Annotated in this window: 98 protein-coding genes, 5 tRNA genes, 1 pseudogene and 1 riboswitch (1 of these 105 only partly in view); of the genes and pseudogenes, 53 read left to right on the top strand and 51 right to left on the bottom strand. The window is 66.6% G+C overall.

What is annotated here, in order from left to right:
• Positions 1–700 carry the 5' portion of an Lhr family helicase gene (locus tag AC5RUO_RS14030; RefSeq protein ID WP_494103944.1) on the bottom strand. It extends 4,505 nt beyond the left edge of the window, so the window shows 700 of its 5,205 coding nt (coding positions 1–700); the start codon lies at positions 698–700; the stop codon falls past the left edge of the window.
• A 110-nt stretch (positions 701–810) separates the two neighbouring features.
• Complete coding sequence (locus AC5RUO_RS14025) at positions 811–2,355, bottom strand: FAD-dependent oxidoreductase (protein WP_494010792.1); 1,545 nt, start codon at positions 2,353–2,355, stop codon at positions 811–813.
• A 188-nt stretch (positions 2,356–2,543) separates the two neighbouring features.
• Here AC5RUO_RS14025 and AC5RUO_RS14020 point away from each other — a divergent pair, with 188 nt between their 5' ends.
• Complete coding sequence (locus AC5RUO_RS14020) at positions 2,544–3,005, top strand: DUF4383 domain-containing protein (RefSeq protein ID WP_494010986.1); 462 nt, start codon at positions 2,544–2,546, stop codon at positions 3,003–3,005.
• Between the two features lie 114 nt (positions 3,006–3,119).
• On the opposite strand, the gene AC5RUO_RS14015 is transcribed toward AC5RUO_RS14020, so the two are convergent.
• Positions 3,120–3,515 carry a DUF4232 domain-containing protein gene (locus AC5RUO_RS14015; RefSeq protein WP_494010985.1) on the bottom strand — a complete coding sequence of 132 codons (396 nt, stop codon included), beginning with the start codon at positions 3,513–3,515 and terminating at the stop codon, positions 3,120–3,122.
• On the opposite strand from AC5RUO_RS14015, the gene AC5RUO_RS14010 reads away from it, so the two are divergent.
• Complete coding sequence (locus AC5RUO_RS14010; RefSeq protein ID WP_494010984.1) at positions 3,502–3,759, top strand: hypothetical protein; 258 nt, start codon at positions 3,502–3,504, stop codon at positions 3,757–3,759. The genes AC5RUO_RS14015 and AC5RUO_RS14010 overlap by 14 nt on opposite strands.
• 108 nt (positions 3,760–3,867) lie before the next feature.
• Here the strand turns inward: AC5RUO_RS14010 and AC5RUO_RS14005 are convergent, their stop codons facing one another.
• The 4 genes from AC5RUO_RS14005 to AC5RUO_RS13990 all read right to left on the bottom strand — a co-directional run bounded on the left by AC5RUO_RS14005 (position 3,868) and on the right by AC5RUO_RS13990 (position 6,824).
• Positions 3,868–4,629 carry a YcnI family copper-binding membrane protein gene (locus AC5RUO_RS14005; RefSeq protein WP_494103837.1) on the bottom strand — a complete coding sequence of 254 codons (762 nt, stop codon included), beginning with the start codon at positions 4,627–4,629 and terminating at the stop codon, positions 3,868–3,870.
• Between the two features lie 80 nt (positions 4,630–4,709).
• On the bottom strand, positions 4,710–5,345 hold the full coding sequence (locus AC5RUO_RS14000) for a hypothetical protein (protein ID WP_494103836.1): 636 nt from the start codon (positions 5,343–5,345) through the stop codon (positions 4,710–4,712).
• Positions 5,346–5,459: 114 nt separating this feature from the next.
• Positions 5,460–6,533, bottom strand: coding sequence for an NAD(P)H-dependent flavin oxidoreductase (locus tag AC5RUO_RS13995; protein ID WP_494103835.1), 1,074 nt, complete (start codon positions 6,531–6,533; stop codon positions 5,460–5,462).
• A 75-nt stretch (positions 6,534–6,608) separates the two neighbouring features.
• Positions 6,609–6,824, bottom strand: a complete 216-nt coding sequence (locus tag AC5RUO_RS13990; RefSeq protein WP_494103943.1) for a hypothetical protein — start codon at positions 6,822–6,824, stop codon at positions 6,609–6,611.
• Positions 6,825–7,080: 256 nt separating this feature from the next.
• On the opposite strand from AC5RUO_RS13990, the gene AC5RUO_RS13985 reads away from it, so the two are divergent.
• Entirely contained in the window at positions 7,081–7,425 is a 345-nt protein-coding gene (locus tag AC5RUO_RS13985) for a hypothetical protein (protein ID WP_009358690.1), read from the top strand.
• Positions 7,426–7,572: 147 nt separating this feature from the next.
• Positions 7,573–7,902: a GYD domain-containing protein gene (locus tag AC5RUO_RS13980; protein WP_494052052.1), complete on the top strand. Its 330-nt coding sequence runs from the start codon at positions 7,573–7,575 to the stop codon at positions 7,900–7,902.
• 120 nt (positions 7,903–8,022) lie between these two features.
• Here AC5RUO_RS13980 and AC5RUO_RS13975 read toward each other — a convergent pair whose 3' ends face one another.
• The 3 genes from AC5RUO_RS13975 to AC5RUO_RS13965 are packed head-to-tail and all read right to left on the bottom strand — an operon-like array spanning position 8,023 to position 12,372.
• Complete coding sequence (locus AC5RUO_RS13975; protein WP_494103834.1) at positions 8,023–9,774, bottom strand: thiamine pyrophosphate-dependent enzyme; 1,752 nt, start codon at positions 9,772–9,774, stop codon at positions 8,023–8,025.
• 52 nt (positions 9,775–9,826) lie between these two features.
• A complete protein-coding gene (locus AC5RUO_RS13970; RefSeq protein ID WP_494010786.1) occupies positions 9,827–10,777 on the bottom strand; it encodes a glutaminase in 951 nt (316 codons plus the stop codon).
• A complete protein-coding gene (locus tag AC5RUO_RS13965) occupies positions 10,774–12,372 on the bottom strand; it encodes a PucR family transcriptional regulator (RefSeq protein ID WP_494103833.1) in 1,599 nt (532 codons plus the stop codon). Before AC5RUO_RS13965 ends, AC5RUO_RS13970 begins: the two co-directional genes overlap by 4 nt.
• 269 nt (positions 12,373–12,641) lie before the next feature.
• On the opposite strand from AC5RUO_RS13965, the gene AC5RUO_RS13960 reads away from it, so the two are divergent.
• A complete protein-coding gene (locus tag AC5RUO_RS13960; protein ID WP_494010784.1) occupies positions 12,642–13,859 on the top strand; it encodes an NRAMP family divalent metal transporter in 1,218 nt (405 codons plus the stop codon).
• Positions 13,856–14,641, top strand: a complete 786-nt coding sequence (locus tag AC5RUO_RS13955; RefSeq protein WP_494103832.1) for a putative hydro-lyase — start codon at positions 13,856–13,858, stop codon at positions 14,639–14,641. The genes AC5RUO_RS13960 and AC5RUO_RS13955 overlap by 4 nt, the downstream gene beginning before the upstream one ends.
• Positions 14,642–14,727: 86 nt before the next feature.
• Here the strand turns inward: AC5RUO_RS13955 and AC5RUO_RS13950 are convergent, their stop codons facing one another.
• From AC5RUO_RS13950 to AC5RUO_RS13925, 6 genes are all read right to left on the bottom strand, one after another.
• Positions 14,728–15,414 carry a GntR family transcriptional regulator gene (locus AC5RUO_RS13950; RefSeq protein WP_494052048.1) on the bottom strand — a complete coding sequence of 229 codons (687 nt, stop codon included), beginning with the start codon at positions 15,412–15,414 and terminating at the stop codon, positions 14,728–14,730.
• Between the two features lie 32 nt (positions 15,415–15,446).
• Entirely contained in the window at positions 15,447–17,210 is a 1,764-nt protein-coding gene (locus tag AC5RUO_RS13945; RefSeq protein ID WP_494103831.1) for an acetyl/propionyl/methylcrotonyl-CoA carboxylase subunit alpha, read from the bottom strand.
• Between the two features lie 11 nt (positions 17,211–17,221).
• Positions 17,222–18,898: a 5-oxoprolinase subunit B/C family protein gene (locus tag AC5RUO_RS13940; protein WP_494103830.1), complete on the bottom strand. Its 1,677-nt coding sequence runs from the start codon at positions 18,896–18,898 to the stop codon at positions 17,222–17,224.
• A complete protein-coding gene (locus AC5RUO_RS13935; RefSeq protein WP_494103829.1) occupies positions 18,895–19,653 on the bottom strand; it encodes a LamB/YcsF family protein in 759 nt (252 codons plus the stop codon). The genes AC5RUO_RS13940 and AC5RUO_RS13935 overlap by 4 nt, the downstream gene beginning before the upstream one ends.
• A gap of 308 nt (positions 19,654–19,961) precedes the next feature.
• Complete coding sequence (locus AC5RUO_RS13930; RefSeq protein WP_494103828.1) at positions 19,962–20,396, bottom strand: hypothetical protein; 435 nt, start codon at positions 20,394–20,396, stop codon at positions 19,962–19,964.
• A gap of 234 nt (positions 20,397–20,630) precedes the next feature.
• A tRNA-Ser gene (locus tag AC5RUO_RS13925) sits at positions 20,631–20,720 on the bottom strand.
• 163 nt (positions 20,721–20,883) lie between these two features.
• Between AC5RUO_RS13925 and AC5RUO_RS13920 the strand changes: the two genes are divergently transcribed.
• The 4 genes from AC5RUO_RS13920 (at position 20,884) to AC5RUO_RS13905 (ending at position 25,313) form a co-directional block, all read left to right on the top strand.
• Positions 20,884–22,653: an HNH endonuclease signature motif containing protein gene (locus AC5RUO_RS13920; RefSeq protein ID WP_494103827.1), complete on the top strand. Its 1,770-nt coding sequence runs from the start codon at positions 20,884–20,886 to the stop codon at positions 22,651–22,653.
• A gap of 118 nt (positions 22,654–22,771) precedes the next feature.
• Positions 22,772–23,815, top strand: coding sequence for a zinc-dependent alcohol dehydrogenase (locus AC5RUO_RS13915; RefSeq protein WP_494010776.1), 1,044 nt, complete (start codon positions 22,772–22,774; stop codon positions 23,813–23,815).
• A gap of 3 nt (positions 23,816–23,818) precedes the next feature.
• Positions 23,819–24,214 (top strand): 6-pyruvoyl trahydropterin synthase family protein, encoded by a 396-nt coding sequence (locus AC5RUO_RS13910; protein WP_494103826.1) that lies wholly within the window; start codon positions 23,819–23,821, stop codon positions 24,212–24,214.
• A 4-nt stretch (positions 24,215–24,218) separates the two neighbouring features.
• On the top strand, positions 24,219–25,313 hold the full coding sequence (locus AC5RUO_RS13905; RefSeq protein ID WP_494103825.1) for a glycosyltransferase family 4 protein: 1,095 nt from the start codon (positions 24,219–24,221) through the stop codon (positions 25,311–25,313).
• Positions 25,314–25,322: 9 nt separating this feature from the next.
• Here AC5RUO_RS13905 and tadA read toward each other — a convergent pair whose 3' ends face one another.
• Complete coding sequence (gene tadA, locus AC5RUO_RS13900) at positions 25,323–25,826, bottom strand: tRNA adenosine(34) deaminase TadA (RefSeq protein ID WP_494052039.1); 504 nt, start codon at positions 25,824–25,826, stop codon at positions 25,323–25,325.
• 61 nt (positions 25,827–25,887) lie between these two features.
• Here tadA and AC5RUO_RS13895 point away from each other — a divergent pair, with 61 nt between their 5' ends.
• Genes AC5RUO_RS13895 through AC5RUO_RS13885 form a run of 3 tightly spaced genes read left to right on the top strand, consistent with a single transcriptional unit; the run spans position 25,888 to position 27,759 of the window.
• On the top strand, positions 25,888–26,691 hold the full coding sequence (locus AC5RUO_RS13895; RefSeq protein WP_494010772.1) for a phosphatase PAP2 family protein: 804 nt from the start codon (positions 25,888–25,890) through the stop codon (positions 26,689–26,691).
• A 12-nt stretch (positions 26,692–26,703) separates the two neighbouring features.
• On the top strand, positions 26,704–27,339 hold the full coding sequence (upp, locus tag AC5RUO_RS13890) for a uracil phosphoribosyltransferase (protein ID WP_494010771.1): 636 nt from the start codon (positions 26,704–26,706) through the stop codon (positions 27,337–27,339).
• A 45-nt stretch (positions 27,340–27,384) separates the two neighbouring features.
• Positions 27,385–27,759: a glyoxalase superfamily protein gene (locus tag AC5RUO_RS13885; RefSeq protein WP_494010770.1), complete on the top strand. Its 375-nt coding sequence runs from the start codon at positions 27,385–27,387 to the stop codon at positions 27,757–27,759.
• 62 nt (positions 27,760–27,821) lie between these two features.
• Here the strand turns inward: AC5RUO_RS13885 and AC5RUO_RS13880 are convergent, their stop codons facing one another.
• Complete coding sequence (locus AC5RUO_RS13880) at positions 27,822–28,556, bottom strand: aggregation-promoting factor C-terminal-like domain-containing protein (protein ID WP_494010769.1); 735 nt, start codon at positions 28,554–28,556, stop codon at positions 27,822–27,824.
• 5 nt (positions 28,557–28,561) lie between these two features.
• A riboswitch (cyclic di-AMP (ydaO/yuaA leader) is annotated at positions 28,562–28,721 on the bottom strand.
• A 1,031-nt stretch (positions 28,722–29,752) separates the two neighbouring features.
• On the opposite strand from AC5RUO_RS13880, the gene AC5RUO_RS13875 reads away from it, so the two are divergent.
• The 3 genes from AC5RUO_RS13875 (at position 29,753) to AC5RUO_RS13865 (ending at position 32,244) form a co-directional block, all read left to right on the top strand.
• Positions 29,753–30,616, top strand: coding sequence for a winged helix-turn-helix domain-containing protein (locus tag AC5RUO_RS13875; protein ID WP_494010768.1), 864 nt, complete (start codon positions 29,753–29,755; stop codon positions 30,614–30,616).
• Between the two features lie 63 nt (positions 30,617–30,679).
• Positions 30,680–31,207 carry a SixA phosphatase family protein gene (locus tag AC5RUO_RS13870; RefSeq protein WP_494010767.1) on the top strand — a complete coding sequence of 176 codons (528 nt, stop codon included), beginning with the start codon at positions 30,680–30,682 and terminating at the stop codon, positions 31,205–31,207.
• 38 nt (positions 31,208–31,245) lie between these two features.
• Positions 31,246–32,244 (top strand): EamA family transporter, encoded by a 999-nt coding sequence (locus AC5RUO_RS13865; protein WP_494010766.1) that lies wholly within the window; start codon positions 31,246–31,248, stop codon positions 32,242–32,244.
• On the opposite strand, the gene AC5RUO_RS13860 is transcribed toward AC5RUO_RS13865, so the two are convergent.
• The 6 genes from AC5RUO_RS13860 to AC5RUO_RS13835 form a co-directional block, all read right to left on the bottom strand.
• On the bottom strand, positions 32,142–32,768 hold the full coding sequence (locus AC5RUO_RS13860; protein WP_494010765.1) for a hypothetical protein: 627 nt from the start codon (positions 32,766–32,768) through the stop codon (positions 32,142–32,144). The genes AC5RUO_RS13865 and AC5RUO_RS13860 overlap by 103 nt on opposite strands.
• A 17-nt stretch (positions 32,769–32,785) precedes the next feature.
• Positions 32,786–33,427, bottom strand: a complete 642-nt coding sequence (locus tag AC5RUO_RS13855; RefSeq protein WP_494103824.1) for a TetR/AcrR family transcriptional regulator — start codon at positions 33,425–33,427, stop codon at positions 32,786–32,788.
• Complete coding sequence (locus tag AC5RUO_RS13850; RefSeq protein ID WP_494103823.1) at positions 33,424–35,460, bottom strand: YhgE/Pip family protein; 2,037 nt, start codon at positions 35,458–35,460, stop codon at positions 33,424–33,426. Before AC5RUO_RS13850 ends, AC5RUO_RS13855 begins: the two co-directional genes overlap by 4 nt.
• Positions 35,457–36,248, bottom strand: coding sequence for an ABC transporter ATP-binding protein (locus tag AC5RUO_RS13845; protein ID WP_494103822.1), 792 nt, complete (start codon positions 36,246–36,248; stop codon positions 35,457–35,459). The genes AC5RUO_RS13850 and AC5RUO_RS13845 overlap by 4 nt, the downstream gene beginning before the upstream one ends.
• Positions 36,249–36,317: 69 nt before the next feature.
• Entirely contained in the window at positions 36,318–37,772 is a 1,455-nt protein-coding gene (locus tag AC5RUO_RS13840) for a dihydrolipoyl dehydrogenase family protein (protein WP_494010761.1), read from the bottom strand.
• A gap of 128 nt (positions 37,773–37,900) precedes the next feature.
• Positions 37,901–37,977: transfer RNA gene (locus AC5RUO_RS13835), tRNA-Arg, on the bottom strand.
• A gap of 276 nt (positions 37,978–38,253) precedes the next feature.
• Between AC5RUO_RS13835 and AC5RUO_RS13830 the strand changes: the two genes are divergently transcribed.
• Positions 38,254–40,080 (top strand): phosphoenolpyruvate carboxykinase (GTP), encoded by a 1,827-nt coding sequence (locus AC5RUO_RS13830; protein ID WP_494103821.1) that lies wholly within the window; start codon positions 38,254–38,256, stop codon positions 40,078–40,080.
• Positions 40,081–40,230: 150 nt separating this feature from the next.
• Here the strand turns inward: AC5RUO_RS13830 and AC5RUO_RS13825 are convergent.
• From AC5RUO_RS13825 to AC5RUO_RS13810, 4 genes and pseudogenes are all read right to left on the bottom strand, one after another.
• Positions 40,231–40,446 (bottom strand): annotated as a pseudogene (locus tag AC5RUO_RS13825) (hemin transporter); the annotation flags it as partial.
• Positions 40,447–40,537: 91 nt separating this feature from the next.
• A complete protein-coding gene (locus AC5RUO_RS13820; protein ID WP_494103820.1) occupies positions 40,538–41,002 on the bottom strand; it encodes an RrF2 family transcriptional regulator in 465 nt (154 codons plus the stop codon).
• 13 nt (positions 41,003–41,015) lie between these two features.
• Positions 41,016–41,504 (bottom strand): hypothetical protein, encoded by a 489-nt coding sequence (locus AC5RUO_RS13815; RefSeq protein WP_494103819.1) that lies wholly within the window; start codon positions 41,502–41,504, stop codon positions 41,016–41,018.
• Positions 41,505–41,510: 6 nt separating this feature from the next.
• Complete coding sequence (locus AC5RUO_RS13810) at positions 41,511–42,929, bottom strand: phosphomannomutase/phosphoglucomutase (protein WP_494103818.1); 1,419 nt, start codon at positions 42,927–42,929, stop codon at positions 41,511–41,513.
• Between the two features lie 142 nt (positions 42,930–43,071).
• Here AC5RUO_RS13810 and AC5RUO_RS13805 point away from each other — a divergent pair, with 142 nt between their 5' ends.
• Complete coding sequence (locus AC5RUO_RS13805; RefSeq protein ID WP_494010756.1) at positions 43,072–45,279, top strand: RecQ family ATP-dependent DNA helicase; 2,208 nt, start codon at positions 43,072–43,074, stop codon at positions 45,277–45,279.
• Here the strand turns inward: AC5RUO_RS13805 and AC5RUO_RS13800 are convergent.
• From AC5RUO_RS13800 to AC5RUO_RS13785, 4 genes are all read right to left on the bottom strand, one after another.
• On the bottom strand, positions 45,203–46,684 hold the full coding sequence (locus tag AC5RUO_RS13800) for an MFS transporter (RefSeq protein WP_494103817.1): 1,482 nt from the start codon (positions 46,682–46,684) through the stop codon (positions 45,203–45,205). The genes AC5RUO_RS13805 and AC5RUO_RS13800 overlap by 77 nt on opposite strands.
• A 130-nt stretch (positions 46,685–46,814) precedes the next feature.
• A tRNA-Ser gene (locus tag AC5RUO_RS13795) sits at positions 46,815–46,903 on the bottom strand.
• 106 nt (positions 46,904–47,009) lie between these two features.
• Positions 47,010–47,540, bottom strand: coding sequence for a GNAT family N-acetyltransferase (locus AC5RUO_RS13790; protein WP_494103816.1), 531 nt, complete (start codon positions 47,538–47,540; stop codon positions 47,010–47,012).
• Complete coding sequence (locus AC5RUO_RS13785) at positions 47,537–49,795, bottom strand: prolyl oligopeptidase family serine peptidase (RefSeq protein ID WP_494103815.1); 2,259 nt, start codon at positions 49,793–49,795, stop codon at positions 47,537–47,539. Before AC5RUO_RS13785 ends, AC5RUO_RS13790 begins: the two co-directional genes overlap by 4 nt.
• 68 nt (positions 49,796–49,863) lie before the next feature.
• Between AC5RUO_RS13785 and AC5RUO_RS13780 the strand changes: the two genes are divergently transcribed.
• From AC5RUO_RS13780 to AC5RUO_RS13760, 5 genes are all read left to right on the top strand, one after another.
• Complete coding sequence (locus tag AC5RUO_RS13780; protein WP_494103814.1) at positions 49,864–51,804, top strand: FAD/NAD(P)-binding protein; 1,941 nt, start codon at positions 49,864–49,866, stop codon at positions 51,802–51,804.
• Positions 51,805–52,254: 450 nt separating this feature from the next.
• Complete coding sequence (locus AC5RUO_RS13775) at positions 52,255–53,334, top strand: ABC transporter substrate-binding protein (protein WP_494103813.1); 1,080 nt, start codon at positions 52,255–52,257, stop codon at positions 53,332–53,334.
• 2 nt (positions 53,335–53,336) lie between these two features.
• Positions 53,337–54,230 (top strand): ABC transporter ATP-binding protein, encoded by an 894-nt coding sequence (locus tag AC5RUO_RS13770; RefSeq protein ID WP_494010750.1) that lies wholly within the window; start codon positions 53,337–53,339, stop codon positions 54,228–54,230.
• The gene (locus AC5RUO_RS13765) at positions 54,230–55,144 is read left to right on the top strand and encodes an ABC transporter permease (protein WP_494103812.1); all 915 of its coding nucleotides are present in this window, start codon (positions 54,230–54,232) and stop codon (positions 55,142–55,144) included. Before AC5RUO_RS13770 ends, AC5RUO_RS13765 begins: the two co-directional genes overlap by 1 nt.
• A 50-nt stretch (positions 55,145–55,194) precedes the next feature.
• Positions 55,195–56,118 (top strand): TauD/TfdA dioxygenase family protein, encoded by a 924-nt coding sequence (locus tag AC5RUO_RS13760; RefSeq protein WP_494010748.1) that lies wholly within the window; start codon positions 55,195–55,197, stop codon positions 56,116–56,118.
• A gap of 143 nt (positions 56,119–56,261) precedes the next feature.
• On the opposite strand, the gene AC5RUO_RS13755 is transcribed toward AC5RUO_RS13760, so the two are convergent.
• Positions 56,262–60,812: an ExeM/NucH family extracellular endonuclease gene (locus AC5RUO_RS13755; protein WP_494103811.1), complete on the bottom strand. Its 4,551-nt coding sequence runs from the start codon at positions 60,810–60,812 to the stop codon at positions 56,262–56,264.
• Between the two features lie 458 nt (positions 60,813–61,270).
• Positions 61,271–61,358, bottom strand: a tRNA-Ser gene (locus AC5RUO_RS13750).
• A 106-nt stretch (positions 61,359–61,464) separates the two neighbouring features.
• Between AC5RUO_RS13750 and AC5RUO_RS13745 the strand changes: the two genes are divergently transcribed.
• The 9 genes from AC5RUO_RS13745 (at position 61,465) to AC5RUO_RS13705 (ending at position 71,511) form a co-directional block, all read left to right on the top strand.
• Positions 61,465–62,448, top strand: a complete 984-nt coding sequence (locus AC5RUO_RS13745; protein WP_494010746.1) for an NAD(P)H-quinone oxidoreductase — start codon at positions 61,465–61,467, stop codon at positions 62,446–62,448.
• A 117-nt stretch (positions 62,449–62,565) separates the two neighbouring features.
• Complete coding sequence (locus tag AC5RUO_RS13740) at positions 62,566–63,165, top strand: PadR family transcriptional regulator (protein ID WP_494053784.1); 600 nt, start codon at positions 62,566–62,568, stop codon at positions 63,163–63,165.
• The gene (locus AC5RUO_RS13735; protein ID WP_494103810.1) at positions 63,162–63,899 is read left to right on the top strand and encodes an ABC transporter ATP-binding protein; all 738 of its coding nucleotides are present in this window, start codon (positions 63,162–63,164) and stop codon (positions 63,897–63,899) included. The genes AC5RUO_RS13740 and AC5RUO_RS13735 overlap by 4 nt, the downstream gene beginning before the upstream one ends.
• Before the next feature lie 62 nt (positions 63,900–63,961).
• Positions 63,962–66,754: a hypothetical protein gene (locus tag AC5RUO_RS13730; protein WP_494103809.1), complete on the top strand. Its 2,793-nt coding sequence runs from the start codon at positions 63,962–63,964 to the stop codon at positions 66,752–66,754.
• 151 nt (positions 66,755–66,905) lie between these two features.
• Positions 66,906–69,206, top strand: coding sequence for a carbon starvation CstA family protein (locus AC5RUO_RS13725; protein ID WP_494103808.1), 2,301 nt, complete (start codon positions 66,906–66,908; stop codon positions 69,204–69,206).
• Positions 69,206–69,409, top strand: a complete 204-nt coding sequence (locus AC5RUO_RS13720) for a YbdD/YjiX family protein (RefSeq protein WP_494010741.1) — start codon at positions 69,206–69,208, stop codon at positions 69,407–69,409. The genes AC5RUO_RS13725 and AC5RUO_RS13720 overlap by 1 nt, the downstream gene beginning before the upstream one ends.
• A 79-nt stretch (positions 69,410–69,488) precedes the next feature.
• The gene (locus AC5RUO_RS13715) at positions 69,489–70,118 is read left to right on the top strand and encodes a bacterial proteasome activator family protein (RefSeq protein ID WP_494010740.1); all 630 of its coding nucleotides are present in this window, start codon (positions 69,489–69,491) and stop codon (positions 70,116–70,118) included.
• Between the two features lie 7 nt (positions 70,119–70,125).
• The gene (locus AC5RUO_RS13710) at positions 70,126–70,575 is read left to right on the top strand and encodes a hypothetical protein (RefSeq protein WP_424574865.1); all 450 of its coding nucleotides are present in this window, start codon (positions 70,126–70,128) and stop codon (positions 70,573–70,575) included.
• Positions 70,576–70,665: 90 nt separating this feature from the next.
• Complete coding sequence (locus tag AC5RUO_RS13705) at positions 70,666–71,511, top strand: aldo/keto reductase (protein WP_494103807.1); 846 nt, start codon at positions 70,666–70,668, stop codon at positions 71,509–71,511.
• 91 nt (positions 71,512–71,602) lie between these two features.
• Here the strand turns inward: AC5RUO_RS13705 and AC5RUO_RS13700 are convergent, their stop codons facing one another.
• The 3 genes from AC5RUO_RS13700 to AC5RUO_RS13690 form a co-directional block, all read right to left on the bottom strand.
• Positions 71,603–71,788, bottom strand: coding sequence for a hypothetical protein (locus tag AC5RUO_RS13700; protein ID WP_494010737.1), 186 nt, complete (start codon positions 71,786–71,788; stop codon positions 71,603–71,605).
• A gap of 115 nt (positions 71,789–71,903) precedes the next feature.
• Entirely contained in the window at positions 71,904–72,374 is a 471-nt protein-coding gene (locus AC5RUO_RS13695; RefSeq protein ID WP_494010736.1) for an alpha/beta hydrolase, read from the bottom strand.
• Positions 72,375–73,097: 723 nt separating this feature from the next.
• Positions 73,098–74,063: a hypothetical protein gene (locus AC5RUO_RS13690; RefSeq protein ID WP_494010735.1), complete on the bottom strand. Its 966-nt coding sequence runs from the start codon at positions 74,061–74,063 to the stop codon at positions 73,098–73,100.
• A 285-nt stretch (positions 74,064–74,348) separates the two neighbouring features.
• On the opposite strand from AC5RUO_RS13690, the gene AC5RUO_RS13685 reads away from it, so the two are divergent.
• The 3 genes from AC5RUO_RS13685 to AC5RUO_RS13675 all read left to right on the top strand — a co-directional run bounded on the left by AC5RUO_RS13685 (position 74,349) and on the right by AC5RUO_RS13675 (position 75,722).
• Positions 74,349–74,870 carry a GNAT family N-acetyltransferase gene (locus AC5RUO_RS13685; RefSeq protein ID WP_494010734.1) on the top strand — a complete coding sequence of 174 codons (522 nt, stop codon included), beginning with the start codon at positions 74,349–74,351 and terminating at the stop codon, positions 74,868–74,870.
• Between the two features lie 331 nt (positions 74,871–75,201).
• Positions 75,202–75,369 (top strand): hypothetical protein, encoded by a 168-nt coding sequence (locus AC5RUO_RS13680; protein ID WP_494010733.1) that lies wholly within the window; start codon positions 75,202–75,204, stop codon positions 75,367–75,369.
• Entirely contained in the window at positions 75,366–75,722 is a 357-nt protein-coding gene (locus AC5RUO_RS13675; RefSeq protein WP_494010732.1) for a hypothetical protein, read from the top strand. The genes AC5RUO_RS13680 and AC5RUO_RS13675 overlap by 4 nt, the downstream gene beginning before the upstream one ends.
• An 85-nt stretch (positions 75,723–75,807) precedes the next feature.
• On the opposite strand, the gene AC5RUO_RS13670 is transcribed toward AC5RUO_RS13675, so the two are convergent.
• Complete coding sequence (locus tag AC5RUO_RS13670; RefSeq protein WP_494010731.1) at positions 75,808–76,656, bottom strand: LGFP repeat-containing protein; 849 nt, start codon at positions 76,654–76,656, stop codon at positions 75,808–75,810.
• A 600-nt stretch (positions 76,657–77,256) separates the two neighbouring features.
• On the opposite strand from AC5RUO_RS13670, the gene AC5RUO_RS13665 reads away from it, so the two are divergent.
• Complete coding sequence (locus AC5RUO_RS13665) at positions 77,257–78,225, top strand: tetratricopeptide repeat protein (RefSeq protein WP_494103806.1); 969 nt, start codon at positions 77,257–77,259, stop codon at positions 78,223–78,225.
• 218 nt (positions 78,226–78,443) lie between these two features.
• On the opposite strand, the gene AC5RUO_RS13660 is transcribed toward AC5RUO_RS13665, so the two are convergent.
• The 3 genes from AC5RUO_RS13660 to AC5RUO_RS13650 form a co-directional block, all read right to left on the bottom strand.
• Entirely contained in the window at positions 78,444–78,722 is a 279-nt protein-coding gene (locus AC5RUO_RS13660) for a hypothetical protein (RefSeq protein ID WP_494010729.1), read from the bottom strand.
• A gap of 724 nt (positions 78,723–79,446) precedes the next feature.
• A complete protein-coding gene (locus AC5RUO_RS13655; protein ID WP_494103805.1) occupies positions 79,447–80,187 on the bottom strand; it encodes a hypothetical protein in 741 nt (246 codons plus the stop codon).
• Positions 80,188–80,270: 83 nt separating this feature from the next.
• On the bottom strand, positions 80,271–80,945 hold the full coding sequence (locus AC5RUO_RS13650; protein ID WP_494103804.1) for a hypothetical protein: 675 nt from the start codon (positions 80,943–80,945) through the stop codon (positions 80,271–80,273).
• A 104-nt stretch (positions 80,946–81,049) separates the two neighbouring features.
• Between AC5RUO_RS13650 and AC5RUO_RS13645 the strand changes: the two genes are divergently transcribed.
• Positions 81,050–81,562, top strand: a complete 513-nt coding sequence (locus AC5RUO_RS13645; protein ID WP_494010726.1) for an HXXEE domain-containing protein — start codon at positions 81,050–81,052, stop codon at positions 81,560–81,562.
• Here the strand turns inward: AC5RUO_RS13645 and AC5RUO_RS13640 are convergent.
• The 5 genes from AC5RUO_RS13640 to tmk all read right to left on the bottom strand — a co-directional run bounded on the left by AC5RUO_RS13640 (position 81,559) and on the right by tmk (position 85,605).
• Complete coding sequence (locus AC5RUO_RS13640) at positions 81,559–81,819, bottom strand: hypothetical protein (protein ID WP_494053703.1); 261 nt, start codon at positions 81,817–81,819, stop codon at positions 81,559–81,561. The two genes, AC5RUO_RS13645 and AC5RUO_RS13640, sit on opposite strands and share 4 nt — an antisense overlap.
• Before the next feature lie 188 nt (positions 81,820–82,007).
• Positions 82,008–82,080 (bottom strand) — tRNA-Thr (locus AC5RUO_RS13635).
• Between the two features lie 104 nt (positions 82,081–82,184).
• Positions 82,185–83,750 carry an alpha/beta hydrolase gene (locus tag AC5RUO_RS13630; RefSeq protein ID WP_494103803.1) on the bottom strand — a complete coding sequence of 522 codons (1,566 nt, stop codon included), beginning with the start codon at positions 83,748–83,750 and terminating at the stop codon, positions 82,185–82,187.
• 17 nt (positions 83,751–83,767) lie between these two features.
• Positions 83,768–84,910, bottom strand: coding sequence for a DNA polymerase III subunit delta' (locus AC5RUO_RS13625; RefSeq protein WP_494103802.1), 1,143 nt, complete (start codon positions 84,908–84,910; stop codon positions 83,768–83,770).
• On the bottom strand, positions 84,907–85,605 hold the full coding sequence (gene tmk / locus AC5RUO_RS13620) for a dTMP kinase (protein ID WP_494103801.1): 699 nt from the start codon (positions 85,603–85,605) through the stop codon (positions 84,907–84,909). Before tmk ends, AC5RUO_RS13625 begins: the two co-directional genes overlap by 4 nt.
• Before the next feature lie 121 nt (positions 85,606–85,726).
• Between tmk and AC5RUO_RS13615 the strand changes: the two genes are divergently transcribed.
• A complete protein-coding gene (locus tag AC5RUO_RS13615) occupies positions 85,727–86,917 on the top strand; it encodes a trans-sulfuration enzyme family protein (RefSeq protein WP_494103800.1) in 1,191 nt (396 codons plus the stop codon).
• A 9-nt stretch (positions 86,918–86,926) separates the two neighbouring features.
• On the top strand, positions 86,927–87,280 hold the full coding sequence (locus AC5RUO_RS13610; protein ID WP_494053698.1) for a DUF2516 family protein: 354 nt from the start codon (positions 86,927–86,929) through the stop codon (positions 87,278–87,280).
• Positions 87,281–87,343: 63 nt separating this feature from the next.
• Here the strand turns inward: AC5RUO_RS13610 and AC5RUO_RS13605 are convergent, their stop codons facing one another.
• Positions 87,344–88,189, bottom strand: coding sequence for a class I SAM-dependent methyltransferase (locus AC5RUO_RS13605; protein WP_494010721.1), 846 nt, complete (start codon positions 88,187–88,189; stop codon positions 87,344–87,346).
• A 95-nt stretch (positions 88,190–88,284) separates the two neighbouring features.
• On the opposite strand from AC5RUO_RS13605, the gene AC5RUO_RS13600 reads away from it, so the two are divergent.
• On the top strand, positions 88,285–89,031 hold the full coding sequence (locus AC5RUO_RS13600; protein WP_494010720.1) for a phosphoglyceromutase: 747 nt from the start codon (positions 88,285–88,287) through the stop codon (positions 89,029–89,031).
• A 136-nt stretch (positions 89,032–89,167) separates the two neighbouring features.
• On the opposite strand, the gene phoU is transcribed toward AC5RUO_RS13600, so the two are convergent.
• On the bottom strand, positions 89,168–89,830 hold the full coding sequence (phoU, locus tag AC5RUO_RS13595) for a phosphate signaling complex protein PhoU (protein WP_494053696.1): 663 nt from the start codon (positions 89,828–89,830) through the stop codon (positions 89,168–89,170).
• 207 nt (positions 89,831–90,037) lie between these two features.
• On the opposite strand from phoU, the gene AC5RUO_RS13590 reads away from it, so the two are divergent.
• Both AC5RUO_RS13590 and AC5RUO_RS13585 read left to right on the top strand, forming a co-directional pair.
• Positions 90,038–91,285 carry a sensor histidine kinase gene (locus AC5RUO_RS13590; protein ID WP_494053705.1) on the top strand — a complete coding sequence of 416 codons (1,248 nt, stop codon included), beginning with the start codon at positions 90,038–90,040 and terminating at the stop codon, positions 91,283–91,285.
• Positions 91,282–91,962, top strand: a complete 681-nt coding sequence (locus tag AC5RUO_RS13585) for a response regulator (RefSeq protein WP_494010718.1) — start codon at positions 91,282–91,284, stop codon at positions 91,960–91,962. The genes AC5RUO_RS13590 and AC5RUO_RS13585 overlap by 4 nt, the downstream gene beginning before the upstream one ends.
• Positions 91,963–92,068: 106 nt before the next feature.
• Here the strand turns inward: AC5RUO_RS13585 and AC5RUO_RS13580 are convergent, their stop codons facing one another.
• Entirely contained in the window at positions 92,069–92,626 is a 558-nt protein-coding gene (locus AC5RUO_RS13580) for a hypothetical protein (protein WP_494010717.1), read from the bottom strand.
• A gap of 255 nt (positions 92,627–92,881) precedes the next feature.
• Here AC5RUO_RS13580 and AC5RUO_RS13575 point away from each other — a divergent pair, with 255 nt between their 5' ends.
• The 8 genes from AC5RUO_RS13575 to AC5RUO_RS13540 all read left to right on the top strand — a co-directional run bounded on the left by AC5RUO_RS13575 (position 92,882) and on the right by AC5RUO_RS13540 (position 100,404).
• A complete protein-coding gene (locus AC5RUO_RS13575) occupies positions 92,882–93,364 on the top strand; it encodes a CarD family transcriptional regulator (protein ID WP_009357288.1) in 483 nt (160 codons plus the stop codon).
• A 122-nt stretch (positions 93,365–93,486) separates the two neighbouring features.
• Complete coding sequence (ispD, locus tag AC5RUO_RS13570) at positions 93,487–94,269, top strand: 2-C-methyl-D-erythritol 4-phosphate cytidylyltransferase (RefSeq protein ID WP_494103799.1); 783 nt, start codon at positions 93,487–93,489, stop codon at positions 94,267–94,269.
• 2 nt (positions 94,270–94,271) lie between these two features.
• A complete protein-coding gene (gene ispF / locus AC5RUO_RS13565) occupies positions 94,272–94,787 on the top strand; it encodes a 2-C-methyl-D-erythritol 2,4-cyclodiphosphate synthase (protein ID WP_494103798.1) in 516 nt (171 codons plus the stop codon).
• A 9-nt stretch (positions 94,788–94,796) separates the two neighbouring features.
• Positions 94,797–96,254, top strand: a complete 1,458-nt coding sequence (cysS, locus tag AC5RUO_RS13560) for a cysteine--tRNA ligase (RefSeq protein ID WP_494103797.1) — start codon at positions 94,797–94,799, stop codon at positions 96,252–96,254.
• A 90-nt stretch (positions 96,255–96,344) separates the two neighbouring features.
• The gene (rlmB, locus tag AC5RUO_RS13555) at positions 96,345–97,334 is read left to right on the top strand and encodes a 23S rRNA (guanosine(2251)-2'-O)-methyltransferase RlmB (RefSeq protein ID WP_494010713.1); all 990 of its coding nucleotides are present in this window, start codon (positions 96,345–96,347) and stop codon (positions 97,332–97,334) included.
• Between the two features lie 104 nt (positions 97,335–97,438).
• Positions 97,439–99,550, top strand: a complete 2,112-nt coding sequence (gene glgX / locus AC5RUO_RS13550) for a glycogen debranching protein GlgX (protein WP_494103796.1) — start codon at positions 97,439–97,441, stop codon at positions 99,548–99,550.
• Positions 99,551–99,563: 13 nt separating this feature from the next.
• Entirely contained in the window at positions 99,564–100,040 is a 477-nt protein-coding gene (locus AC5RUO_RS13545; RefSeq protein ID WP_494103795.1) for a guanyl-specific ribonuclease, read from the top strand.
• A 7-nt stretch (positions 100,041–100,047) separates the two neighbouring features.
• A complete protein-coding gene (locus tag AC5RUO_RS13540; protein WP_009357281.1) occupies positions 100,048–100,404 on the top strand; it encodes a barstar family protein in 357 nt (118 codons plus the stop codon).
• 6 nt (positions 100,405–100,410) lie between these two features.
• Here AC5RUO_RS13540 and AC5RUO_RS13535 read toward each other — a convergent pair whose 3' ends face one another.
• Both AC5RUO_RS13535 and glgP read right to left on the bottom strand, forming a co-directional pair.
• A complete protein-coding gene (locus AC5RUO_RS13535) occupies positions 100,411–102,198 on the bottom strand; it encodes a thiamine pyrophosphate-requiring protein (RefSeq protein ID WP_494103794.1) in 1,788 nt (595 codons plus the stop codon).
• 38 nt (positions 102,199–102,236) lie between these two features.
• Positions 102,237–104,855: an alpha-glucan family phosphorylase gene (gene glgP, locus AC5RUO_RS13530; protein ID WP_494103793.1), complete on the bottom strand. Its 2,619-nt coding sequence runs from the start codon at positions 104,853–104,855 to the stop codon at positions 102,237–102,239.
• Between the two features lie 191 nt (positions 104,856–105,046).
• Between glgP and AC5RUO_RS13525 the strand changes: the two genes are divergently transcribed.
• The 3 genes from AC5RUO_RS13525 to AC5RUO_RS13515 are packed head-to-tail and all read left to right on the top strand — an operon-like array spanning position 105,047 to position 112,603.
• Positions 105,047–107,089 carry an alpha-1,4-glucan--maltose-1-phosphate maltosyltransferase gene (locus AC5RUO_RS13525; protein ID WP_494103942.1) on the top strand — a complete coding sequence of 681 codons (2,043 nt, stop codon included), beginning with the start codon at positions 105,047–105,049 and terminating at the stop codon, positions 107,087–107,089.
• Positions 107,086–108,882, top strand: a complete 1,797-nt coding sequence (treS, locus tag AC5RUO_RS13520; protein WP_494103792.1) for a maltose alpha-D-glucosyltransferase — start codon at positions 107,086–107,088, stop codon at positions 108,880–108,882. The genes AC5RUO_RS13525 and treS overlap by 4 nt, the downstream gene beginning before the upstream one ends.
• A gap of 1 nt (position 108,883) precedes the next feature.
• Positions 108,884–112,603, top strand: coding sequence for a 1,4-alpha-glucan branching enzyme (locus tag AC5RUO_RS13515; RefSeq protein WP_494103791.1), 3,720 nt, complete (start codon positions 108,884–108,886; stop codon positions 112,601–112,603).
• The last annotated feature ends 323 nt before the right edge of the window (positions 112,604–112,926 follow it).

The following is a 112,926-nucleotide window of genomic DNA, read 5'->3' as shown; positions in this document are numbered from 1 at the left end:
CCAGGAACTGGGCTACCAGTTCCCGGGGCTCCACCGTGGCCGAAAGCCCGATCCGCTGGGCAGGCTTGGGCAGCAGGGCATCAAGCCGCTCGAGCGACACGGCAAGGTGTGCGCCACGTTTGGTTCCGGCCACGGCATGGACTTCGTCGATGATGATGGTGTCCACCTCGGTGAGGGTTTCACGCGCCCTGGAGGTGAGCATCAGGAACAGCGACTCGGGGGTGGTGATAAGGATGTCCGGCGGGTTGCTCAGCAACGCACGCCGGTCCGCCGCGGTGGTGTCCCCGGACCTGACGCCCACGGTGATCAGGGGAGCGGGAAGGTCCAGGCGCTTGGCGGTCTGGGTAATGCCGATCAGCGGGGAGCGCAGGTTCCGTTCGACGTCGACCCCCAGGGCTTTCAGCGGCGAAATGTAGAGAACGCGGGTCTTGCGCTTCGGAGCCCGGGGCTTCCTGCCCTTCGCCGGGCGCTTGGACGAGGCCGCTTCCTCCTCCGCAGGCGGCCCCGGGGCGGCAGCGGAGCTGAGGAGCCGGTCCAGGGCCCACAGGAAAGCGGCGAGGGTCTTGCCCGAACCGGTGGGCGCCACCACCAGGGCATGCGAACCTGAGGAGATGGCGTTCCAGGCCCCGGCCTGGGCAGGGGTGGCTTGGGAAAAAGCGCCCAGGAACCAGTCGCGGGTTGGCCTGCTGAACTGGGCCATGGGCGCGGCTTCCACCGGACGCCTGCCGCCCCGGGAGGGCTCTTCCTGGTTCATGCCTCCATCATGCCCCAGGCCACCGACAGGACTGCCGGCGCCCGCGGAACCTGGGCTCAACCCTTCTTGTCCTGCGGCAGGTCCCTGGTGGCCGGTCCTTCCAGCAATGTGCCGTCGCTGGCGAATCGGGAACCGTGCAGGGGGCAGTCCCAGGTCCTTTCGTTGTCATTCCAGTGCACAATGCCGCCCAGGTGCGTGCAGACAGCCGAGAGCTTGCACGTGGTCCCGTCAACGGTAGAAACGGCCACCGGGCGGGTCCCTTCGCGGTACACCTTCCCTTCGCCTTCGGCGGGAACAACCGGCGCGGCCGCAGGAAGGTCCTTGCCCCGTTTCAGTGCCCTTGTGCCTTCCGTCTTCAGGCCTTCCGCCGCCAGCTGCCCCCATCCGGAGGCAAGCTTGGCTGCCACGCCTGCGTTAAGGGCGACGGCGGAGAACGCCCCGGAGGGGGACGTGACCCGGTGGTGGATGGTGTCCGCCCAAGGCACATTGCCGCCCAGGATATCGGCGGAAATCGCCAGTGCTGCGGCGACTGAGTTGGTCATGCCCCACTTGTTGTATCCGGTGCCGAAGTAGACATGCCCCTTGCCGCGGGGAAGCTTGCCGAAGAACGGCATCAGGTTGGTGGCCATGTAGTCCTGTGCGGACCAGGCGTGCGTGGTCCTCGCGCCAGGATAGTGCTGCCGGGTCCAGTCGAGAAGCCCTTGAAGATGCGCCTTCTCGGACTCCGCCCGGCCCACGTGGTGCCCGTGGCCGCCCACCAGCAGGAGCCTGCGGCCGTCGTGTTCGTAATCGCGCAGCGAGTGCGTGGGCTGTTCCACCGAGATGTACATCCCGGCCGGCGGCTCCTGCCCCTCCTGCAGCTCAAGGGCTGCCGCATAGGACCGGCTGGGCTTCAGCTTGGCGAAGTACAGGCCGCGGTCCAGGACCGGGATGCCGGTGGCAAGCACTACCCGGTCCGCGCGCACGCTGCCCCGGCTGGTCCGCACCACTGACGGAAGGTCTCCGGCGACGTCCCGCAGCCGCACGCCGCCCACAACCGTGCCGCCCCGTCCGCGGATGTCCGCCACCAGCGTGTCCACTACCTCCATGGGATGGATCTGCGCCTGGTCGGGGAGGCGGACGGCGCCGTGCACGGCGAACGGCAGGCCGGCGTCGCGCACGTATTCCATGGCGAGCCCCGCCGTGGTTCCGGCGCTTACCTCCTCGCGCAGCTTTTCCGTCCCCTGCGCAGTTGCCGCATAGGTGTAGGCGTCGCGGCGCTGGTACGGTACGCCATGGTCGTCGAGGTAGCGCAGCAGCCAGGCCTGGCCTTCACGGTTGCCGTCAACGTAGGCCTGCACCTGCTTTTGGGAGTACTGGCGGGCAAGCTGGGACAGGAAGGTGCCCTGCAGCAGGGTTACCTTGGCCGTGGTGTTGCCGGTGGTGACGGCGCCTGGATGCCGCGCCTCGAGAACCAGGACCTTTTGGCCGGAGCGGGCCAGCAGCAGCGCGGTGACCAGGCCGGTCAGTCCTGCACCGGCCACCACCGTGTCGTACTTGGTGTCGGGCTCGAACGGATCGGAAGTGAAAGCCGCGCTGCGGTCCAACCAAATCGACGTCATGCCAATTCAACCTGCCTCCGGTCTCAGTGGCCTGGTGGGGCCAGTTTGTAATGGGTCCGTTATAGACCTGACCTATCGGTTCCGCAGTTGCTAAGTATACTTACTTTGTCGGGGTAGTCTATGGTCAGGCGCAGCCCGGCAGCCATGGAAAACGAAAACGACAAACAGCAGGAGAAATCATGACAAGCATGAGTTCCGACGGTCGTACCGTAGGCCGGACCAACATTCAAAAAGCAGCCCTCGCCGTGGGAGCGGTCTTCCTCCTGGTGGGTGTGCTCGGCTTCATTCCTGGCATCACCGCCAACTACGAGACCATGGGCTTCGCCGGGCACGAGTCCCAGGCGCTGCTGCTGGGCCTCTTCCAGGTTTCTGTGCTGCACAACATCGTCCATCTGCTGTTCGGCGCCGCCGGTATCGCTATGGCCCGCAGTGCCGCTCAGTCCAAGAACTACCTGATAATAGGTGGCGCCATCTACCTGGTCCTCTGGCTATACGGCCTGCTGATCGGTCTGGAGACGCCGGTCAACTTCATCCCTGTGAACATGGCGGCCAACTGGCTGCACTTTGTCCTTGGTGTTGGCATGCTTGGCCTGGGCTTTGCTCTCTCTCGCGGTACTGCCCGCGCCGGCCGCCCCACCACGGCCCACTAACAGGTACTGAAACACAACCGCGCAGCCACAGGTTCGCGGTACTTACAAGAAACTGCAGGCGGCCCGGCACATGCCGGACCGCCTGCAGTCGTCTGTAGGGAAGCCCCGGCGGAGCTACGCCGGCTGGAACGCCCCGATGCTGAGCAGCGTGATGCCGGCGTTGCTGCATGCCTTGGTGGGCTGGGGCACAAACAGCGAGGCAGTGTCCTCCGGCGGGTAGATGCGGTAGCCGGCGGCGTCCACCATGGCGCAGTCCATGTAGTTTCCGGCCTGGGTGTAGCGCAGGACGGCCGTGCCGGTCTGGCCGGGTGCCAGGAGGACGTCCGTGACAGGTGTTGAATCCTCACGGCTGGCCGGCGCTCCGATGGGCTCCCCGGCGTTGTCCGCCGCCAGGGACACTCCCGCGTAGCCCTTGAGCAGGCAGGGCTCCGTGCCGCTGTTGGTGAGGTTTAGTTTCATATAGACGCTGCCCGCAGCGCCCCCGCCGGATGCATCGGTGGCCGCGGTCAGCCCCGCGGCCTTGCACAGGCCCGGTGCCGCAGGAGCGGCCGTTGCCGGAGCGGTGGCCGTCGGAGCGGCGGAGGACGGCGGAGCGGACGACGGCGGCGCAGACGTCGCGCTCGGGCTGGGCGCGCCGGTACCCGGCGCCGTCGTGGTCGCCTGGGTCTGCGGCTGGCTTGGACCGCAGGCGGTGAGTAGCAAGGCAGCCGCTGCGGCCGCCGTCGACATGGCTATCCCCTGGAAGATTCTCTGAGACCTCATGGCACAACCTTCGCGGCAGCGGTTGCCGGCGTCAACGATGCCGCGGGCCTGGCGGCGGTTTTGATGCCCGGATCGTGATGATCCGGGCACCAAACCTTGGCTACCTGGTGGCTGCGCCGTCCGTGGCCTTACGCCGGGCTCCGCTCCGCAGCAGGGCTGCCCCGCCCAGGACCAGCCCGCCCACGCCTGCAGCGAGCCCTGCCCAGCTGCGGGCTTCAGCTCCGCTGTCCGTTACGGCTGCGGCCTGTTCTGGTTCGGCGGGGGCCTCGTGCGCTGAGTGCGCTGCGCCTTCCGCCCCGTGCCCGCCGGCGCTCTCAGCCGCCGTCACGGTGATGGACGGCGCCGGTGCCTCCAGGGAATGCGGGTCCTCGCCGTCCTTCGCGATCTGGGACCAGTCGGTCTGGCCCGTTTCGCAGGTCTGAAGGGTGGGGAAGTGCAGCGTGCTGCCCGCCGCGTCAGGAAGCTTTACGGACAAAACCAGTGCGTCGCGGAGGTCATGCGGCAGGGGTTCCTTGGCGGTGTAGACGATCTGGCTGGTCCGCTTGGTGATGGATGTTCCGTCGGCGAGCTTCTTGGGCTCGGCGAGCTGCTCTGTCACCTTTTCAACGGCCCAGTTGGGGTTGACCGTTGGTTGGGCGTCGTTCAGTTCGGCGGGCAGGGTGATAGCCACCTTGGTGGTGCCGGACTCGTCACAGCCATGGGGAATCCCGAACGTGAGGAGGGCGTAGGAGTTGGCGTCGGTCTTGTCCGGCGTGACGCCGACATGCGCCGCGGCACCGCCCGCCGCTGCAAGCAGCAGGGTTGCGGCGCCGCCCGTGGCGGCGGCGGTGGTCAGCGTACGGCGAAAGATGGAAGTGTTCATGGGGTTGCCTTTCTGGCGCACGCCCGCACAGGGCGTGCAGAAGTTTTGAATGCCCCGCCGGCAGTGAATGCGGCGCGGGGTTAGGAACAAAGCGCGACGGCGGAAGGCGGGCCGCGCCGGCTGTCTTGCCGCAGGTTCCGCCAGGGACGGCGGGGAACGGCGGCAGGCGGGAATACTGCGAAAACCCGGGGAACGGCGTCGGGCGCCTTTGCGCGGGGGAACCCCGCGAGCGGACGAAGCCAGGCGGCCAGGGCCCACAAGGCATCCTCGCCCCTGGCCAGCAACAGCGCGCAGCCCAGGGTCGCCAAAGCATGCGCGGCCAGCATCAGCGGTGCCGAACCGGGATCGCCGGCGGATGCATGACCCGCGACGGTAACCAGCTCGGGAAGCACCGGTGCGCCTCCGCCATGCTGGTGGCCGGCATGCAGGCTGGCCGGTCCCAGTGCGAGGGCCGGGGCGCTGAACGCGGTGAACGCCTCATGCAGGACCAGCTGTCCGGTGCCAAGGAGCGCACCCACAGCGGGAAAGGTGAGCCGCAGCCGGGTGGCGGAGGTGCTGGCGAGTCCGGTCAGGGCCAGGATGGCCAGCATGATGCCGGGGGCCGGAAGTTCGCCCCCGCCCGCCACGTGGGCCCCTGCCCCCAGGGCAAGCATCGCGGCGGCGAGGGCCGAGGAGCGGAGGAGGTGGAAGGGCGCGCGCGGCTGGTGTGTCGGCACGGCTCCTCCTCTCCCCGTAGCGGTTGCCGGCGGTATCCCGGTCGTGGTTCCGCCGGTCCAGATTCTATCGGTGATTGGCACGCCGGCAGGTGCCGCCGCTCTCTGTATGTCCCGCTATCCGACGCCGGCCAGCAGTTCGGCGAGGACATCCGCGGCGGTGTCGTGCCGGATCAGGGGAGCGGCCTGGCCGGCCCAGAGGGACATGAGTCCGGTGTTCCCGCGGGCGGCGGCCTCGGGCCGGAAGCGCGCTGTCAGCCAGTTCTGGACGGGGAACGGCGCGATGGACCGGGCATCGGCCAGGTCGGTGGTGACGCGGTTGGGGATGCCGCGGGCCAGCCTGCCGCTGAGCGCCCGGGTGAGGACCGTCCGGCCGGCCGACGGGCTGAAAAGCAGCGAGCGGTAGGCCGGGACCGCGGCCGACTCGCGGGTGGCCAGGAACGCGGTCCCAACCTGTACGGCTTCCGCGCCGAGGGCAAACGCAGCAGCAACCCCGCGCCGGTCGGCGATTCCGCCGGCAGCTATCACCGGGATGCGCACGGCGTCGGCAACCTGGGGGACCAGGGCGAAGGTGCCAATGAGCGACTCTTCTGCCGGCCGCAGGAAGGACACGCGGTGCCCGCCGGACTCCATGCCGCTGGCCACCACGGCGTCCACGCCGCCGGCCTCCAGCGCCACGGCCTCCTCCACGGTCGTGGCGGTGCCGAGCACCTTGATGCCGTGACGGTGGGCGTCCTCCACCACCTCGGGTGCAGGGACACCGAACACAAAACTGACGACGGCGGGACAGGCTTCCAGCGTGGCCTCCACCTGCTCGCCGTAGTCCGGCAGGTACCGTGCGGGCATCTCCGGCAGCGGGATCCCGTGTTCCTGGAAGTACGGCTTCAGCAGGCTGGTGAAGCGGTCAAAGTCGTCCTGGTCCACGGCCTCGGCTTCATCGCCGGTGGGGATCCACAGGTTGAGGGCGAAAGGCCTGACAGTGGCGGCGCGAAGGTCCGCCGCCGTCCGGCGAATGGCAACCCCGTCGTAGCCGTACAGGCCGTAGGAACCCAGCCCGCCGCCGTCGCTCACGGCTGCAGTGAGCTGCACGGAGGAGACGCCGCCGAAGGGTCCAAGGACCACGGGCGCGTCGATGCCCAGCAGTTCGGTGATGGGGGTGCTGCGGAAAGCGGTGAAGTCCGGCTGGGGCATGGCTGTCTCCTGGCTGGTTGCCTATGTGCGGGTCCGTCCCTAGTCTTGCAAAGCCCCCGCTGCCGTTCCGGCCGGTTATTGCGGCGCCGGTGACTCCACCAGGTCGTAGCCGTCGGAAATGTGGAACAGCCGGCGGCCACCGGCCGGGGCGACGACCCACACTACGTCGCCGTCTGCAGTGCGGGAATCCACCAGCCCGGCATGGACGCGGGCGCCGTCGCGCCGGAGTTCCACGGTGTCGCCAATTTCCACTTCGTCCCAGCGGGTGGGGCTCTTGACGCGGTTCGCCATTGAGGTCACGGGATTTTCCTTAGGTGGTCGGGCGGCTGTCCAGCCGTTCCTGCCATCAAACAGGTGCGGACCCGGTGGCTTCAATGGAGGACTGACCACGCCGGCCGCCGGCCGCTTGTGCAGCCCTCCAGTGCACGGGCAGAGTGCTGGACATGCTTTCACTTTCCGGTCCGGGGCCTAAGCCAGGCACTGGGGACGCAGGAGCGTGCGGCGTTAGACTGCGTTCGTAAGTGCCAGACGATCCAAGGAGATATTCATGGACTACACCGGAAGCCAGTCGGAAAAGGTTGTTCCCGCTGGTGAGCTTGGCCGCAACCACATCGGCCAGACCATCAGCTTCCAGCCCAACGAGTTCACAGTCGTCTTTGGGAAACTCGCCGGAGTCGCCCGGACGGAGGCGATGGTCTACTTGTCCCTGCAGGGGGTCGGAAACGGCACGCACCTGAAGGATGAATACGACCTGCCGCTCACACACGACGTTTACGTGCCGGTGGACGTCATCACTAACGCCGAATCCACCATCAAGGACCTGTTCGGCAAGGTCCAGGAAAACCTCCGGGGCGCAGGCCACAAGGGTGAGGACCGCACGGACAAGCTGTAGCCACAGTCCCGGCACGGTCTTGGCCCTGGAGTTGGCAGGACGGCGGCCGGCCCCGGAACTGCAGCCGAAATCGGTCATTGCTGACCCGGGGCCGGCCTGCCATTCTGGGTGCATCCGCAGTACAGGCACCCACGACAGGACAGGGCCATGCCTCTTTATCTCTCGAAATTCAGCTACACCCCGGAGACCTGGTCCCGGCTGATCAGCACTCCTGAAGACCGGCGGAAAGCTGCGCAGGCCTACATAGAGTCGGTGGGCGGAAAGCTTCACGGATTCTGGTACGGCTTTGGCGGCCATGACGGCTACAACCTGTGGGAAGCGCCGGACAACGTGTCCATGGCCGCCGTGGCCGTTGCCATCAGCGGGGGAGGTGCGCTCAGCTCCTTCGAAACCACAGTTCTCCTCACTGTTGAGGAAACAATGGAGGCGCTCCAAAAGGCCCGGGATATCAAGTACCGGCCGCCGGGAACGGAGTAACTGTCCGGCTCCGCGGGGAGGCGGACGACGGCGGTACTTCCCGCCGTCGTCGCCTTGCCTTCATTGGTGCCCCCCAGAGGTTCCCGGCATGGGCGCGCCCCAGCGCCCGCCGGGCTTTCGTCAGTACGCCTTGACCCGCTGCTCCACAACCAAATGGATCAGGGCAAAGACGTTGTCCTGGTCGATGGCCGCCAGTGCAGCGTCCAGCGCTGCCGGAATGTCCTCGTCCTCCGTAACCGTGATGCCAAAACCGCCAAAAGCCCTGGCCATCAGCCCAAAGTCGGGGTTCTGCAGTTGGGTGCCGGAAATCCGGGCTGGGTAGTGCCGCTCCTGGTGCGTGCGGATGGTGCCGTATTCCTGGTTGTCCATCACGATTACCAGCGGTGTGGCACCGTACTGGGCGGCGGTGGCCAGCTCCTGCCCGTTCATGAGGAACTCGCCGTCGCCCGCGATAGTGACCACGCGCCGTCGCGGATCATCCAGGGAAGCCGCGATGGCTGACGGCACGGAGTAGCCCATGGAGCCGTTGCGGGCGCTGATCATGGACGCATAGCGGCGGGTGGGGAAGTACCGGTGCGCCCAGTTGGTGTGCTCGCCCGCCCCGAAGGTCACCATGGCATCCGCCGGCAGCTTGGGTACGAGGTTCGCCATCAGGGTGTCCATCCGGGCCTGGCCAGGTGCCGGAGCAGCCGGAGGAAGTGCCGCGAACCGTTCCTGCTCCGCCCGCATCCGGCCTGTCCAGGCCTTCCACTCATCCTTCACCGGCAGGCGGATGTCCCGAAGCTCGCGGACAAAGGCCTCCGGCTTGGCCAGGATCTGCCGGGACACCGGGCCGGAGCGGCCGCGCAGTGAAGGATCGGCAGTCACCAGGAAGTTCTTCTTGTTCCAGTCCTGCCGGCAGACAAAGCCGTCCGTGATCACGTCGCCCGGCACCGTCCCAACGAACACCAGCAGGTCGGTTTCCTCCAGCAGGTCGTACGTGGGGCGGGGCCTGCCGTAGCCGATGGGGCCAACGTAGGAGGGGGAGTCGAAGGGCACTGTTCCCTGTGTCCGCCATTCCGCCGCGGCCGGAATTTGGTGCTCCTCCAGCCAGGCGCTGAGCTGGTCTGCCGCGTCCTGCGTCCAGTCGTTGCCGCCCGTCACGAAGAGCGGTTTGCTCGATTCCGCCAGGGCCGCCCGGAGGGCCGCTGCATCCGTCCTTGCCATGCCGCCTGCAGCAACCGGGATGGCCGGGTGCAGCACCGGGCTGATCTCCTGCCGGATGATGTCCTCCGGCAGTCCCACCACCACCGGCCCGGGCCGTCCACTCATGGCTGCAAACATTGCCTCCGCCACAATTTCGGATGCCCGCTCCGGATGGTCCAGGGTCATGACACGCTTCGCGCCGGTATCGAACCAGGCCTTGATGTCGAACTCCTGGAACGCCTCCCGGTCCCGATGGGCGAAGGGGATCAGGCCCACGAAGAGCAGCATGGGGGTGGAGTCCTGCCACGCGGTGTGCAGCCCCACATGTGCGTTCGCGGCGCCGGGGCCCCGCGTCACCATGGCCACGCCGGGACGCTGGTGCATTTTCCCGTCCGCCTCGGCCATGTACGCGGCACCGCCCTCGTGCCGGCAGACGATGGTCTGGATGTCGGAGTTGTGCAGGCCGTCCAGCACGTCCAGGAAGCTCTCGCCGGGGACCACGTATGTTCGTTCCACGCCGTGGGCCACGAGGGAATCAACAATCACGTGCCCCGCCGATTTGAAGGCGGGGGTGGCTGCGTCCGGATGCGGCTGTTCCTCCGTCCGGGTGGTTTCGACGGCGGCAGGCGCTTCTGCGGCGGGCGTGGTGCGGGAGGTGGCCAGGGTGGATTGCGGCTCTGGTGTCATGTTCTTTCTTAAGGTAGGTGTTCTGGAGGGAGAGGAAGTTGGGAGGCTGGGCCTAGAACACGGACCAGCCGGTGAGGTCGGAGAGTTCGGCGAGGGCGGCAGTGCCGGCCAGCGAATTGCCTTTGGCGTCCAGCCGCGGGCTCCAGACGCAGATGGCGCATTTGCCTGGAACGATGACCAGGATTCCGCCGCCCACCCCGCTTTTGCCCGGCAGGCCCACGCGGTAGGCAAACTCGCCGGCGGCGTCGTACATCCCGCAGGTCAGCATGATGGAACCGATCCTTTTGGCCTCGCTGGGGGACAGGACAGGTCCCTGGGCGCCCTGGCCGTCCCGGGCCAGGAAAAGCCCGGCGGTGGCGAGTTCAGCGCAGGACATCATGATCGAACACTGGCGGACGTAGCTTTCCACCACCGCTTCTGCTGGCCGCCGGAGATTGCCGAAGTCCTTCAGGAAGTGGGCCAGTGCCAGGTTGCGGCTGCTGCGGGCCAGCTCGCTGGCAGCCGCGGCCTCGTCGATGAAGGGCCCGGGCTTCCCGTTCCCCGGCCTGCTCCCTGCCTGTTCGGTGAGGAACCGCAGAAGCTGCGTGGCGGCGTCGGACGTTTCCTCCATCAGGTGGTCCGTGACCACCAGGGCACCCGCATTGATGAACGGGTTGCGAGGAATGCCGTGTTCCACTTCCAGCTGCACCAGCGAATTGAAGGACGTTCCGGACGGCTCGCGCAGGACCCGTGGCCAGAGCGCACCGGCCTTGCCGCCCTGCAGGGCCATGGCCAGCGTGAAGACCTTGGAAATGCTCTGGATGGAAAACGGGACGTGTGCGTCCCCGGAGCTGAACACTTCGCCGGACGTGGTGGCCACCGCGATCCCGAACCTGTCGAACGGGACCTCCGCGAGGGAGGGAATGTTGCCGGGAACGGATCCCGCTTCCCGGCGGGGACGGTGGCTGCTGACGATGTCGTTGAGGAGGGCACCCAGAGGTGGTGCCTGGAGTGTTGCGGTCATTTCCTGCCTGGAAGATCGTGATGGTTGGCTGCCCACTCCTGGATGTGGAGCAGGGCGACGAGGGAATGGCGGGGGTTGCCGAAGTCCAGGCGGGTTACCCGCGCGGCCTTGCTGACCCGGTAGTAGACGGTGTTCTTGTGGAGGTTCATGCGTTTGGCGCACTCGGCGACGTCGAAGGACGTATCGAAATACGCGTGCAGGGTCGCGGCGAGCTCGGCGTCCTGCTGGAGCAGCGCCGCCAGGCTGCGGTGCCGGAAGGGGGACGACGTGAAATTGCGGACCGCCTCGCGGAAGAGGATCTCCTCCTCGAAGTCGTCCACCGTGGCAACGGCAACCGTATCCGCACTCCCCACGCAGGCCAGCAGGGCTTCGGTGATGCGGGTGGCCGTATGGATGGACAACAGGTCCGGAACGATGGGACCGACGGCGGCAAAGGGGGTAAGGCCGAGGTGCTTGCGGGCATCCCGGACGATGGCCTCGGCGAGGGTGCGCAGCCCCGGTTCGGAGGTGCTCGGCTGCAGCCCCGGGACGATCACCGCGGTATCGCCATTGAACTGCCCGACGACGGCGGAGGCCTTGTACGCGGCGGCGTGGATGGATGCGAGGTTGGCCAGTTCGCCGTGCTTGAGTGCCGCGTCGTCGGCCTGGGAGTCTGCGGCCGACATTCCGATGAGGACCAGGGCGGCCGGACGGTCCGCCGGAATTTTCTCGCTGTGGGCGCTGGCCGCGGCCTCAGCCGGACCGGACAGGAGCCGGACAATGCGGTCTTCCCGCATGTGCACGGACTGCTTGTTGCGGTAGCGGATCAGCTCCGCGGAAACCCGCGCGGCGGATCCTGTCAGGACGTAATCGACGTCCGGTCCAAAGCCCTCCCCGGTTTCCTGGAGCCAGATGTAGCCCATGATCCGGTCCCCGGCGAACAGGGTGACGGCCACCCGTTCGCGCAGCCCGTCCTGCGGCCTGGCCGGGACGCGCACAGGCAGCCGGGTGCGGTGGAGTTCACGGTAGGCGCCCAGGTCCTTGAGCAGCAGTTCGTACTTCCGCGGCCCACGGCGGGCCAGGATGGAGGCCTTCCGCAGTTCGTCAATGTCGTTGGTGACTGTGGAGTAGGCAAGGACCTTGTTGGCGGCGTCCTCGATGACCACATGGCTTGAGGTCAACCGCGCCGTGGTCTGGGCGATGGCAAACAGGTCCTCCTCGAGCAGGGTCAGCACCTCGCTCTGGTAGCTGCGCGGCTGGATCCTGTCCTTCCCAATGGACAGCAGGCGGTCCCAATCTGCTCCTGGATCCACCAGGAGCAGCCCGGCCCCGGCATTGTGCAGGAGTTCCTCCGCCTCGGCAACGTCTTCCCGGTTGCCCTTGATGGCCACCACCGGCGGGGGATTCTGCAGGAGCCGGCGCAGGGCCGGCAAGGCCGAACGGCCGCGTACGCCGATCAGCAGGACAAACGCGCCTGCTGCATCCGCGGTCCCGTCGTCGGCGTCCAGGATCAGGAGCCGCTCGATGGCCGACCGGCCGGGGGAGGGCCGGAGGATGAGGCTGGCGAAACCCAAGGGGAGATCCGAGAGGATGTCGTCCACCGTAACCGCGGCCATAAGTTTCCTTTTGCGTTGACTCCGCCGGACGGCTCTGTCCGGTCACCTCATCGTATCCAGCACAAAGGTCACCGATTATGGAATGCAATCCAAGCCTGCGGTCCCGTTTTTGGTTTCCGATCCATGGAAGGGCCGTGCCGAAAGCTGCTGTTACAGCACCCCATTCGAAAAAGTTGTTCAACAATACCTTGCCAAGATTGTTCAACAACCTGTATCGTCGCTGGGGACGATAATTGTGACTCCAGTCACCCAAGGCAATGGATGGAACCATGGCAGAACCCGGCATCAAACTGAACCTGAGCACTTCCGCCCGGCGTACGGCGCTCCTCGGCGCCATGTTCCTCATGGCCACCAGCGCCATCGGACCGGGTTTCATCACCCAGACAACGGTATTCACAGCCCAGATCGGGGCCGCGTTCGCCTTCGCGATCCTGGCCTCGATCCTGATCGACATCGCAGTACAGATGAACGTCTGGCGGGTCATCGGCGTCACCGGACTCCGGGCACAGGAACTTGGCAACAAGGTGCTTCCCGGCATCGGCTGGTTCCTCTCCGGCCTGGTGTTCCTTGGCGGCGTGGTTTTCAACATCGGCAACATCGCCGGTACCGGCCTCGGAGCCAACGCCATGATGGGCGTGGACCCGAAGATCGGTGGCGCCGTCTCGGCCGTCGTCGCCATCCTGATCTTCCTCAGCAAAAAGGCCGGCATGGCGCTGGACCGGATCGTGGTGCTGCTGGGCGCCGTCATGATCCTGCTGATGATCTACGTGGCCATCGTCGCCGCCCCGCCGCTCGGCGAGGCACTGAAGAACACGTTCCTTCCCGAAACGGTGGACTTCCTCATCATCACCACCCTGGTGGGCGGCACCGTGGGCGGCTACATCACCTACGCCGGCGCCCACCGCATGCTCGACTCCGGTGCCACCGGCGTCCGGCACGTCAAGGAGATCACCCGCAGCTCTATCCTGGGCATCCTGACCACCGGCCTGATGCGCGTGCTGCTCTTCCTGGCCATCCTCGGCGTCGTGGCCGGCGGAACGGTCCTCAGCAGCAACAACATGGCCGCCGAGGCCTTCGGCGCAGCGGCCGGTGAAATCGGCATGCGGATGTTCGGTGTGGTCCTCTGGGCAGCCGCCATCACCTCGGTCATCGGCGCAGCCTTCACCTCCGTCTCCTTCATCACCTCCTCCCGCACCCCCGAGCGCAAGCGGAACCTCATCACCGTCGCATTCATTGCCGGCTGCACCATCGTGTACATCTTCCTCGGCCAGGCGCCCCAGCAGCTGCTGATCTTCGCCGGCGCCTTCAACGGACTGATCCTGCCGGTGGGCTTTGCGGTCCTGCTCTGGGTGGCCTGGCGCCGGCGCGACCTGATGCACGGCTACGCCTACCCCAAGTGGCTGCTCCTGGTCGGTGCCGCCGCCTGGGTCCTCACCGTGTTCCTCGGCTGGAACTCGATCCTGGGCCTGGCCAAGCTGTGGGCATGATGGAGCGCTCCAGCATCCTCCCCTCCGCGGCGCGCGAAGCGTTCCGCGGAGGGCTGGTGGAACCGACGTCGGGCTGGTCCCGTGGGTACACGCAGGCGAACGTCCTGGCCATTCCGCGGGAGCACGCCTTCGATTTCCTTTTGTTCGCCCAGCGCAATCCCAAGCCATGCCCCATCCTGGGCATCCTCGAGCCCGGCGAAACCAGCGGCCCGCTGCTGGCCGGCGGGGACATCCGCACAGACGTGCCGAAGTACACGGTGTACCGCGACGGCGAAAAGGTGGATGAGCCCACCGATATTACCGGCCACTGGCGGGATGACCTGGTGACGTTCCTGATCGGCTGTTCCTTCACGTTCGAAGCCGCGCTACAGGACGGCGGCATCGGCATCGCCCATATCGAGCAGGGCGTTAACGTGCCGATGTACCGCACCAACCGCCAGTGCGCTCCGGCCGGCGCAATGTCCGGTCCAATGGTGGTCTCCATGCGCCCCGTCCCCGCCTCCCAGGTGGCCGACGCGGTCCGGATCACCTCCCGCTACCCGGCCGTGCACGGCGCGCCAGTCCACGTGGGCAATCCACACGAACTGGGCATCGGCGACCTCGCCCGGCCGGATTTTGGCGACGCCGTGGCCATTCCGGACGGCCACATCCCCGTGTTCTGGGCCTGTGGGGTCACACCCCAGGCCGCCGTGATGCAGTCCCGGCCGCCGCTGGCCATCGGCCACGCGCCGGGCCACATGCTCATTACCGACGCAAGGGACAGCGACTACCTGGTTCCCTGAACCTGCGCCTTGAAAACGGGGCGCATTGAAAGTGGAGAGGGCCTGCACCAGCCGGTGCAGGCCCTCTCCACTTAACAATTGCCGGGTCAGTGCCCCGTGTCGGTCAGTTGCGCAGTGCCGGCCAGGTGGCCCAGCAGCTCGGCTTCCGCGGCATCGAGGTAGGCGCGCAGCCCGGCCGCCGCCGCCTCGCGCTCGCCCGCCCGGAGCCGCTTCACGAGCTCCACGTTGCGCTCCACGTAGTGGCTGTGGAAGTCGGGGGCGGAGGCCATGGCATGGAAGACCAGACGCATTTCGGCGAGCACCCGGTCCATCAGTTCCTGCAGAGTGGCGCTCCCCGTCAGGCCCACCACCGCACGGTGCAGGGCCTGGTTGGCGTCCGCCATGTCCGTGACGGAGCCGGCGTTCCTGGCCACCTGGGCGCGCAGAACTACGGCTTCCATCTCGTCCAGCGTCTGGGGAGTGAGCTTACCCCAGAGCACGGCGGCAGGTTCGATGGTGCGGCGGATGCGGTAGATCTCGCGCACCTCCTCCTCGCCCGGCGATGCCACGAAGACGCCCCGGTTGGGGATGTGCGTGACAATCGATTCGCCGGCAAGGATGGTGAACGCCTGCCGCAGGGTATTGCGGGACACGCCCAGCGACGTGGACAGAGATTGTTCGGACAGCTTGGACCCGGGGGTCAGTTCGCCGGCCGCGATGCGGCTCCGCAGCACTGACGCGATCCACGCCGTGGTGTGCGCGTGTTCTGCCGTGCCGTGTTTTCCGGTGTCCAAGTCTTTGCCCCCGCTTTCGTCAACATTTGATGTTAGCTGACCGTCCCCAGCACTTCGCCGCGCACGACGACGGCCCCCGGCTCCTGCGCGCCGCGGCGGAAGGTACCGGCGCCGGACGCGGATACGACGGTTTCCATCTTCATCGCCTCCACGACGGCGAGGGGCTGGTCGGCGGCCACCTCGGCGCCGTCCTCGGCCAGCCATTTGACCAGGTTGCCGCCCATCGGCGCGGTAACCCGGCCGTCGCCAGCGGCGTCGCCGCTGTGGCTGCCGGCAGCGTCGCGGGCGCCGGCCGAAGCTGCACCTGCCGAAACTGCGCCGCCGTGCATCAGGGCGGCATAAACCTGCGCCGGCAGTCCCAGCTGGACAGCCTTGCCGTCGATTTCCACGGTGAGGGTTTCGCGCCGCGCCACGGGCCCGGCAATTCCGCTCTTTAGCGAGGCCGCGAGCCGGCCGGAGAACTCGGACTCAATCCAAGTGGTGTAGACGCCCAGCCGGTCGGGTGCCGTGAAATCCGGGTCCCGCACCACGGCGCGGTGGAAGGGGACCACCGTGGGCACGCCTTCGATCCGCAGTTCGTCGAGTGCGGCGCGGGCACGGCGCAGCGCCTGCGCCCGGTCCTCGCCGCGGACGATCAGCTTGGCCATCAGGGAGTCGTATTCGGCCGGGATGACGGAGCCTGACCGGACCCCGGAGTCCACGCGAATGCCGGGGCCGGTGGGTGCTTCGAAGACGTCCACGGGCCCGGGGGAGGGCAGGAAGCCCCGGCCGGCGTCTTCGGCGTTCAGCCGGAACTCGATGGCGTGGCCGGTGGGCTGGGGGTCCTCGGTGATGGAGAGCGGCAGCCCGGCGGCGATCCGGAACTGTTCGCGCACCAGGTCGATGCCGGAGGTTTCCTCGGTGACCGGGTGCTCCACCTGCAGCCGGGTGTTGACCTCGAGGAAGGAGATGACGCCGTCGGGTGCCACCAGGTACTCCACGGTGCCCGCCCCGGTGTAACCGGCTTCCCGGCAGATGGCGCGGGCGGACTCGTGGATGCGGCTGCGCTGCTCCGGCGTGAGGAACGGCGCGGGTGCCTCTTCCACGAGCTTTTGGTTGCGGCGCTGGAGTGAGCAGTCACGGGTGCCCACCACCACCACGTTTCCGTGCGTGTCGGCGATGACCTGGGCTTCGACGTGGCGGGGCCGGTCCAGGAAGCGCTCCACGAAGCATTCGCCGCGGCCGAAAGCTACGGTTGCCTCTCGCACCGCGGAGTCGAAGGCGTCGTCGATGTCCTCCATCCGGTAGGCGATCTTCAGGCCGCGGCCGCCGCCGCCGAAGGCTGCCTTGATGGCCACCGGAACGCCGTACTGCTCGGCGAACACCCGGACCTCGTCGGCATTTGCGGCGGGCCCGTCCGAACCGGGGACCAGCGGGGCACCGGCGCGGACGGCAATTTCCCGCGCCGTCACCTTGTTGCCCAGGCTGCGGATGGCGTCCGGCGACGGGCCCACCCACGTGAGTCCAGCGTCGAGCACTGCCTGCGCAAAGTCCGCGTTCTCGGACAGGAAACCGTAGCCGGGGTGGACGGCGTCGGCACCGGCGCGGGCTGCCACTGCCAGGAGTTTCCCGATGTTCAGGTAGGTCTCGGCGCTGGCGGACCCGTCCAGGGCGTAGGCCTCGTCGCTGAGGCGCACGTGCAGGGCGTCGGCATCGGGATCCGAATAGACGGCGACGGACGCCAGGCCTGCATCGGCGCAGGCGCGGGCGATCCGGACGGCAATCTCGCCGCGGTTGGCGATCAGGACTTTTTTCATGGCTGCTTCTTTCACAGGCTGTTCGTGGCAGGCGTGGGGGTGATGGGCTGTGGCTGCTGCAGGGCCGAAGGCCGGAGCGGCTCCATGGTCACCGGATCCACGGCCTGGAACCGGATGGTGGTGCCGGGCGGGAGCTGCGCCGCCACCGGCAGGTCTTCGGGAACGACGACGGCGATCACGGGATAGCCACCGGTTACGGGGTGGTCGGCAAGGAAGAGGACGGGAAGGCCCGACGGCGGCACCTGGAGCGAGCCGGCCACCACGCCTTCGCTGGGCAGTTCCTCCGTCCGCGAGCGTTCCAGCGGTGTCCCGCCAGCTGTTGTAGCCAGCCGCACGCCGATTCGGTTGGACTCGGCGGTGACCGTCCAGCCCTGCCCGGTCAGGGCGGCGAGGGATTCCGGGGTGAACCAGTCGTCGCGGGGGCCCGGCGTCACGCGGAGTACCACCGTGGCGTTGCCGGTCCCGCCTTGCTGGAGGGCTGGATGCAGGGTTGGCGGTTCGGGCTGGCCCACCACGCGGCCCCGGTCCGCCGGGCTGACCGGCAGCACGGTTCCGGCGGCCAGCGGAGAAGGCCCGATCCCGGACATCAGGTCCGTGGACCGGCTGCCCAGCACGGGGGGAACGTCGATTCCGCCGCGGACGGCAAGGTAGCTGCGCAGGCCTGCCTCCGGGATGCCGAGGTGGAGGCTCTCACCGTCGTGCAGCGGGAAGGGGGCGTACATCGGGGCCGGGCGGCTGCCGCTGCCTGAGCGGATCTTGGCGTCTGCGGGGGCGCCGGTGAGCGCTGCAGTCAGTTCGCCGCGGGCACGTACGGACAGCCCGCCCAAAACGGTTTCGAGCACCGCGTCACCCGGCGGGTTTCCCACCAGCCGGTTCGCCTGGCGTGCGCTTGCGGCGTCGGCAGCGCCGGAGGTGGAGACGCCGAGGTCGCCGAAGCCGGGGCGGCCAAGGTCCTGGATGAGGGACTGTGGGCCGGGTGCGATGATCTCCAGGGCGTGGGCACCGTCAGCGGGGACGCCGGCTGGGGTGAGCTGCTGCCCGGCGGGCTCGGTGACTTCCACGACTTCCCGCACCGCGACATAGCGGACGGTGCTGCCGGGCCGGAGCAAGGCAGGCTGTTCCCGGTCCAGGTCCCACATCCGGGCAGTGGTGCGTCCGATCAGCTGCCAGCCGCCGGGGGAGCGCCGCGGGTACACGGCGGAGAAATTACCGGCGAGGGCCACGGAACCGGCGGGAACGGCGGTCCGCGGCGAACTGCGCCGCGGAACATTCAGCGCGTCATGCTCGCCCACCAGATAGGCGAAGCCGGGGGCGAACCCGCCGAACGCCGCCGTCCACAACTGCCCGGTGTGCGCGGCGACCACGCCGTCGGCACCAAGCCCGGTCAGCCTGCCCACTTCGGCGAGGTCGTCGCCGTCGTACACAACCTCGATCCGGACGGGATCGGCACCGGCGGCGTTCACAGCGGCCGGGTCCCTGTCCAGCGTGCCGATGGCGGCACGGGCCGCCTGTGCCGAAGCGCGCGAATCGAAGACCGCCAGGACGGTCCGCGCGGCAGCCAGGACATCCACCTGTCCGGGCAAGGGCGTCTCCTGCAAACGGGCATGGACGGCCAGGACCGTTTCCAGGGAGTCGAGTTCCAGAAGGAGGGCGCGGGGCCCTGCCCAGCGGATGTGGAGGGAGCTCACACGAAGCTCCGGATTTCCACGCCGGCTGCTTCCAGTTCCCGCCGCACGGCGGCGGCCATGGAAACGGCGCCGGCGGTATCGCCGTGCAGGCAGATGCTCTCCGCTTCCGCCTTGATGGCGGATCCGTCGCGGGCAATGATGGTTCCCTCGGTGGCCAGACGGACCATGTTGGCGGCGATGGCGTCCTCGTCGTGGAGGACGGCGTCGGCTTCGCGCCGGGAGACCAGGGTCCCGTCAGGGTTGTAGGCGCGGTCCGCGAAGGCTTCGGCCACGCCCCGGAGCCCGGCGGCTTCGGAGCGGGCCAGGGCTACGGAGCCGGGGAGCAGGAGCAGCGGCAGGTCGCCGCCGAAGGCCTTGACCGCATCCACGACGGCCTGGGCGTGCGTTTCATGCGTGACGATCGTGTTGTAGAGGGCGCCGTGCGGCTTGACGTACTGGATGCGGCCGCCCGCGGCCGTGGCCAGTGCGCTGAGGGCACCCATTTGGTAGAGGACGTCATCCGCGAGTTCCGTGGCGGAGCAGTCCAGGAATCGCCGGCCGAAGCCGGCAAGGTCGCGGTAGCCCACGTGCGCGCCGATGACGACGCCGGCCGCGACGGCATCCCGGCAGGTGCTGGCGATGGTGGACGGGTCCCCGGCGTGGAAGCCGCAGGCGACGTTGGCGCTGGAGACCGAGCGGAAGATTGCTGCGTCATCGCCCATGGTCCAGTTACCGAAGGATTCCCCGACGTCGCTGTTGAGGTCAATGAAGGCCATAGTGATTCTCGTCTCGTTGAAGTGGTCTCTCTAGGATGCACGAGAATCAAGGATTGTTCAACAATCTTGGGATGGATTTTGTCGATTCGCGTGCCCATGGTCGGACGGCGATACACGCCCACGCCGGTTCACGGGAGGCCATCCGGGCAGCCGTCGAAAAGATTCACGGCAAAACAGGAGTTCCAGGGGACGTTCAACCACAACGTGTTCTGCGGGTCCTTCGACACCCGGCTTTAGTTGGCCGTCCGTCGTATCGCCTTTTTTAAGGAAAGACCTTGCTTTCCATTGGAGTGGAAGCGGGTCTTTCCTCACCTGCAGACCATCGGCGCCTTGCATGGCGCCAGAGGTTGGACCAACAGGTTCTGGTGAAGAGTGACCCATCCGTCGGCCTCCAGTTGCCCGTGGTCAAACTGGTCTGGGACGAGGGCAACGTTCCTGCCGTCCGGCCCCGCAACGAATCCGATAACCTCGCGGCTGTCGGCCATGGTCTCGCAGAGCTCCCAGTAGTCTCCCGTCGTGATCGCCTGGCCGACCAGACAGACGTCGTCCGCGGACGCGCCCCGAGTGGCGTAGTAATCCGTGTATTCGTAAATAGCCAGAAACCGCGCGCTTGCGACTTCTGCTTCCCCGCCCGCCACTGCGTTGATGTCCAGCACGTCGCGTTCCGTGGCCGGCCGTTCCAGCACCGTCATTGTCCCTGCCTGCACGATGAAAAAGTGCGCGTAGAGCAGGCCCAAGGCCACGCACGTACCTGTGCCGACAACGGCTGACAGCGCTAGGACGAGTCTCCAGAAAAGGGTCAGCGGCACCCGGCGCTGCTCGTGAGAATGAGTAATCAAGCCTTCCCCCAAGGCTAGGTTTTTCTTGAAGAGTACACGCCCTTGCCGGGGGACGTTGGCGCCAGTGCTTTGATAGCGTACGCCATCCTTAAAAGCGGAAGGCCCCGGTTCCAATTAGGAAACCGGGGCCTCTCTACCTGGCGGTGACGGTGGGATTTGAACCCACGTTGGCTTTTACACCAAACAACATTTCGAGTGTTGCACCTTCGGCCGCTCGGACACGTCACCAACCTAAATAGGGTACCGGAGCGGGGCGCACATCCCCAAAACGGGCGACGATCCCCGGTGGTAGGGCTCTCTGCCACCGCGACCTTCGAGGGCAGCTGGCAGAGGTGGCCAACCGTGCAGCGGTGCCTGCCAAAATGTCATACCCCCATTGGAGGATGTCCTTATGGGAATCGGCACGCGCACGGCGTCAGCGATGGAGGGCATTCGTTCCAGCATGGCTGCCCTCGAGGCGCTGTTCCTCGAAGAAGAGGAACTGGAGGCTACGGCCGCAGACGGGGATGCCGACGGATCCGTGGTGGATGTCATGGGGCGGTTGTATCGGCTTCGGTTGGCGCGACTGGAGCTGGAGTCGGCGCTGGAAGCCCAGAACGCTGCACTGAAAGCCCGGGACTCGGCCGAGGCCTTCGACCTGCAAGAGGCCATGCTCCCACCGGACGCACGGGTGCGGGAGCGGACCTTCAGTGAAGTCTCCACGGTGGAGGAGATCGCCGGGGTTCTCACCATCTCCTCTGGTGCCGCCGCCGCGTTTTTGGCGCAGTCGCGGCGGGTATGCTCCCTCCCCTCGGTCTACGGCAATCTGTCAGCCGGGGCGTTGTCGTGGCAGCACGCCAGGATCATCGCCGACGAAACCGAGAACCTGGACCATGCCAGCGCTGTGGTGCTGGCGGACCACTTCCTGGACCCGGATGCGCCGAATCCTGCGCGGGGCTGTCCGGCTGGGCAGCTGGTTCCTTCACGGTTGAGGTCGAAGGTGCGGGCCTGGCGGGAGCGGCATCATCCGGAGTCGATCGAAAAACGGCACGCCAAGGGTGTTGCGGACAGGCGGGTCGAATTCACCCCTGACCGGGACGGCATGGCCTGGATCTCGGCCTACCTCCCGGCCGACTCCGCGTTGGCGGCCTGGAACAAAACCACGGCCATCGCCCGCGGCCTGCAAGGCCCCAACGAAACCCGAACCCTTACTCAGATCAGAGCTGACGAGTTCACCCGCCGCCTCCTAAGCACCGGCACCACCGCCACGGCGGATGGCCGCCCCGCGGGGGCCAGCGGGGCGGACGACAGGACCCCGGATAGCAACGGCGCGGGCGCCTGCCGCACCGGCGTCCGTACCCCCGGGCGGGCCTCCCATGACCACGGTGAAGGCGTCCAACAACTCCCCGAAGGGTTCATCGGGCTTGCCGCGCTCGATGGGTCCGACGAGCCCGCTGCGGACCTCGGCATCCCCGACGCCCTGGCAGCGGCGTCCCTGGAGGCGAGCAGCGCCGGCGGCCACGGAGACAGCAGCCTTGGGGATCCCGCAACCAGCGTGTTTCCCGGCGATCCGGAGGGCGGGAAGATTCCGACCCCGCGGGCGGACGTCATCGTCACCGTCCCCGTGCTCGCCCTGTTCGGCCAAACGGACGAACCAGCCATCCTGGACGGGTACGGCCCGATCCCGGCGTCGATGGCCCGCAAACTCCTCGCCGACGGCGCCGACTCCTTCACCCGCGTCCTCGTTGACCCGCGCGACGGTGCACCCCTCGAAATCGGCCGCACCAGCTACCGGATCACGAAAGCAATGCGACAAGCCCTGACCCTCCGGGACGGCAAATGCACCTTCCCCGGCTGCAACAACAACTCCCTGGACAACGAAGCCGACCACCTCACCGCCTGGCAACACGGCGGAACAACCGGCATCAGCAACCTGGCACAACTCTGCCCAAAACACCACCGGCTCAAGCACACCAGCGGCTGGACACCCACAGAAGCAACCAATAACGGTCCACCCGGGTGGACCTCACCCACCGGCCGCTACTACCCCAGCGAACAGCCCGACTGGGACCCACCACAATGGCCCGCGGGTATCCTGCCGCCCGAAATTCTTCCACCGGGAGTCCTCCCAAGGAAACGAAGTCTCCTTGAGGATGCGGTTGTCGAGTATCTGTCCGGCTGACAACACATCTGGCGTGCCCCGCCCGCTGTACCACCGCGCGCCTGGACAGTCGCACATCGCCCCCACCCGGCGTCGGACTTTCCCCGCCCGCGGCTGTCCGGCTAGATTCATCAGCAAGATGACTAATGCGCATGATTCTGTCCACGCCACTGCCTACTGGACCACCGCCCGGGAACACGGCGAGCTGCTGCCTGAGGAGCTCCCGGCTCGGGCTCCCGGCGAAGCCCTGGTGCGTGCCCTCTACTCCGGCATCAGCAAAGGCACGGAGATGGTGGTCCACCGGGGCGCTGTCCCGCCAAGGGTGGCCCAGGAGATGCGGGCACCCCACCAGGAGGGGCAGTTCCCGGGGCCCGTGAAGTACGGCTATCTGTCAGTGGGCGTGGTGGAGGAGGGGCCGGAGGAATGGAAGGGCCAGCGGGTCTTCTGCCTCAACCCCCACCAGGACCGTTACGTGGTGCCGGTCTCGGAGCTGACCCGGATCCCGGATGACGTGCCCACCCGGCGCGCAGTCCTCACGGGAACCGTGGAGACTGCTGTCAACGCGCTGTGGGAGGCCGGACCGCGGCTGGGGGACCGGGTGGCGGTGGTCGGCGCAGGGCTGGTTGGCGGCATGGTGGCCACCCTCCTGCGTACCTTCCCGCTGTCCCGCATCCAACTGGTTGACCTGGACCCAGGCCGGAGAAACCTGGCGGACGCGCTGGGCGTCGACTTCGCCCACCCGGATGACGCGCTGGCCGACTGCGACATCGTCTTCCACTGTTCCGCCTCACAGGAAGGCCTGGAAAGAAGCCTGCAGCTGGCCGGCGATGAGGGGGACGTCATCGAGATGTCCTGGTACGCCAACCGCGAGGTCACCCTGCCGCTCGGCGAAGACTTCCACGCGAGGCGCCTGTCCATCAGGGCCAGCCAGGTGGGCGTCGTGGCCCGCGCCCGGCGCCACCGGCGCACCAACGCGGACCGCCTGGAGCTTGCGGTGTCCCTCCTGAAAGATCCGGTGTTCGATGCGTTCCTCACCGGGTCGTCGCCATTCCAGGAACTGCCCGAGGTGGTGCAGGGCCTCGCCCACGGCACCATCGACGCCCTGTGCCACGTCATCGAGTACCCGCAACACAACGTAGAACCGCAGCAGCCAGCCCCCACCCATCCCACAGACCAGAGGTAATGCATGTTCAGCCTGACAGTCCGCCGCCACTTCATGATCGCCCACAGCCTCCCCCGCGAAGCCTTCGGCCCGGCGCAGGCCCTGCACGGGGCAACCTTCGTCGCGGAGGTTGCCTTCCGCCGTCATTCGTTGAACGATGACGCGATCGTCCTGGACATCGGCGCCGCCGGAACCTTCATCGAGGAGGTGCTGGCGGGACTGAACTACCGCAACCTCGACGAGCACCCTGCCTTTGCGGGCAGGCTCAGCACCACCGAGGCGTTGGCGCAGTACATCGCGCAGGAAGTCGCGGGAAAAATCGAAAACCACGACGACGGCCGGCACCTGCAAGGCATCGACGTCACCTTGCACGAAAACCCGGACGCCTGGGCCACCTACTCGCTGGACCTGACAGCCTAGAACCATGCGCCGTATCCGCCTGCTGGTTCCCGGCAACATCCACCACCACTCCGGAGGCAATGCGTACAACGCCAAGCTGGTCCGCGGGATGACGGAGCTCGGGGCCGACGTCGAGGTGGTGCCCGTTGAAGGCGCCTGGCCGGAACCCTCGGCCAAGGACCGGCGCCGGTTCGGCGGCATTATCGGCGCCTGGGGTCCGGAGGCGAAGCAGGAGCCTGCTGTGGATATCGTGGACGGGCTCGTCGCCGTCGGCGTCCCGGACGAACTGGAGTATGCAGCCAAGGCCGGGCGGCAAGCCTGGGTCCTGGCACACATGACAGTTGATGTGACGGCGGATCCTGCCCCGGTGGAACGTGAGGCGCGGGCCATGCGGGCAGCCTCCGGAATCATTTCCACCAGCACCAGCACGGCGGCCATCCTGCAGGAGCGCCATGGGCTGGCCGGCATCCGCGTCGCCCTCCCCGGCGTCGATCCCGCACCGGTGGCATCCGGCTCGCGCCCGCCCCGCCTCATTGTCGTGGCGGCCCACCTGCCCAACAAGGACCAGTTGCTGACCGTGGAAGCCCTCGCCCTGATCAAGGATCTTGAGTGGAGCGCAGCCATGGTGGGGTCTGACCAGGCGGACCCGGATTACGCGGCGGAGGTGCGGGCCGCCGTCGCCGCCAGCGGGCTGGACGACCGGCTCAGGATCACTGGCGAGCTCCTGGGCGACGCCCTGGAAGATGCGTGGGAGGCCGCGGACCTGAGCCTGCTGGTGTCCCGTGTGGAGGCGTTCGGCATGGTGGTCACCGAGTCACTGGCACGGGGAATCCCGGTGGTGGTGCGGCAGGGGACAGGTGCAGAGGAAGCGCTCGGGCTGGCACGGTTGCTGAACGACGACGGCGGCGCCAGGCTTCCCGGCGCGGCTGTACCGCTTGTGCCGGGGGACCGGGAGAACCCCGCGAGGCTCGCCGGCGTCCTGCGCCACTGGCTGCGGGACCAGGCAACGAGGGACGAATGGCGATCGGCCGCGCTGGCGGCCCGGGACCGGCTGCCAGGGTGGGACCAGACGGCAAGAATCGCCCTGGAGGCGTTGCAGCCCGGCGAGGAGGCGGAGTAGGACTTCCCGCTACAGACGGCTGCGGTGTCCGGCGAAGAAATCACGGAGCAGTTCCGCGCATTCGGCTTCCCGCACGCCGGAGTAAACCTCCACCCAGTGGTTGAGCCGGCGCTCGCGGAGGACGTCGAACACCGATCCCGCGGCGCCCGCCTTCTCGTCCCAGGCACCGAAGACAACCCTGGGAATCCGGGCGAGGACGATAGCGCCGGCACACATGGCGCACGGTTCAAGGGTGACCACCAACGTGCAGTCGGACAACCGCCAGCCGTCGGCCTTCCCGCCGTCGCGGGCCGCAAGCTCGCGCAGCCGCTCCGCTGCCTGGCGGATGGCCACCACCTCGGCGTGTGCCGTGGGGTCCCCAAGCTCCTCCCGCTGGTTGCGTCCGGAACCCAGCACCGCGCCGTCGGGCCCCAGCACCACGGCGCCGATTGGCACATCCTCTGTTGCAAGGGCGCGGCGGGCCTCCGCAAGGGCAAGACCCATCCACGTGTCGTGTTTTCCAGTGGAGACCATGGCTCAATGATAGTTTCGAAGGATACCCTGAGCCCGTGACGACCAGCCCCGGGAGGCACAAATGAGCACCGTCCGTGACCGCGTGGACAGATGGTTCAAACCATATGCCGCCCTGTGGCTGACCCTGATCATCGGTGGAACCCTTGTGCTTGCCATGGCGCTGCTGGGCGCCGAGGTGTACTCGGACGTGGTGGATGAGGAAGGCCTGGCCAGCCTCGATATTCCTGCACTCGACTATTCGCAGTCACTGCGGAACCCCGAAACGGACGCCTTCGTCACCGCATTCACAAACATCGGTGGCGGGGTCGGGATGCCCATCCTCGCGAGCATCCTCACCGCCTGGCTCACGTTCCTGAGCCGGTCCTGGCGGCCGCTGATCCTGGTTGGCGGTGCAGCCGCGGTGTCCACCACGGCAACCACGATCGGCAAGCGCCTGGTGGGCCGGACCCGTCCCGAACATACGGAGGCCGTGCCACCGTATGAAACCACGCCGTCCTTTCCAAGTGGCCATACCCTGAACACCACCGTGGTGATCGGCGTGCTGCTCTATATCCTGTGCCTGCACTTCTTCAAGCTGTGGGTCCGCATCACCGCCATCACAACGGGCGTGATCTTCATCATCGCGATGGGATTGAGCCGGGTATACCTGGGGCACCACTGGCTCACGGACGTGATGGCCGGCTGGCTGCTGGGCCTCGCGTGGGTGCTGATGGTCATACTTGCCCACCGGCTGTTCCACATGATCAGGCGGCGGGAGCACGTGGGCCCGGCACCCGATTTCGAGCATCCAGTGGTGCGGGATGTGGTGGTTGATGCCCTGCATCACGACGGCCCCGGCGGGCACGGGAAGGACAACGCCGGGTGATAGTTTTGACGCATGCGAACTCTCGTTGTGGACCACCCGCTCGTCGCCCATAAGCTCACCGTCCTGAGGGACAAAAACACCCCGTCCCCGGTGTTCCGGCAGTTGACCGAAGAGCTGGTGACCCTCCTCGCCTACGAGGCGACCCGCGAAGTCCGCACCGAACCCGTCACCATTGAAACGCCCGTCAGCAGTACCGTGGGAACCGCATTCACCAAGCCCACCCCGCTGGTGGTACCCATCCTGCGCGCCGGCCTGGGCATGCTCGAGGGCATGACCAAGCTCGTCCCCACCGCCGAAGTGGGGTTCCTCGGCATGGCCCGGGATGAAGAAACCCTGGACATCATCACCTACGCCGAACGGCTTCCCGAAGACCTCACCGACCGCCAGATCTTCGTCCTGGACCCCATGCTCGCCACCGGCGGAACCCTGCGCGAGGCTATCAAGTTCTTGTTCAAGCGCGGCGCCTCGGACGTCACCTGCATCTGCCTGCTGGCCGCACCTGAGGGCCTCGCCAAGCTGGAAGAGGAACTCGCGGACGCCAACGTGACGATTGTCCTGGCATCCATCGACGAGAAGTTGAACGACAAGTCCTACATTGTTCCCGGGCTCGGGGACGCGGGCGACCGCCTGTACGGCATCGCCGGCTGAGGTTCAAGCCTTCCAAGACCATGGGCTCAGCCGTAGCCTGTGCCCATGGACTGGAAACTTGAACTCGTGTTTGTCCCTGTGTCCGATGTGGACCGTGCCAAGGATTTTTACGTCAACAAGGTTGGCTTCAACGCCGATTTCGACCAGCGCCCCACCGACTCCATCCGCTTCGTCCAGCTGACTCCGCCGGGCTCGGCCTGCTCCATCTGCATTGGTGAAGGACTTACGGACGCCCCTCCGGGGACCGGTTCCAACCTCCAGCTGGTGGTCAACGACATCGAAGCCGCGCACCGCCACCTCAAGGAGAACGGCGTGGACGTCAGCGACGTGGACGTGCAGGGCTGGGGCCACTTCGTCTACTTCGCCGATCCGGACGGCAACAGGTGGGCAGTGCAGTACATCCCGGGACGGGATTCTTAAGCCCAAAAATCCCCGGCCCTCACGCACGGACAGCGGAAGGGCCGGGGAAATTCAGCAGCGGCTTAGTACCAGTTGTTGGCGTAGTGGAAGTTCAGCGCGCCACAGGGGGACTGGTAGCGCTCCTTGATGTAGTTCAGGCCCCAGTTGATCTGTGTGCGGTAGTTGGTGAGGTAGTCCGCACCGGCGCTGGCCATCTTCTCGGCGGGCAGGGACTGGACGATGCCGTAGGCACCGCTGCTGGGGTTGGTGGCCGTGGTGGTCCAGTCGGATTCCTTGGTCCAGAGCGTCACCAGGCACTGCATCTGGTCCTGGGCCCAGCCGTAGGAACCAAGCTGGCCGGCGGCGTAGGCCTGCGCGCCTGCCGGGTCATTGACCGCGACGACGGGAGCCGGCTCGGGTGCAGGTGCCGGAGCGGGCTCCGGTGCGGGTGCGGGCTCGGGTGCCGGAGCAGGCTCAGCCGCGGGGACGGGCTCCGGCGCGGGTGCGGGGGCCGGCTCGGCGGCCTGGGGAACAACGTTGATTTCGGCGGGGGCGGGAGACTCGGCCGGGTTGGACCGGATCTCGCTCTTCTCGATGCTCATCTGCGAATCGGAGTCCGCCGCCGTGGTGCTTGTGGTGGACGCCGCGGGAATAAAAGCATTCGTCGCCTGGCCGGCGGCGCCGAGGCCTACCAGCAGCGCACCGGACGTTACGAGGACCGCGGCACGCTTGCCGAGGGTGAACTTCTTGCCTTCCGGACGCTGGAAATCGCTGTCGGAACCCTGTTTCGGGCGCGGTTTAGCCGGGAATGTAAACATGATGAATCGCCTCTCACACCTGCGGAGTTAGCTGTCGGGTTCGGATGAGGGCATCCGGCCGCACGGAAATATCACGTGCTGGCTTAACCCCAAGGGCAAATCAATGCCCGGGACGGTGGGTCCCCCGCCTCTGCCTTCGATCAAGCGGAATCCGGGAAGTGGCAGAGCTTGGCGTCATCCGGATATACGGCCCGAACGGGAACCGTACCCAATCGACGCTACAGGAGTTCAGCGCTTAAGTCACATTTAGGTAACGGACATCACGATGACGGCGCGTCGACTTGTGCCAGTCGGCGCACAAGTGCAGGTGGAGGGCCATGCGTCTGGCCCGGCTGTGATGCGGCCGTGACCTTCCCTTCGTGGGCCTGGCTATTCATTGCGTTGGAAAAGTCCCGTCCGCTGGTTCCCTCCGCGGCCGAGGCCTGGCCTCTTCACCCAAACGGGGCGGTCCTGGGCGGCGTCCATCGCGATGAGTAACAGCGCCTGGACCTCCGGTGTGGACGGGCGGAGCCTGCGCGGCAGTTCAAGCCGTCGAACTTGGGAGCATCGCATCCAGTGGTCACAGTCCAGTCGACCGTACATACGGCGCTCGCGGCCGGGAGGTATTCGGCCCGGACGCGTGGGCCAGGTGCAGGGAGCGGAGTTGATCCTGGGCCTGCGGGACGATAAACGCGGGCTTGCGGGAAAATTTCTTCCCTGCTCCGCGCGCCGCTGGACACGCGCCGGGGCAGTAGGGGGCGATTTTGGCAATTCGCACTCACTTGAATAAAAAACTTCGCGGAGTCGCCTTTCGCGAAGAATATTCTGCCAACAGCCCTATTCGTGGCGGCAAATCGGATAACGAATGTTATTCTTTGGCTTCCGCCAGAATCGTGATCTGCGCCACAATAGAGCATTTCGTCTCACAATGCGGACGATTCGATCCATTGTTACTTGCAAGTTGCCATTGTTACGCTGCACACTTCCAATGTGAACAAGAACTCAACAGCACCTGCAGCCGCAGAATATTGGCCCAGCACATCAGCTGCTGCCGACATGCGCTGTTGTCGAATGCACGCCTGACCTTCTCCACCCATCGAAGTTCTTAGGCATTCGCCCCCCAGCCCAGCGTCGGGCGCCCCTCCCCAGTTCGCATTGCGGGGAAACCCAGCATTCGAGCCGCGATGGCGGCCATTCACATTGAGGTAAGCAATCCCATGTCTGTTGCATCCGGATACGTCCACATCTCTGTCCGTAACGCCGCCAAGGCAGGCCAGCCCTCCGGCCTCCGCCCCGGATTTGGCCCGCGCCCGTCAATTTCGCCGTCTTCCGGAAGCAGCTTTCCCGCCCAGGGCTACGCGCCGCAGGGCTACAACCCCAACTCCTACGGGCAGCTCCGCGCCGTTCCCACGGCTGACTCCGCTCCCGTAACGGCACCCACGCCCGTGGTGGCAGGACCCAACGCCGTCCGCCCGGTGGCCAATGACAATGTTGCCCGCGGGTTCGTCCTGTACATGGGCATCGACGAGGAAACCGCTGCAGCTGCCGGCACCTCCATCGCCAAGCTTGCGCAGGAAATCCGCGCCTACGCCCAGTCCCTGGTAACCGGCGCCGAAAGCTACGCAGCCGTTGCCGTTGCCCCGGCCGGCACCCCCGGTTCCGCGCTCGACGTCGTCCGTTCCACCTTCGGCGACCCCACCGTGAACTCCCGCCAGCGCTCCGAGACGCCCCGTCCGCAGCAGCCGCAGGAGCCGCGCCCGTCCGGCGTGCTGATCGACCTTGCCCGCCGCGAAGTCCACCTCGACGGCGAATCGCTCAACCTGACGTTCAAGGAGTTCGAGCTCCTCAACTACCTGGTGGAGAACGGCACCCGCACCGTGGGCCGCGACGAACTGCTCGAAGGCCTGTGGCGGAACGCCGAGGAAGTGCCCAACGAGCGCACCATCGACGTCCACATCCGCCGCCTCCGCTCCAAGCTGGGCCGCCTCGCCAACACGGTCCGCACCGTCCGCGGACAGGGCTACCGCTTCTACGAGCACCCGGAAGTAGTGGTCTGGGCCGCTCCTGAATACTCGATCTGACCCAGGTCTTCCAACCAGCACCCGTCCCGTTTGGGGCGGGTGCTTGTTCGTTAAGCTTGGGGCATGAGTGAGCACCATCTTCGCCGCCTTGTGATCATGCGCCATGCCAAGGCGGACTGGCCCGGCGGTGTGCCCGACCACGAGCGGCCGCTGGAGGAGCGCGGCCACCGGGAGGCGCCGCTGGCCGGGCGCTGGCTGCTCAAGCACAACATCGTCCCGGACTTCATCCTCTGCTCCAGCGCCCTGCGCACGCGCCAGACCTGCACCTGGGTGTGCTCGGAACTGGGGGACAAGGCACCCACGCCGAAGCTGGAGGACGGCCTGTATGCCGCCTCCGCCCTCCGCATGCTCTCTGTCATCAACCACGTGCCGGATACCGTGACAACGCTCATGCTGATTTCCCACCTGCCGGGCGTGCAGGACCTGGCCATGCACCTCGCCTCCCGCGATTCCGACCACGACGCCTATATGGACGCGGCCACCCGTTTCCCCACCAGCGCACTCACCGTACTGGAGACGGAAAAGCCCTGGGCGGAGCTGGACGGGCAGGATGCCAGGATCACCAAGTTCAAGGTGCCCCGCGCCCATTAGCCCCGGTTCCGGCGGGTGGTTCTGGCAGAGTAGGGAGCGTGAATCTCCGGGACTCCCTGCTTGCAGTGCTGGTGGCCGTGCTGTGGGGCCTGAACTTCGTGGCAATCGACATCGGCCTGCACCCGGGCGGCGTGGAGGTGCCCCCGCTCCTGTTCGTGGCCATGCGCTTCGTTTTGGTGGTCCTGCCGTGGATCTTCTTCATCAGGAAGCCGGACGTCAGCTGGACGGCGATCATCGGCGTCGGGCTCTTCATGAGTGCGGGCCAGTTCGGCCTCCTCTACCTGTCCATGGCGCTGGGGATGCCGGCCGGCCTGGCTTCCCTGGTCTTGCAGGCCCAGGTACTGCTGACCGTCCTCCTCGCCGCCGCGTTCCTTGGTGAGCGGCCGAACCGCAGGCAGCTGGCCGGCGTCGTCCTGGGCGTGGTGGGCCTCGCCGTGGTTGCCGCGGGCCGGAGTGCCGTTGCACCCCTGCTGCCGTTCCTGATCGTGCTAGCTGCGGCCCTGTCCTGGGCGGCGGGAAACGTCATCGCCCGGAAAGCGAAGGCAGCCTCCGGGCTGGGACTGGTGGTCTGGTCCGGCGCCGTGGTCCCGTTACCCCTCACCGCGCTCTCGCTCCTCGTGGACGGCCCGGACGCGGTACTCGCCACGCTCGCCACCCTCCAGGCGCCCACCATCCTCACCGCGCTCTATACCGCCGTCTTTGCCTCACTGGTGGGCTACGGCATCTGGAACCGGCTCCTGGCCAGCCACCCGTCGTCGGCCGTTGTGCCGTTTACGTTGCTGGTCCCCGTGGTGGGGATGACCGCCGCATGGCTTGTGCTGGGGGAGGTGCCGACGCCCACCGAGCTGGCCGGCGGCCTGCTGCTCCTGTGCGGGGTGGCGACGGCGGTGCTGACCCTGGGCGGGTGGCGTCAGTGCCGCGGGGTGGAACCGGCTCAGGGCTTGGGCGCAGGCCTGCGGGCTGGATCCGCGGACGACGACGGCCGCTTGGCTGTCGGGGGTACGCGCGACGTGGTCCGCGATCCGGAGCCGCGCTGAGCCGTGCCGCTTCTTGCCGCGCCGCCCTTTGCTGCCGCGATTTTAGGTCCGGCGCCTCTGGATGCAGCGCCCTTGGTGGCCGCCGGGCGGGAAGCAGCGGCAGGCCGCCGCTTCGCAGCGGGCCGCCGGGCAGGCGCCACCCTTCTGCCGGCAGGCCAGGCGGCACCAATGAACAGGACCAGGAACGTTGCCACAAAGGACACCCCGGCGCCGAAGAAGTAGTTGTCTGGATCATTGGTGGGCACCGGCGTGCCCAGGAACGTGGACTGGCCGTCAAACGCCAGCTCCCACGTGCTCAGGAACGCCAGGACAAGGCCGACAGTGAGGCTGGTGCCGGCCCCGACGCACAGCAATACCAGCCGGCGGCCCCGCACCAGGACCTCGCCGACGGCGGACAGATACGCAAGGGCAAGCACGCCAAGGAACGCGACGAACACCGGCTCGGCGAGGGTCATCCCCGTGAGCACGAGCAGCAACGCGGCAACGATGCCGGCGATGACCGCGAACTTTCCGCTTTTCCCCATGTGGCGCACGTGCACCATCATTCCGGAGGAGCAGGCTGCCGCAGGACGTAGCCACGCATGATGGCCATGATTGCTGCAACACTTTGGTCACGGCTGCGCTCGGGGTTGTAGGTCTGCCTGTCGAGCCCCACCACAAAGCAGGCACCGAAGATTGCCGTCTCCAGGCTGCCCCGGGACACGGACTCGTCCACAGGGTACGCCTGCGCCACATCGTCTACGGCCTGGGCAATGACGGCCAGCAGCTCGCCGCGCAGCACCGCGAAGGTGCCCTGCCATTCGCTGGGCGTCCGCCAGTTCTCGCTCACCCAGAGCCGGGCGAAGGACGGATACTCGGCCATGAAGTCCATGGCCTGGCCGATCATGGCTTCCATGGCCTGCAGCGGATCCTTTGCCGGCCCTGTCCCGGCCTCGAGCAGCCGTGCCTTCAGGATGTCCACGCCGTGCCGCAGCAGCTGCGCGATGAGTTCCGATTTGCTGCCGAAGTTGTAATAGACGGTGCCCTTGGACACCCCGGCGGCGTGGGCGATCTCGTCCACGGTGACGTTGGCGGCTCCGCGTCGGCCAATAAGCTCCATGGACGCGTCGAAGAGTTTTTGCCGGGTAGCCGTGGTCCGTCCTGGCCGCTGCCCTTTTGCTGGCGCCGGCGGCCCGGAGGTCATGCTGCAATCTCCGGTTTCAGCGTCTTCAGCGTCCAGTATTTGTTCCTGCGGACGGCCAGTGTGGACAGGACGGCCCCCAGCAGGGTGTAGCCCAGGAGTCCGAGGACCGTGGGAAGGATCATGGACAGGTCGGCCCCGTAAATCAGGTGCCGCATGCCCGTGACCACGTATCCCATGGGCAGTACCTGGTGCACCACGTGGAGGGGTTCCGGCGTGGTCTGCCAGGGGAACGTGCCGCCGGAGGACACCAGCTGGAGCACCAGCAGGATCAGCACCACCAGTTTGCCCGGCGACCCCAGCAGCGCCACGATTCCCTGGATGAGCGCGCTGAAGGCCGTGGCCGCCGCCAGCATGAACAGCCACATGAGGACCGGGTGCACCGGGTTCAGCCCCAGCGCGAGGTTCACCACGAGTGTAAGCAGGGTGGCCTGGACCGCGGACACCGCCAGAAACGGCAGCCAGCCGCCGACGGCGATCTTCCAGGACGGCGCGTTGGATGCCAGTGCCCGCTGCGTAATGGGCCGCATGACCTGCACCAGCATGAAGATGCCGATCCACAGCGCCAGGGTAAGGAAGAACGGTGCAAGCCCCGCCCCGTAGGAGTCGGCCTTCGCCTGGGAAACGTTGCTGACGGCGACAGGATCGGCCATCACCCGCGACAGGTTGTTCTTTTGGGCATCGTCCGGGTTGGGTACCTGCCCCGCACCCCTGCCGAGCTCGTCCGCCAGCGAACGTGAGCCATCGGCGGCAGTGGCAGCCCCCGCGGCAAGCTGGGACGCACCAGCATCCAGCTTCCGGGCGCCTTCGGCGAGGCCGGCAGTGCCGTCCAGGGCTGCTTGTCCGCCGGTTGCCAGAGTGGCGGCACCGGTGTGCAGCTGGTCCGCCCCGCTGGACGCCTGCTGGACGGCGTCCTTGAGTGCCGGCGTCCCTGCAGCGAGCTGCGCGGCGCCGAGGCTGACGGACTCGGCGCCCTCAGCCAGCTGCTGGACCTGGGCGGCGTCCGTCTGGACCTTGGCCTTGGCCGCCGCCACCGGGCTGGACGCCGCCGTGGCGTCGAAGTCGGCCAGGATGCTGTCAGCCTGTTCCTGGGTCAGGACGCCGGCAACGACCAGCCGGGTGTTCGAGTCAATGACGCGCGTGCGGAGTCCCTGGTCGGCCGTTTCCAGCTGGACGGCCACGTCCTGGAACTTCGCGTTCAACTGGGCGTTGCCGGCAGCCACCTGTGCCGCCCCCGTGGCGAGGGTCTGCGTGTCTGTGGGCAGGGACGCGGTCTTGTCCTTGAGGGCGGACAGGCCGCTGCTGAGTTGTCCGGCGCCGTCGGTCAGTTGGTTGGCGCCGTCCCGCAGCTTCAGTTGCCCTGCGTAAAGGTCGTCAGCGCCGGCACTTAGGCCGGAGGTTCCCCCCTGGAGTCCGGCCGCGCCGTCGCGGAGCTGCGCCACGCCGTCGGCCAGCCGGCCGGCGCCATCAGCGGCCTGCACCATCCGGGTATGGATCGTGCCGAAGCCGGTCAACAGCTGGTTGGCCGTCTCCTCGCCCACCTCCGTGGCTACGGTGCTGTGTACGGACGTGGTCAGCTTGTCCACGATGGTGCTCAGCAGATAGTTGTTCGCATCGTTCGTGGTGACGTTCAGCATGGCCTGGCTGGCCGAATCGAAGCTGCCCGGCGACACGAGGTTCGCGGAAAAGTCTTTCGGGATCTTCAGGGCGAACGCGTACTCACCGTCGCTGACGCCCTGGTCGGCTTCCTGGGTGCTTGCCACCGGAACCCAGTGGAAGACGTTGCCTTCCACCAGGCTGTCCGCCACCTTGGTTCCGGCCGCAAGATGGGTGCCGTCGCTGGCGGTGGCGCCGGCGTCCTCCACAACCAGAGCCGCATCCAAGTGGTCCAGGTTCCCGTACGGGTCCCAGTTGGCATAGAGATAGACGGCGCCGTACAGCAGGGGAACCATGGTCAGCGCCAGGATGGTCAGCTTGGGCAGCAGCCCGCCGGTCATGCGCTTGAGTTCGGAGCGGGCCAGCCGCAGAACGGTCACTTGGCAACCTCTGTTTCGAAGTGGGTGTGCTGGTGGTCCGGGCGGCGGTTCGCGTCGTCTTGCGCCTCTGCTTCCTCCCGGCGCTCTGCCTCGTCCCGGCGCCCTGCCTCGCCCCGGGGGTCTGCCGTTTCCTGGGGCGCTGCCTCGTCCCCGGATTCGCGGCCCGCCTCGGCGTTGCCGACTTCCACGGCTGGACCGGTCCATGACTGCGGCAGGGCACTGACTGTTGCTACGACGGCGAGCGGCCGCCCGGCGTCGGACGCCAACTGCCGGAGCTGCGGCAGCCAGTCGCCGTCGTCCGCGCTGTGCCGGTCCGGAGAGTCCACTACCAGCAGGTCCGTGCGGGGGTTGGCGAGGGCCAGGGAGACGAGGAGCTCCAGCCGGCGGCGCGGCTCCAGCTGCTCGGTCCAGAGGTCGGCGATGTCCTCGAAGCCGTTGACCTTGAGCCAGGGGCCGCTCACCAGTGCTCCGCGGTAGCGGCGGGGGACAAGGGCCAGGTCCTCGGTCACCAGGTCGCGGACGCTCAGATGCTGCTCGGGTTCGTTGACGCCGGGGGAGTCCACCAACGCGCTGGCGAGCCGCAGCTGGCGGATGCGTTGGTTGCCGTCCCAGCTGAGCAGCCCGCTGCTTGCCTTCATCCTGCCGCCCAGGACCAGGGCAAGAGCCGTCCTTTGGTCTTGGCGCTGGCCTGCGACGAGAAGCAATTCACCCCGGCTGACGTGGAGTGAGGTGGCGGGAAGCAGTGAATCGCGGCGGCCTTTGACATGGAGCTGATGCGCTGAAAGCAAGAATCGCCTTTCGCGGGGAATGCGGCTGCTTCCAGCTTAACAAAACTGACCGGTCAGTTCAAATATCTCTCACAGGCCGTACTTTTCCAAAAGGCGCAACCACACCTCGCTCACGGTGGGGTAGGACGGCACCGCGTGCCACAGGCGGTCCAGGGGAACTTCGCCCACGACGGCGATGGTTGCGGCGTGCAGCAGTTCGGCGACATCCGGGCCGGCGAAGGTGGCCCCGAGGAGGACTTTGCGGTCCTCGTCCACCACCAGCTGCGCCCAGCCCTCGTAGCTTTCGGAATGCAGTGAGGACCCGGCCACCTGGATGGGAAGCTCCACCGAGGAGGCGTTGTACCCGTCCTTGCGCGCCTTCTCCAGGGTGCGGCCCACGGAGGCCAGCTCAGGATCGGTGAAAACCACGCCGGGCACCGCATGTGCGTTGGCGGTCTGCGCGTACCGGCTCCATTCGGCCGGTGCTCCTTTCAGTTCCCCCTTGGCGCGGGCGGTGATGGCGTCGCCGGTGGCGCGGGCCTCGTATTTACCCTGGTGCGTGTAGAGGTTTTCACCGGCGGCGTCTCCTACCGCATACAGCCACGGCTCGTCTCCGGGTGTTCCCTGGACCAGGCCTGAGGCGTCCGTGGCCAGGACAAGGTGCCCGTCCTTGTCCGGCTCGAAGCCAAGGCTTTCCAGGCCAAGCCCCTCCAGTGCGGGGTGCCGGCCGGTGGAGACCAGGACCTTGTTGGCCGTCACGGTGGTCCCGTTGGACAACACCAGGCTGAACGTGCCGTCGTCGTTTTCGCTGATGCGCTCGGTGGCCGTGTTCAGGCGGAGTTCGACGCCGTCAGCGCGCAGCCCCGCGGCCACAAGCCGTGCAGCCTCCTCCGGAAAGTTCCGCAGCAGGCCACTGCGCGCCACCAGTGTTACATCAGAGCCCAGGCGCGCGAATGCCTGGGCAAGTTCGGTGCCCGCAACGCCGCCGCCAAGGACAGCAAGCCGCTGCGGGACCTCCTTGGCCGACGTTGCTTCGCGGGTGCCCCACACCTGGAGGTCCTGCAGTCCCTCGATGGGGGGAGTGTTGGGCATGGAGCCGGTTGCCAGGACTACCGCCTGCCGCGCCCGGAGCAGGTGCGCTGTTCCGTCCAGTCCGGCCACCTCCACGGTCCTGGCTGCAGTGAGCCATGCGTGGCCGCGGACCAGTTCGATGCCTGCCTCCTTGACCCACGACACCTGGCCGTCGTCCTGCCAGTTGGCGGTCATGTAATCGCGGCGTTTCAGTACGGCCGCAGCATCCAGCGTGCGCGTGACGGCTTCCTTCGCGCCCGGCGTGGTCTGTGCGCCATGCAGTGCGGTCCCAGGCCGGAGGAGTGCCTTGGACGGCATGCAGGCCCAGTAGGAGCACTCGCCGCCCACCAGTTCTGCCTCCACCAGGACTGCTGTCAATCCCCCCTGGACCACCCGGTCCGCCACGTTTTCCCCTACGGCGCCTGCGCCGATCACCACTACGTCAAATTCGCGCTCAACAGCGTCCGGCATCATGGGGAAAGCCTACGCCCGGGCGGTGACAGTAAGGGCCCTGTTTGGTGCGGATACAGGGGGATGGATGCGCGGCGGGCCGGCGCTGGTTAACGCAAAGGTCCGCACCGGCGAACCGGTGCGGACCTTGGTGGTGCGCCCAAAGGGATTCGAACCCCTGACCTTCTGTTCCGTAGACAGACGCTCTATCCAGCTGAGCTATGGGCGCATCTCGTGTCCCTGGAGAAGAACCGCGCTCCCTGAACCTCGAATTACTTTACGCGAGGTTGGCCGCCGTGCCAAATCGGAAGCCATGTAATCTGCGCGACTAGACCGGTATAGGTGACCTTCGTCACTTAATCGGCCGTTTTCCCGCTGCTTTTCCTTGAATTCTCGCGGAATCCGGTTTTTGCAGCTCCATTTGCCCGACATCCGGCCCAAAAACGCCGGTGGTCCGGACCATAGCATTTAGCTCACACCGATGAACCCGAGGAAGGGAACCGAAATGGGCGATCTGGCGCAGAAGCCGCTGCTTGATAAAGCACCCACCACACATGCCGGTCTGCTGGCATGGGTCGAAGAGGTTGCTGAGCTAACGCAGCCGGACCGCATCTACTGGGTTGACGGATCCGAAGAGGAAAACACCCGTCTCACCGATGAGCTTGTTGCAGCCGGAACCCTGACCCGGCTGAACCAGGAACTGTTCCCCAACTCCTTCGCCGCTTTCTCGGACCCGGCTGACGTGGCTCGCGTGGAGGAGCAGACGTTCATCTGCTCCAAGAACAAGCGTGACGCCGGGTTCACCAACAACTGGATGGCCCCGGCGGAGATGAAGGACAAGCTCCGCGGTCTCTTCGCAGGTTCCATGCGCGGCCGCACCATGTACGTCATCCCGTTCGTCATGGGCCACCTGGATGCAGAGGACCCGAAGTTCGGCGTCGAAATCACCGACAGCGCCTACGTTGTTGCCTCGATGCGCATTATGGCCCGCATCGGCACCGACGTCCTCAACCGCATCACTGAGACGAACGCCTTCTTCGTCCCGGCCCTGCACTCCCTGGGTGCCCCGTTGGAGGCGGGCCAGGAAGACGTGCCGTGGCCCTGCAACCCGGACAAGTGGATCGTGCACTTCCCGGAGGAGCGCTCCATCTGGTCCTTCGGCTCCGGCTACGGCGGAAACGCGCTGCTGGGCAAGAAGTGCTACGCCCTGCGCATCGCCTCCGTCATGGCCCGCGATGAGGGCTGGCTGGCCGAGCACATGCTCATCCTCAAGCTGACGTCCCCGGAACAGAAGACCTACTACGTCTCCGCGGCATTCCCCTCCGCCTGCGGCAAGACCAACCTTGCACTGCTGGATCCCACCATCAAGGGCTGGAAGGTCGAAACCCTCGGTGACGACATCACCTGGATGCGGTTCGGCAAGGAAGGCGAACTGCGCGCGGTCAACCCCGAGGCGGGCCTCTTCGGCGTTGCTCCGGGCACCGGCTGGGGCACCAACCCCAACGCCATGCGTGCCATTGCCAAGGGCAACAGCATCTTCACCAATGTTGCACTGACCGACGACGGCGGCGTGTGGTGGGAGGGCATGACCGAGGAAGTGCCGGCGCACCTGACCGACTGGCAGGGCAACTCCTGGACGCCTGAGTCGGGCAAGCCTGCCGCGCACCCCAACTCGCGCTTCTGCACCCCGATCGACCAGATCGACATGCTGGCCGAGGAATACCACAGCCCCAACGGCGTGGAACTGTCCGCCATCCTGTTCGGCGGCCGCCGCAAGACCACCATCCCGCTGGTCACCGAGGCCCGCAGCTGGTCCAACGGCATCTTCATGGGTTCCACCCTGTCCTCCGAGACCACTGCCGCGGCAGCCGGTGCGGTGGGCGTGGTGCGCCGCGACCCCATGGCCATGCTGCCCTTCATCGGCTACGACGCAGGCGACTACCTGAACCACTGGGTCAACCTGTCGGCCAAGGCAAACCCCGAGCGGCTGCCCAGGATCTTCCTGGTCAACTGGTTCCGCCGGAACTCCGAGGGCGGCTTCGCCTGGCCCGGCTTCGGCGACAACGCCCGCGTCCTCAAGTGGGCCATCGAACGCCTCGAAGGCAAGGCGGACGCCGTCGAAACCCCCATCGGTTTCGTTCCCACCGGTGACTCCATCGACCTCGAGGGCCTGGACATGACCCCGGCGCAGGTGGAGGAAGCCGTGAAGGTCGACCCCGCCGAATGGGCTGCTGAACTTGCCTCCATCGAGGAATGGTTCGCGAACTTCGGCGGCTCGCTGCCCGAAGCCCTCCAGTCCGAGCTGGCGGGCCTGAAGAAGCGCCTTTCCTAAACGGTTGCAGCAGCACGACGGCGGCCCCGCACATTTCGATCGAAAGGTGCGGGGCCGCCGTCGTTCCGTGAAGGAGTTTTTGTCCAGATATGGCGACTTATCCTCCCTCTAATTCGCCATATCTGCCCAAAAACCCAGGGGCTGGGAGGTCTAGCCGGCCAGCCAGATGTCCGGGCCGAAGACCTCGTAGTGGATGCTGGTGGCCGGTATCCCGGCGTCGATGGCCTGGTTGCGGATCTTCTGCATGAAGGGAAGCGGGCCGCACAGGTACAGGGACGCATTGGCGGGAAGATCCACCTCCCGCAGCGACATGAAGCCCTCGCGTGCGCCTGCCTCTGGCTTTTCCAGCCACAGCTGCAGTTCGGCACTACATGCTTGTATTCATAGCTCAAGTTCTACAACTCGTAGAAGCTGAAATCAAATTGCGCGGAGATGTTGCACCGGGACGCAAAGAGTCTTATCCGGGGCCAGTCTGGAGTCCGGGCCGGAGGCCGATCATGTCGAAGACCGGGGCCATCTGACGCGACCCGGGCAGGTCCGCGATCACCACGAAGTCAAGCTCCCGGTAGAACGCCTCCCTGGCCCGCGCCAGCGCTGCCCGCAGCTTGCACTCATTGATGAGCGGGCAGTTGCCTGTTGCCGCCATGCATTCGGCGGGGTCGGTGCGGGTGTCAAGCTCGCGCAGGATCTGCCCCACCGTTGCCGTGCGGCCCGCATGGCTCAGGCGCGAGCCGCCCGTCCTGCCCCGCGCTACCTCGATCAGCCCGAGGCTCCGCAGCTTTGCCATTGCCTTGCTGACATGGTTGTAGGGCGTTCCCACCGAATCCGCAATGCTCTGCGTGGTGAGAAGCTCGCCGCCGGGAACGGCGGCGAGCACCATCAGTGCCCGCAGGCTGACATCGGCGAAGGCGTTGATCTTCATGGCCGGCGGCGGTCTAGTCCACCCAGACTGCGGGTTCGTTGGTATCGGCAGCCAATTCGCCGAATTCCCATGTGCGGGTTGCCGTGTTGGCCGCGTAGGGCAGCACGGCCGCGAAGACTGAGCCATCGCGGTGTTCGGCGGCCACGTGGATGGCGTCCGAGTCCTCCTCCACCAGCAGGATGTCGCACACGATGGCGGCAGCCCGGAAGTCATCCCTGTTCTGCCGCAGCAGGGCGTGGAGGTCGCTGATCATCGCGTCGGCGTCGAAGTCCGCGTCCGAATCCTCCGCCACGTCGGCGGGGGAGACGGCAACGAGCCGTACCTCGCCGTCGTTCTGGACTGTGAGGGCGAAGGGCAGGAAGCCGCCGTTGCGCTGGAGTTGCTCCTGGGCGGCGCTGACGCCCGTCCCCAGGAGGTTCTCCAGGTCAGTTGCGGTGCCGTCCGGAACAGAATCGCGCCATGCGGCCTGTCCCTCAGCTCCCGGCAGCGTCCCGTCAGCCATCGCGCCCTAGGCCCGGACGATCGACAGGACGCGGTCGCGGATCCGTTCCATGGTGCCGCGGTCCGTAGCTTCTGCATTGAGCCGGAGGAACGGTTCGGTGTTGGAGGGGCGCAGGTTGAACCAGTAGCTGCCGTCGTTGGCGGTGAAGGTGCTGCCGTCCAGGGTGTCGATGGTGAGGTCCTCGCCGGCGAAGGCGGCGCGAACCCGTTCCACGGCGGCAGGCTTGTCTTCAACTTCCGAGTTGATCTCGCCCGAGCTGACGTAGGGCTCGTATTCGCGGCCCAGCTCGGACAGCGGGCCGTCCTGCTCACCCAGGGCAGCCAGGACGTGCATGGCGGCCAGCATGCCGGTGTCCGCGTTCCAGAAATCCCGGAAGTAGAAGTGGGCCGAGTGCTCGCCGCCGAACACTGCGCCTTCCTTTGCCATGACGGCCTTGATGAAGGAGTGGCCCACGCGTGTGCGGACGGCTCGAGCGCCGTCGTGCTCCACCAGTTCGGCCACGGCGCGGGAGCAGAGGAGGTTATGGATGATCGTTGGCGTGGCCTCCCCCTGAGCCTTCGCGCGGGCGATCTCCCGCCGGGCCACCATGCCGGTAATGGCCGACGGCGACACGGGCTGGCCCTTCTCATCCACCACGAAGCAGCGGTCGGCGTCGCCGTCGAAGGCCAGGCCGATATCTGCGCCGTGCTCGATAACTGCGGCCTGCAGGTCGCGGAGGTTCTCCGGCTCCAGCGGGTTGGCGGGGTGGTTGGGGAAGGAGCCATCCAGCTCGAAGTACAGCGGAATGATGTCGAACGGCAGCTTGGGAAGCAGGGTGTCGCCCAGGACCGCGGGCGTGGTGAGGCCGGCCATGCCGTTACCGGCGTCGACAACGACTTTGAGGGGGCGGGAACCTGACAGGTCCACAAGCTTGCGGAGGTATTCGGCGTAGTCCTTGAGCACGTCGCGGACACTGATCTGGCCCCGGGTGCCGGCAGCGGGAATGGAACCGGTGTTGAGGTACTGCTCAGCGAGGGTCTGGATGTCCTTGAGGCCGGTTTCGGAGGAGATGGGAACGGCGCCGGCCTTGGACATCTTGATGCCGTTGTAGCCGGCAGGGTTGTGGCTGGCGGTGAAAGTGGCGCCGGCGCGGTCCAGGAAACCGCATGCGAAGTACAGCTCATCGGTGGAGATCAGGTCCAGCAGCTCAACGTTTGCGCCGCGGGTTGCTGCCCCGTCTGCGAAGGCTTTGCTGAACTCGGGGGAGGAGGGGCGCATGTCCCCGCCCACCAGGATGGTCTGCCCCTCGAGCTGCAGGACGTCCACGAACGCGGCCCCCACGGCTTCGACGATTTCGGCGGTGATGGTCTCGCCAACGATCCCACGGACGTCGTAGGCCTTGAAGGATGCCGAGAGATCAAAAGTCGTTGTCTGTTCGCTAGTCACGGGCTTTATCTTACGATGGCGCGGAAGGTGCCTGTGGAGGAGGGGTGGCGGCAGCCCAATGTGACGGCCGGGTCTTTGGGCCGGTTTCCACATATAAGTCCGCCATGTGCCCGCTGTCGGGGGTGGCTGGGATACTGAATCAATGGTCGATAACCAGCACGCCGCCCTGATAGACACGCCACCAACTTCCGGTACAGCATCCAACGGCCCCGGCCCTGCCTCCGCCACCCACCAGCAGGCACTGGAGGTCCTCCGGGAGCTGGTGGGCCACCCCGAGGCCGGTTTCCACGAAGGGCAGTTTGAAGCCATTGAGGCGCTGGTCGACGGCGGGCGGCGGGCTTTGGTGGTCCAGCGCACCGGCTGGGGAAAGTCGGCCGTGTACTTCGTGGCGTCCCTGCTTCTCCGGCGCCGGGGTGCGGGGCCCACGCTCATTGTCTCGCCCCTGCTTGCCCTGATGCGGGACCAGGTGGCCGCAGCGGCAAGGGCAGGCGTCCGCGCCGTGGCCATCAACTCGGCCAACCAGCTTGAGTGGGACACGGTCCGTGAGCAGCTGGCAGCGGACCAGGTCGACGTCCTGCTCGTCTCCCCGGAACGCCTCACCAACCCTTCCTTCCGGGAAAACCAGCTGCCCGAACTGATCCGGCGCACCGGCCTGCTCGTCATCGATGAAGCACACTGCATCTCCGACTGGGGGCATGACTTCCGCCCGGACTACCGCAGGATTGCGGACCTGATCACCCGGCTGCCGGAGTCGGTCCCCGTGCTGGCCACCACCGCTACCGCCAACTCCCGAGTGGTGCACGATATTGAGGAACAGCTCGGGGCAGGCGTCCTGACCATCCGCGGCGCGCTGGGCCGGGACTCGCTACGGCTCGGCGTCCTGTCTTTGCCGGACTCCAAACAGCGCCTGGGTTGGCTCCTGACCCACCTGTCCGATCTTCCCGGCAGCGGCATCATCTACACGCTGACGGTCTCCGCCGCGGAGGACACCGCCCGCCTGCTGGTGGAGGCAGGGCACGAGGTCCTGGCCTATACGGGACGCACCGATCCGGCAGACCGTGAACGAGCCGAACAGCTGCTCAAGGACAACCAGGTCAAGGCCCTCGTGGCCACATCCGCGCTGGGCATGGGATTCGACAAGCCCGACCTGGGCTTCGTGGTCCACCTGGGCGCGCCTTCCTCGCCGGTGGCGTACTACCAGCAGGTTGGACGTGCCGGCCGTGGTGCCGCCAACGCCGACGTCCTCCTGCTTCCGGGCTCCGAGGACCGGGAAATCTGGCAATACTTTGCCACCGCCTCCATGCCCTCCGAGGAAAAGGCGGCCGCTGTCCTCACAGCGTTGGCGGAGGCGGGGACTGCGCTCTCCACGGTGGCCCTCGAAGCGCGGGTGGACCTGCGCCGCACCCCGCTGGAGCTGTTGCTCAAGGTCCTGTCCGTGGACGGGGCCGTCGAACGGGTAGGGGGAGGCTGGCGGTCCACGGGACAACCATGGGTCTACGATGCGGAGCGCTACCAGCGGATTGCCGAGGCCCGGGTGGACGAGCAGGACTCCATGGTGATCTACCAGGACACCGCGGGCTGCCGGATGGAGTACATCACCTCCGTCCTTGACGATGAAACGGCGCACCCCTGCGGCCGGTGCGACAACTGCGCCGGGCGCTGGTTCCCGGCAGACGTGGCGGAGGATGCCACCGCTGCCGCAGGCCAGACCTTGAGCAGGGCGGGCGGTGTCCTGGAGGCACGCTTGCAGTGGCCCAGCGGCATGGACCGCCTGGGCGTTCCGGTGAAGGGAAAGCTGAAGCCCGCCGAAGGACTCGCGGAGGGACGCGTCCTGGCCCGCCTGACGGATCTCGGCTGGGGCGGCGCGCTGCGGGAGCTGTTCGCTGCCGGTGCCCAGGACCGGCCCGTGGATCCCGGGATGCTGCAGGCCTGCGTGCAGGTCCTGCGGGAATGGGGCGCCGGCGATTCAAGCACCCCGGGCTGGAGCGGTGCGGGCAGGCCCGCCGCCATCGTGAGCATCCCGTCACGGAGCAAGCCGCAGCTGGTGGGCTCCCTGGCCCGGGGAATCTCGGAGATCGGCCGGATTCCCTACCTCGGCGAGCTGCAGCTGGCCCACGGCGGCCCCACCGGGAGCCGCGGCGGCAACAGCGCCTACCGGCTGGCCGGGGTGTGGGACCGACTGGCCGCCGGACCGGAGCTTGAAGCAGCGCTGGCAGCAGTCCAGGGGCAGAGCGTGATGCTCATCGACGACCTCGCGGACAGCAGGTGGACGCTCACGGTCGCGGGCCGCGCTCTTCGGCAGGCCGGGGCCGGCGCGGTTCTTCCACTGGTGCTTGCCCAGGCCGGCTGACTTCCGCCCCGGCGTGCCGGGGCAGCAGGAGGCTGTCCAGGGTGCTGGCGAGCATCAGGGCGGCCATGGCCAGGAAGGCGCCGCGGAACGGGCCGGCCGGGTCCGCAGATCCCGCCGGCAGTCCGGAGAAGATCCGGATTAGCAGTGCCGCCACGGCGATGCCCGCGCCGGTGGCGAGCTGCACAAGGGTGGCGGAGACCGTGTTCGCTGACGTCAGCTGGGCCGGCACGATGTCTGCGTATTGCACCGAGGCGTAGGCCGAGAAACCGATGGACCGGAACGCGCCGCTGCAGACCAGCAGGGCGAATGTCAGCGCCTGGGGTGTTTCGGACGTGAGGAAGGCGCAGGCGGCGAAGGTAGCGGCGGACGCGAGGGAAGCTAAGACCAGCATTGCCTTGAAGCCGAAGCGGCGGATCAGCGGGGTGGTGGCCGGCTTGATACCGATGTTGCCGATGAAGACCGCCGCCACCATGATGCCCGCGTGGATGGGGGACCAACCGAATCCTGTCTGGAACATCAGTGGCAGCAGGAAGGGTACGGAGCTGATGGTCAGGCGGTAGACGAACCCGCCGGTGGCCATGGCGCGGAACGTCCGCGTACGGAACACCTCCAGGTCGAACAGCGGGTTCCTTGCCTTGCGCATCCACAGCACGGCGGCCGCGAGGCAGAGGGCTCCGGCGGCTGCGCTGATCCCGGCCCAGGGGGTGTCGGGGTGGGCGCTGGCCAGTTCGAGGCCGGTCACCAGTGCGCCGACGCCCAGGGTGGTGAGGATAAGCCCGGGCCAGTCCAGGCGGCGGCCCGGGTCTCCGCTGGTGCCGGGCACCAGGCGCAGCGCTGCGATCAGGGCGGTGGCGCCGAGCGGAAGGTTGATCAGGAAGATCCAGTGCCAGGACAGATAGGTGGTGAGTGCGCCGCCCACCAGGGGAGCGAGGACCGGAGCCAGGAGTCCGGGCCACACCAGGAAGGCGGTGGCCCGCAACAGTTCGGCTTTGGGAGTCCCGCGCAGGACCACCAGCGTTCCGACCGGCACCATCATGGCTCCGCCGGCGCCCTGGGCGATGCGGCTCAAAGTCAGGGTGGTGAGGTCCTGGCTCAGCGCGCAGGCAAGCGAGGCGGCGGTGAAGACGGCGATGGCGAGGCAGAACACCCGGCGGGCTCCGAAGCGTTCGGCCAGCCAGCCGCTGATCGGAATGCCCACCGCCACCGTCAGCAGATAGGCCGTCATGGTGATGTTCACGTCGGCTGCCGGAACGCCGAAGTCGGCGGAAATGTTGGGGATGGCGGTGGTCAGGACCGTGCCGTCCAGGAATTCCATGAAGAACGTTGCGGCCACCAGGAGCGCCAGGCGCGGATTCCACACCTGCCCGGTGCTTCCGCTTCCGTCCACCCGAGTACTCGCTGCCATTCGTTTATGGTGCCATCGGGAGTAGCCTGCAGCAGTGCGTGTCCGGTCCCCGGACGGCCCGGGCCAGGCCCCGGGAACGCAAAGCACCCTGGAACGCAAAAAGCCCCGGTCCAGGGACCGGGGCCAAACGCGGAGACGGGGGGATTTGAACCCCCGGTCGAGTTTAACCCCGACCCTTCATTAGCAGTGAAGTCCATTCGGCCGCTCTGGCACGTCTCCAATTGCTATTCCTAGCCCACCAAGGATACGCAGATCCGGGCACCCAGTGCAAAACGCCGGCTGGAGCAGGCGCAGCGCCAACAGGCAGGCTGTGCAACAGCGGAACTCAGGCGGCGGGCTGCGCGGGCCGCACCATCCGGATCTCGCGCAGGTTCTCCCACTCGGCCAGGACATCCTCGGCGCCGTCAGGTTCAAAGCCGAACCGGCGGTAGAAACCGATGGCACGGCTGTTGTCGGCCGCCACCCACAAGCTGGCCGCTTCATTTCCAAGTGCCGTTTCCAGCAACCGCCGGCCCAGTCCCAGGCCCTGGTGCGAGGCCAGCAGGTACAGTCCCCACAGCTGGAAGTCTCCAGAGGCCGGCGGTGGATGCCCTTGCGGGGAACCCGGGGCGGGATCCCACCGGACACCCGCGAATCCGACCACTGTCCCGTCGTCGCACGCCACCCACGCCGCCGCGGGCTCGGGACGGTCCAGCAACATCCGCCACAACTCCAGCCGGTTGGCCGGATCCACCCTGGACAGGAAGGCGTTGGAGAGCATCCCGCGGTACGTTTCCCGCCAGCAGCGGATGTGCACCTCGGCCAGCGCCTCCACGTCGGCGGCGACGGCCCGCCGCACCGACAAGCCTGGAGTCACGACAACCCGCCCGCCAGCGCCTTCCACAGGAAATGCTGGCTGCGTGCCTGCAGCGCGGCGGCTTGCCGGTTGTCGGACGCACCGGCGTGGCCGCCCTCCAGGGCTTCATGGAACCAGACGTTCGGGATGCCCATGGCCAGCATGCGGGCTGCCATCTTCCGGGCCTGGACAGGCCCCACCCGGTCATCGGAGGTGGCGGTCCAGATGAACGTTTCGGGGTACTCCACCCCGTCCCGGAGCAGGTGGTAGGGGGAGAAGGTCCTGATGTACTCCCACTGCTCCGGCACATCCGGGTCGCCGTACTCCGCGATCCAGGAGTGGCCGGCGGACAGTTTGGTGTAGCGCCGCATGTCCAGCAGGGGCACACCGCAGGAGACGGCGCCGAACAGTTCCGGGTATCGGGTGAGCATGTTCCCCACCAGCAGCCCGCCGTTGGAGCCACCCACGCAGCCCAGCCGCTCGCGGGACGTGACCCCGCGGCTGATGAGGTCCCGGGCCACGGCCGCGAAGTCCTGGAACGCCTTGTGCCGGTTTTCCTTGAGTGCGGCCCGGTGCCAGGACGGACCGTATTCGCCGCCGCCTCGGATGTTGGCCACCACGTAGACCCCGCCGCGCGAATGTCGGTCGCTGCTGCCGGCGGGCCCCGAGGTCCTGCGCTCCAGCCACGCCCTGCCCACGGTGCCGCTGTAGCCAGGCGTCCGGGAGATCTCGAACCCGCCATATCCGGACAGCTGGGTGGGGTTCTGGCCATCCAGCGGCAGGTTCCGGGCGGACACCTGGAAATAGGGGACGCGTGTTCCATCCTCGGACACGGCGAAGTGCTGCTGCACTTCGTATTCGCTGTCCGCAAAGAACGACGGCGACGCCTTCACCACCGCGTGCCGGCTCACCACGCCGGGCTGGGAGCCGTCGTCGTGGTTGCGTTCCAGGGTTCCCCGCATCAGGGTGCTGGGGGTGGTGAATCCGGTGGCGACGAGCCAGAAATCGTCGCCCGCACCGCCGTCGGCCGCGGTTTCATCCTCGTCGTCCACGGCGTAGGCGTTGACGTCGTGCAGGGGCGGGCAGGCGTCCAGGGGAGTGGACGCCCAGTCGCCCTCAGCGCTGTCTGCGCCTGCCACGGGACGGGACGGGTCGAGGACCCGGATTTCGGACGAGACGTCCCGAAGGAGGTTCAGCAGTACGAAGTTGCGCGTCCAGCTCCAGGACTGCAGGGAGGTGCGGGCATCCGGGGTGAACAGGACGGACAGGCTGCGGCCGCCGTCCAGGTAGTCCTCAAACCCGGCGGCGAGCAGCGAGCCGGCCGGGTACGTGGTGCCGTCCAGGACCCAGTCCTGCTGCGGGCGGAACAGCAGCCACTCGCGGTGCGCGCTGACGTTGACGTCGGTGGGGACATCGATCGCCACCCACTCCCCGCCGCGGAGCACCAGGTTGGTGCGGTTGAAAAAGTCGATGTAGTCCACGGCGAAGGTGCGTTCAAAGCCGGGGGTGGAATCGTGGGCCACCACTGCCATCATGTGGTCTTCGGGGACCTCAAAGAGCCGGGGAGCGGCCGCGAGGCCGGTGCCGCGCCTAAGGGTTACCGCGGTCCGGGCATAGGAGGACGCCGTCTTGGGCAGCCCTTCGGCCGTGGAGGCGACCAGCAGGGTGTCCGCGTCCAACCATGACACGTGGCCCTTCGCAGTGGGCAGGTCGAAGCCGCCCCGGGAGGGGTCCACGAAGGAGCGGGTCTCGACGTCGAATTCGCGGTAGCGGTTGGCGTCGCCGCCGTCGGGGGAGAGCGCCAAGAGGGCCAGGCGGTAGGGGTCGCCGGTCGCCGGTCGGAGGAACGTGGCTCCATGGAACACCCATTCCTCGCCTTCGGCGGCGGACAGCGCGTCCACGTCCAGCAGGACGTCCCATTCGGGGGAGTCAGTGCAGTAGCTTTCCCAGGTGGTCCGGCGCCACAGGCCCTTGTGGTTCTGCTGGTCCTTCCAGAAGTTGTAGTACCAGTCGCCGCGCTTACCCACCATGGCGATGCGGTCCGTGGAGTCGAGGACTTCAAGGATGCTGCCCTCAAGCGCCGCATAGTCCGCGTCCTCGAGCAGGTCCTCCGTGCGGGAGTTCTGCTCCTTGACCCAGGCAAGCTGCTCTTCGCCGTAGATGTCCTCGAGCCACACGTTTTCGTCGATGGGCTCCGGCGCGGTGCCCGCAGGCGCGCTCCCGGAGCTGGCCCCGGAACCCGGAACGGACGCTGAATCAGCTGCAGTGGTGGTCATTCGCCCATCCAAACAACATCGGTGCCGGCGGGCAAGGCGTTCAGCTGGCAGCGGATAGTCTGGATGCCGTGGAAAATACGCAGAGCATCCGGGCCGCCATCATTGGTGCCGGCCCCCGCGGCACCAGCGTGCTGGAACGCCTGCTCGCGCACTCCGCCGCCGGCCGCGCCAGTGACGGCGGGGCTCTCCGGCTCCACATCGACGTCGTGGATCCCTACCCGGCCGGGCCGGGGCATGTCTGGCAGCCGCAGCAGTCGCGGCTGTTCCTGATGAACACCCAGTCCTTCTACCCCACCCTCATTCCGGAGGACCCGTCGCTTCCGGCGCCGCTGGCAGGCACCTCGTTCGACAGGTGGCGGGAGCGGCAGCAGCGCAACCCGCTGCCGTCCCTGACCCCGGACGAACGCGCGGAACTCGCGGTGCTGCAATCCAATGACTTTCCCAGCCGCGCCCTGTACGGCAGGTACCTGCGCTCCACCCTGGAGGACCTGCTGGACAACGCGCCCGACGGCGTCACCGTCCAGTTCCACGAAACGTCCGCCTTGTCGGTCCGCCCCGCAGCGGACGGAACGTTCGACGTCGGCCTGGCCACCGGGGAGACGCTCCGCGCCGGCTCCGTGGTGCTCGCGCTGGGCCACATACCGTCCAGGCTCAATCCCGAACAGCGCGAGTTGCAGGCGGCGGCGGAGCAACTGGGACTGCAGTACCTGCCCCCGGCGGCACCCGCCGACGTGGCCTGGTCCCGGATCCCTGCCGGCGAACCCGTCCTGGTCCGCGGCATGGGGCTGAACTTCTTCGACACGATGGTGCAGCTCACCGAGGGCCGCGGCGGAAAGTTCGTATCCGGCGGCGGACGGCTGGAGTATGAACCGTCCGGCCAGGAGCCGCTGATCATCGCGGCCTCCCGGCGCGGTACCCCGTACCGCGCCAAGGCGGCGCTGGAAGGCTACTATCCGGCGTCGGTCACCCTCCGCTACCTCACCGAGGCGGCGCTGGAGCGGTTCCGCAGGGCCGGCATCCGGCCCGGGTTCGACCATGACCTGTGGCCGCTGCTGCACCGCGACACTCTTTGGGCCTACTACTCCACGCTGGTCCGCTCGCAGCCCGCCGCCGTCCCGGACAGGGCTGCCTTCCTTGCCGCCCTCGAAGAAGCGCTGCACCCGCACGCGCATTCGGCGGCCAACTGGGAGGACAGCGTGGAGAGCGTGCTGGCGGTCCATGTGGGACCGCGGCACAGGCTGGACCTTCCCGCGCTCGCGGCACCCCTGGCAGGAAGGACATTTGGTTCCCGGAGGGAACTCGACGCCGCCGTGGTGGAGTACCTGCTGGACGATGCCCGCCGCTCAGCCCTGGGCGAGGACGACCCCGTCAAGATGGCCATCGGCGCCCTGCACCACGGGCGCGCCGTCCTCAAGACCGCAGTGGCCGACGGCGGCATCACCGAGGCGTCCTGGGTGGCCGGACTGCGTGGCTGGTTTGAGTCCTTCGTTGAGGGCCTTGCCAGCGGGCCCCCGGCCCTGCGCTCCGAGCAGTTGGCCGCGCTGGCCCGGGCCGGAATTGTCAGCTTTGTGGGCCCGGACCCGAAGTTCGGCGTTGACCGCAGGACCCGGATGTTCACCGCGTCCTCACCCTGGGTGGACGGTCCGCCGGCTGCCGCGCCCACCATGGTGGAAGCCCTGGCCCCCGGCAACAGGGTCTCGGCCAACGACTCACCACTCCTCGGGCAACTGCTGAGTGACGGCGCGGTCCGGCCCCGCCTGATGATGACCGCCGAGGGTGCGCCCGTCCAGTCCACCGGCCTGGACGTGGTGCCCCACCCGTACCGGCCTGTGGCGGCAAACGGCGCTGTCACCGAGGGCATTTACGTCCTGGGCCTTCAGCTCTCCTCCAACCAGTGGGGGACGGCCATCGCCGCCGAGGCTGCCCACCCCGGGTACCCGGTCTACCGGAGCGGCCAGCGGACCCTCCGCGACGCCGACGAAATAGCTGCCGCCATCCTCGGACGCTGAACGCCGCCCACACCGGGAACCTCTCGCTGCCGCGTAACAAAGGGCGCTGCACCACGAGAAATATTCGGGACGGATTTCCCACCGGCAGGCCTGCCACGCAGCGCATGACTTGACGACGGCGGCACAGGCAGGTCCGCTTCATGGCCGTGATGGGTGCCAGGCCCCCGCACGTACCGGCCCCGTATGTCACCAGGCGTAGCGACGTGACCCTCCTTTACCCGGCACGGTGGCCCAACGTTGCCGCCGGTTAACCCCCGGGTAGGAGTGTTGCACCGTGCGTCCACGGCCTTCCCCGGGAGACGTTTTGGGGCCGATCATGACCCGGGAAAACCTGAAATTTCCTGCCGTTTCCCGCCGTGAAGGCCCCCCTTCTGCTTCGGATTCCGCTCTGTTCTAGTGGTTGCCACGAGCCAGCCGGCCCGGACCCAACCGACTGCAGAAAGACCCCCGATGAAAAACCGACTCCTGCCCGCAAGACGAATCACCGCCGCAGGCAAGGCAGCCGCAGTGGCCGCCGCCGCGGCACTGTCGCTGGTGCCGTCCGGGTGCGGCGGCAGCGCCACCGCGGAATCGGCGGGAAGCGGCGGCACCGAAGTGAAGACCGTCCGTTACCAGGGCTCACCCAACACCGTCTCCCTGCTGGAGGTGGCCGAGGACCTGGGGTACCTCGGCGACGTCAAGCTCCAGTGGGTCAGCAACACCACCAGCGGCCCGCAGAGCATCCAGTCCGTTGCCACGGACCAGACGGACATCGGCGGCGCATTCACCGGAGCGGTGATCAAGCTGATCGAAGCAGGCGCCCCCGTCCAGGCCGTCATCAACTACTACGGCGAGGACAAGGACACGTTCACCGGGTACTACGTGGAGGAAGGCAGCCCCATCACCAGCGCCCGCGACCTGATCGGCAAGAAGATCGCGGTGAACACCCTGGGCGCCCACCATGAGGCAGTCATCACCACGCACCTGAAGAACAGCGGACTGTCACCCGAGGAAATCAAGCAGGTCCAGCTGGTGGTGGTGCCGCCCAACGAAACCGAGGTGGCCCTGCGCAAGAAGCAGGTGGATGTGGGCACCCTGGGCGGGGTGCTCCAGGACCGGGCGCTCGCCGAGGGCGGCATCCGGGCCCTGTTTACCGACGTCGGGGTCATTGGGGGGCCGTTCGACGCCGGCCAGTACGTCCTGCGCAAGGACTTCCTGGCAAAGAACCCGGAGACCAGCCGCACGCTGGTGACCGGCGTGGCTAAGGCAATCGAGTGGGAACGCAACACACCCCGTGAACAGGTCATTGCCAAATTTGAGGAGATCATCGCCAAGCGCGGACGGAACGAAAGCACCGAGGTGCTCAAGTACTGGAAGAGCGTGGGAGTGGCCTCACCCGGCGGGCGCATCTCGGATAACGACTTCACCCGCTGGTCCGATTACCTGAAGTCCGCAGGGATCATCAGCGGCGGCCTGGACACGGCAAAGCTCTACACCAACGAATTCAACCAGTTGGAGACAACCGCTCCGGCTGCACAGTCCAAGGGATAACCATGACCTCCAAAATCAGCCTTCAACACGTCACCAAGGAGTTCGCCGTCCGGCAGGGAAGGAACAGCCGGGGCAGGAGAATCCGCAGCCAGCCGGAGGCCGCCGTCCTGACCGCCCTGGATGCCCTCAGCCTGGACGTGGCAGCCGGTGAATTCCTCACACTGGTGGGGCCCAGCGGTTCCGGCAAGACCACCCTCCTGGACCTGCTGGCCGGCCTGTCCCGTCCCACGTCCGGAAAAGTCCTGGTGGATGGAAAGGAAGTCACCGGGCCGGGCCAGGACCGCGCCGTCGTGTTCCAGCAGTACGCCCTCTTTCCCTGGCGGACTGCGTCAGCGAACGTCTCGATCGGCCTTGAGAACCGCGGGCTGTCCCGGAAGGACCGGGCGGCGACGGCAAGCAAGTACCTGGACCTGGTGGGCCTGGCCGGGTTCGAGGACCGGTATCCGCATGAACTGTCCGGCGGTATGAAGCAGCGCGTGGCCATTGCCAGGAGCCTCGCCTATGAGCCGGACGTCCTCCTGATGGACGAGCCCTTTGCGGCGCTGGACGCCCAGACCCGTGAGCAGCTTCAGGACGAGCTCCTGAGGATCTGGCAGGCGACGGGGAAAACCATCGTCTTCATCACGCACGGGATTGACGAGGCGGTATATCTCGGCCAGCGGGTGGCGGTGTTGAGCGCCAGGCCCGGCAGGCTCAAGGAAATCGTGGACATCAACATTCCGGACCGCGGGGGCGAGGCGGATGTCCGCTCCCACCCTGCGTTCGTGGAGCACCGCCACCAGGTATGGTCCCTGCTGCACGACGAAGTCCGGCTGGCCCAGGACTCGGGCCACCGCAAGATCCTCCCGGACGGAACGGCCCCCGATGAACACCCCCTCGAAAGGAACGCCGCCTGATGAGCACCGTCCTAAGCCGGCCCCCACAGGGGAGCGCCGCCGTCGAACCCGCACCGCATCCCGCCGAACTGCCGGCGGCCCCCTCCCATCCCGCCCGCAGTGAACGCCCGACGCCGGCAGGAAGGTTGGGTGCCGCAGCGAACGTCGCCACACGCGCGGCCTGGAAGTCGCTGGCAGTCCTGCTGTTCCTGGCGCTGTGGGAGTTTGGTCCCCAATACTTCGCGGGCCCGTCCACCCGAGTGTTCCTCCCGCCGCTGCACGAAGTCCTCGCGGCGGGGGCCAGGCTGGTGGAAACCGGGCAGCTGCGGAACCACCTGCAGGCCAGCCTCACCCGCTCCGTTTCCGGGTTCGGGATGGCGGTGGTGTCCGCCGTTGCCCTGGGGCTGCTGATCGCCTGGTACGGCTGGTTGAACTCGTTCCTGAACCCGCTTTTGGAACTCTTCCGCAACACCGCAACCCTCGCCCTGCTGCCGGTCTTCACGCTCCTGCTGGGCATCGGGGAGGAATCCAAGATCACCATCGTGGCCTACGCCGCGTTCTTCCCGGTGCTGCTCAATACGATCGCCGGTGTCCGCACGGTGGACCCGCTGCTGGTCCGCGCGGCCAGGTCCCTGGGGCTGAACAGCTTCCGGCTCTTCCAGAAAGTCATCCTTCCATCGGCGGTGCCCACCATCTTCACTGGGATCCGGATGGCCGGCACCTCCTCGATCCTGGTGCTGATTGCCGCGGAAATGGTGGGTGCAAAGGCCGGGCTCGGATACCTGATCGTCAATTCCCAGATGAGCTTCCTCATCTCGGACATGTACGCAGGCATCCTCACCGTCTCCGTGCTGGGCCTTCTCGTCAACATCCTGCTGGTGGCACTGGAACGCCACTTCTCCCGCTGGCGCACCGCCGTCGGCTCCGGCAACTGACCTTCCCCGTCCCAAACCCGACAACACTGACACTGAAAAGGACACCGACCATGACCACCATTACCGAAACCAGGCTCGAATTCACGAAGCTCGGCTCCCGCATCGGCGCCGAAATCCGTGGCCTGGACCTGGGCGCGGAGCTCAGCCCTGGCACAGTGGCCCAGATCCGCGAAGCCCTCAACGTCCATAAGGCCCTGGTGTTCCGGAAGGCGAACATCCGCACCGACGAGGACCAGGTCCGGTTCGCAAGCTACTTCGGCCCGCTCACCAAGGCGCACCCCACCGTTGCCTCCGTCGATGGCAAACCGGCCGTCCTGCCGGTGGACAGCGAAAACGGCAGCGCCAACAACTGGCACACCGATGTCACGTTCGTGGTGAACCCGCCGCAGGCATCAACGCTGCGCAGCATCACGCTGCCGGCGTACGGCGGTGAAACGCTCATCGCCTCCTCGGCGGGGGCTTACCGCGACCTGCCCGAGGAGCTGCGGAACTTCGCCGACACCCTCTGGGCCATCCACACCAACGACTACGACTACTCCGTTCCCAAGAACCTGGAACACGCCAATGCGGAGGAGCGGCGCAAGGAATTCACCAGGATCCACTTCGAAACCGCCCACCCCGTGGTCCGCGTCCACCCGCTGACCGGGGAGCGCGGGCTCTTCATCGGCGGCTTCGCGCAGCGGCTGCGGATCGTGGGGCTGTCCAACACCGAGTCCAGGGACATCCTCCGCCTGCTGCAGGCCTACGTCACCCGGCCGGAAAACGTGGTCCGGGTGAACTGGGAACCTGGCCAGCTGGTGCTCTTCGACAACCGGATCACCCAGCACTACGCCCCGGACAACTACGATGGCCAGCCGCGGAAGCTGAACCGGGTGACCATTGCGGGGGATGTCCCGGTGGGCGTGGACGGCCGCAGCAGCACCGCAATCAGGGGGGATTCATCCACCTACTCGGAAACTGTGGTCCTCCCCTAGACCCCGGAGTTTTTGTCCAGATATGGCGGGATAACCTGCCCGGAAGTCACCATATCTGGACAAAAACTCCCAGCAGAAAGCGCCCCACGTTCGGGTCCGGAAGTCCGGGACCAACGCGGGGCGCTTTCTTGTTCAGCCAGGCATCAGCCGCGCAGACACCGCTGGTACTGGAGCCAGGCAATGCCGTAACGGATCCAGCCCAGGACGTCGTACCACTGGGCGGGTTTGGCCGGAGCGGTGCATACCGGCGGGACGGGACCTTCAGTGGCCACCTGCACGCCAACCTTCACCACGGTGCCGGACTCGGCAGCGGTCAGCACCAGGGTTCCGGTGCCGGCTGCCGCGCGTGCGGGGACGGCCAGGTTCACAGAAGCAGACCCGGAAGCGGCCGGCACGGCGCCAAGGTCTGTCACTACACCGGCGGCATCGGTGAACACCGCCGCCAGGGAGGTGTTGGCCGGGCTGCCCAGCGACGTCAGGTCCAGCTTGGAAACCGTCAGCGTGACGGCTTCGCCCGGGTTGACCTTTGCGGGAGTGCTGTTGGTGACGGCCACGGAGCGGCGGGCGAAGTCCGGCGATACCGGACTGCTCTCCTGCAGGTAGCTGATCCACGCGTCCCGGTCCACCAGCCCGGAGTCACGGGTGTTGGCGCCTTCGGTGAAGACCCGGAAGTTGTCCCCGCCGGTGGCCAGGAAGCTGAACGTGCCCACCCGGTAGGACTTCGCCGGGTCAAGCAGTTCCCCGTTGACCCGGACCGAAGTGATGCGGTCACCGGCAGCGCGGGCGGCGTCGAAGGTGTAGTTCACGTTCTTCGACAGGCCCAGCTGGATGTAGGCGCGGCTGGGAACCGTGCCGTCCGCGTTGGTCTGCCACTGCTGTTCCAGCAGCGTCTTGAACTGTGCACCGGTCAGGGACGTGGTCCAGAGGTTGTTCACGAACGGCAGCACCGCGTTGGCCTCGGCGTAGGTGATGGTGCCGTCCGGGGCGTAGTAGAGCTCGTTCCGCAGTCCGCCGGCGTTGACCACGCCGATTTCCGCGCCGCCCAGTTCGGCCGGCTGCAGCGAAGCAAGCAGCGAGTCGGCCACGAGGTTGCCGAGGGTGGACTCGCTCGAGCGGTCGTCCCGCTTTGGCGCACCGGTGGCGTCGGTCGTGAACGCCGTGGTGATGTCGGCGGTGACGGAACCGACCGGCCGGTTTCCGACGACGGCGGCGTCCGCGAGGGCCTTCTGGACAATGGCGTCGACGGCGGCGACCCGGGGGTAGGCGGCGATCAGGCCGGCGGCGGGATCGGTGGTCCGCTTGACGTTGCTGCCCTTGGACGCCGTCACCTCTTTGGTGGCGGTGTCCACTGTCAGCTGGATGTGACCCACGTTCTCGCCGTAGTTGCCGGTCTGCACGATGGGACGGGTCTTGCCCTCGACGCCGGGAACTGGGGCATCCCAGGCGTATTCCTTGTGCGTGTGGCCGGTGAAGATCGCATCCACGTCGGCTGACGTTTCGGTGACCAGCTTGGCGAAGGGGCCGCCAGCTGCAACTTCCTCCGCCAGGGTTGAACCTTCCACCACACCCGAGCCGGCGCCGTCGTGGTTTTCCACGATGATGACGTCGGCCAGGTTCTCGGCGGTGATCCTGGCGGCTGCCCGGTTGATGGCATCCACCGGGTCCCCGAACTCAAGGTCTGCGATGCCGGCCGGGGTCACCAGGGAGGGGACCTCCTGGGTGACGGTGCCGATGACGGCCACCTTGATGCCGTTCATGTCCAGCACAGTGAACTCCGGCAACACCGGCTCAGTGGTGCCCTTGCGGTAAACGTTGGCGCCAAGGTAGGGGAACTTCGCATTGGCGCCGCCGGCGATGACGCGCTCGCGCAGGTCCGCCCATCCGCCGTCGAACTCGTGGTTGCCCACGGCTGATGCCTGCAGGTCCAACGCGTTCAGCACGTCGATGGTGGGCTGGTCCTTCGCAACAGCGGAGGCGAACAGCGACGCACCGATGTTGTCGCCGGCGGAGAGGAACGCCGTGGCGCCAGGGGCGGCAGCGGCGCGGAGCTTCTCGATGGTTCCGGCGAACTGGACGGTGTTGGCGTCGATCCTGCCGTGGAAGTCGTTGATCCCCAGGAAGTTCAGGTCGACTGTGGCAGGAGTGGAACCCAGGTCCAGGCCCACCACCACTGGATCGTGGTCGCTGGCACGGAACTGGTCCGGGGCGTAGTAGTTGGTGATGTTGTAGTTGTGGCGGCTGTATTCCAGGGCCACGGACTCCACCGAGTTGATGTTCCAGATGTCGGCCCCGGACACCACGGCATCGGCGGCGGGGGAAGCCAGGATGTGGTCCAGGGAGCCCACCATCCCGCCAAAGAGGTAGGAATGCTTGGCCGAGCCGTCGGCGTTCCGGGCTTTTTCGTCCTGGTTGACGTAGCCGGCGGACGTGAGGACGTTGATCGGGTCCTCCTTGGCGTAGGCGTTTAAATCACCGATCAGGAACACCTTGTCCGTGCCCTTGCTGGCCTGCAGGGACGTGGCAAAGTCCAGCAGTGACTTGGCCTGGGCCGTGCGCGCCAGGTTTGAGGCGCCCTGGCCCTGGTCCGTGTCCTCCGGCGTTGCTGCCGAACCCTTGGACTTGAAGTGGTTGGCGATCGCAATGAACTCCGTGCCCGCTGCACCGCCAGCGGGTTTGAACACCTGCGCCAGCGGCTTGCGGGCTGAGGCGAAAGCAACGGTGTCATTGTGGATGATGGACTCGCCCACCGGCTCGGCCGCGGCCTTCTTGAAGATGAAGGCGGTGCGGATAATGTCTTCGTCGCTCAGCGGCGGGGCATTGGCCGGCGTACGGACGTAATCCCAGACCCCGGGTGTGGCGGCGTTCAGCGCGCCCACCAGCCGGGCCAGGGCGTCGTCGCGGTTTTTGCCGAACTGCGCGGAGTTCTCGATCTCCATCAGGGTGACCACGTCGGCGCCGGCCTTGGTGATGGCGGAAACGAGCTTGTCCTGCTGCCGCTGGAAGTTTTCCAGATTGGCTGCGCCGCGGGCGTTGCAGCCGCCCCGGACCGTGACGGGTTTCCCGTCGCGGTCCGTGTTGTAGGTGCAGCCGGTGAGTTGGTCGCCTGTTGTGGGGAAGTAGTTGAGGACGTTGAACGAGGCAATCTTCAGGTTGCCGCCCACCGGCCGGGGTGCCTCGGTGCGGGTGGCGCCGAACATGGCGGGCTGGACCGTGGCCGCATTCGCGGGGGTCAGGTGGGTGAGCGGCTGGAACTTCCAGGCGTTGTTGGCGTAGCCCAGGACCACGTTCGTGGTGAACGTCGCCGGCGAACCTACCCGCACCGGATCGGTGCCCGTCAGATATGGCAGGGGCAGGGCCTTGTTGCCGCTGCTGCCGAGGAAGTTGGTGCTGGCGCCGTCGTCGAGCTTGATGCCCCGGGCGGCGTTTTCCTGGACGACGGCGGCATGTTCGGCAGTGCCGTACGGAGCCACCGCGGTGGGCTGGACCAGGGGAGTGGTGCCGCCGGCCAGGCCGATCTCGCCGTACTGGTTCAGGCTGTAGTTGTCAGTGACCGTCAGCGGCCCCTGGGGTGCCAGGAGCATTCCTTCCAGGGACTCGCGTAAGGCTTCGTTTGTGGGCAGGGTGAAGGCGGTGGGCTTCACCTCCGGGGCGGCGTCGGCCAGCTTGGTGAGCCCGGTGGCTGCGTCAACGTTGAGCTGCGTCATCCCGTAGTACTCAGCCACTGTGCCTGTCAGGCGGACGAAGTCGCCGGGCTGCACGGAACCCGCGGTGGCGGGGGAATAGACGAAGATCCCGTCCGATGCGGCGTGGTTGGTGGCCGTGAGGTCACCGCCGGTGCCGGCAGTCTGGATGTAGTAGCCGTTCAGGCCGCCGGTGGGGAACACGGCGGTGACCTTGCCCGTGGTGGTTACCGTGGCGCCCGCCAGCGGGCTCTGGGTACCGGTGCCCTGGATGTCGGCGATGGTGGCCAGGGCAGGGCTTGGAGTGGGCTCCGGATCAGGTGCGGGATCCGGGTTCTGGGATGCGCCGCCCGAGGACGTAGGCGTGATGGTGGCGCTGAGGGTGAAGTCGGCTCCGTTGCTGTTGCTGTCCGCTGCGGCTGCCCTGTTCAGGCTTTTGACGTCGGTGTTACCCGAGGGGGCGGTGGCAGCAATCGTTTCAAAAGTGTTGGACGTGCCGTAGCCAAGGAGGTCGGCCACGCCGGCGGGCTCCACCTGGGAGCCAGTGGAAAGCGCGACGGCGGTTGGCTGCTTGGCGAGCACCACCGTTCCGGCGCTGCCGCTCAGGTTAAGGACACCTGCCACCAGGTCCGGGGCGGGGAGATCGGCGCCGTTGGAGCCATTGCTGCCGCCCTGCACCAGGTAGTGCCCCTTGGCCGGAATGGACCCGGACAAGGCAGCCACGCCCGAAGGCGCAGATGTCCCGGTGGCGGACCGGTACTGCAGGGACCAGCCGTCCAGCGAGACCGGGGCCTCTGACGTGTTGTACAGCTCCACGAACTTGTTCTTATAGGCAGCGCCGCTGCTGCCGCCGCTGAGGTAGGCCTCGTTGATGACAACGGGCGAGCCCCCGGCCGCGACTGAGACCTCCGCGGCCGGATCGTCTGCAACGGCGGGAAGGGCTGCCAGGGGAGCTGCGATGAGCCCCGCGGACAAAGCTGTTCCCAGCGCCAGTTTCCAAGGTGTTTGATGCATCCGCTCTTACTTTCATAAGGATGTCCCCGGTAGGGGACCCGATGGGAAGTGTCCGGGTTGTACCAACGGGCAAGTGGCCCGGACCCGGCTCCGGTCAAGTGGGTATTTCCGGCACATCACAACAGAGCTGAATGAACGCAAAGTGGCTAGGGCGTGCATCCGGCGGGACGTCCCCCAGCGGAACGGACCGCCCACCGGCCTGGAGCCCCCGTAGCCTGGTTCCGGTGATGCTGCTGGTGGTTTATGGCCGGACCGTAACCCCCACATGTGCCGGCCATCACCAAAGAATACCGGCCGGTAGCTTTGGTGGAAGGACGCGGCGGCCGATTTGTCCAAAGAATTTACATGTTCTCCATCAAGCGCCAGGAAGCCGCAGGGGAAACCGGGCCGGCGGCGGTGGAGGGCAAAACCAAGGGCCCCTGCCGGCCAGCGGACTGGCGGACAGGGGCCCTCTTTTGCGGAAGGTAAGAGATTCGAACTCTTGGTACGGGGTTACCGCACACTGGTTTTCAAGACCAGCTCCTTCGGCCGCTCGGACAACCTTCCTCAGCTAGTAGTGTTTCATAGGCGCTTGCCTGCAACAAAACAGAGCCTGGAAGGTGTCCGGTGCACACTGGTTGCAGCCAGTATTGAGTCAGAACGGAAGTGGTCCATGAAAGCCGTCTATATTTCGGAACCGGGCGGCCCGGAGGTCCTGGAGGTCCGCGAAGCCGATGCCCCGGTGCCCGGCCCCGGCGAGGTGCTCATCGACGTCGTTGCCGCAGGCCTGAACCGTGCCGACGTGCAGCAGCGGCGGGGTTTCTACCCGCCGCCGCCGGGCGCGTCCGAGATTCCCGGGCTCGAGGTGTCCGGCAGGATCGCTGGGTTCGGGCCGGGGGTGACCAAGGCTTTCTCCGTGGGCGACAAGGTGGTGGCGCTGCTGGCGGGAGGCGGCTACGCCCAGCAGGTGGCGGTCCGGGCCGAACAGGTCCTGCGGGTGCCCGAGGGGGTGGACCTGGTGACGGCGGCGTCGCTGCCGGAAGTTGCGGCCACGGTCTACTCCAACCTGATCATGACGGCCCAGCTCCAGCCGGGGGAGACTGTACTCATCCACGGCGCCACCGGCGGGATCGGCACCATGGCCATCCAGCTGGCAAAGGCCTTCGGGGCGCGGGTGGCCACGACGGCCGGCACGGATGAAAAGGTGAGCACGGCGAAGGCCTTCCTGGGCGCGGATATCGCCATCAACTATGCCGAGGAAGATTTCCCCGAAAGCCTCCGCCGGCAAAACGGCGGAAAAGGCGCGGACGTCATCCTCGACGTCGTGGGGGCCAAGTACCTGTCGCAGAACGTGGACGCGCTGGCGGACTACGGGCGCCTCGTGGTCATAGGGCTCCAGGGCGGCACCAAGGGGGAGCTGGACCTGGGCCAGCTGCTGAAGAAGCGTGCCGCCGTGGTGGCCACGGCACTTCGGCCACGCCCGGTGGAGGAGAAGGGCGCCATCATGAATGCGGTCAGGGAAGCGGTGTGGCCGCTTCTCGGCGACGGCCGGATCAGGCCGCTCGTGGCCAAGACCTTCCCGCTGGACCAGGTCCAGGCGGCCCACCGGTACTTCGACAGCGGCGACCATGTAGGCAAAATCCTGCTGCTCATGTAGCGAGATACATACTCAGTATTGTTTTCCGTGCGGACTGCGGCTAGGCTTCGGGTATACGCGGTATGCACGGGTCTTGGGGGTTCGTGCATACCGCTGCTACCAGCCAGAAGGAGCAGCATGTCCATCCGTCACAGCCTCCTCGCCCTGCTGCAGGACCGGCCGCGCTACGGCTATCAGCTCAGGGTCGAGTTCGAGAACCGGACCGGGTCCACCTGGCCCCTCAACATCGGGCAGGTCTACACCACCCTGGACCGGCTGGAGCGGGACGGCCTGGTGGCGAAGGACGGCGACGACGGCGAGGGCCACGTGGTGTACAGCATCACCGGCGAAGGCGAGGCGGAAGTGCGGAGCTGGTTCGCCGCTCCCGTGGTGCGCACCAATCCGCCGCGGAACGAACTCGCCATCAAGCTGGCGCTTGCCGTGACGCTGCCGGGGGTAGACGTCCAGGCCATCATCCAGGCGCAGCGCGTGGCTTCCATCCGTGCCCTGCAGGATTACACCAAGGCCCGCCGGGATACGGCGGGCAGCCAGCGCAGTGGTGACACGGCCTGGCTCCTGGTCCTCGATTCCCTCATCTTCCAAACGGAAGCGGAGGTCCGCTGGCTGGACCTCTGCGAGGCAAGGATGGTCCAGCTGGCCGCCGCCACTGCCGCACGCAAGACGTCCAACGGGGTCACGGAAGACGCCGCCCCGCTCAACGCGGACAGCCGCCGGTGAGCGTCCAGGGGCCGCAGCAGGTCCTGGAACTCGCCAAGGTCAGCAGGACCTTCGGGGAAGGCGCGACGGCGGTCGCCGCACTTCGGGACGTGGACCTCACCATCGGCGCGGGGGAGTTTGTGGCCGTCATGGGGCCGTCGGGGTCCGGAAAGTCATCGCTGCTTGCGCTGGCCGGCGGACTGGACCAGCCAACGTCGGGCGGTGTCTTTGTGGAGTCAACCCCCCTTGCCGGGCTGGGGCTGAACGAACTGGCCCGGCTGCGGCGGCGTGCCGTGGGGTACGTCTTCCAGGACTTCAACCTCGTCCCCACCCTTACCGCCGCGGAAAATGTTGCCCTGCCGCTGGAACTGGACGGAACCGCGTCGAAGAAAGCCCGCCGGCAGGCGGCTGACGCCCTCCGCCAGGTGGGGATACCGGAACTGGCGGACCGGTTCATGGACCAGATGTCCGGCGGGCAGCAGCAGCGGGTGGCCATTGCGCGCGCGGTGGTGGGGCAGCGGCGGCTGATCCTGGCGGACGAGCCAACAGGCGCCCTTGACTCGACCACGGGCCAGGGCGTCATGGAGGTGCTGCGCTCGCGGGCGGATGCAGGGGCGGCCGTCATGCTGGTCACCCACGAGGCCCGGCATGCCGCCTGGGCAGACCGGGTGGTGTTCCTCCGCGACGGGCGGATAGTGGACCAGGCCACCGCCATGCACGATCCCACCATGCTCCTGGCGCAGGCCGGCCTCTGATGCCGCTTGACCTTACTCCGGCTCCTTGCGGCCGCCGGAGCAGTTTCCGTGTTGCCCTACGGATGGCCCGCCGCGACATCCGTCGCCACCGGCGCCGGTCGTTCCTGATCGTCCTGCTGATCATGCTGCCAGTGGCTGGGATGACCGGAGCGGCCACCCTGTACCAGAGCTCGTTGAGGACGCCGGAGGAGATTGTCCGGTTCGAGCTGGGTAATGCGCAGGCCCGGTTCGTCGCCCTGCCGGTCGTGAACGCGCAGACGCTCCAGGACCCGCAGAACGATTCGGTGGCGGCCTCCAGTCCCGGGAACGTGGATCCTGATTTCATTGCCACGCCCCCTGAGGGAGTCCTTCCGGAAGGCTACGAGGTACTGCCGTTGCGCCAGCTGCAGCTCACTACACGCGTCGGGGAAGCGCTGGTGTCACTGAACGGCGTCCAGGTGGACGCGCTGCACCCCGCCTTCACCGGCAAGTTCACGCTCCTTGACGGCCGGGCTCCGGAATCCACCAGGGAAGTCCTCGTCTCGCGCGGACTGCTGGCACGGTTCGGCCTGGACTTCGGCGAGGAATTTACGACGTCGGCAGGAACGTTCGTGCCGGTGGGCACCCTCCGTGACGCGGACGCCTCCGACAACAACAGCATCCTCTATGTCCAGGCCGGGCAGGTGCCGGCAACGGTCTTCGCGGACGAACGGACCCACTCGGTGTCCTACTACCTGGTGGGGCAGGAACCGATCGGCTGGCAGCAGGTCCGGGAGGCCAACAGCCGGGGCGTCGGGGTGCTCTCGCGCAGCGTTGTGCTGGACCCGCCGCCGCAGGAGCAGCGGGTGGTCCCGGGTGCCCAGGCATGGGACACGTCCGCTGAGACCTGGACTGTCTACGGCACCTTCGGCCTCCTGGGAGCCCTGGCCCTCTTGGAGGTGGGGCTGCTCGCCGGTGCTGCCTTCGCCGTGGGAGCCAAGAGGCAGGTGCGGGAACTGGCGCTGCTGGCCGCCTCCGGCGCGGAAGCCCCCACAGTCCGTTCGGTGGTCACGGCGGGAGGCCTGTGGCTGGGTTCCATTGCTGTTGCGGCCGGAGCCGCCCTGGGATTCGGCGGCGCTGCTGCAGCCGTGCTTTGGGTGCGGGCCGCAGGCTCGCCCCGGCTGGCAGGAGTGCATGCGGACCCCTTGCTGACGTCCGTTGCAATGGCTATGGGGCTTTCCGCGTGCATCCTCGCGGCACTGGCCCCGGCCAACCTGGTTGCCCGCCAGGCGCTGGTCGGCGCCCTCAAAGCCGGCCGCGCTCCCGCCGGAAACGGAAGGCGGGCCAGCATCGTGGGCACCGTGCTCCTGGCTGCGGCGGCGGGGCTGCTGGCTGCCGGCTGGCTGCTGGGGCAGTCCGTGAAGGACCCTGACCGCCAGGCGGAGCAACTGCCCTTGGTGGCCGGGCTGCTGATTGGCGGAGCGGTGCTGGCTGTTGCGGGACTCGTGCTGCTGACCGGTTGGCTGGTTGGCCTGCTGACCTCGCGGACACACTGGCTTTCCCTGCCCCTGAGGATGGCCGCCCGCGACTCCGCCCGGAACCGTGGCCGGACCGTCCCGGCGGTGGCCGCGGTTCTTGCTGCCGCAACGCTGGCAAGCGCCGGCCTGGTACTGGCCGCCAGCCAGCAGGCGGCGATGCGGGAAAACCACTGGTGGAGCGCGCTGGAAAACCAGGTCCGCCTGCCCCTGGAGGTGGACGCCCCGTTCCTTGCCGACGGCGGCAGGCAACCCTCGGTTGCAGTGGACCCTGCTGAACTTTCCTCCCGGGTCGGGCAGGCGGTGGACGCTGTTGCCTGGACGAAAACCATCACTGCGCCGGGATCGATTGACTGCGACTTTGGCCCTGACGTGGATATGTCGGTTCCCGTCCGGACGGAGGATTCGAACTGCATGATGTATTCCCTTGCGGTGCCGGCGGAGCATCAGTGTCCGATGACGCCGCAGCGAAGGGTGGTGGACCCGAGAGACTGGCGCTGCCGCGGGTCGATGATCCGTGAATCCGTTTCGCCGCGGGGCATCGTGGTGGGACGCGAAGAGGAGATCCGGTTGTTGCTGGGCACGGATGCGGGGGCCGACGCCCTCGGGGTGCTGGATGCCGGCGGCATGGTGGTGACCAATCCGGTCTTCGTCCGGGAGGGGAAAACCACGCTGCTGGGACAGGACGTCCGCACGCAGCTGCGGTCGCCGTCGGACGGTTCCATGGTCCACGAAACGGTTACCAGCACCGCCTTGCCCGCCATTGCGGTCGAACCACTGGAGGCGGTGCCCTACTACGGCGTCGTATCCCCGCAAACCGCTGAACGCCTGGACCTCCGTGCGGAACCTGCTGAGCTCCTGGTCCAGCTGGACCGGCGCCCGTCAGCGGCCGAGACTGATGCGGCGGCGGCGGCAGTGGCAGGTGTCTATCAACAGCCCGGGGCCGGGTTCTGGGTGGAACCGGGGGTCTCCCGGGACAACCAGTGGATGTTCTGGCTGATCGTTGCGGCCAGCGCGTTGATAACGCTGAGTGCAGCCGGCATCACCACCGGCCTGGCACTGGCTGACGCGCGCAATGACCACGTGACCCTGGCCGGCGTCGGAGCCTCGCCCCGTCTCCGTAAGGCGCTCGCGGCGGCGCAGGCACTTTTCACCTCCGGCCTGGGCGCCGCGCTCGGAACCATCGCGGGGGCCGTTCCTGCCGTGCTCATCGCAGCCTCCACGGAGATGCGGACAGCGGTGGAGGTCCCGTGGCTTCAGCTGCTGGCACTGATGCTCGCCGTTCCCGCAATGGGCTCGGCACTGGCATGGCTGTTCACCCGGGCGGCCCTTCCGGCGTCACGGCGGGGGTTGGGGGCGTAGCCGGCGGGGAACGGCGGCGGTCCAACGTTCGGCGCCCAGAGGCTGCCGTTCAGCGCACCGTCATGCCCGGGTGGGTGAAACCCATCCCCATCACCGAGCGGCATTGATAAGGTGCCTTAGTGGAGGCTCGCACCCATCTCAAGGAGGAGACATGGCCGAAACGCCTGACAACCGGAATGGTTCGGCGCGGAGGGAGGGCACGGTCTCCACGGACACCGCCCTTCCCGCCGCTGCCGTGGACGAGAACGTCCGCGAGGCGGAAGAACGGAAGTGGACGCCGCGGAAGATTGCGCTGTGGGCCGCGATTGCCCTGCTGGGCGGTGTGGCGTGGTTCATGCTCGCGATCATCCGCGGGGAAACGGTCAACGCCATCTGGTTCGTCTTCGCTTCGGTCTGCACGTACCTGATTGCCTACCGCTTCTATTCGAAGGTGATCGAACGCTACATCACCAGGCCGGATGACCGCAGGGCCACCCCCGCCGAGTACAAGGCGGACGGCAAGGACTATGTCCGGACGGACCGCAACGTCCTGTTCGGCCACCACTTCGCAGCAATCGCGGGTGCAGGCCCGCTGGTAGGTCCCGTGCTGGCGGCCCAGATGGGCTACCTGCCGGGCACCATCTGGATCATTATCGGCGTCGTGCTTGCCGGCGCGGTTCAGGACTACCTGGTCATGTTCTTTTCCATGCGCCGGGGCGGCCGTTCGCTGGGCCAGATGGCCCGGGAAGAGCTTGGCGTGGTCGGCGGTACTGCGGCCCTTATTGCCACGCTCCTGATCATGGTGATCATCGTTGCCATCCTGGCGCTCGTCGTCGTCAATGCCCTGGGTGAAAGCCCGTGGGGTGTCTTCTCCGTGGGCATGACCATCCCCATCGCCTTGTTCATGGGCGTGTACCTCCGCTACCTGCGTCCCGGGAAGATCATGGAGGTCTCCATCATCGGGTTCGTGCTGCTGATGGCGGCCATCATCGGCGGCGGCATCGTGGCCGAAACCTCCTGGGGCGCCGAGATCTTCACCCTGGACAGGGTGACCATCGCCTGGGGCATCATTATCTACGGTTTCATCGCCGCGATCCTGCCGGTGTGGCTGCTCCTGGCACCGCGTGACTACCTGTCGACCTTCATGAAGATCGGCGTGATTGTGATGCTGGCGGTAGCCATCATCGCGGTCCGGCCGGAGATCTCCGTGCCGGCGTTCAGCGAGTTCGCCAGCCGGGACAACGGTCCCGTGTTCCCGGGTGCGCTGTTCCCGTTCCTGTTCGTCACCATCGCCTGCGGGGCGCTGTCAGGCTTCCACGCCCTGATCTCCTCCGGCACCACCCCCAAGCTGGTGGAGAAGGAACGCCAGACCCGCTTCATCGGCTACGGCGGCATGCTGATGGAGTCCTTCGTGGCCATCATGGCCCTGGTCGCCGCAATCTCCATTGACCGCGGCCTGTACTTCGCCATGAACTCACCGGCGGCGCTGACCGGCGGGACGGTGGAAACAGCTGCCACATGGGTCAACAGCCTTGGCCTGACCGGTGTGAACATCAGCCCGGAGCTGCTGTCCCAGACGGCCGCCAACGTGGGTGAGGAAAGCATCGTCTCGCGCACCGGCGGTGCGCCCACGCTGGCCTTGGGCCTGGCCCACATCATGCAGCAGTTCATCGGCGGGACGGCCATGATGGCGTTCTGGTACCACTTCGCCATCATGTTTGAAGCCCTGTTCATCCTCACGGCCGTGGACGCCGGCACACGCGTGGCCCGTTTCATGCTGCAGGACTCCATCGGCAACTTCGTGCCCAAGTTCAAGCAGCACTCCTGGCGGCCGGGTGCCTGGCTTTGCACCGCCATCATGGTTGGCGCCTGGGGCGCGGTACTGCTGATGGGCGTGACAGACCCGCTGGGTGGCATCAACACACTGTTCCCGCTATTCGGCATCGCCAACCAGCTGCTGGCAGCCATTGCCCTGTCCGTGTGCCTGGCCATCGCCGCCAAGCGCGGGACCTTCAAGTACCTGTGGATCGTGGCCCTGCCGCTGGCCTTCGCCGCGGTGGTCACCATCACAGCGAGCTACCAGAAGATCTTCTCGCCGACGCCGGCGGTGGGCTACTTCGCCAACAACGCCGCATTCAGCAAAGCCCTTGCCGAAGGCAAGACCGAGTTCGGGTCCGCCAAGACCGTGACGGCCATGGAGGCTGTAGTCCGCAATACTGCCATCCAGGGCTGGCTGTCGGTGATCTTCGTGGTGCTGAGCATCATCGTGATTGCCACCGCCGTGCTGGCCACCATCAGGGCTTTCCGGCACCACGCGGCCGGCACACCCGTTACGGATACCGAGGACCCTGCCCGGCCGTCGCGGGTGTTCGCCCCGGCCGGGCTTATCCCCACTCCCGCGGAACGGCAGCTGCTGGCCGAGTGGGAAAAGGTACCGGCTGAACTCCGGTTCGAACGGGCAGGGCATCACTGATGAGTGCGGGACTGGTTGCCCTGTCCAGCGGTTTCAGGGGGTTCGCCCGTTACCTGGGCGGCCTCCTGGGTGCCGACGCGTACACGAAATACCTGGAACACCACCGGGCCGCCGGGCACCAGGAACCGCCCCTTACCGAGCGGGAGTTCTGGCGCGACAGGACCGACCGGCAGGACGCAAACCCGCAGGGCAGGTGCTGCTGATTGAGCCTGCAGCGTACAAGCGTGTCAGGTGGGTTCATCGAGTGGACCCCGTGCGGATCGCTCATGAGAGTATGAACGCATGAGCGATCCGAACGACACTCAGGCAGCTGAGGACCTCCCCGTAGAAGGCACGCCCGTGGATGACAGCCAGGCGCCGGTACCGGCCCAGCCGGTCCAACCGAACGGCGCCAAGAAGGGCAGCAACCTGCAGGACCTGGTGGACGAGCCAGCCAAGGTGATGCGGATCGGCACCATGATCCGGCAGCTGCTCGAAGAGGTGAAGTCCGCCCCGCTCGACGACGCCGCCCGCGGCAGGCTCGCCGAGATCCACGAGCGCTCCATCAAGGAACTCGAAGACGGCCTGGCTCCCGAACTCGTGGAGGAACTGGACCGGATCAGCCTTCCCTTTTCGGACGAGGCCACGCCCTCCGACGCTGAGCTCCGGATTGCGCAGGCCCAGCTGGTGGGCTGGCTTGAAGGGCTGTTCCACGGCATCCAGACCGCCATCGCGGCGCAGCATGCTGCCCGCGAGCATGCGGCGGCGCAGGTGCAGCTGCGCCAGCTTCCGCCGGGGACCATGATCGCGCCGGGCGTGGTGATCGGCGAAAACGGTGAGCCGCAGCGGGCCTCAGCCGGGCAGCGGCCCGGAGTCCCCGCCCAGCAGGGCAAGCGCGAAGACCCGGACCACGGTCCCGGACAGTACCTGTAGGTTGCGCTTGGGCTTTCTCAGCGCCGCCAGGCAGGGGCGCAAGGACGATGCGGAACTGGGGAAGGGGTTGTGGCGCCGCGCGCACGACCGCTTCCATCGGGGACTGGACCGCTTCCACCAGGTGCTGGAAGGCGTGGAGGACGACCAGCTGTACGGGGAGCTGGTGGAGATCGCCAACGAGCTGGCGGCCCTCCTGGAACGGGTGCGGGCCGTCTGCGTGGAAGCGCAGCGGCGCTCACCGAGCGAGGGCCTGGACATCCCGGTGGCCCTGTCCGGCGTGCACCGTGCCTTGTCCAAGGCTGGTAACTCGCTAGCCACCACTGCCGAGGCGGCCGCTATGCTGCGGCTCGCCGTCGGGCCTGTGCCCGTGGGGGCCGCCTCCGTGCGGCGCCGTGCCGAGGCCGTCTTCCAGCAGGTAGCCGACGCCGAGCGGCACCTCCACGAGGCAGCCTCCTAACTGCAGGGGCAGGAATATTCCTGGTTAAGCGCGTGGCTTAGTCCGGCCCAAAACGGGCTGGAGGCCGGGCGCGTTTGGCAGGATGAATGAATGACTCTTTCACCTACCTTGACTTTCAATGACGGAAACACGATCCCCCAGCTTGGCTACGGCGTGTGGCAGGTTGAGGACGGCGTGGCGGAGAAGGTAGTCCGCCAGGCATTTGAGGCGGGCTTCCGCCACATTGACACCGCAAAGGTCTACGGCAACGAGGCAGGCGTGGGGCGCGCTATCGCCAGCTCCGGACTGTCCCCCGAACAGATCTTCATCACCACGAAATTGTGGAACTCGGACCAGGGGTACGAGTCCACGCTGGCAGCCTTCGGAGAGTCGATGGACCGGCTGGGCCTGGAGACGCTGGACCTGTACCTGATCCACTGGATGCAGCCCAAGCAGGAAAAGTACGTGGAAACCTGGAAGGCGCTGATCGAGCTCCAGAAGCGCGGCCGCGTAAAGTCCATCGGCGTTTCAAACTTCACGGTGGAAGGCCTGCAGCGGCTGATTGACGAGACCGGTGTGGTCCCTGCCATCCACCAGATCGAGCTCCACCCCTACTTCAGCCAGCGTGAGCTGCGCGAGTTTGGCGCGTCCAAGGGCATCCTGACCCAGGCCTGGTCTCCACTGGGCCAGGGCGGCGAGCTGCTTGAGGATGCAACCGTTGCGGCCATCGCTGCCAAGCACCAGGCAACCCCCGCGCAGGTCGTCATCGCCTGGCACCTCGCCATCGGCAACGTGGTGATTCCCAAGTCCGTCACGGAATCCCGGATTCGCGAGAACTTCGCCGCGCTCGAGGTTTCCCTGGACGCGGAGGATGTCGAGGCCATCAATGCCCTGGACCGCACCGCCTCCGGCGAAGGCCGGATCGGGCCGGACCCGGCAGTCTCCGACTTCGCCTAAGCCGGACCTGACCGCTTAATGGCGGTACCGGACCCGCGTTGCCCTGGTTTTGCAGGGCAGCGCGGGTTCCTGCTTTGAGGCGGATGCGGAATCAGGCGGCGAGGCGGACCTGCTCGACGGTGACCTCGTCAATTACGGCCCAGCCGTCTTCACTGCTGCAGTACTTGTTGGCGAAGCGCTGGGCCTCGGCCAGGGTGTCGAAGATTTCGGCCCGCGACCGGCCGCAGTCAGCGTCGAAGTACGTGACGTGAAATTCCTGAACGGTGTGGTTTTCCATGAATCCAGTCTGCAACCGGGGTCTGACAATCTCCGGAACCAGCCCCGCGTGTTGCTTTGAGACGTAGGGCCTAAGTGTTCGAAAGGCCTGAATAGTCTCCTCAGGGTATGCCGCCTCAGGCCACTCCGCCTGAGGCGCTCCTGGTTCCCGGTTGCCAGCCCAGCCAGGTAATTGCTTCCTCGGCGATGGGGGCTGGCACCGTATGCGGGCCGGGGAATTCCCTGTAGGTCACGTCGTAGCCCTCACGCTTAAGAAGGGGCACCACACGGCGGCTGGTGCGGTTGATAGGCAGGACGCTGTCGGTCTCTCCATGGGAAATGAAAATACGGGGCCGGCCGACCCGGGGTGCGGGAGGGATAAAACCGGGGGAAAAGGCGATGATGGCGGAAAACAGGTTCCCGTTTGCAAGGCCCAAACCCAGCGCATACGAGGCGCCGTCCGAGAAGCCCCCGACAGCTATGCGGCTTTGGTCCACGAAGGCCATGTGGAAGAGCCGCTCCAATGTCTGGTTGATCAGTTGCACGTCAGGTCCGAAGCCGCCGCGGATGCCGTCCCAGGTGGATCCCTGTGAGGAGGGCGCGGCCATGATCATCCTGTGCGTCTCGGCAAATGATGAAAGCAGGGCAAGTCCTCCTGCCGCATTCCCTCCCGCGCCGTGCAGCAAAAGAATAAGTGGGGCCGGCACGCCGGCCTCCAGTCCTGGTGGCAGGTAGAGCAGTGCGTCCCCCAGGGATTCCAGACGCAGCGGATGCTGGCCCGGGACAGGGGCGGAGGAGGGCGCGCCCCCGGGTCTCGCCAGCAGTACAGACGGGTTTGGCTGTGTTCCCGGACGATGCATGTCTGCTCCCGAACAGGCGGCCGGTGCGGCAGTTGCTGCGGGGGCTCCGCACAATCCGTGCCAGGTCCCGCCGTCGACCCGACTCGCTTCCGACAATAAGGATGACTCCGGCCCGGAAACGATCACCAGGCCAGCTGTCGGCGCTTCGCCTGCCAGCAGTGGAGGAGCCGGCGGCGGCTGGGGGAGGCGTCCGCGGTCTCAGACGGACGCCCTCGTCGCCGGCTCCACCCACTACGTTACGGTCCAGGAGTGCCCGGCACCCGAGTAATCAGTACGCGATTCCGTCAGCGGGGTGCACCTGCCCCAGGGGGGCCCAAGCCGGCAGGCTGCGATCCTGCTTCAGGCATGTACGCGTCCCGGCAAAGTACCTGCGGCTGCCAACTCCCGCTTCCCGGGGCAGCATGAAGGCCAGGACCGCAATGATGATTCCAATGGCCCCTGACGGGACAAGGAATCCCGCGGCGACGCTTCCTAGCTGCTCAGTCGGAGGACACGTTCCCGGGCGAGCATCACGGACCGCCCTGCCTTGTCCGCCTCCCGCAAGGCCTGTTTGGCCTCCGCTGCCGTGGCCGCAAGCTGCTTGCGGGCACGGTCCAGTTGCTCCTCCGCAGCCTTCAACCTGTCGCGGAGTTCGGCGGCCTCCTGAACCAGGGCGTCAATTTCGGACCGGGTCTCCTCCACCTGTTCCTGCAGTTCCTCCGCCAGGCCGCTCGTCCTCGCTTCTTCCGCTTGCGCTTCGGCGAGGGCGGCCTTTGCCTTTTCGAGCGCGGGCGGCGATGCGGGCCGGGGAGTCTGCCGGACCGCCTCAAGCCGGGGCTTGGTGGCCTTGGGCCGGGAGGTGCGCTCCGGCGTCGTACGTTCCTTCCTGGCCGGTACGGACGCCAGTGCCGGCTTGCGGGCTGCGGAAGCCGAAGGTGCAGGCAGGGCGCCGGGAACCGCCACCGTTCCCTCCAGCTCCGCGGCGCTGACCCCGTCCGCCGAGAGGGTCTTCAGGAGCCGCCCGCTGCGGACGGCCTCCGCTGCGCCTTCGTCCGCCGTGAGGGCACGGAGCGTTTCCTCCACGTCGGCGGCAATGGTGTCGCTGATGGCGCGGCCCTGCTGCTGGACGACGGACCGAGCAGTGTCGACGGCGGAGGCCAGCATGGTGCGGCGTTCGCGTCCCAGTTCCCGGAGGGACGGTGCGTCGAGCGACGCCTGCGCGTCCCGCATCCGGGAACCGAGTTCGGCCAGTCCCGCCAGGACGCCCGGCTCGTGCAGGGCGAGCATGTTGACCGCCCAGGCAGCCACGGAGGGCCTGGGCAGTCCCTTGACCGCCGCAGCTAGCTCCTTGTCCGTCCCGGCAGCCTCCTTTGCCGCGGCCTTGCGTGCCGCCACGAAATCCTCGAGCGGCACGGCGTAGAGCTCGTTCGCGATGTCCGCCAGGGCCTGCTCATCCATGTCCGCCATCATAGGCGGGGATACCGGCAGTCCGGACACAAATGGGGGGAGCCGCTCTCAGACCCGGGGAGAAGAAGGGGTGGAGGAGCCGGCGACGGCTGGGGGAGGCTTACGCGGTCTCAGACGTAAGCCCTCGTCGCCGGCTCCTGTCAACACTTTAGGTGCGCGCACCCGGCCGGCGCCCGAGTATCCAGTACCTGATTCAGGGCGGGCCAATACGTGCCCACTGTTGCAGGAAGGGGCTGAACCGCTGACCCACCGGCGGCTGCGGCGTGCTTGACTGGAATGGTGATCAGAAAGGCGCGCCTGGAGGACGTTGGGCGCCTGCGGGATATCGAGACCGCCGCGGGCGAGGCCTTCCGCACCCTCGGAATGCACGCGGTGGCGGAGGATCATCCGCCCAGCGTTCAGGAGCTCAGCCGCTATATATCTTCCGGGACTTGCTGGGTCAGCACAGCTGGGGAGCAGAAGGCTGTCGCCTACATCCTGGTCGACCAGGTTGACGGCAATGTCCACATCGCCCAGGTGACGGTGCACCCCCAGCATGCTCGCTTGGGCATCGGCAGGGCCCTGATCGACGAAGTTGCCTCCTGGGCGGCTGCGCAAGGGTTCACGGCGCTGACCCTGACAACGTTCCGGGACGTCCCTTGGAACCGGCCCTACTACGAGCGGCTGGGCTTCGCCGTCGTGCCCCAGCGGCTGTGGCTGGCGGGAATTCGACGGTTGGTTTTGGCGGAAGCTGCGGACGGCCTGGCTGCATGGCCTCGCGTGGTGATGAGGAGGGCCTTGGGGGAGCAGGAATCATGATCGTCCTGGAAGTGCGGGGCCGTCTTCCGCTGACCTGCTCCGCTTGTAGTGAGGGGAGGCTAACACGCCCGCGGGCGATGGCTGGCGTTTGCCGCTTAACCAGCGAAAAACCCCGAAAACCCCCAAGACAAGGGGCTGTCCGGGGTTTATCCCGAGCTTCCTATCAGAATCGAACTGAAGGGAGGGCAACGCGAGGGGTAGAGATCGGACCCAAGGCAGGCGCTGAACGGGTCATCCCGGGTCGTTGACCTGTTCAGCCAGCACCTGGCAACCGCAAGGGGCAGAGGTTTACCTTCTTGCTTTGGTCCGTGATCCGCGCTTGGATCACAGCATGACTGCACCTGACCGCCGCCCTATGGCGATAGAGGGAATCACTATCGACGCGGCGAAAATTCGAAGGGCCAATTCCAATGGCGCCATGGCTTTCGGCTTTCTCTGCGTTCCCGCCCCGGCCTCCGCACAACCCTCGATTGCTGCCATCGACAAGGCCATCTCGTGATAACCATGCCTTTTGCTCCCCACCAGCGCTTCCATGCCGCAGAGGTTGATAAGGGGATAGCCGTTCACGTTTTCCCTGTGACCGCGCCAAAGCATGCGGTGCAGATAGCAGAGGGCATCGCCCAGTCGATTCAGCCCCTCGACTTCAACGGAACAATCACCGCCTGTGCGGACAAACTTGGTCCCGGGCCCAGGACCAGCCGGTATGAAGCAGTGATCATTCAACGTATGCTCAGGCTCGGCGAACCGCTTAGCCCCGGTCAGGTCCGCAGCCTGGAAATGCTTGGACTCTTCTTTTGCTGCGTGCTGGCCCTGGGAGGGCTGGCACTGGTGCTGCTGAACCTCATCCTGTGACCATCTGCCACGATGGTGCCAGCACACCGGCAACCGGAAGGACCGATAATCCAGGCGCCGCCGTCCTTGGCGGGATATGCGGGCGTCACAGCCGTTCCCAACCACCACTGGTCACCCTTGAGACCCCGCTGATCGCTCCTGTCACGGTATGGACACCCCACCAGCCGGCAGTGATGGATCCGCCCTGGTAGTCCTGGGCGACGCCGGAGCGCAGGACGTATTCATCAGTGGTGAGATAACCCATACGGCCGTGTTCAAAGCCGGTAGAGACCCAGATTTCGCGGATGGCTCCCACGGATGGATGCGGCCCCGTTGCCGGAGTGTGGAGAATAGCCCCGCCATGGTAGTTCTGGTAGGTGCCGCCTTCCTTGAGGCCGCTCACGACATCGCTGGTCGGGTATCGCATCCGGCCCCCTTCGAAACCGGTGGCGGCCCACTTGTCTCGAATCGGACCGGCGCTGATCGCCGCTCCTGACGCGGGGGAAAACATGATTGCACCACCCTGGAAGCCTTGCCACGAGCCGCCGTCCCGGATCCCGCGGACTTCGTCTGTGGTCGGGTAACCGAGGGGCCCGTTTTCGGCGCCCTGTGCCCACCACTTTCCGTTTATGCCTGCTGTGATCGCGTGGGTGCCAGTAGCGGGAGAAGAGAAGATAGCGCCGTTCTGGTACGCCTGGTACGAGCCACCGTCTTTCAGCCGCGTGACGACATCGCTGACCGGGTATCCAAGCGGGCCGTTTTGAAACCCGGTTTCGGCCCATTTGTCGTCAATCGGCCCGGAAGATGAGAGTTGGGTGCCCACGGCGGGGGAGTACATGGTGACACCCTGGTGCCCGTTGTACTCCTTAGGGGCCGCATGAGCGGCGGCTCCCATGAAAGCGCTGCCTGCGGCTGCAATTACAGCCAGCGCAAGGGACAAAGGTTTGGTCTTCACGGTTCCTTCTTCCTCAGAGACGCCGGGGGCGCACCTCTCAATGTGATGATGCGCAGAAGGACGGAAAACCCCTGAAGTGGGACGATACCGGTTCTGGCTCCCGCCTTTGGGTGTCAACCCGTCGCCGCTATCTTGCCCTCCGTGCAGGCCCAGTCCGCCGTGTCGATCCGCCCCACTCCGTCCGTGCGGCCATCCGGGGGTGACCTCGTTCAGCTGCGCTTCCTTGGCAGCTGCGAGTCTGCCGGCCCGGTGGTCGATCCGCTGGGTGTGCAGCCAGACGCCCAGAGTGCGTTCTTCCTGGTTGTCGGTTTTCTGGTGGCGGGGCCAATCGTTGCCGGCCGCCAGGTAGGCGGCCACGTCTCCCGGGCGCTGCCTCCACCGGGCGGCGTCGGCGTTCCGCTTCGCCACCTTTCTGCTATAGCCAAGGTCTCTTCAGCGGCATATGTTGGATGCCTGGTCTCGCCGAAAAATCCATCTGACACGGAAAGCATCCTTTGCAGTACCGCCCCGTGGATCGGAAGCCGGTTGTAGGGTTCGCCCGGGCCCAACTGGCATCCGCCGACGGACCCGTACACGTCTCAATGAAGAGAGGTGGCCCCAATGGGGTTTGTAGCAGGACCATCAGTCAAGGCTTTGCCCGGTGTGCGGCTCACCGTCACCGCGACAAGAGTCGATTACGCGGAAGGTTTGAACACGCCCGTCCCGGACGGGCCTTACAGGAGCTGGTCGACGCCGGGGGAGGAGGTGGGCTGGGCCAAGTGGGCGGCGATGACTGCAGCGGCCGGAGCGGACACCGTACCTGGGGCGGCGCTAAATGCCCGACCGGGCATGTTGGCTCCGAAATGGGAGAAGGAGCTGCACAAGGCTCTGGTCGAGGCTCCCGATGTCTCTGATCTTCACCGGGTGGGTGACGAGTTCGAAGAAGCCAAGCCGCTTGCGCTCCTGTTCGAGGTCCTCTGGCAGGCAATTCCCTGCGGGAACCGCCGACGGGCCATCGATGCCCTGAACTGGCTATCGACGAGTGGGTATGATCCGCTGCACGACCATTTCGCTCAGACGTATCTGCCGAAGACGGGTTACGCCCTCTCCATCGCGTACGGGGTTGACGTCCAGCTGCCCCTGAACCGGGACTACATCCATCTTCTGCTGGCAGAGCTTTACCAGCTCGACGGGCAGGTGGAAGCAGCCGAGCAGCTGCTGGAGCAGCTCCCGCCGACCACAATCACTGCTGTATCGCTGGCGGAGTTCTACCTCAGCGAGGGGCGCTGGGCGGATGTGGCGGACCTGACTGACAACCTGAAAATCGAAGATGAAGCCTCCATTTTTCTCCTCCTTCAGCGCGGCATCGCTTTGCGCGAGGAAGGCTTACTGGAAGCATCGGGGGAAGCCTTTGACCAGGCCCTCGAGTTCCTTGACCCCAACACCGAATTCGGTCAACGCGGCCTGGTAGAACGGGGCCTCACCTATCTGCGGGCCGGCAAGGTGGCAATGGCGCACGAGGATCTGGAACGGGTCCTGGCCGCGAACAGCAGCTACCCCGGCCTGCGTGACTACCTTGAACAGGACTGATATTTTTCAACGACTCGCCGCAAGTCATTCCTGTTTGTGGCGAGCCGCCTCCGTCATTCCCGGAGGTCCATGTTCAGCACACCCCCGGGAAGAACGGTCCTCACGTCAGGGTGACGGCGTGCTCGGCGCACGGACCTGCGGGCGTGCGACGGGCGGCGAAGACTCCTGGCGAATAGGCCATGTAGTAGTCAACCAACTGCTACCTGCGGGGAGACCCCTCACTGTGGTGCCGCAGTGTATCGCTGGGGCAGCAGGATCTGGTCAGTGGTCTGCCTGTCCCGCGGGGCCAGGATCCATGAGCTGTCCTGGGCTGGCCGAGGCCTGCTTCGCCGCAGCTTCCTTAACAACAGGGCAAAAGGCAACAGCAGCAGATACAGGATCCCGGCCGCTATCAGCAGCAGCACGAAAAGGATCAGATACGGCAGGTAGAGGAGGAAGATGCCGACAAGGGCGGCAAGGTATCCGAGGCTGAATCCGAAGATCGTTTCGGCATTCAACGATTGCTCCTAAGGATTATCCGGAGTGGTGTGTGGTGCCGCTGCCGCTGCCGCGTCCTCGTCGGAGCCGCAGTGTCCGAGGGCGCGCGGTGGCGCGGTTTCGGTGAAGTCGGGCGCGCCATGGCTTCACGCGGTGGCCCATCCCTCCCGCGGCCGAGGCGACCAGCGTTGACCCGTTCCGTCTGCGGCGAAGGTGAAGGGCGGCGAAAGCAGCCAGGCCGATCCAGGCAAAGGCCGCACCGATGACAAGGAGCACTGCTGGAAGCGTGTCCACTGCGGCACTTCTCCTGGAACTGAAGGGTTCGCCCGGAAGGTACGGGTCATTGGAACTGGGCGTTAGCCCAGGCTGAACCTCGGAGTTCAAGGTGCGTTGGTGAGGCCCGCGCCTGCTCTTCGCGGGCAGAATTATGCTGGGCACTGGGGGAATTGGGGGCTGTCACAGCGGTCTCCGGCTGAACTGATGCTGCGCCTGCTGCTGGACTTAGTTGAGGTATATCGTGGGGGTCGTCCACAGTCAACAGAGGTGTTGAGGAGTTCGTTAATGTCCTTGCTGACGCGCGTGAGTTCTTCGCCGGCATCTAGGGTCAGCTTGATGCGCAACGACTAGGAGCCACGGATTCCGGATCCTGCAGAGTGCAGGTAACTCAATGAGGTGCAGGCGTCGCACTCGGAAATGTGTTGCGCCTGTTCCCGTGAATGACCGCGGTCGGTTTCCTTTGCTCCCTTAAGTGCCGGTGGGATTCTGGCCGGGCCGGAGCAGCAGCACGACACTCGCGGCCAGGACCCAGACCAGGAAGAGCAGGAAGCCGACAAAACCGGCCATGCCGATAGCGCCCCCATCGGGGGAGGTCTCAAATACTCCCGCGAGGGAAACGAGCAGCAGCACGGACGTGACGGCAGCCAGCCAGCCCAACCACCGCGGTAGCGCCCGGGTGGTCAGGATGGCTACCGCCGCCCCGAGGAACATTGCGACACCGGCGGGCACAATGGCGCCGCCCACCCATTCGTTGAGGACGGCGAGGGCGGAAAGCACCGCCGGGTCGGGCTGACCACCGGAGGCATACTGGATGAGCGCCATGTACAGGCCCCCTGAAACCAGCATGAGCGCCACCAAGGCAACACCGGCTACGAGGACCAGCGCGGCGAACATCCCGGCAGGGCCCTCCCATCGGCGCAGCCTGCCCCAAAGGCCGGCCAGGAAGACCAGGAAGGCGATGTTGGCGAGAAATCCCAGCAACAGCGAAATCTGGTGGGCGGTGCGGTCCCCTGCAAGCTGGGCCTCGATGTCCTCCGCCGGGCTGTTGGTACCTGGCAGCTCCGGCGTGAAGAAGCCGGTAAGAACCAGGGCGGTGAACACCAGACCTGCCACTGCGGCCCATCGGTCCGGATTCCCCGTCGCCACTGCCGATCTAACATGGACGGGCGACGGGTTGCCGTGCGGCTCGGAATTCTCTCTAGCGTCCATGGCGTTCCCTCCCTGGCGCTGCACCCTAGGCGAGCTGAGAGTAAGAAGGGCGCAAACTTACGATCATTTTAAGCCTCCGGGACCTAGACAGCCACACCGTCATTGGGCATGGCCCTCCGGCGGCGGGGGACACCCCTGGCCCAGAAAGGAATCATCAGCCCGGCAGTTGCTGCCCCGCCGGCGTATATCGAGGGCGACGCCCACGCTCCCTCGGGCGTAGGGGTTGCGAAGGCCACCACGACCGCGGCCACGGCCAGGAAAACCTCCGCCCCGGCTTGCAGCGGCCGGGCCCTGTACTCGGGGTAGGCGAACCGAATGAGGGGGATGATCGGCAGGGTGAACAGTCCGAGGCTGAAGACCGGCCAGATGCCGTTGAAGGTGAAGATCACCAGCCCCAGCACCCACAGCGCGGCGAACGTCAGCAGCTGGCCCGCCCGCAGCGGGTTCTCCGACGTCCAGCGGGTCACCAACAGTCCCCATGCGGGCAGGCCAACCAGCCAGCCGCCGGCCCAGAAACCCAGGCCCAGCAGCGCGAGCACCACAAGCAGGGCACCGGGAAGCAGGAATGCCAGGGCCTGCCGAACCGACAGGACCTTCCTGACTGGCCCGAAGATGCAGGCCCCGACCAGCAGGTAGACGGCCGCGTACCAGGGCAGCAGCTGGATGATGGGATCCGCCAGGCTGAACACCAACACGGCCAGGGCCGGGGCCATGACGCACACCGCGGCGATCGTCCACGGGCGTTCGGCATCAATCATGGGGCGACCCTACCTTGGAATTCTTGGTAAGCCCGCTACTTAGTTATGCCGGGGAAGAAAGGGGCCCACGCCAAAATCCGGCCTTTTACTGGAATGATGAACGAGTGGCAGCACCCCAGAAACTTCGGAATCGCACATGGCGTTGTGGACCAGCATGGCTCTTCCTCGCATGGGCGCTGCACGACCTCGAGGAAGCCGCAACCTTCCCTGCCAGTTGCAACTACCTGGCTGACCGTACTGGGATTCACGCGCTGAGGATGGACTCGCGTCAGTCCTGGGCAGCGGTCGGCCTGATGGGTGTGCTCGTCGGATGCGCTTGCATACGCGGCGCACAGACGGCGGGCAGTTCGCGCCTGTACCGGGCAGTGGTCGCAGGGCTAGGTGCACACGTCTGGACGCACCTCGGCGCGACTGTGCTTGCGCGGCGCTACACGGCAGGCGTCGTGACCGCGGTGCCCGTGATGCTGCCCGGCGTGATCGCGGCAGGCAGAGAACTTGACCGCGGCGGGATTCCGGTACGCGCGAGGGATCGAGCACTGGGCGCGGTCGTCCTGGTGCTTGCGGCATTCGTATGCCACCTCACCGTTCGTGTGGCGATGAGGCGCAGAGCGAACTAAGCGTCGCAGCGCAGTCCCGTCGACCCTGCTTGAATGATCAGGTAGCCCCGTTCAGGGAGAGTCCGGAGCTTTTTCAGATCATCCACTGTCAGCTCTGTAACTGGCCATCCAGAGGCAGCAGCTATCCTTCGGGCGGTGTCGAGGATGACGCTGAAGCCGCGGGGATCGCCGGCAGAGGCCAAAGTTATCTGCTCTAGGCCGTGACCCGAGTTTCTCAGTGTGTAGGCGAGGTCTTCAGCACATTCGGTGAGGCTCATAGCCTCACCATAGCTTCGGCAAGAGACTCCTCGTGGCGACTAGAATCGCAACACTAAGACCCAATCTGGTTGAAAGGAGTCAGCAAAGTGTGCCATAAGTGTGCCCTGCGCCCAGGCGGTACTAGTCGCTTAACCAGCGAAAAACCCCGGAAACCCCTGCATTTAGGGGCTGTCCGGGGTTTATCCCGAGCTTCCTATCAGAATCGAACTGATGACCTTTTCATTACGAGTGAAACGCTCTACCGACTGAGCTAAGGAAGCGCGCATGAGGTTTCCGGCGGAACCGGGTCCCTCATGCAAGAGTCAACTGTAATAGAGTCCCCGCGCCCGGGTCAAAATGGCGCGGGGGCCTGCAGCTGGGGTGCTCAGCACACGGTGTTGTCGGTGGGCACCTCACCGCTCACCAGGTACCTGTCCACGGGATCCTCCAGGCAGTTGTTGGCCCGACCATAGGCCGTGTGCCCCTCACCCTCCCAGGTCAGCAGCGTGGCATTTCCCAGCTGCTTTCGCAGCGATGACGCCCATTCAACAGGGGTGGCGGGGTCGCCCGTAGTGCCGATCACCACGATGGGCGATTCACCGGTGTACTCAACCGGGGCGGGAGTCCGGACGTTCTCGTGCGGCCAGTCCTGGCAGCTGGTCCCGCCGTAGGCGAAGAAGTATCCGAGCGTGGGTGACTCCTGCATCAGGCGCTGTTGTTCGGCGCGCATGGCTGCCGGGTCGGACTCCATGGGGTAGTCCAGGCAGTTGATCGCGTTGAAGGCGAACGTCGAGTTGGATGTGTACGAGCCATTGGATGAACGGTCCGCGCCGAGGTCCGCGAGGCGCAGCATCAGGCTCACGTCCCCTGCCATCGCCGCCTCGAGTGCTTGGGTCAGGGCCGGCCAGCTCTGGTCGTTGTAGAGCGGTGTGATCAGGCCGCTCACTAGCATCGTTGCGTTGACCACGCGGCCGTCCTTGGCGGTACGCGGCGTCTCCTTGACTGCCGCAATAAGTTGGCGGATCTGCTCCACTCCGGAATCCACGTCACCGTTCAGCGGGCAGCCGTCCTGCTGCTGGCAGCTGGCAACGTAGGCCCGGATGGCCTTCTCGAAGGCGCGGGCCTGTCCACTGGTCACCTCCTCATAGCTAATGGAGGGATCGAGGGCGCCGTCCAGCACCATCCGCCCCACATTGTCCGGGAAAAGGGATGCGTAGGTGGAACCCAGGAACGTGCCGTAGGAGTAGCCCAGGTAGTTCAGCTTGGTGTCATTGACCACGGCGCGGAGGATGTCCAGGTCCTTCGCGGCGCTCTGCGTGTCGATATGTGCCAGGACCTCGCCGGTCTTCTCGGCGCACTGGTCAGCGATCGCCTTGTTGTCGGCCCGGGCAGTTGCCAGGCCGGCATCCGTTTCCAGGTCGTAGATCTTGGCCCTTGCGGCATCCCGCTCGGCATCAGTCAGGCAGTTGACGGGTGCCGAGCGCTTCACTCCGCGGGGATCGAAGCCCACCAGGTCATATGCGTCCCGGACCGGCTGCGAGAAGTGCGTTGTGGCTGCATCCTTGACGAAGTCGTAGCCGGACGCCCCGGGTCCCCCGGGGTTGACCAGCAGGCTTCCAGTCCTGTTGCCGGTGCTGGCCGCCTTCAGGGCGGCTATCTGGATGGTCTCGCCGTCAGGATCCCCGTAATCCATGGGAACGGTGATCTTGGCGCACTGGAACTCGTTCTCGCAGGGCTCCCACACCACTTCCTGGGAGTAGAAGCGCTCCAGCCCGGATGGGGCGGAGGCCACGATGGAAGGATCGGCCTTGGCGGTTGCTGTCTCCTGGTTGCGGTCTCCGCCGTTGAGCAGGCTGCACGAGGCCAGCACCATGGCAAGAACCAGGGCGCCGGCGGCACGGAGCCCGGTCGCGAGGGACCGGGGGCATGCGGGCAGGGGGCGGGCAGTCATCGGGTCTCCTTGGAGGGTTAGATCAGGCTGGCTGCCATGGATTCAATGGTCAACAGCGGGGCAACGTTGGTTGTGGTGATGCGTTCACGGGCTTTGTTGATTGCATCCATCCGCGCAAGGGTGGTTTCTGGCGTGGAGCGGCTGGCGAACTCCTCCAATTCGCTCCTCAGCTCAACGTTTACCAGGTCCACAGCATTCCCGAGCTGGATTATCAGCACGTCGCGGTAGAACGACAGCAAATCGGTGAGGGTCCGGTCCAGGGAATCGGTGATGGACCGCTTCGCCCGGCGTTTCTGGTCATCCTCGAGCTGTTTCAGCTGGCTTCGCATGGCCGGCGGAAGGGTGCCCGACTCGGGTGCGCCCAGCGTGGCGAGCAGTGCGGCCTTCTCCGCAGCATCGCGCTCCTCGTTCGAGCTGGTGGCCTCCGCGGTGGCGATATTCACGAGCTTGTCCGCCATCATTACGGCCGCCGTGACGCCCCGCAGCCCGAGCGGGAACCTCACGGTTTCGAGGCGGCGTTCCCGGGCCGCGGCATCCCTGGCCAGGCGGCGGGCAATGCCCACATGGCTTTGCGCGGCGCGGGCCGCCCGTTCGGCAAGCGCAGGATCAACGCCGTCGCGCTTCACCAGGAGGGCGGCAACATCCGAGGCCGGTGGCAACCGCAGCGCCACGCTCCGGCAGCGGGAACGGATGGTGACCAGCACGTCCGCGGGGGAGGGCGCGCACAGCATCCACACTGTCCGCGGCGTGGGCTCCTCAATCGCCTTGAGGAGCACATTGGTGGTCCGCTCCGCCATCCGGTCCGCGTCTTCCACCACGATGATCCGCCACCGGCCGGACGACGGCCGGTTTCCGGCGGTGGCTACAAGTTCACGCGCCTCGTCAATGGTGATGGTGACCTTTTCGGTCCGGACAAAGGTTACATCCGAATGCGTTTCGCCCAGGATGGTGTGGCATGCCTGGCATGTGCCGCAGCCGCGCAGGTGCACGTCCTCCTGGTCGCAGTTGAGCGCAGCGGCAAACGCCTTGGCCGCATTCGAGCGTCCGGAACCCGGAGGACCGGTGAACAGCCAGGCATGGGTCAGGCTGTCACCGGTGGAGGCCTGTCGCAGTTGTTCGACGACGGCGGGCTGGCCCTGGAGGTCGTCCCACACGGTCATGGGTTACCGCCGCCGCGGGCGCCCAGGGAGGGAACAGCACCGGCAGGGGTCACTGGGCCGACTGTCAGCAGGGCATCCACCCGCTCCAGGATTTGTGCCGCCAGGTCCCCGACCGGGAGCCGGGCAGGCAGCACCAGATAGGCGTCCGGGCGGCTGCGGGCCAGCCCGAGGAATGCTTCCCGGATGCGGCCGTGGAATTCGTCCGCTTCGGACTCCAGCCGGTCTTCAGCGGCGTCACCGGCGGTGCGGCGCTGGCGCCCCACTGCCGGGTCCACGTCCAGCAGGATGGTGAGGTGCGGTTGCAGGCCGGACGTGGCCCACTCGTTCAGGGACTGGACCGCGTCCGTGCCGAGATTCCGCCCGGCGCCCTGATAGGCGACAGAGGAATCGATGTAGCGGTCCGTCAGGACGATCTCGCCGCGCTCCAGCGCCGGCCGGATCACCTGGGTGGCATGCGCGGCGCGCGAGGCGGCGAAAATCAGGGCTTCGGTGTGGGCATCGATGTGCCCGTGGCCATGGTCCAGGACCAGGGAACGCAGCTTCTCACCGATGGGGGTTCCGCCCGGCTCCCGGGTGCGGAGCACTGTGAGCCCCCGGGATTCAAGGGCTTCGGCGAGCCGGGCCGCCTGCGTCGATTTGCCGGCACCGTCGCCGCCTTCAAACGCGATGAAAAGTCCGGACCCTTGTGTGCTCACCCCTCAAGCCTACCGACCGCGAGGGGCAATCAACGATTGGAGAAGGGTTCATGTGGACAGTCCGGCCAGCCGTGCCTTGCCCTTCGGGGAACACCGGAGCCGGGCCAGTACGCTTTTGACCATGAGTCTTTCCGAACAGCACGTGGCCGCCTTGTCAGCAGAGACAGTGGTGGTTGCGGCGGGGCGTCCCCCGCGGGAACGGGACATGCCGGTCAACCCGCCCCTGGTCCTTTCGTCCACCTATTACGGCACGGGTTCGCTCGATACCGGCGACCGCGGCTACGGGCGCTACTCCAACCCCACATGGGATCCCTTCGAAGAGGCACTCGCCCAGCTCGAAGGCGCCGAACTGCCCGGGCTGCTGTACGCCTCGGGCCTCGCAGCCGTCAGCTCCGCCCTGTCGCTTATACCGGCCGGGGGAGCGCTGGTCATGCCCACCCACAGCTATTCGGGGACCCTGGTGATGGCCTCGGAGCTGGCCCAGAAGGGTTTCGTTGAGCTCCGCACCGTGGATATCGCGGACACGGCCGCCGTCCAGGCTGCCCTGGCGCCGGGCGGTCCCGGAGCCCGGGCCGCGGCGATGCTGTGGCTGGAAAGCCCCACCAATCCGATGCTCGGCATCGCCGACGTCGCGGCGCTCACGGAGGCAGCGCACGCCGCCGGCGCCATCGTGGTCACGGACAATACTTTCTCCACGCCGTTGGTGCAGCAGCCGCTGGCCCTGGGGTCCGACGTCGTCCTGCATTCGGTGACCAAGTACCTGGCCGGCCATTCCGACGTCGTCCTGGGCGCCTTGGTGACGTCAAACCCGGACATTCGCTCGGCCCTTCTGCACAACAGGACCATCCATGGCGGCATTGCCGGCCCCTTCGAAGCATGGCTGGCGCTGCGGGGCCTGCGGACGCTCGCGCTCAGGGTGGAACGGTCACAGCAGTCCGCCATGGTCCTGGCGGAGCGGCTCAGCAACCATCCCGGGATCGAGTCGATCCGGTTCCCGGGGCTGCCCGCGGATCCGGGACACGAGCGGGCGAAGGCCCAGATGAAGGGATTCGGATCCATCGTCTGCATCCAGGTGGCCCCTGCCGGGGGACAGGACGGCGCCGGCGCGGCGGACAAACTGGTCCAGGCCCTAGAGCTGTGGCTGCCGGCAACGTCCCTCGGCGGCGTCGAATCCCTTATCGAACGCAGGCGCCGGCATGCTGCCGAGCCGGCGAGCGTTCCGGAGAACCTGGTCCGCCTGAGCGTGGGCATCGAGAATGTCGAAGACCTTTGGGCTGACCTGGAGCAGGCGCTGGACACGCTGGGAGGCTAGGCTTGGGTTGTGGACGGTGAACTGATTATTCGGCCTGTTGAACAGGCAGTGTTCTTTATCCTTGCCCTCGTGGCGCTGGGCCTGGAGCTCTGGGCCGTGGTGGACTGCGCGCGGCACCGCGCCAACGCCTTCGAGGCAACCGGCAAGCGGACCAAGACCTTTTGGCTGGCATTGACCGGCGGTGCGGCCTTTGTTGGTGTCATTTCACTGTTCGGCAGCGGCGGCGGCATCTTCGGTACCCTGGGCCTTTTTGGGCTTGCCGCCGTGGTGGCCGCCTCTGTTTACCTCGCAGACGTACGGCCGGCCGTCAAGGACGCAGGCCGTGGCGGCAGCCGCAACATGGGCCCCTACGGCCCCTGGTAATCCCCACCGACCCCCAGGCTCGCAAGCTCGCCCAGGGAACCCTGCCGGCGTGGGCCCATCCGGCTAAAGCCCCGGGGCCACCGCTTCCCAGTCCACCGTCAGTTCGCCAAGTCGCCACCGGGCAGGCCCGTCCTGCACCGGCCAGCCGGCCTCCCGCAATGACCGGCACATGGCCTGCCACCGCTGCCGGGTGCCGAACGACGCCAGGGGAGCGGCTTCCAGCCAGGCGCGGTCCATCGCCTGCAGCAGCCCGTGCACCCGTTCGCCGGGCACGTTGCGGTGTATAAGCGCCTTTGGCAGGCGTTCGGCCACATCGGAGGGCAGGTTGAAGCTGCCGAAGCGGACGGAAATGCTCAGTGACAGCGGCCTTTCGGCGTCGAGCGCCACCCACGTCACCCGCCGGCCGATCTCATCGCAGGTCCCGTCAATGAACAGGCCGTCGTCGGAGAGACGGTCCTGGACAAGCCGCCAGATGCCCGCGACGTCCGCCTCCTCATACTGCCGCAGCACATTGAAGGCACGCACCAGGACGGGGCGGCCGGGGATGGGAAGTTCGAAGCCGCCCACGTGGAAGCTCAGGCCCGGCCGCTGAAGGGGCAGGGCAGCACTGACACGCGAAGGTTCTATCTCGATGCCGCAGACCTGGACATCCGGCCGGACGGCGGCCAGCCGTGCATAGAGTTCGACGGCGGTGGCCGGCGTGGCCCCATAGCCCAGGTCCACCACCAGCGGGTCAGCCGTGGAGCGGAGGCGCCAGGCCTGGGGTCCGGCCAGCCAGCGGTCGAGGCGGCGCATGCGGTTGGGATTGGTAGTGCCGCGGGTCACGTTGCCCACCGGCCTGCCCTGCCTGCCCGCCGCGTTCCTGCCGGTGATCTGCGGGGCGGCCACCCGTTCAGCCTTTTGAACCACCGCCCCACCTTACCGTTGCCACGGCAGCGGAGGCTCCCCGCCGTCGGCTTGTAACGCTGGGCGGGCGGCAACGGCGCTCGGCTAGGATGAAAATCATGACTTACAAGCTGATTCTGCTGCGCCACGGCCACAGCGAATGGAACGCCAAGAACCTGTTCACCGGCTGGGTGGACGTTGACCTGAACGACCAGGGCCGCGAGGAAGCAGCGCGGGGCGGTGAGCTCCTGGTGGAGAACAACGTGCTCCCGGATGTGCTCTACACCTCCCTGTTGAAGCGGGCAATCAACACGGCCAACATCGCCCTGGACAAGGCTGACCGCGGCTGGATCCCGGTGAAGCGCGACTGGCGCCTGAACGAGCGCCACTACGGTGCGCTGCAGGGCAAGGACAAGGCGCAGACCCTGGCCGAGTACGGCGAGGACCAGTTCATGGAATGGCGCCGTTCCTACGACACCCCGCCGCCGCCCCTGGACGATAACTCCGAATTCTCCCAGGCCCACGACCCCCGCTACGCCGGACTCGGTGCCGCGCTTCCCCGCACCGAGTGCCTGAAGGACGTGTTGGTCCGCCTGCTCCCGTACTGGGAATCGGACATCAAGGAAGACCTGAAGGCCGGCAAGACCGTCCTGGTCACCGCGCACGGCAACTCCCTCCGCGCACTGGTCAAGCACCTGGACGGCATCAGCGACGAAGCTATCGCCAGCCTGAACATCCCCACCGGCATCCCGCTGGTGTACGACCTGGATGAGAACTTCCAGCCCATCAAGCGGGGCGGAACCTACCTCGATCCTGAAGCTGCCGAGGAAGCCATCCTCGCGGTCGCCAACCAGGGCAAGAAGTAGGGCATTAAACACCGAGGGCGGGCTGGTCACCTTTGGTGACCAGCCCGCCGTCGTTTTCCCCCAGCAGTTTTTGTCCAGATATGGTGACCTCAGGGGCGGCAAAGCCGCGGTATCCGGACAAAAACTCTGCGCGGGGTCAGCTGTGCTCGATGCCGTTCGGCTGCCATGCACCGGTCACCAGGTAGGTAACCTTCTGGGCGACGGAAACGCCGTGGTCCGCGAACCGTTCAAAGTAGCGGCTGGCAAGGGCCACGTCCACGGTGGTGGCGGGCGACTCGTTCCACTCCGGCGCGGCGATCGCCTTGAAGACGCTCAGATGCAGGTCATTGATGGCCGTGTTGGCCTTCAGGATGTCCCGGGCAACTTCCAGGTCGCGGGTCTCCAGCAGCACGGTGAGCTTGGCCGCGATTTCCTTGTCCAGCTCGGCCATCTGCTTGAACGTCTCCGTCATGGACGCCGGAATCACCGTCGACGGGAAGCGGAGGCGGGCCAGCTGTGCGATATGGCGGGCGAGGTCGCCCATCCGCTCCAGCGATGCGCTCATACGCAGGGAGCCCACGATCATGCGCAGGTCGCTGGCGACCGGACCCTGCAGTGCCAGGATGTCGATGGCCCGCTCATCCAGGCTGTTCTGCAGGAAGTCAATGCGCGCATCCGCGGCAATGACGTCCTGGGCGAGGTCCACGTCCGCCACTTCGAACGAAGTAGTGGCCTTTTCCATCGCTTCGGTGACCAGCCGGGAGATCTGAACCAGCTCCTCACCCACGTGGGTGAGTTCTTCCTGAAAAACCTTACGCACGTAGGCGTCCTTTCCTTGAAATCCCTGCCGGGCCCGCTTCCGGGCAGCAGGAATCGTGTGGCCGTTCGGCACTCCAACTCGTTACTCTGCCAGTATCCGGTAAACGGTTGGTCCCTTGAAGGTGAACGTTAGTTGAACCGTGGGCGCAGGAGGTCCGGACGCGCCGGGTGGGCCCCGGCAAGAGCATAAGGTGGACCTGTGGATCCTATGCTCATCGGTCTGGTCGCAGGCCTCGTCGGCCTGGCGCTCGGCACCTTTGGCGTGCTCGCCTTCCGGGTCAGCGAGAAGCAGCGCCAGTTGCTGGACATCGACGCCGAGGAGCTGGCTCTCCCCGCCGGCGCAGCGGAAGTGCTTGCCATCGTCGGGCGGGCCTTTGTGGTGGTCGACGCGGTGGACGGCGTGGTCCGTGCCAGCCCCGCCGCCTACGCCTACGGCCTGGTGCGTGGACACACCGTGGTCCACAAGGAACTGCTGGACATGACGGCAGGTGTCCGGCGCGACGGCGTCATCCTGGAAAAGCAGCTGGAACTGCCCCGCGGCCCGCTGGGACAGGGAACCATCATTGTCCAGGTGCGGGCAGCCATGCTCGGCGAGGAATACATCCTCCTGCTTGCGGACGACCGCACGGAGATCACCCGTACAGAGGAGATCCGGAACGACTTCGTCGCCAACGTCTCCCATGAACTCAAGACTCCGGTGGGCGCCATCTCGCTGCTCGCCGAAGCCCTCGAATCCTCCGCGGACGACGAGGAGGCCGTCCGCCGTTTCGCCAAGCGGATGCACAAGGAATCCGCCCGGCTTGCCGCGCTGGTGCAGGACATCATCGAACTGTCGCGCCTGCAGGGAGCCAGCGTCACCCAGCAGGGCGGCCCCGTGGACGTCAATGCGGTGATCGCCGAAGCGGTGGACCGGTCCCAGCTGCCCGCGGAAAGCAAGAACATCACGATCGTGGTGGGCGGCCGGACCGAGGGCAAGGTGTTCGGCGACCAGGACCTGCTGGTCACGGCCCTGCGAAACCTCATCGACAACGCCATCCGGTACTCGCCGGCCAACACCCGGGTGGGCATCGGAGTCCGGTCCCGGGAAGGGCTCGTCTCCATCTCCGTGACAGACCAGGGTGAGGGCCTTACCCCGGAAGAACAGGAACGCGTCTTCGAACGCTTCTACCGGGTGGATGCGGCACGGTCCCGCCACACCGGCGGTACCGGCCTGGGCCTGAGCATCGTCAAGCACGTTGCCTCCAACCATGGCGGTGAGGTGACCGTGTGGTCCCAGCCCGGCCAGGGATCCACCTTCACCCTCCGCCTGCCCGAGATGGAAGGGCACGACGGCGACGACGACGTTCCGTCCGCGGCCGCCGCCCGGCAGGAGCCGGCAGGGCATCGAGCCGACCAGCCAACACTTACCCAGGTACCCCGCGCCGCCGGCGCAAAAGAACGAGGAGCTAGCGCTTGAGCAGGATCTTGATTGTGGAGGACGAGGATTCGTTCAGTGATCCCTTGTCCTATTTGTTGGGCAAAGAGGGCTTCGAAGTTGAGGTGGTGGACAACGGACTGGACGCCATCACCGAATTCGACCGCAACGGTGCCGACCTGGTGCTCCTGGATCTGCAGCTCCCGGGCCTGTCCGGCACTGAGGTCTGCCGCCAGCTCCGCCAGCGTTCAAGCGTCCCGGTGATCATGCTGACAGCCAAGGACTCGGAAATCGATAAAGTCGTGGGGCTGGAACTGGGGGCTGACGACTACGTCACCAAACCCTATTCTTCCCGCGAGCTGGTGGCCCGGGTCCGGGCGGTGCTGCGGCGCCAGGGCGAGCCGGAGGAGCTGATTTCCTCCACGGTGCAGGCCGGCCCGGTCCGGATGGACATCGAGCGGCACGTGGTCAGCGTGGACGGCGAGCAGGTCCTGCTTCCGCTGAAGGAGTTCGAGTTGCTCGAGATGCTCCTGCGCAACTCCGGCCGGGTATTGACCCGCGGCCAGCTCATCGACCGGGTGTGGGGTTCCGATTATGTGGGCGATACCAAGACCTTGGACGTCCACGTGAAGCGGCTGCGCGGCAAGATCGAACCCGACCCCTCCGCGCCGCGGTACCTGGTGACGGTGCGCGGGCTCGGCTACAAGTTCGAGCCGTAAAGGCGCCCGGGGATCCACGGAAGCCGGGACGGCAGCATTACGGGACATGCAAAAGGGAGGGGCCGGCCGGCCCCTCCCTTTTGCATGTGGCTTGCTGCGCCGCTGGCTAGTGGCCGGTGCCGCCGCCAAGTTCGGAGGCGGTGGGCGACGGCGTGGGGGAAGGCGACGGGGTGCTTCCGGCCGGCAGGTACTCCTTGTACTCCGGCAGGGTGGCGTCCAGGACGGGAACCTTGACGGTGTTGCTGACGTTGGTGCCGCTTTCGGTGATCTTGATATCCACCAGCGACCCCGGGATACCGCCGGTGGTGCTCAGGACGGCTTCATCCGTGTCATTGTTCAGCAGGACGTAGGAGTTGGCCTTGACCGGAACCTCGGTCTCCGAGCCCTCGGCGCCGTTGACCGTGAGCTTCACGTCCTGGGACGAGGAGTTGTAGACGGCACCGATGACCCGGCCCGGCTCGTCCTCGCCGTTGGAGACGATGAGGAAGTTGCTCAGCTTGAGGGGGCCGAGATCGGTGACAATGCCGTCCGACGCCTGGTACTGCTCGCTTGTCTGCTGGGAATTGATGTACCCGCAGCCCGACGTCAGCAGTCCGATGCCAAGGGCGGCAGCCGTCAGTGCCAGTTTGCCGCGCTGGGCCCGGTTCGTCGCAGTGAAACGCACGTCACGTACTCCTCGAGAGTCTTGAAACAGATTTAGGCATAGCCTATCCGGAAAGCCGCCAAAACGAGGATTCGGCGGCGTCACATCGCCCTTGGCAGGGCCACGGCGATGCACTATTATCCGCATCCGTCAAGGGGTCCAAGGGGGTCGATTTGGGCCAATTTCCGCGTATTTTCGCGGTTCCGGGCCCTTTCCGCGGCCGGTCATATGCCTGAATCGTGATAAACTGGTCTGCGGGAAAGGGGAAATGTCCACATGGTATTTGAGGTCGGCGAGACAGTAGTTTACCCTCACCACGGTGCTGCGAAGATTGAAGAAATTAAGATGCGCACCATCAAGGGCGAAGAGAAAATGTATCTCAAGCTCAAGGTGGCTCAGGGTGATCTGACCATTGAAGTTCCAGCAGAAAACGTTGACCTTGTTGGGGTCCGGGACGTAGTGGGCAAGGATGGCTTGGAGCACGTGTTTGATGTGCTCCGTGCCGAGTTCACCGAGGAGCCCACCAACTGGTCACGCAGGTACAAGGCAAATCTGGAGAAGCTTGCTTCCGGTGACGTCATCAAGGTAGCAGAGGTCGTCCGCGACCTGTGGCGCCGGGATCACGACCGGGGCCTTTCCGCAGGCGAGAAGCGAATGCTGGCCAAGGCCCGGCAGATTCTGATCTCAGAACTGGCGCTGGCCGAAAAGACCGATGAAGAGAAGGCGGCAAGCGTTCTCGACGAGGTTTTGGCTTCCTAAGAATTAAGCCCCGGCGGCACGAAAGTGCGCCGGGGCTTCTTTTTTGTTCCGGATTTTTCCGGGCCAACACACGGCAGCGCCCCGCCGGACGCTGCGGCCCGCGGCGACGTAGGCTAGTCCGCATGAGCGAAACACCTAACCGCCTCGTGACCGCGGTGATCCTGGTGGCCGCAGGTTCGGGGCAACGGCTTGGTTATGGCATGCCCAAGGCTGCAGTGCCGCTGGGTGGAGAACCCATCCTGATGCATGCCCTGCGCGGCATCGTCGCGTCCGGAATCAGCAGCCAAGTGTGCATTGCGCTGCCCGCCGGAAATGACGGGCTGCGCAGGCTGTGTGAGGACTTCCGCGAAGAGCTTGCCGACGGCGGTCCGCTCCTGACGATCGTTGACGGCGGAGCAACGCGTGCAGAGTCCGTTCGTGCCGGTCTGGGCGCCCTTATGGAGGGCACGGACGCCGTCATGGTCCACGACGCCGCCCGCGCGCTGACGCCCGACTCCGTCTTCCATCGCATCGCCGACGCCCTCGCTGCCGGCGCTGAGGCGGTCATTCCCGCGATCGCCGTCGTGGACACCGTCAAGACAGTCAGGGCCACCGCCGACGGTGACGGTTCACCGGCGCCGGAGGTTGTCACCGGAACTGCTCCCCGTGAGGACCTGCGCGCCGTGCAGACGCCCCAGGGGTTCCGGTTGGCCACGCTCCAACGGGCCCACCAGGCCGCCCAGTCGCTGGACTCGCAGCAGGCGGCAGCGGTCACGGACGATGCCATGCTGGTGGAAATGACCGGAACCACGGTCCATGTGGTCCGTGGTTCTACCCAGTCGCTGAAAATCACCACGCCGCTGGACCTAATCCTGGCCGAAGGGCTGCTGGAAGGCCCGCTTGGCGCGCGCTGGGTGGAAGGCTAGGGATGGCAGACCCGCAGATGATCATTCCCCGGACGGGCATCGGCCTGGACGTCCACGCTTATGCAGCAGACGATTCAGCGCGCCCCCTATGGCTCGGCGGACTGTTATGGCCCGGCGAGCGCGGCCTTGCCGGGCACTCCGACGGGGACCCGGTGGCACATGCGGCGGCGGATGCCCTGTTCTCCGCAGCCGGAATCGGGGACCTCGGCACCCACTTCGGCACTGACCGCCCCGAATTCGCCGGCGCCTCGGGAGTAACGCTCCTGGCCGAAGCGGCGCGGATCGTTCGTGCCGCAGGATTCGAGATCGGCAACGTGGCAGTCCAGTTCGTGGCCAACCGGCCCAAGTTCGGGCCCCGGCGGGAGGAATCGCAGCAGGTCCTCAGCGACGCCGCGGACGCACCCGTCAGCGTCACCGCCACCACCAGCGACCGGCTAGGATTCACCGGACGCGGCGAGGGCATCTCCGCCGTGGCAACCGCCCTGGTCTACCCCCGGCCCGCCAGCGCCATCGGCTAGTCTGGAGCGGTGACCCTGCGCTTCTATGACACTGCCTCCGCTGAAGTCCGGAACTTCGTCCCCCTCGTCGAAGGAAAGGCCAGCCTGTACTACTGCGGGGCCACAGTGCAGGGCATGCCCCACGTGGGCCACATCCGTTCCGCCATCGCCTTCGACCAGCTCACCCGCTGGCTGACGTTCCGGGGGTACCGGGTAACGGTGGTCCGGAACGTTACAGACATCGACGACAAAATCCTCGCGAAGTCGGAGGCGTCCTTCGCTCCGGGCTTCGTGCCGGAGCCGGGGGAAGTGGCCCAGGAGGAATGGTGGGCGCTGGCGTACCGCTACGAGCAGGAGTTCCTGCGGGCCTACGACACCCTCGGCGTTTCCCGGCCCACCTACGAGCCGCGGGCCACTGGCCACATCCCCGAGATGCACGCCCTGATCCAGCAGCTGATCGACCGCGGCCACGCCTACCCCGCACTGGATGACTCCGGTGACGTGTACTTCGACGTGCGTTCGTGGAGCAAGTACGGCGCCCTGACCCGGCAGAACATTGACGACATGCAGGCGGCACCGGACGCCGATCCGCGCGGGAAGAAGGACCCCCGCGACTTCGCCCTGTGGAAAGGCTCCAAGGAGGGCGAACCCGCCACCGCCTCCTGGGCATCACCATGGGGGGCGGGCCGTCCCGGCTGGCACCTGGAGTGCTCCGCGATGGTCACCAAGTACCTGGGCACGGAGTTTGACTTCCATGGCGGCGGGCTGGACCTGCGCTTCCCGCACCATGAGAACGAGATGGCGCAGTCGCAGGCGGCAGGGCATCCTTTCGCCAGTTTCTGGATGCACAACGGCATGGTGACCTATGAGGGCGAAAAGATGTCCAAGTCCATCGGCAACACCATCAGCCCCGCAGAAATGCTGGAACTCGCCCCGCCCCGGGTGGTCCGCTACTACCTCGGCCAGGCCCACTACCGCTCCGTCCTGGACTACCGTCCCACGTCGCTCCAGGAGGCTGCGGCCGCCGTCGAACGCATCGACGGGTTCCTTGCCAAAGCCGCGGCCCGCCTGGGGCATGATGCCGGGCACGCCAGCGCCCGCACGCCCGTAAGCCTGGAGGCATTTTCCGAGGCAATGGACGACGACCTGAACGTGCCGCGCGCGCTGGCTGCCCTGCACGAGGCCGTCCGGGCAGGCAATACCGCCCTGGCGGAGGGCGACGACGACGCTGCCGGTGAGGCGATGCACGCCGTCACCGTCATGACGGGCGTGCTGGGGCTCGACGCCGTTGCCGGTGCCGACACCCGGAACAGCCGGGAATCGGATGCGCTCGGTGTCCTGGTGGAGGCTCAGCTCGCTGCCCGGGCCGCGGCGCGGGCCAACAAGGACTGGGCTGCCTCGGACTCCATCCGCGACATGCTCAACGAAGCCGGCGTGGTGGTCGAGGACGGCCCCGACGGCGCCACCTGGAGCCTGAAGCGCGACTGACCCAAGGGATTCCCGCAGCGGTCCGACGATTTTTCTTCGGTTAGTAGACTGGTATGCAGACTCAGTCAACACAATCAAGGGTGGAACATCATGGCCAACAATGGTCGCCGATCGGTTAAAGCGAAGAAGGGCCCAACCATCGGAACCGGTGGCCATGGCCGAAAGGCCCTGGAAGGCAAGGGGCCAACGCCCAAGGCGGAAGACCGGCCGTACCACAAGGCCCACAAGGCCAAGCAGCTCGCCGAGCGGTCCGCCGCCAAGCGCGGCACCGGTGCCCGCAGTGCGGGGGCAGCGAAGTCCGGGCCCAAGGGACGTGCCACGGAGGAAGTCGTCACCGGCCGCAACTCGGTGGTGGAGGCGCTCCGCGCCGGCATCCCCGCCAAGGCGCTTCACGTCGCCATCCGGATCGAGATGGATGACCGCGTCAAGGAGTCCCTGAAGCTCGCTGCCGAGCGCGGCATCCCGCTCCTGGAAACGGGCAAGCCGGAGTTGGACCGGATGACCGATGACGCCGTCCACCAGGGGCTGGTCCTGCAGATCCCGCCGTATGACTACGCGGATGCCTATGAACTGGCCGAAGAAACGGTGGACAAGTGGAAGAAGGGGCACGTCCCCAACGCCCCGCTCTTTGTCGCCCTGGACGGCATCACCGATCCCCGCAACCTCGGCGCCATCATCCGCTCCGTGTCAGCCTTCAGCGGCCACGGCGTCATCGTTCCCGAACGCCGTTCCGTCGGAGTCACCGCCTCCGCCTGGAAGACCAGCGCAGGCGCCGCAGTCCGCGTTCCCGTGGCACGCGCTTCCAACCTCAACAACGCCCTCAAGCAGTTCAAGAACATGGGCATCTTCGTCCTGGGCCTGGACGGCGACGGCGACATCTCGCTGCCGGACCTGACGCTCGCAACGGAACCGGTGTGCATCGTGGTGGGCTCGGAAGGGAAGGGTCTCAGCCGGCTGGTCCGGGAGAACTGCGACCAGATCGTGTCCATCCCCATCGATTCGGCGATGGAATCGCTGAACGCCTCCATGGCAGTGGGCATCTCCCTGTATGAGGTCTCGCGCCAGCGCGCCGCAAAGTAGGAAATATGAGTGGATGGAGCCCGCCTCCCGCGGGCCCTTCCCTCCCCGGCGCCGTGTCTAGCGTCGGGGCAGTTCAAATGCCCGTGGCGGCTACTATTTAGGTGATGGTCATGCCGCTTTTCGACACCGCTTCCACCATGGACTCCTCCACGGCAGCTCCCCTCGGTGTCAGCGTTCCGCGCGCGGACTCCGGCGGCAACCAGCACCGTGCCAGGGGCCGGGCCAACGTGGCCTGCTACGCCCCGGGAGTGCCCAGCCTGGAAATCGTCTACATCGCACCCGGCGGGGACTGGCGTGTCCAGGCGCTCCCCAACGTCACGGAGGGGGTCCACCACGGCATCGTGGAGGACCTGCCCTACGGCTCGCGGTACGGGTTCCGCCCCGCGTCGCGGGAACAGTCGCTGCCCCTTTCGATGCCCACGCGGGAGGTTGAGGACGACGGCGGCCAGCCCCTGCTGCTCGATCCGTACGGCCGTGCGGTGGACCAGCGGGACGGCGTGCTCACCAGCGTCCGGATGGCCGGAGACTTCACCTGGGACGGTGACGAACGGCTGCGCCTGAAGTGGCGCGACACCATCATCTACGAAGCCCATGTCCGCGGGCAGACCATGCTCCACCCGGATGTTCCCCGGGAGCTGCGCGGCACCTACGCCGGCATGGCCCACCCCGCCGTGGTGGAGCACCTCACCAGCCTGGGAGTGACTTCGGTGCAACTGCTGCCGGTGCATTTCCACCTCGACGAACCGCACCTGCAGGATCTGGGACTGACCAACTACTGGGGCTACAACACTGCGGCCTTTTTTGCCCCGCACCCGGCATATGCCACCAAGGCGGCGCGGGAGGCCGGGCCGAAGGCTGTGCAGGACGAATTCAAGGGAATGGTCAAGGCCCTTCACGCCGCCGGCCTGGAGGTCATCCTTGACGTCGTCTACAACCACACGGCGGAGGGCGGACCCAAAGGCCAGACCGTGAGTTTCCGGGGCCTGGGGGAGGACACGTACTACCGCACGGACGGGCAGGGCAGGTATGTGGACACCACCGGCTGCGGGAACAGCCTGAACTTCGCCGAGCCCCGGGTGGTCCAGCTGGTGGTGGACTCGCTGCGGTACTGGGTGGACGAGTTCCACATTGACGGCTTCCGTTTCGACCTCGCGGTCACCCTGTGCCGCAACGCTGCCAACGACTTCGACCCCCGGCATCCATTCCTGCTGGCCGTCGCGGCGGACCCCGTCCTGTCAGACGTGAAGCTGATCGCCGAACCCTGGGACGTGGGCTACGGGGGCTGGCAGACCGGACGGTTCCCGCTGGGTTGGGTGGACTGGAACGACCACTTCCGGGATTCCCTCCGCTCCTTCTGGCTTGCGGACCGGGCAGCCCTCGAAAACGGCGGCCACGGCGGGTCAGTAGCCAAGCTCGCTGACTCGCTGTCAGGCTCCGCTGCCCTTTTCCAGGCTTCCGGACGCTCCCGCCTGGCATCGGTCAACTACATCACCGCGCACGACGGCTTCACCCTGAACGACCTCGTTTCCTTCGACCGGAAGCACAACGAGGACAACGGTGAGCAGAACCGGGACGGCCACGGCGACAACCGCAGCTACAACCACGGCGTGGAGGGCCCCACCGAGAACGGCGACATTCTTGCCAAGCGGGCCCAGTCCCGCCGCAACCTGATGGCCTCGCTGCTCATTTCCCTCGGCGTGCCCATGATCACCGCCGGTGACGAACTGGCACGGACGCAGCTGGGCAACAACAACGCCTATTGCCAGGACAACGCCATCACCTGGCTGGACTGGACCCGCACGCCGGAATCCCACGAGATGCTGCGCAGCACCAAGCGCTACATCCGCCTGCGCAAGGAGTTCCTCGCCGCCCAGCCCCACGACTTCCCCGTCCGCGACGAACAGTCCTACCTTTACTGGTTCGACCAGGACGGCCGGCCAATGTCCACCGAGCGCTGGAACGATCCGCGCCACCGGGTGGTCCAGCTCCTGCTCGGCACCGACGACGGGGAGTTCGCAGGACTGATCGTGGTGAACGGCGGAACCTCGGACGTGCAGATCACGCTCCCGCAGGTTACCGCCGAAGGGACCGCTCCGCGCAGGTTCGAGCTCCGCCTGACCACCTCACCGTTGCACGAACAGCGGCAGGGCGGGGTGGTGGCTGCCGGGGAGACGGACGTGGCCGAGGCCAACTCCATCAGCATCTACCGCACGTAGCCTGGACCGAAGAATGCGCAACCGTTCCCTCCTGCCCCTGCTGCTGGGTGCCCTTGTGGTACTGGCCCTGGTCATGTTCGGCGGCCCCGGACTCCTGGATCAGCCGAGGGAAAGCACGACGGCGGAGGCCACCTCCCGCGCCACGGCACCGGGTTCCGCCTCACAGTCCACCCCCGCGGCGCCGGTCGCGGCTGACAACCCTTCAGGGCTGGCATCCATCCGGGAATCGGAACTGCCGCCTGAGGGCCGCAGGGTCCTGGCACTCATCCGCGCGGGAGGCCCGTACCAGTACAGCCAGGATGACCAGACCTTCGGCAACTTCGAGCGCATCCTGCCGCGCCAGGACCGCGGATACTACCGCGAGTACACGGTGCCCACGCCCGGGGAATCAGACCGGGGTGCCCGCCGGATCGTGGCCGGCAGCGGCGGGGACAAGTACTACACCGAAGACCATTACGAGTCGTTCAAGTTCATAGCGGAAGGCAGCTAAGCAAGCCATGAAAATCTACTCTGGCGACACCTGGACCCTGGAGGAACTGCAGGAACAGGTGGCCGATGCCGGACGCCGAAGCCTGGTTGTCCCGCCGGCTGACAGCAAACGTGCCGTCCTGGAAACCTTCGGTGAAGTCCTCAGTTTTCCGGAACACTACGGGGTCAACCTCGACGCCCTGAACGACTCCCTGCACGACTTTGCGGACTCGATCACGGACAACGGCAACGCCCCGGTCACCGTCCTCTGGCAGGTGGCCGCCCCGTTCCGGAGCGACAGGTCCTTCGGGATCATCTGTGAGATCCTCCAGGACGCGGAAAGCTACGCCGGCAAGGACCTGGCCGTCACCGCCGTCCTGCTCTAGCCGCAGTCAGCCGCCGGCAGGTTCCTCCTGCGACAGGTAGGTATCGAGCAGTTCGGCGGCCCGGGCGCCGTCGTCCTCCGCAGCCAGCCCCTTGCGCATGCTCTCGGCTTTTTCCCTGCCGGCCGGGAACGGGGGCAGCAGCGGAATTTCCGGATCCGTCAGCACCTCGATCACCATGGGCCGGTCCGCGGCAAAGGCCTGCTCCCACGCTTCACCGAGCAGCTCCGGATCCTCCACCCGGATGCCCCCAAGGCCCAGCAGCTCGGCGTATCCGGCGAAAGGAAAATCGGGAAGCTCCTGGCTGGCCGCGAACCGCGGCTCGCCCTCAGACTCGCGCTGTTCCCAAGTGACCTCTGTCAGCTCCCGGTTGTTGAAGACGCACACCACGAACCGCGGGTCCTCCCACTCCTGCCAGCGGTGCGCCACGGTGGCCAGCTCGGCGACACCCGCCATCTGCATGGCACCGTCCCCGGCCAGGGCCACGAGCGGCCGGTCGGGGTGGGCCAGCTTCGCGGCAATCCCGTAGGGAATGGAGCACCCCATGCTGGCGAGGGTGCCGGAAAGGTGCGCCGGGACCCCGGGCGGCAGCACCAGTTGGCGGGCATACCAGTACACGCAGCTTCCGACGTCGACGCTCACCTGCGCGTTTTCCGGGAGCCTGCCATTAAGCTCGCGGACCACGCGTTCGGGGTTGACGGGCAAGGCAGGCACGGCGGCGCGGTCCGCGGCGAGGATACGCCAGCGGCTGACTTCATATTCCACGTCCGAGCGCCACTGGCTCCGCGGGCGGTGCTCGAGCCTACGGCCCAGGGCCGCGAGGGCGGATGCCGCGTCACCGGGCAGGCCCACCTCCACCGGGTAGCGGTTGCCGATCTTCTTCTCGTCAATATCGATCTGCACGGCGCGCGCCGCCCCGGGCGGCGGATAGAACTCCGTCCACGGATCATTGGACCCCACAATCAGCAGGGCATCGCAGTTGCCCAGCAGGTGGGCGCTGGCAGTGGTGCCCAGGTGGCCCATGGTTCCGACGGCGAAGGGGAGCGTCTCATCAACGTACGGCTTGCCCAGCAGGCTGGTGGCAATGCCGGCACCCAGCTTTTCCGCCACGGCCACCACTTCTTCGAAGGCGTGCCGGGCACCCTGGCCGACAAGCAGCGCCACCCGTTCCGAGGAGTTCAGGAGGGCGGCCGCGGCGTCCAGGTCCTCATCCCGGGGCGTCTTGGCGGCAGAACTCCACGACGGGCTGGTAACCACGATGCCGTGCTGCTGCTCGAGTTGCGGTGCCGGCGCGGACTGGATGTCATGCGGGACGATGACGACGCACGGCGAGGACGTGGCCTTCGCCGTGCGGAATGCCCGGTCCAGGACCATGGGCACCTGCTCCGGGGCGCTGACCAGCTGGACGAACTGGGATGCTACGTCCTTGAACAGGGCGCCCAGGTCAATTTCCTGCATGTAGGCCGAGCCCAGCACCGTACGGCTCTGCTGCCCCACGATCGCAACCACCGGCACGCCGTCGAGCTTCGCGTCGTACAGCCCGTTAAGGAGGTGGACGGCGCCCGGGCCCTGTGTTGAGGTCACCACCCCCACGCCGCCCGTATACTTCGCGTGGCCCACGGCCATGAATGCCGCGGTTTCCTCATGCCGGGCCTGGACGAACTCGACGCGCCCGCCGGACCGCCGCAGCGCGCCCATGAAACCGTTGATCCCGTCGCCGCTGTAGCCGAAAACCCGGTCCACGCCCCAGGTGGTGAGCCGGTCCACGATCACGTCGGACACGGTTTGTTCAGTCATGGATCCTCCTGCGTCGGTTCAGGCCGGTTGGCGAAGGGTCAAGCGTTGACGATCAGGCCCAGCTCAGCCTTGGATGCCAGGGCCTCGTGCCGGGGCAGGACCCTGACGGTGTAGCCGAAGGAGCCCGAGCGGTCGATCACCAGCGAGCCGCTGAAAAGGTGGCGGCCGTTGCCAAGGTCCTCCTTCACCTGCAGCTCCATCAGGGTGATGTCCGCCAGGGTGTCGCTTTCCTCGGCCCGGCCGTAGGCCACCTCCACGCACACGTCATCCGGGGTAAGGCTGTTCAGGGCTACGTAGGCGTTGACCTGCAGGGTGTCGCCGATCTGCGGATCCTCGGAGACGCCCACCGAATCCACGTGCTCCACGTGGACCTGGGACCAGTTGGAACGCACCTTGGCTGACCACGATGCGAGCGAACGTGCCTGCGAGTACGAGTTGGCGATGGCCTTGCGGCCGGCTACGGCGGCCGGACGGTAGAGGATGTTCACATAGTCGCGCAGCATACGCTCAGCAGAGACGGCAGGGCCCAGGTGCGACAGGGTGTGCTTGATCATCGAGACCCAGTGCGTGGGCACCTTCTCGGCCGCCGACGTCGACGGCCCGGCGGCGCCCGCCGCCTCCGAGACGGTGCTGCCGTAGAACCTCGGCGCCACCTGGGTTTCGAGCAGCTCGTACAGGGCTGCCGCCTCGATGTCGTCGCGTTCTTCCGGTGACGCGCCGTTATTGGCGGTGGGAATCGCCCAGCCGTTCTCGCCGTCGTACATCTCGTCCCACCAGCCGTCCAGGACGGACAGGTTCAGCGAACCGTTCAGCGCCGCCTTCATGCCGGATGTCCCGCAGGCTTCCAGCGGACGCAGCGGGTTGTTCAGCCACACGTCGCAGCCCGGGAACAGGGTGCGTGCCATGGCGATGTCGTAGTTGGGCAGGAACGCGATCCGGTGCCGGACCTCGGGGTCGTCGGTGAAACGGACCAGGTCCTGGATCATCTTCTTGCCGGCGTCGTCGGCAGGGTGGGACTTGCCGGCGATGACCAGCTGGATGGGATGTTCCTTGTGCAGGAGCAGTGCCTTCAGCCGTTCCGGTTCGCGCAGCATGAGTGTCAGCCGCTTGTAGGTGGGAACGCGCCGCGCGAAGCCGATGGTCAGCACATCGGGGTCCAGGACGTTGTCCGTCCAGCCCAGTTCGGCGTCTGCAGCGCCGCGCTTCTTCCAGGCTGCACGAAGCCGTTTGCGGACGTCGTCCACCAGCGCGGACCGCATCTCCCGCCGCAGCGCCCACACGTCGGCGTCGCTGACGTTGTAGGCCAGGTCCCACCGGCCGTTGGCCTCGGCCTCGCTGCCGAACTGGTCGCGGGCCAGCTTGGCGATCCGGCTGTCCACCCAGGTGGGCACGTGCACACCGTTGGTGACCGAGGTAATGGGTACCTCGGAGGGGTCGAAGCCGGGCCACAGTGCTGAGAACATGCCCCGCGACACTTCGCCGTGCAGCTTGGCCACGCCGTTGGCGCGCTGCGCCAGGCGCAGGCCCATTACCGCCATGTTGAACACGGCCGGGTTGCCGTCGGTGTAGTTCTCGCGGCCCAGTTCCAGGATCCGGTCCACCGGCACGGCCGGTGCCAAGCCGGCCTGGAAGAAGTGGCTGATCTGCGAGATCTCGAACCGGTCGATGCCGGCCGGAACAGGAGTGTGGGTGGTGAACACGGTGGAGGCGCGGCCGGCCGCCAGCGCTTCATCGAAGGTCAGCGCCTGGTCCCCGGACATGAGCTCCTGGATGCGTTCAATGCCCAGGAAGCCGGCGTGGCCCTCGTTCGTGTGGAACACTTCCGGCGCGGGGCAACCGGTGAGCTGCTGGAAGGCGCGCAGCGCCTTGACCCCGCCCATGCCGAGCAGCAGTTCCTGCTGCAGCCTGTGGTCACCGCCGCCGCCGTACAGCCGGTCCGTGATGCTGCGCGCCGCGTCATCGTTGCCGGGCACATTCGAGTCAAGGAGCAGCAGGGGGACGCGTCCGACGTCGGCCCGCCAGATGTGTGCCAGCAGCCGGCGGCCGTTGGGCAGCGGCAGGGTGATCTGCAGGGGCTTGCCGTTGCCGTCGGGGGAGGGTTCGCGAAGCAGGGTGAGGGGCAGGCCGTCCGGGTCCAGGACGGGGTAGGTCTCCTGCTGCCAGGCGTCCCGGGACAGCGACTGCTTGAAGTAGCCGGCCTGGTAAAGCAGGCCCACGCCGATGAGGGGCACGCCGAGGTCCGACGCCGCCTTCAGGTGGTCGCCGGCCAGGATACCCAGGCCGCCGGAGTACTGGGGCAGGACCTCGGTGATGCCGAACTCGGGGGAGAAGTAGGCGATGGACGCCGGCGCCTCCGGCCCCAGGCCCTGGTACCAGCGCGGTTCCTCTAGGTACCGGTCAAGGTCTTGCTCCGCTGCCCGCACCCGCTCCACCACGGACTGGTCGGCGGCAAGCCGCTGGAATTCTTCCCTGCTGACCATGCCCAGGAAGCCGACGGGGTCCTGCTCGCTTTCTTCCCAGATGCGGGGGTTCAATCCCGCAAAGAGTTCCCGGGTGGGGCGGTGCCAGGACCAGCGCAAATTGCTTGCAAGCCGCGCCAGCGGGCGGATGGGCTCGGGGAGGACTGTACGGACCGTAAACCTGCGGATTGCCTTCACCTGCGTCACACTAACGGACAACATGGGCGGCCGGAACCAGCTTTGGGTTTCTTTTGGGTAAATGACAGGGGCGTGCAGGAAATGACGTGCGGCACGACGAGATTAGTGAGCAGGCTTAGCAATCTTGGACTTTTCTCGCTAACGTCGAGCCTGTGACGACTAACTCAGGAATCAGTGCCGTAACAGAGAAAATGCCAAGGGGATCCATCACGGAGGGGCTGCGGTTCGGACGGTTTCCGATCACGGCCGTGCAGCCCGTCGTCGAGGGTGGAAAGTTCCCGGCCAAGGCCCTGCCGGGCGAAGGAATCGTGGTGGGTGCCACCTGCTTCAGGGAAGGCCACGACCAGCTCGGCGTGAGCGCAGTCCTGCTGGACGCGTCGGGCGCAGAGCGCCAGCGCGTCCGGCTCGCGCCGCCGCGGGGGGAACGCGGCATGGGAACCGACCGCTGGGAAGGCATCCTCACGCCGTCGGAAACCGGGCACTGGTCCTTTGTCATTGAAGCCTGGCATGACCGCTACGGCACCTGGCACCACAACGCCGAGGTGAAGATCGCCGCCGGGATCGATGTTGAACTTATGCTCGCTGAGGGCGCTGCGCTGTTGTCCGAAGCGTCCGACGACGACTCCCGGAACGAGGCGGACAGGGCAACATTGCGCTGGGTCGCCGAGAGGCTGGCGGACCGGTCGCTGAGTCCGGAGGAGCGCCTCGCCGCCGGCTTCAGTCACGGAGTGGCGGACATCGTCGCCCGCCAGCCCATCCGCGAACTGGTGACGGTTTCCGAAAAGTACCCGCTCAATGTCGAGCGTGACCGTGCCGGCCGCGGTGCCTGGTACGAGTTCTTTCCCCGTTCAGAGGGCGCCGTCAAGGACCACACCACCGGCACGTGGACTTCCGGTAACTTCCGCACTGCCGCCAGGCGGCTGGACGCTGTCGCGGCCATGGGCTTCGACGTCCTGTACATGCCGCCCATCCATCCCATCGGCGTGAAGCACCGCAAGGGGCCCAACAACACCCTGGTTGCCGGTCCGCATGACCCCGGCTCGCCCTGGGCCATTGGTGCCGAGGAAGGCGGGCACGATGCCATCCATCCCGACCTCGGCACGTTCGAGGACTTTGACGCTTTTGTGGCCCGGGCCAATGAGCTGGGCCTGGAAGTTGCCCTGGACCTCGCCCTGCAGGCCGCTCCGGACCACCCGTGGGTAACGTCGAACCCGGAATGGTTCACTACCCGCGTGGACGGCAGTATTGCCTACGCCGAAAATCCGCCCAAGAAGTACCAGGACATTTATCCGCTCAATTTCGATAATGACCCTGAGGGCCTTTCCAATGAAATTCTCCGGATTGTCCTGCTCTGGGTCAGCCACGGCGTAAAGATTTTCCGGGTTGATAACCCGCACACCAAACCTGTTTGGTTCTGGGAATGGCTTATTGCCGAAGTCAACAAAGCAGTGCCGGGCGTGGTGTTCCTCGCCGAGGCGTTCACCCGGCCCGCAATGATGCACGCCCTGGGCCGGGCTGGCTTCCAGCAGTCCTACACCTACTTCACCTGGCGCAACACGAAGAAGGAGATTGAGGACTACTTCCACGAGGTGAGCCACGATTCGCCGGCGTTCTTCCGGCCCAACTTCTTCGTCAACACCCCGGACATCCTCACCCCCTACCTGCAGTTTGGCGGCCCGCCGGCGTTCCGGATCAGGGCAGTCCTGGCCGCCACGGCCAGCCCGTTATGGGGGGTTTACGCAGGCTACGAGCTTTACGAGCACGTTGCCCGTCCGGGCGCCGAGGAGTACATCGACAACGAGAAGTTCGAATACAAGGCACGCGACTGGGATGCGGCAGCCGAATCCGGACGCACCCTGGCGCCGTTCATCACCCGGCTGAACCACCTGCGCCGGGACCACCCTGCGCTCCAGGACCTGCAGAACCTGACAATCCACCAGAGCACGGACGACGCCACGGTGGTGTACTCCAAGCACAAGACATTGCCTGACGGTTCCAAGGACACCCTCATCGTGGTGGTCAACGTGGACCCGCATGTCACTCGGGAATCCACCGTGACACTGGACCTCGCCGCGCTTGAACTGGATCCGCAGGACCTGACCGCCAACGGCGGATTCTACGTGGACGACCTCATCTCCGGGGAAAGCTGGGAGTGGGGCGAGTACAACTACGTGCGTCTGGACCCGCATGTTGAGCCCGCACACATCCTCAGCGTGAGGAGAACGCATCAGTGAGTTTTACTGCGCAAAGTTCGGGCCAGCACTTCACTCCCAAGAGCACATTCGAGCTCAACGCCCCGGGCCTCCAGCATGATCCGCTGTGGTACCGGAAGGCCGTGTTCTACGAAGTACTGGTCCGGGCTTTCGCGGATGCCAACGGCGACGGGTCCGGAGACTTCTCCGGCCTGATCGACCGGTTGGACTACCTGCAGTGGCTGGGCGTGGACTGCCTCTGGCTGCCGCCCTTTTTCCAGTCACCGCTGCGGGACGGCGGCTACGACATTTCGGACTACAACTCCGTGCTGGACGAGTTCGGCACCATCAGCGACTTCAAGCGCCTGGTGGCCGAGGCGCATGCCCGGGGCGTGCGCGTGATCATCGACCTGCCGCTGAACCACACCTCGGACCAGCACCCCTGGTTCCAGGAGTCCCGCAAGGACCCCGAGGGGCCTTACGGGGACTTCTACGTATGGAGTGACACGGACGAGAAGTACCAGGATGCCCGCATCATCTTCGTGGACACCGAGGAATCGAACTGGACGTTCGACCCCATCAGGCGGCAGTTCTTCTGGCACCGGTTCTTCAGCCACCAGCCGGACCTGAACTTCGAAAACCCCAAGGTGATCGAGGCGCTCTTCGATGTGGTGCGGTTCTGGCTGGACCAGGGCATCGATGGTTTCCGGGCCGACGCCATCCCCTACCTGTACGAGGAGGAAGGGACCAACTGCGAGAACCTGCCGGCCACCCACGAGTTCCTCCGCAAACTGCGGGCCATGGTGGACGAAAGCTACCCCGGCCGGGTGATCATCGCTGAGGCCAACCAGCCACCCAACGAGGTGGTGGAGTACTTCGGCACGGAAGCGGAACCGGAGTGCCACATGGCCTTCCACTTCCCGATCATGCCGCGGCTGTACTACGCGCTCCGGGACCAGAAGGCAGCGCCCATCATCGAGACCATGAGGGACACCCCGGACATTCCGGAGGGCGCCCAGTGGGGCACCTTCCTGCGCAACCATGACGAACTGACCCTCGAAATGGTCACCGCCGACGAACGCGCGGCCATGCTCGGCTGGTATGCCCCCGATCCCCGGATGCGGGCGAACATCGGCATCCGGCGCCGGCTGGCGCCGCTGCTGGACAACTCCCGTGCCGAGATCGAACTGATCAACGCGCTGCTCCTGTCCCTGCCCGGCAGCCCGTTCCTGTACTACGGCGACGAAATCGGTATGGGCGACAACATCTGGCTCGAGGACCGGGACGCCGTCCGTACCCCCATGCAGTGGAACCCCGACCGGAATGCCGGTTTCTCCCACGCGGACCCGGGCAAGCTGTACCTGCCTCCCATCCAGTCGCTGGTGTACAACTACAGCATGGCGAACGTGGAGGCCGAGTCCGCCCATTCCGGTTCCCTGCTGCGGTGGACCCGGCAGATCCTGAGCGTCCGCAAGAACCATGCCGCGTTCGGCCTGGGCGTTTACAAGCACGTGGAGGCCGACCACGACGCCGTCCTTGCCTACCTCCGCGAACTGCCCCATGGCAACCCCGCGGGACTGAACGGCGAAACCGTCCTGTGCGTCTTCAACCTTTCCCAGCATCCCGTGGCAGCCCGGCTGCGGGTACCGGAGTACGCCGGCCGCGGACTGCGGGATGTCTTCGGGGGACAGATGTTCCCCGGAATCAATGACGACGGCACGCTGACGTTGACCCTGGGCAGCCACGATTTCTTCTGGTTGCGCGTCCGGTCTGCGGCATCCAACCCGTCATCGCCCTACACCCAGGCCATGCCCATCCTGTCGATAGAGGAGTGACATGAACCAGCCTATTCTCACGCCCGCCCTGACCGCACTGCTCCAGGAATGGCTCCCGAAGCAACGCTGGTTTCCCATCAAGTCGCCTGACTTCGAAATGTCCCAGGCAGGGAGCCTGGGGCTTGAAGACCCGGCCAGGCACGCAGCCCTGTCCGTGTTCCTGCTGAACGTCAGCACGCAGGGCTCCGACGGCGGCAGGCGGACTGCCGTGGTCCAGGTTCCGCTGAGCTTCCGGCCCGCACCCGCAGCAGGAATGGAACGGGCGCTTGTTGGCCAGGCGGCCGGCACGGATCCGTCCCGTCCGTGGGTCTACGACGCCGTCCACGATCCCGACTTCGTGGGCTCCTGGCTGCAGCTGATCCGGAATGAAGAGAAGGCTGCCAGCGGCACGGCAGCGGGTTTCAAGGTCCCCGGGAGCTACCGGCTGCCTACCGCGCACGGTGTTGTGAAGGTCCTGTCCGGGGAGCAGTCCAACAGTTCAGTGATTGTGGACGACGGCGAATCGGCAGCGATTGTGAAATTCTTCCGGGTGTTGTCCGAGGGCGCCAACCCCGAAGTTGAGGTGGGGTCCGCCCTGACCTCCGCCGGGACGTCCGAGGTACCCGCAACCCTTGGCTGGGTGCGGGGGGAGTGGCTGGCCCACGGCAGGACCCCGTCTGACGGAAAGGGTACCCGCCAGGTGCAAGGCGAGCTGGCCGTGGCACACGAGTTCCTGGCCGGCGGGCGGGATGCCTGGCGCCTCGCGGTGGACGCCGCCCGTTCCGGCACTGATTTCACCACAGAAGCCAGGGCCCTCGGGGCCGCCACCGCAACAGTGCACCGCCGCCTTGCCGAAGCGCTGGGACAGTCCGCCGAAAGCGAACCGGGCAAGGTGATCGGACCGGGAGTAGCCCAGCGCGTCCGCCAGGCATGGGCGGAAGCCGGCCCCGCCGTCGGGCCCTTTGACAAAGAACTGGACGCGCTGCTGGAAGGCCTCGACGGTGTGCCCACCGGGCCGCTCCAGCGGATCCACGGCGACCTTCACCTGGGCCAGATCCTGCAGGTCCCGGCACAGGGCGGCCCTGACCGGTGGGCCATCCTCGACTTCGAAGGCGAGCCCCTTCGGCCCATCGCCGAACGGAACGTCCCCGACGTTCCCCTGCGCGACGTCGTCGGAATGCTCCGCTCCTTCGACTACGCCGCGGGAGCCGCCCAGCGCGAACAGGAAGGCGCCCAGGTGCCAGCAGCGTGGGTGGACGACTGCGCGGACGCGTTCCTTGACGGCTACGCCAGCGTCACGCCAGGAACCGTGGACCGGAACGCGCCCCTCTTTGTGGCATTGTGGCTGGACAAAGCACTGTACGAAGTAGTTTATGAAATGCGTAACAGGCCCGACTGGCTGGCGATCCCGGTGAACGCCTCCAGGCGGCTCCTTAGCGGTAACAGCGCCGGCGACCATGCCGGGGCAGCATCGGAAGGTAACGAAATGACAGGCTCAGCACGAACTGACCGCCCGGGCGCACCGCTGCAGGTGGACGACGGCACCTTGGGCAGGATCGCAAACGGTGAACACCACGCCCCGCACTCCGTCCTGGGTGCGCACCTGGACGACTACGGGCACGTCACCATCCGCACGGTGAAGCACCTGGCCGAAGCAGTCAACGTCATCACCGCCGCAGGCGAAACTCCCATGCAGCACGAGGCGCACGGCGTATGGGTGGCGGTCCTGGAACCGCTGCAGCACGGACACGTGCCCGACTACCGGCTGTCGGTCACCTACCCGGGGGCTGAGCCGGTGACGGTCGACGAACCGTACCGGTACCTGCCCACCGTCGGCGAGGTGGACCTGCACCTGATTGGCGAAGGCCGGCACGAAAAGCTGTGGGAGGTCCTGGGCGCCCATGCCCGGCACTACAAGTCCTCCCTGGGCGACGTGGACGGCGTTTCTTTCTCCGTCTGGGCTCCCAATGCGCAGGCTGTCCGGGTCAAGGGCGACTTCAACGCCTGGGATGGGCGCGAACACTCCCTCCGCTCCCTGGGCTCCTCCGGGGTGTGGGAACTCTTCATCCCCGGCGTTTCTGCCGGCGCTTGCTACAAGTTCGAAATCCGGACTAGGGCCGGTCACTGGGTGGAGAAAGCCGACCCCCTGGCATTCGGAACCGAGGTTCCACCGCTGACGGCCTCAAGGGTGGTGGAATCCTCCTACGCCTTCAAGGACGACGAGTGGATGGAAGCGCGTGCCCAGCGGGATCCGCACAATTCCCCGATGAGCGTCTACGAAGTACACCTCGGGTCCTGGCGGCTGGGGCTGGGCTACCGCGAGCTCGCCAAGGAACTGGTGGACTACGTCAAATGGCTCGGCTTCACCCACGTGGAGTTCATGCCTGTGGCGGAGCACCCGTTCGGTGGCTCCTGGGGCTACCAGGTCACCTCCTACTTTGCGCCGACGTCCCGCTTTGGCCACCCGGACGAATTCCGGTACCTGGTGGACACGCTGCACCAGGCCGGCATCGGCGTGCTGCTCGACTGGGTTCCGGCCCACTTCCCCAAGGACGCCTGGGCCCTTGCCCAGTTCGACGGCGAGCCACTCTACGAGCACGCCGACCCGAACCTTGGCGAGCACCCGGACTGGGGAACCCTGATCTTCGACTTTGGCCGTACCGAGGTACGCAACTTCCTGGTGGCCAACGCCCTCTACTGGCTCGACGAGTTCCACATTGACGGACTGCGCGTGGATGCCGTTGCCTCCATGCTCTACCTGGACTACTCCCGGCAGGACGGCCAGTGGCAGCCCAACCGCTTCGGCGGACGGGAAAACCTGGAGGCCATCTCCTTCCTGCAGGAAGTCAACGCCACCGTCTACAAGACGCACCCGGGTGCCGTGATGATCGCGGAAGAGTCCACAGCGTTCCCGGGCGTCACGGCGCCCACCAGCCACGGCGGGCTGGGCTTCGGGCTCAAATGGAATATGGGCTGGATGCACGACTCCCTCAAGTACGCCTCCGAGGATCCCGTCAACCGTAAATGGCACCACGGCACCGTCACGTTCTCTATGGTGTACGCGTTCACGGAAAACTTCCTGCTGCCCATCAGCCACGATGAGGTTGTGCACGGCAAGGGCTCCATGCTGCGTAAGATGCCGGGCGACCGCTGGCAGCAGCTCGCCAACCTGCGCACGTTCCTGGCCTACCAGTGGGCGCACCCCGGCAAGCAGCTGATCTTCATGGGCACCGAATTCGGCCAGGAAGCAGAATGGTCAGAGCAGCACGGGCTCGACTGGTGGCTTGCGGATATCCCCGCGCACAAGGGCCTGCAGCTCCTGACCAAGGACTTGAACGAGCTGTACAAGACCACACCGGCGCTCTACACCCGGGACAACGAGCCCGGCGGGTTCCAGTGGATCAACGGCGGCGACGCCGACCGCAACGTCCTGTCCTTCATCCGCTGGGACAAGGACGGTAACCCGCTGGTGTGCGCCATCAACTTCTCCGGCGGCCCGCACGTCGGCTACACCCTCGGCGTACCGGCGGCGGGGCCATGGATGGAAGTCCTCAACACGGACCATGAAACCTACGGCGGGTCCGGTGTCCTGAACAAGGAAGGACTCAAGGCCGTCGACGAAGGCCAGGACGGCCAGCCCGCCACGCTGACCGTTACCCTGCCGCCGCTCGGCGCAGCCTACTTCAAGCCAGGAGTTGCAGCACCGAAGGTATCGGGGCGTGGGACAGCAGCCTCCGCGTAGCCTGCCAGCGTGAACCGCATGGAACAGCCCGGAATCCCTGTGGTTCCGGGCTTTTCCGTGCCCCGTCACCTTGGTGGCGGGAACCGGCGTCCAGGAGAGTTGGCCATCGCGGCCAAGTGGTGGTAGAGTTTATTTCCGCGCTGGTCCACAGAGTCAGCCGGAAAACCCGACCAAAAAGCTTCATGCTGATGAAGGTCGCGACCGCCGGTTTGACAAGAGTGAAGCCAGCCGGTAAGTTTGAAAAGTTGCTCCGGAGCGATCCTGAATGTTTGGTTTGGGTGGTGCCGGGTGTGTCTGTTGTTTGAGAACTCAATAGTGTGCCA

Source organism: Arthrobacter sp. Y3221087 (assembly GCF_059089905.1).
This window is presented reverse-complemented; position numbering and strand designations above follow the sequence as displayed.

What these genes read in the sequence shown, in the direction of transcription:
- AC5RUO_RS13740 (WP_494053784.1), top strand. Translation starts at nt 62,566, where the DNA reads ATGTCCATCCGTCACAGCCTCCTCGCCCTGCTGCAGGACCGGCCGCGC.
- AC5RUO_RS13685 (WP_494010734.1), top strand. Translation starts at nt 74,349, where the DNA reads ATGGTGATCAGAAAGGCGCGCCTGGAGGACGTTGGGCGCCTGCGGGAT.
- AC5RUO_RS13920 (WP_494103827.1), top strand. Translation starts at nt 20,884, where the DNA reads ATGGGAATCGGCACGCGCACGGCGTCAGCGATGGAGGGCATTCGTTCC.
- AC5RUO_RS13885 (WP_494010770.1), top strand. Translation starts at nt 27,385, where the DNA reads ATGGACTGGAAACTTGAACTCGTGTTTGTCCCTGTGTCCGATGTGGAC.
- AC5RUO_RS13915 (WP_494010776.1), top strand. Translation starts at nt 22,772, where the DNA reads ATGACTAATGCGCATGATTCTGTCCACGCCACTGCCTACTGGACCACC.
- AC5RUO_RS13715 (WP_494010740.1), top strand. Translation starts at nt 69,489, where the DNA reads ATGAGCGATCCGAACGACACTCAGGCAGCTGAGGACCTCCCCGTAGAA.
- AC5RUO_RS13830 (WP_494103821.1), top strand. Translation starts at nt 38,254, where the DNA reads ATGGGCGATCTGGCGCAGAAGCCGCTGCTTGATAAAGCACCCACCACA.
- AC5RUO_RS13690 (WP_494010735.1), bottom strand. Translation starts at nt 74,063, where the DNA reads ATGGATGAGCAGGCCCTGGCGGACATCGCGAACGAGCTCTACGCCGTG.
- AC5RUO_RS13955 (WP_494103832.1), top strand. Translation starts at nt 13,856, where the DNA reads ATGATGGAGCGCTCCAGCATCCTCCCCTCCGCGGCGCGCGAAGCGTTC.
- AC5RUO_RS13985 (WP_009358690.1), top strand. Translation starts at nt 7,081, where the DNA reads ATGGACTACACCGGAAGCCAGTCGGAAAAGGTTGTTCCCGCTGGTGAG.
- AC5RUO_RS13680 (WP_494010733.1), top strand. Translation starts at nt 75,202, where the DNA reads ATGACTGCACCTGACCGCCGCCCTATGGCGATAGAGGGAATCACTATC.
- AC5RUO_RS13745 (WP_494010746.1), top strand. Translation starts at nt 61,465, where the DNA reads ATGAAAGCCGTCTATATTTCGGAACCGGGCGGCCCGGAGGTCCTGGAG.
- AC5RUO_RS13655 (WP_494103805.1), bottom strand. Translation starts at nt 80,187, where the DNA reads ATGGACGCTAGAGAGAATTCCGAGCCGCACGGCAACCCGTCGCCCGTC.
- AC5RUO_RS13695 (WP_494010736.1), bottom strand. Translation starts at nt 72,374, where the DNA reads ATGGCCGCGCCCTCCTCACAGGGATCCACCTGGGACGGCATCCGCGGC.
- AC5RUO_RS13590 (WP_494053705.1), top strand. Translation starts at nt 90,038, where the DNA reads ATGCTCATCGGTCTGGTCGCAGGCCTCGTCGGCCTGGCGCTCGGCACC.
- AC5RUO_RS14025 (WP_494010792.1), bottom strand. Translation starts at nt 2,355, where the DNA reads ATGACGTCGATTTGGTTGGACCGCAGCGCGGCTTTCACTTCCGATCCG.
- tadA (WP_494052039.1), bottom strand. Translation starts at nt 25,826, where the DNA reads ATGGTCTCCACTGGAAAACACGACACGTGGATGGGTCTTGCCCTTGCG.
- AC5RUO_RS13960 (WP_494010784.1), top strand. Translation starts at nt 12,642, where the DNA reads ATGGCAGAACCCGGCATCAAACTGAACCTGAGCACTTCCGCCCGGCGT.
- AC5RUO_RS13880 (WP_494010769.1), bottom strand. Translation starts at nt 28,556, where the DNA reads ATGTTTACATTCCCGGCTAAACCGCGCCCGAAACAGGGTTCCGACAGC.
- AC5RUO_RS13805 (WP_494010756.1), top strand. Translation starts at nt 43,072, where the DNA reads ATGGTCGATAACCAGCACGCCGCCCTGATAGACACGCCACCAACTTCC.
- AC5RUO_RS13640 (WP_494053703.1), bottom strand. Translation starts at nt 81,819, where the DNA reads ATGAGCCTCACCGAATGTGCTGAAGACCTCGCCTACACACTGAGAAAC.
- AC5RUO_RS13840 (WP_494010761.1), bottom strand. Translation starts at nt 37,772, where the DNA reads ATGATGCCGGACGCTGTTGAGCGCGAATTTGACGTAGTGGTGATCGGC.
- AC5RUO_RS13705 (WP_494103807.1), top strand. Translation starts at nt 70,666, where the DNA reads ATGACTCTTTCACCTACCTTGACTTTCAATGACGGAAACACGATCCCC.
- AC5RUO_RS13875 (WP_494010768.1), top strand. Translation starts at nt 29,753, where the DNA reads ATGTCTGTTGCATCCGGATACGTCCACATCTCTGTCCGTAACGCCGCC.
- AC5RUO_RS13970 (WP_494010786.1), bottom strand. Translation starts at nt 10,777, where the DNA reads ATGACCGCAACACTCCAGGCACCACCTCTGGGTGCCCTCCTCAACGAC.
- AC5RUO_RS13525 (WP_494103942.1), top strand. Translation starts at nt 105,047, where the DNA reads ATGCCAAGGGGATCCATCACGGAGGGGCTGCGGTTCGGACGGTTTCCG.
- upp (WP_494010771.1), top strand. Translation starts at nt 26,704, where the DNA reads ATGCGAACTCTCGTTGTGGACCACCCGCTCGTCGCCCATAAGCTCACC.
- AC5RUO_RS13575 (WP_009357288.1), top strand. Translation starts at nt 92,882, where the DNA reads ATGGTATTTGAGGTCGGCGAGACAGTAGTTTACCCTCACCACGGTGCT.
- AC5RUO_RS13945 (WP_494103831.1), bottom strand. Translation starts at nt 17,210, where the DNA reads ATGAAAAAAGTCCTGATCGCCAACCGCGGCGAGATTGCCGTCCGGATC.
- AC5RUO_RS13545 (WP_494103795.1), top strand. Translation starts at nt 99,564, where the DNA reads ATGCGCAACCGTTCCCTCCTGCCCCTGCTGCTGGGTGCCCTTGTGGTA.
- AC5RUO_RS13800 (WP_494103817.1), bottom strand. Translation starts at nt 46,684, where the DNA reads ATGGCAGCGAGTACTCGGGTGGACGGAAGCGGAAGCACCGGGCAGGTG.
- AC5RUO_RS13995 (WP_494103835.1), bottom strand. Translation starts at nt 6,533, where the DNA reads ATGCCCCAGCCGGACTTCACCGCTTTCCGCAGCACCCCCATCACCGAA.
- AC5RUO_RS13630 (WP_494103803.1), bottom strand. Translation starts at nt 83,750, where the DNA reads ATGACTGCCCGCCCCCTGCCCGCATGCCCCCGGTCCCTCGCGACCGGG.
- AC5RUO_RS13730 (WP_494103809.1), top strand. Translation starts at nt 63,962, where the DNA reads ATGGCCCGCCGCGACATCCGTCGCCACCGGCGCCGGTCGTTCCTGATC.
- AC5RUO_RS13965 (WP_494103833.1), bottom strand. Translation starts at nt 12,372, where the DNA reads ATGGCCGCGGTTACGGTGGACGACATCCTCTCGGATCTCCCCTTGGGT.
- AC5RUO_RS13910 (WP_494103826.1), top strand. Translation starts at nt 23,819, where the DNA reads ATGTTCAGCCTGACAGTCCGCCGCCACTTCATGATCGCCCACAGCCTC.
- AC5RUO_RS13615 (WP_494103800.1), top strand. Translation starts at nt 85,727, where the DNA reads ATGAGTCTTTCCGAACAGCACGTGGCCGCCTTGTCAGCAGAGACAGTG.
- AC5RUO_RS13535 (WP_494103794.1), bottom strand. Translation starts at nt 102,198, where the DNA reads ATGACTGAACAAACCGTGTCCGACGTGATCGTGGACCGGCTCACCACC.
- AC5RUO_RS13770 (WP_494010750.1), top strand. Translation starts at nt 53,337, where the DNA reads ATGACCTCCAAAATCAGCCTTCAACACGTCACCAAGGAGTTCGCCGTC.
- AC5RUO_RS14020 (WP_494010986.1), top strand. Translation starts at nt 2,544, where the DNA reads ATGAGTTCCGACGGTCGTACCGTAGGCCGGACCAACATTCAAAAAGCA.
- AC5RUO_RS13785 (WP_494103815.1), bottom strand. Translation starts at nt 49,795, where the DNA reads ATGACCACCACTGCAGCTGATTCAGCGTCCGTTCCGGGTTCCGGGGCC.
- AC5RUO_RS13980 (WP_494052052.1), top strand. Translation starts at nt 7,573, where the DNA reads ATGCCTCTTTATCTCTCGAAATTCAGCTACACCCCGGAGACCTGGTCC.
- AC5RUO_RS13975 (WP_494103834.1), bottom strand. Translation starts at nt 9,774, where the DNA reads ATGACACCAGAGCCGCAATCCACCCTGGCCACCTCCCGCACCACGCCC.
- AC5RUO_RS13990 (WP_494103943.1), bottom strand. Translation starts at nt 6,824, where the DNA reads ATGGCGAACCGCGTCAAGAGCCCCACCCGCTGGGACGAAGTGGAAATT.
- AC5RUO_RS13755 (WP_494103811.1), bottom strand. Translation starts at nt 60,812, where the DNA reads ATGCATCAAACACCTTGGAAACTGGCGCTGGGAACAGCTTTGTCCGCG.
- AC5RUO_RS13905 (WP_494103825.1), top strand. Translation starts at nt 24,219, where the DNA reads ATGCGCCGTATCCGCCTGCTGGTTCCCGGCAACATCCACCACCACTCC.
- AC5RUO_RS13625 (WP_494103802.1), bottom strand. Translation starts at nt 84,910, where the DNA reads ATGACCGTGTGGGACGACCTCCAGGGCCAGCCCGCCGTCGTCGAACAA.
- AC5RUO_RS13860 (WP_494010765.1), bottom strand. Translation starts at nt 32,768, where the DNA reads ATGGGGAAAAGCGGAAAGTTCGCGGTCATCGCCGGCATCGTTGCCGCG.
- AC5RUO_RS13515 (WP_494103791.1), top strand. Translation starts at nt 108,884, where the DNA reads ATGAACCAGCCTATTCTCACGCCCGCCCTGACCGCACTGCTCCAGGAA.
- AC5RUO_RS13935 (WP_494103829.1), bottom strand. Translation starts at nt 19,653, where the DNA reads ATGGCCTTCATTGACCTCAACAGCGACGTCGGGGAATCCTTCGGTAAC.
- AC5RUO_RS13855 (WP_494103824.1), bottom strand. Translation starts at nt 33,427, where the DNA reads ATGACCTCCGGGCCGCCGGCGCCAGCAAAAGGGCAGCGGCCAGGACGG.
- AC5RUO_RS13720 (WP_494010741.1), top strand. Translation starts at nt 69,206, where the DNA reads ATGAGTGCGGGACTGGTTGCCCTGTCCAGCGGTTTCAGGGGGTTCGCC.
- AC5RUO_RS13665 (WP_494103806.1), top strand. Translation starts at nt 77,257, where the DNA reads ATGGGGTTTGTAGCAGGACCATCAGTCAAGGCTTTGCCCGGTGTGCGG.
- AC5RUO_RS13725 (WP_494103808.1), top strand. Translation starts at nt 66,906, where the DNA reads ATGGCCGAAACGCCTGACAACCGGAATGGTTCGGCGCGGAGGGAGGGC.
- AC5RUO_RS13815 (WP_494103819.1), bottom strand. Translation starts at nt 41,504, where the DNA reads ATGGCTGACGGGACGCTGCCGGGAGCTGAGGGACAGGCCGCATGGCGC.
- AC5RUO_RS13895 (WP_494010772.1), top strand. Translation starts at nt 25,888, where the DNA reads ATGAGCACCGTCCGTGACCGCGTGGACAGATGGTTCAAACCATATGCC.
- ispF (WP_494103798.1), top strand. Translation starts at nt 94,272, where the DNA reads ATGGCAGACCCGCAGATGATCATTCCCCGGACGGGCATCGGCCTGGAC.
- ispD (WP_494103799.1), top strand. Translation starts at nt 93,487, where the DNA reads ATGAGCGAAACACCTAACCGCCTCGTGACCGCGGTGATCCTGGTGGCC.
- AC5RUO_RS13700 (WP_494010737.1), bottom strand. Translation starts at nt 71,788, where the DNA reads ATGGAAAACCACACCGTTCAGGAATTTCACGTCACGTACTTCGACGCT.
- AC5RUO_RS13870 (WP_494010767.1), top strand. Translation starts at nt 30,680, where the DNA reads ATGAGTGAGCACCATCTTCGCCGCCTTGTGATCATGCGCCATGCCAAG.
- AC5RUO_RS13650 (WP_494103804.1), bottom strand. Translation starts at nt 80,945, where the DNA reads ATGATTGATGCCGAACGCCCGTGGACGATCGCCGCGGTGTGCGTCATG.
- AC5RUO_RS14005 (WP_494103837.1), bottom strand. Translation starts at nt 4,629, where the DNA reads ATGAACACTTCCATCTTTCGCCGTACGCTGACCACCGCCGCCGCCACG.
- AC5RUO_RS13600 (WP_494010720.1), top strand. Translation starts at nt 88,285, where the DNA reads ATGACTTACAAGCTGATTCTGCTGCGCCACGGCCACAGCGAATGGAAC.
- rlmB (WP_494010713.1), top strand. Translation starts at nt 96,345, where the DNA reads ATGGCCAACAATGGTCGCCGATCGGTTAAAGCGAAGAAGGGCCCAACC.
- AC5RUO_RS13760 (WP_494010748.1), top strand. Translation starts at nt 55,195, where the DNA reads ATGACCACCATTACCGAAACCAGGCTCGAATTCACGAAGCTCGGCTCC.
- glgX (WP_494103796.1), top strand. Translation starts at nt 97,439, where the DNA reads ATGGTCATGCCGCTTTTCGACACCGCTTCCACCATGGACTCCTCCACG.
- AC5RUO_RS13540 (WP_009357281.1), top strand. Translation starts at nt 100,048, where the DNA reads ATGAAAATCTACTCTGGCGACACCTGGACCCTGGAGGAACTGCAGGAA.
- AC5RUO_RS13820 (WP_494103820.1), bottom strand. Translation starts at nt 41,002, where the DNA reads ATGAAGATCAACGCCTTCGCCGATGTCAGCCTGCGGGCACTGATGGTG.
- AC5RUO_RS13765 (WP_494103812.1), top strand. Translation starts at nt 54,230, where the DNA reads ATGAGCACCGTCCTAAGCCGGCCCCCACAGGGGAGCGCCGCCGTCGAA.
- AC5RUO_RS13775 (WP_494103813.1), top strand. Translation starts at nt 52,255, where the DNA reads ATGAAAAACCGACTCCTGCCCGCAAGACGAATCACCGCCGCAGGCAAG.